At 67.3% G+C, this 110978-nt stretch carries 110 protein-coding genes (2 of these 110 running past the window's edge); 61 read left to right on the top strand and 49 right to left on the bottom strand.

Features of this window, described 5'->3' with window-relative positions; all coding sequences use genetic code 11:
• Positions 1-152, top strand: partial view of a LysR substrate-binding domain-containing protein gene (locus tag RZE77_RS31705; RefSeq protein WP_319442648.1) — the final stretch only. 808 nt of this gene lie to the left of the window's left edge; only the last 152 of its 960 coding nucleotides appear in the window; its start codon lies beyond the left edge, outside the window; it ends in the stop codon at positions 150-152.
• A 42-nt stretch (positions 153-194) separates the two neighbouring features.
• The gene (argE, locus tag RZE77_RS31710; protein ID WP_405547757.1) at positions 195-1352 is read left to right on the top strand and encodes an acetylornithine deacetylase; all 1158 of its coding nucleotides are present in this window, start codon (positions 195-197) and stop codon (positions 1350-1352) included.
• A gap of 3 nt (positions 1353-1355) precedes the next feature.
• Here the strand turns inward: argE and RZE77_RS31715 are convergent, their stop codons facing one another.
• The gene (locus RZE77_RS31715) at positions 1356-2498 is read right to left on the bottom strand and encodes an alpha-hydroxy acid oxidase (RefSeq protein ID WP_319442650.1); all 1143 of its coding nucleotides are present in this window, start codon (positions 2496-2498) and stop codon (positions 1356-1358) included.
• 6 nt (positions 2499-2504) lie between these two features.
• Positions 2505-3755 carry a flavin-containing monooxygenase gene (locus tag RZE77_RS31720; protein WP_319442651.1) on the bottom strand — a complete coding sequence of 417 codons (1251 nt, stop codon included), beginning with the start codon at positions 3753-3755 and terminating at the stop codon, positions 2505-2507.
• 265 nt (positions 3756-4020) lie between these two features.
• Here RZE77_RS31720 and RZE77_RS31725 point away from each other — a divergent pair, with 265 nt between their 5' ends.
• From RZE77_RS31725 to RZE77_RS31745, 5 genes are read left to right on the top strand one after another with little or no spacing between them, the layout of a single operon-like run.
• Positions 4021-5169, top strand: a complete 1149-nt coding sequence (locus RZE77_RS31725) for an ABC transporter ATP-binding protein (RefSeq protein ID WP_319442652.1) — start codon at positions 4021-4023, stop codon at positions 5167-5169.
• Positions 5170-5219: 50 nt separating this feature from the next.
• Positions 5220-6197 (top strand): NAD(P)H-quinone oxidoreductase, encoded by a 978-nt coding sequence (locus tag RZE77_RS31730; RefSeq protein WP_319442653.1) that lies wholly within the window; start codon positions 5220-5222, stop codon positions 6195-6197.
• On the top strand, positions 6197-6817 hold the full coding sequence (locus tag RZE77_RS31735) for a glutathione S-transferase family protein (RefSeq protein WP_319442654.1): 621 nt from the start codon (positions 6197-6199) through the stop codon (positions 6815-6817). The genes RZE77_RS31730 and RZE77_RS31735 overlap by 1 nt, the downstream gene beginning before the upstream one ends.
• Before the next feature lie 7 nt (positions 6818-6824).
• Positions 6825-7298 (top strand): type II 3-dehydroquinate dehydratase, encoded by a 474-nt coding sequence (locus tag RZE77_RS31740; RefSeq protein ID WP_319442655.1) that lies wholly within the window; start codon positions 6825-6827, stop codon positions 7296-7298.
• 2 nt (positions 7299-7300) lie between these two features.
• Positions 7301-8257 carry a 2-hydroxyacid dehydrogenase gene (locus RZE77_RS31745; protein ID WP_319442656.1) on the top strand — a complete coding sequence of 319 codons (957 nt, stop codon included), beginning with the start codon at positions 7301-7303 and terminating at the stop codon, positions 8255-8257.
• Positions 8258-8267: 10 nt separating this feature from the next.
• Here the strand turns inward: RZE77_RS31745 and RZE77_RS31750 are convergent, their stop codons facing one another.
• On the bottom strand, positions 8268-9083 hold the full coding sequence (locus RZE77_RS31750) for an SDR family NAD(P)-dependent oxidoreductase (protein ID WP_319442657.1): 816 nt from the start codon (positions 9081-9083) through the stop codon (positions 8268-8270).
• 93 nt (positions 9084-9176) lie between these two features.
• Between RZE77_RS31750 and RZE77_RS31755 the strand changes: the two genes are divergently transcribed.
• From RZE77_RS31755 to RZE77_RS31825, 16 genes are all read left to right on the top strand, one after another.
• Positions 9177-10061 carry a LysR family transcriptional regulator gene (locus RZE77_RS31755; protein WP_319434039.1) on the top strand — a complete coding sequence of 295 codons (885 nt, stop codon included), beginning with the start codon at positions 9177-9179 and terminating at the stop codon, positions 10059-10061.
• Between the two features lie 163 nt (positions 10062-10224).
• Positions 10225-12315, top strand: a complete 2091-nt coding sequence (locus RZE77_RS31760) for a TonB-dependent receptor (protein WP_319442658.1) — start codon at positions 10225-10227, stop codon at positions 12313-12315.
• Positions 12316-12325: 10 nt separating this feature from the next.
• Positions 12326-13066: an ABC transporter ATP-binding protein gene (locus tag RZE77_RS31765; RefSeq protein ID WP_319442659.1), complete on the top strand. Its 741-nt coding sequence runs from the start codon at positions 12326-12328 to the stop codon at positions 13064-13066.
• On the top strand, positions 13063-14484 hold the full coding sequence (locus RZE77_RS31770) for a DUF3526 domain-containing protein (protein WP_319442660.1): 1422 nt from the start codon (positions 13063-13065) through the stop codon (positions 14482-14484). The genes RZE77_RS31765 and RZE77_RS31770 overlap by 4 nt, the downstream gene beginning before the upstream one ends.
• On the top strand, positions 14481-15878 hold the full coding sequence (locus RZE77_RS31775) for a DUF3526 domain-containing protein (protein WP_319442661.1): 1398 nt from the start codon (positions 14481-14483) through the stop codon (positions 15876-15878). Before RZE77_RS31770 ends, RZE77_RS31775 begins: the two co-directional genes overlap by 4 nt.
• Positions 15879-16151: 273 nt before the next feature.
• Positions 16152-19049: a type VI secretion system Vgr family protein gene (locus RZE77_RS31780; RefSeq protein ID WP_319442662.1), complete on the top strand. Its 2898-nt coding sequence runs from the start codon at positions 16152-16154 to the stop codon at positions 19047-19049.
• A 62-nt stretch (positions 19050-19111) separates the two neighbouring features.
• Positions 19112-24004, top strand: a complete 4893-nt coding sequence (locus tag RZE77_RS31785; RefSeq protein ID WP_319442663.1) for an RHS repeat-associated core domain-containing protein — start codon at positions 19112-19114, stop codon at positions 24002-24004.
• A gap of 3 nt (positions 24005-24007) precedes the next feature.
• Positions 24008-24394 carry a hypothetical protein gene (locus RZE77_RS31790; RefSeq protein WP_319442664.1) on the top strand — a complete coding sequence of 129 codons (387 nt, stop codon included), beginning with the start codon at positions 24008-24010 and terminating at the stop codon, positions 24392-24394.
• Positions 24395-24455: 61 nt separating this feature from the next.
• The gene (locus RZE77_RS31795; RefSeq protein ID WP_319442665.1) at positions 24456-25850 is read left to right on the top strand and encodes an RHS repeat domain-containing protein; all 1395 of its coding nucleotides are present in this window, start codon (positions 24456-24458) and stop codon (positions 25848-25850) included.
• Positions 25851-26450, top strand: coding sequence for a hypothetical protein (locus RZE77_RS31800; protein ID WP_319442666.1), 600 nt, complete (start codon positions 25851-25853; stop codon positions 26448-26450). It begins immediately after the preceding gene.
• Between the two features lie 196 nt (positions 26451-26646).
• Positions 26647-26919, top strand: coding sequence for an immunity protein Imm33 domain-containing protein (locus RZE77_RS31805; protein ID WP_319442667.1), 273 nt, complete (start codon positions 26647-26649; stop codon positions 26917-26919).
• Complete coding sequence (locus RZE77_RS33375) at positions 26862-26999, top strand: immunity protein Imm33 domain-containing protein (protein ID WP_455685330.1); 138 nt, start codon at positions 26862-26864, stop codon at positions 26997-26999. The genes RZE77_RS31805 and RZE77_RS33375 overlap by 58 nt, the downstream gene beginning before the upstream one ends.
• Positions 26971-27366 carry a hypothetical protein gene (locus RZE77_RS31810; protein ID WP_319442668.1) on the top strand — a complete coding sequence of 132 codons (396 nt, stop codon included), beginning with the start codon at positions 26971-26973 and terminating at the stop codon, positions 27364-27366. Before RZE77_RS33375 ends, RZE77_RS31810 begins: the two co-directional genes overlap by 29 nt.
• A 53-nt stretch (positions 27367-27419) precedes the next feature.
• Positions 27420-27704, top strand: a complete 285-nt coding sequence (locus RZE77_RS31815; protein WP_455685331.1) for a DUF7716 domain-containing protein — start codon at positions 27420-27422, stop codon at positions 27702-27704.
• Positions 27705-27991: 287 nt separating this feature from the next.
• Positions 27992-28330, top strand: a complete 339-nt coding sequence (locus RZE77_RS31820; protein WP_319442670.1) for a hypothetical protein — start codon at positions 27992-27994, stop codon at positions 28328-28330.
• A 212-nt stretch (positions 28331-28542) separates the two neighbouring features.
• On the top strand, positions 28543-28902 hold the full coding sequence (locus RZE77_RS31825; RefSeq protein WP_319442671.1) for a hypothetical protein: 360 nt from the start codon (positions 28543-28545) through the stop codon (positions 28900-28902).
• 102 nt (positions 28903-29004) lie between these two features.
• Here RZE77_RS31825 and RZE77_RS31830 read toward each other — a convergent pair whose 3' ends face one another.
• From RZE77_RS31830 to adh, 7 genes are all read right to left on the bottom strand, one after another.
• On the bottom strand, positions 29005-29292 hold the full coding sequence (locus RZE77_RS31830) for a copper-binding protein (RefSeq protein WP_319442672.1): 288 nt from the start codon (positions 29290-29292) through the stop codon (positions 29005-29007).
• A 32-nt stretch (positions 29293-29324) separates the two neighbouring features.
• Positions 29325-29831, bottom strand: a complete 507-nt coding sequence (locus tag RZE77_RS31835) for a cupredoxin domain-containing protein (RefSeq protein WP_319442673.1) — start codon at positions 29829-29831, stop codon at positions 29325-29327.
• Positions 29832-29888: 57 nt separating this feature from the next.
• Positions 29889-31307, bottom strand: a complete 1419-nt coding sequence (locus tag RZE77_RS31840; protein WP_319442674.1) for a multicopper oxidase family protein — start codon at positions 31305-31307, stop codon at positions 29889-29891.
• Positions 31308-31342: 35 nt separating this feature from the next.
• Positions 31343-32767: a TolC family protein gene (locus RZE77_RS31845; RefSeq protein ID WP_319442675.1), complete on the bottom strand. Its 1425-nt coding sequence runs from the start codon at positions 32765-32767 to the stop codon at positions 31343-31345.
• On the bottom strand, positions 32764-33105 hold the full coding sequence (locus RZE77_RS31850) for a hypothetical protein (protein ID WP_319442676.1): 342 nt from the start codon (positions 33103-33105) through the stop codon (positions 32764-32766). Before RZE77_RS31850 ends, RZE77_RS31845 begins: the two co-directional genes overlap by 4 nt.
• 116 nt (positions 33106-33221) lie before the next feature.
• Positions 33222-33662 carry a hypothetical protein gene (locus RZE77_RS31855; RefSeq protein ID WP_319442677.1) on the bottom strand — a complete coding sequence of 147 codons (441 nt, stop codon included), beginning with the start codon at positions 33660-33662 and terminating at the stop codon, positions 33222-33224.
• Between the two features lie 128 nt (positions 33663-33790).
• A complete protein-coding gene (adh, locus tag RZE77_RS31860) occupies positions 33791-35311 on the bottom strand; it encodes an aldehyde dehydrogenase (RefSeq protein ID WP_319434082.1) in 1521 nt (506 codons plus the stop codon).
• Between the two features lie 280 nt (positions 35312-35591).
• On the opposite strand from adh, the gene RZE77_RS31865 reads away from it, so the two are divergent.
• The 6 genes from RZE77_RS31865 (at position 35592) to RZE77_RS31890 (ending at position 43326) form a co-directional block, all read left to right on the top strand.
• Positions 35592-37559, top strand: coding sequence for a sigma-54-dependent Fis family transcriptional regulator (locus RZE77_RS31865; RefSeq protein WP_319442678.1), 1968 nt, complete (start codon positions 35592-35594; stop codon positions 37557-37559).
• Between the two features lie 164 nt (positions 37560-37723).
• Complete coding sequence (locus RZE77_RS31870; RefSeq protein ID WP_319442679.1) at positions 37724-39229, top strand: sensor domain-containing diguanylate cyclase; 1506 nt, start codon at positions 37724-37726, stop codon at positions 39227-39229.
• Between the two features lie 150 nt (positions 39230-39379).
• Complete coding sequence (locus RZE77_RS31875) at positions 39380-40717, top strand: MFS transporter (protein ID WP_319442680.1); 1338 nt, start codon at positions 39380-39382, stop codon at positions 40715-40717.
• 41 nt (positions 40718-40758) lie between these two features.
• A complete protein-coding gene (locus tag RZE77_RS31880) occupies positions 40759-41817 on the top strand; it encodes an aromatic ring-hydroxylating dioxygenase subunit alpha (RefSeq protein WP_319442681.1) in 1059 nt (352 codons plus the stop codon).
• Positions 41814-42779, top strand: coding sequence for a PDR/VanB family oxidoreductase (locus RZE77_RS31885; RefSeq protein WP_319442682.1), 966 nt, complete (start codon positions 41814-41816; stop codon positions 42777-42779). Before RZE77_RS31880 ends, RZE77_RS31885 begins: the two co-directional genes overlap by 4 nt.
• Before the next feature lie 79 nt (positions 42780-42858).
• Positions 42859-43326 carry a MarR family winged helix-turn-helix transcriptional regulator gene (locus RZE77_RS31890; protein ID WP_319442683.1) on the top strand — a complete coding sequence of 156 codons (468 nt, stop codon included), beginning with the start codon at positions 42859-42861 and terminating at the stop codon, positions 43324-43326.
• Positions 43327-43366: 40 nt separating this feature from the next.
• Here the strand turns inward: RZE77_RS31890 and RZE77_RS31895 are convergent, their stop codons facing one another.
• Positions 43367-44410, bottom strand: coding sequence for a LacI family DNA-binding transcriptional regulator (locus RZE77_RS31895; protein WP_124961970.1), 1044 nt, complete (start codon positions 44408-44410; stop codon positions 43367-43369).
• 194 nt (positions 44411-44604) lie between these two features.
• Here RZE77_RS31895 and RZE77_RS31900 point away from each other — a divergent pair, with 194 nt between their 5' ends.
• The 8 genes from RZE77_RS31900 to RZE77_RS31935 are packed head-to-tail and all read left to right on the top strand — an operon-like array spanning position 44605 to position 52415.
• Positions 44605-45933, top strand: coding sequence for an ABC transporter substrate-binding protein (locus RZE77_RS31900; protein WP_319442684.1), 1329 nt, complete (start codon positions 44605-44607; stop codon positions 45931-45933).
• A gap of 3 nt (positions 45934-45936) precedes the next feature.
• The gene (locus RZE77_RS31905) at positions 45937-46668 is read left to right on the top strand and encodes an SDR family NAD(P)-dependent oxidoreductase (RefSeq protein WP_319442685.1); all 732 of its coding nucleotides are present in this window, start codon (positions 45937-45939) and stop codon (positions 46666-46668) included.
• 4 nt (positions 46669-46672) lie between these two features.
• Entirely contained in the window at positions 46673-47542 is an 870-nt protein-coding gene (locus RZE77_RS31910) for a carbohydrate ABC transporter permease (protein WP_319434102.1), read from the top strand.
• Positions 47543-47555: 13 nt separating this feature from the next.
• Complete coding sequence (locus RZE77_RS31915) at positions 47556-48368, top strand: carbohydrate ABC transporter permease (RefSeq protein WP_047783884.1); 813 nt, start codon at positions 47556-47558, stop codon at positions 48366-48368.
• Positions 48369-48377: 9 nt separating this feature from the next.
• Positions 48378-49352, top strand: a complete 975-nt coding sequence (locus tag RZE77_RS31920) for an alcohol dehydrogenase catalytic domain-containing protein (protein WP_319442686.1) — start codon at positions 48378-48380, stop codon at positions 49350-49352.
• Between the two features lie 12 nt (positions 49353-49364).
• A complete protein-coding gene (locus tag RZE77_RS31925; RefSeq protein ID WP_319442687.1) occupies positions 49365-50429 on the top strand; it encodes an ABC transporter ATP-binding protein in 1065 nt (354 codons plus the stop codon).
• 10 nt (positions 50430-50439) lie between these two features.
• Positions 50440-51357, top strand: a complete 918-nt coding sequence (locus tag RZE77_RS31930) for a sugar kinase (RefSeq protein WP_319442688.1) — start codon at positions 50440-50442, stop codon at positions 51355-51357.
• An 8-nt stretch (positions 51358-51365) separates the two neighbouring features.
• On the top strand, positions 51366-52415 hold the full coding sequence (locus tag RZE77_RS31935) for a tagatose 1,6-diphosphate aldolase (protein ID WP_319442689.1): 1050 nt from the start codon (positions 51366-51368) through the stop codon (positions 52413-52415).
• Between the two features lie 9 nt (positions 52416-52424).
• On the opposite strand, the gene RZE77_RS31940 is transcribed toward RZE77_RS31935, so the two are convergent.
• The 8 genes from RZE77_RS31940 to RZE77_RS31975 form a co-directional block, all read right to left on the bottom strand.
• Positions 52425-53204, bottom strand: coding sequence for a sulfite exporter TauE/SafE family protein (locus RZE77_RS31940; protein WP_319442690.1), 780 nt, complete (start codon positions 53202-53204; stop codon positions 52425-52427).
• A 115-nt stretch (positions 53205-53319) separates the two neighbouring features.
• A complete protein-coding gene (araD, locus tag RZE77_RS31945) occupies positions 53320-55083 on the bottom strand; it encodes an L-arabinonate dehydratase (protein ID WP_319442691.1) in 1764 nt (587 codons plus the stop codon).
• Between the two features lie 26 nt (positions 55084-55109).
• On the bottom strand, positions 55110-55928 hold the full coding sequence (locus tag RZE77_RS31950; protein WP_319442692.1) for an HpcH/HpaI aldolase family protein: 819 nt from the start codon (positions 55926-55928) through the stop codon (positions 55110-55112).
• A gap of 20 nt (positions 55929-55948) precedes the next feature.
• A complete protein-coding gene (locus RZE77_RS31955; RefSeq protein WP_319442693.1) occupies positions 55949-56929 on the bottom strand; it encodes a Bug family tripartite tricarboxylate transporter substrate binding protein in 981 nt (326 codons plus the stop codon).
• A 27-nt stretch (positions 56930-56956) separates the two neighbouring features.
• Positions 56957-57760: a shikimate dehydrogenase family protein gene (locus RZE77_RS31960; RefSeq protein WP_319442694.1), complete on the bottom strand. Its 804-nt coding sequence runs from the start codon at positions 57758-57760 to the stop codon at positions 56957-56959.
• Between the two features lie 4 nt (positions 57761-57764).
• Positions 57765-58601: a carbohydrate ABC transporter permease gene (locus tag RZE77_RS31965; RefSeq protein WP_319442695.1), complete on the bottom strand. Its 837-nt coding sequence runs from the start codon at positions 58599-58601 to the stop codon at positions 57765-57767.
• Complete coding sequence (locus RZE77_RS31970; RefSeq protein ID WP_319442696.1) at positions 58598-59500, bottom strand: carbohydrate ABC transporter permease; 903 nt, start codon at positions 59498-59500, stop codon at positions 58598-58600. The genes RZE77_RS31965 and RZE77_RS31970 overlap by 4 nt, the downstream gene beginning before the upstream one ends.
• A gap of 25 nt (positions 59501-59525) precedes the next feature.
• On the bottom strand, positions 59526-60893 hold the full coding sequence (locus RZE77_RS31975; protein WP_319442697.1) for an ABC transporter substrate-binding protein: 1368 nt from the start codon (positions 60891-60893) through the stop codon (positions 59526-59528).
• Positions 60894-61057: 164 nt separating this feature from the next.
• Here RZE77_RS31975 and RZE77_RS31980 point away from each other — a divergent pair, with 164 nt between their 5' ends.
• From RZE77_RS31980 to RZE77_RS31995, 4 genes are all read left to right on the top strand, one after another.
• Positions 61058-61822: a FadR/GntR family transcriptional regulator gene (locus tag RZE77_RS31980; RefSeq protein WP_319442698.1), complete on the top strand. Its 765-nt coding sequence runs from the start codon at positions 61058-61060 to the stop codon at positions 61820-61822.
• 37 nt (positions 61823-61859) lie between these two features.
• Complete coding sequence (locus RZE77_RS31985) at positions 61860-62960, top strand: ABC transporter ATP-binding protein (RefSeq protein WP_319442699.1); 1101 nt, start codon at positions 61860-61862, stop codon at positions 62958-62960.
• A gap of 44 nt (positions 62961-63004) precedes the next feature.
• A complete protein-coding gene (locus RZE77_RS31990; protein ID WP_319442700.1) occupies positions 63005-64264 on the top strand; it encodes an alpha/beta hydrolase family protein in 1260 nt (419 codons plus the stop codon).
• A gap of 208 nt (positions 64265-64472) precedes the next feature.
• On the top strand, positions 64473-65978 hold the full coding sequence (locus RZE77_RS31995; protein WP_319442701.1) for a pre-peptidase C-terminal domain-containing protein: 1506 nt from the start codon (positions 64473-64475) through the stop codon (positions 65976-65978).
• Positions 65979-66106: 128 nt separating this feature from the next.
• Here the strand turns inward: RZE77_RS31995 and RZE77_RS32000 are convergent, their stop codons facing one another.
• Positions 66107-66760, bottom strand: a complete 654-nt coding sequence (locus tag RZE77_RS32000) for a hydrolase (protein WP_319442702.1) — start codon at positions 66758-66760, stop codon at positions 66107-66109.
• A 171-nt stretch (positions 66761-66931) separates the two neighbouring features.
• Between RZE77_RS32000 and RZE77_RS32005 the strand changes: the two genes are divergently transcribed.
• The gene (locus RZE77_RS32005) at positions 66932-67840 is read left to right on the top strand and encodes a LysR family transcriptional regulator (RefSeq protein WP_319442703.1); all 909 of its coding nucleotides are present in this window, start codon (positions 66932-66934) and stop codon (positions 67838-67840) included.
• 32 nt (positions 67841-67872) lie between these two features.
• Here RZE77_RS32005 and RZE77_RS32010 read toward each other — a convergent pair whose 3' ends face one another.
• Genes RZE77_RS32010 through araD (RZE77_RS32020) form a run of 3 tightly spaced genes read right to left on the bottom strand, consistent with a single transcriptional unit; the run spans position 67873 to position 71394 of the window.
• Entirely contained in the window at positions 67873-68856 is a 984-nt protein-coding gene (locus RZE77_RS32010) for a Bug family tripartite tricarboxylate transporter substrate binding protein (protein WP_319442704.1), read from the bottom strand.
• 46 nt (positions 68857-68902) lie between these two features.
• The gene (locus RZE77_RS32015; protein ID WP_319442705.1) at positions 68903-69613 is read right to left on the bottom strand and encodes a ribonuclease activity regulator RraA; all 711 of its coding nucleotides are present in this window, start codon (positions 69611-69613) and stop codon (positions 68903-68905) included.
• 53 nt (positions 69614-69666) lie between these two features.
• The gene (gene araD, locus RZE77_RS32020; protein ID WP_319442706.1) at positions 69667-71394 is read right to left on the bottom strand and encodes an L-arabinonate dehydratase; all 1728 of its coding nucleotides are present in this window, start codon (positions 71392-71394) and stop codon (positions 69667-69669) included.
• Positions 71395-71476: 82 nt separating this feature from the next.
• Between araD (RZE77_RS32020) and RZE77_RS32025 the strand changes: the two genes are divergently transcribed.
• On the top strand, positions 71477-72172 hold the full coding sequence (locus RZE77_RS32025; protein WP_319442707.1) for a GntR family transcriptional regulator: 696 nt from the start codon (positions 71477-71479) through the stop codon (positions 72170-72172).
• Here the strand turns inward: RZE77_RS32025 and RZE77_RS32030 are convergent.
• Positions 72153-73067, bottom strand: a complete 915-nt coding sequence (locus RZE77_RS32030; protein ID WP_319442708.1) for a LysR family transcriptional regulator — start codon at positions 73065-73067, stop codon at positions 72153-72155. The two genes, RZE77_RS32025 and RZE77_RS32030, sit on opposite strands and share 20 nt — an antisense overlap.
• 101 nt (positions 73068-73168) lie before the next feature.
• Here RZE77_RS32030 and RZE77_RS32035 point away from each other — a divergent pair, with 101 nt between their 5' ends.
• A complete protein-coding gene (locus tag RZE77_RS32035) occupies positions 73169-74278 on the top strand; it encodes an alpha/beta fold hydrolase (RefSeq protein WP_319442709.1) in 1110 nt (369 codons plus the stop codon).
• Between the two features lie 54 nt (positions 74279-74332).
• Here RZE77_RS32035 and RZE77_RS32040 read toward each other — a convergent pair whose 3' ends face one another.
• Together RZE77_RS32040 and RZE77_RS32045 are read right to left on the bottom strand one after the other, a co-directional pair.
• Positions 74333-75352: a TRAP transporter substrate-binding protein gene (locus tag RZE77_RS32040; RefSeq protein ID WP_319442710.1), complete on the bottom strand. Its 1020-nt coding sequence runs from the start codon at positions 75350-75352 to the stop codon at positions 74333-74335.
• 28 nt (positions 75353-75380) lie between these two features.
• Positions 75381-76163: an IclR family transcriptional regulator gene (locus RZE77_RS32045; RefSeq protein WP_319443448.1), complete on the bottom strand. Its 783-nt coding sequence runs from the start codon at positions 76161-76163 to the stop codon at positions 75381-75383.
• A gap of 151 nt (positions 76164-76314) precedes the next feature.
• Between RZE77_RS32045 and RZE77_RS32050 the strand changes: the two genes are divergently transcribed.
• Genes RZE77_RS32050 through RZE77_RS32070 form a run of 5 tightly spaced genes read left to right on the top strand, consistent with a single transcriptional unit; the run spans position 76315 to position 81081 of the window.
• The gene (locus RZE77_RS32050; protein WP_319442711.1) at positions 76315-77316 is read left to right on the top strand and encodes a TRAP transporter substrate-binding protein; all 1002 of its coding nucleotides are present in this window, start codon (positions 76315-76317) and stop codon (positions 77314-77316) included.
• Between the two features lie 20 nt (positions 77317-77336).
• Positions 77337-77783 carry a type II 3-dehydroquinate dehydratase gene (locus RZE77_RS32055; RefSeq protein WP_319442712.1) on the top strand — a complete coding sequence of 149 codons (447 nt, stop codon included), beginning with the start codon at positions 77337-77339 and terminating at the stop codon, positions 77781-77783.
• 13 nt (positions 77784-77796) lie between these two features.
• Entirely contained in the window at positions 77797-78363 is a 567-nt protein-coding gene (locus tag RZE77_RS32060) for a TRAP transporter small permease (protein WP_319442713.1), read from the top strand.
• Positions 78360-79640, top strand: coding sequence for a TRAP transporter large permease (locus tag RZE77_RS32065; RefSeq protein WP_319442714.1), 1281 nt, complete (start codon positions 78360-78362; stop codon positions 79638-79640). The genes RZE77_RS32060 and RZE77_RS32065 overlap by 4 nt, the downstream gene beginning before the upstream one ends.
• A 43-nt stretch (positions 79641-79683) precedes the next feature.
• Complete coding sequence (locus RZE77_RS32070; protein WP_319442715.1) at positions 79684-81081, top strand: ELWxxDGT repeat protein; 1398 nt, start codon at positions 79684-79686, stop codon at positions 81079-81081.
• A gap of 67 nt (positions 81082-81148) precedes the next feature.
• On the opposite strand, the gene RZE77_RS32075 is transcribed toward RZE77_RS32070, so the two are convergent.
• The 3 genes from RZE77_RS32075 to RZE77_RS32085 form a co-directional block, all read right to left on the bottom strand.
• Entirely contained in the window at positions 81149-83365 is a 2217-nt protein-coding gene (locus RZE77_RS32075; protein ID WP_319442716.1) for an outer membrane protein assembly factor BamB family protein, read from the bottom strand.
• Positions 83366-83455: 90 nt separating this feature from the next.
• Entirely contained in the window at positions 83456-84505 is a 1050-nt protein-coding gene (locus RZE77_RS32080; RefSeq protein WP_319442717.1) for a ThuA domain-containing protein, read from the bottom strand.
• A gap of 104 nt (positions 84506-84609) precedes the next feature.
• On the bottom strand, positions 84610-85626 hold the full coding sequence (locus tag RZE77_RS32085; RefSeq protein WP_319442718.1) for a TRAP transporter substrate-binding protein: 1017 nt from the start codon (positions 85624-85626) through the stop codon (positions 84610-84612).
• Positions 85627-85769: 143 nt separating this feature from the next.
• Here RZE77_RS32085 and RZE77_RS32090 point away from each other — a divergent pair, with 143 nt between their 5' ends.
• Positions 85770-86552, top strand: coding sequence for an IclR family transcriptional regulator (locus RZE77_RS32090; RefSeq protein WP_319442719.1), 783 nt, complete (start codon positions 85770-85772; stop codon positions 86550-86552).
• A 27-nt stretch (positions 86553-86579) separates the two neighbouring features.
• On the opposite strand, the gene RZE77_RS32095 is transcribed toward RZE77_RS32090, so the two are convergent.
• Together RZE77_RS32095 and RZE77_RS32100 are read right to left on the bottom strand one after the other, a co-directional pair.
• Positions 86580-87284: a B3/B4 domain-containing protein gene (locus RZE77_RS32095; RefSeq protein ID WP_319442720.1), complete on the bottom strand. Its 705-nt coding sequence runs from the start codon at positions 87282-87284 to the stop codon at positions 86580-86582.
• Between the two features lie 39 nt (positions 87285-87323).
• Positions 87324-88184: an AraC family transcriptional regulator gene (locus tag RZE77_RS32100; protein ID WP_319442721.1), complete on the bottom strand. Its 861-nt coding sequence runs from the start codon at positions 88182-88184 to the stop codon at positions 87324-87326.
• Positions 88185-88376: 192 nt separating this feature from the next.
• On the opposite strand from RZE77_RS32100, the gene RZE77_RS32105 reads away from it, so the two are divergent.
• Together RZE77_RS32105 and RZE77_RS32110 are read left to right on the top strand one after the other, a co-directional pair.
• Positions 88377-88577, top strand: a complete 201-nt coding sequence (locus RZE77_RS32105; protein ID WP_021003566.1) for a hypothetical protein — start codon at positions 88377-88379, stop codon at positions 88575-88577.
• 142 nt (positions 88578-88719) lie between these two features.
• Positions 88720-89166 (top strand): SRPBCC family protein, encoded by a 447-nt coding sequence (locus tag RZE77_RS32110; RefSeq protein WP_319442722.1) that lies wholly within the window; start codon positions 88720-88722, stop codon positions 89164-89166.
• A 14-nt stretch (positions 89167-89180) separates the two neighbouring features.
• Here RZE77_RS32110 and RZE77_RS32115 read toward each other — a convergent pair whose 3' ends face one another.
• Positions 89181-89930 (bottom strand): TerC family protein, encoded by a 750-nt coding sequence (locus RZE77_RS32115; protein WP_319442723.1) that lies wholly within the window; start codon positions 89928-89930, stop codon positions 89181-89183.
• Between the two features lie 191 nt (positions 89931-90121).
• Here RZE77_RS32115 and RZE77_RS32120 point away from each other — a divergent pair, with 191 nt between their 5' ends.
• From RZE77_RS32120 to RZE77_RS32140, 5 genes are all read left to right on the top strand, one after another.
• Entirely contained in the window at positions 90122-90490 is a 369-nt protein-coding gene (locus tag RZE77_RS32120; RefSeq protein WP_021003563.1) for a hypothetical protein, read from the top strand.
• 60 nt (positions 90491-90550) lie between these two features.
• Entirely contained in the window at positions 90551-90964 is a 414-nt protein-coding gene (locus tag RZE77_RS32125; protein WP_319442724.1) for a GNAT family N-acetyltransferase, read from the top strand.
• Between the two features lie 29 nt (positions 90965-90993).
• Positions 90994-91506, top strand: coding sequence for a P-loop nucleotide/nucleoside kinase family protein (locus tag RZE77_RS32130; RefSeq protein ID WP_319443449.1), 513 nt, complete (start codon positions 90994-90996; stop codon positions 91504-91506).
• 82 nt (positions 91507-91588) lie between these two features.
• Positions 91589-92227, top strand: coding sequence for an alpha/beta fold hydrolase (locus RZE77_RS32135; RefSeq protein ID WP_319442725.1), 639 nt, complete (start codon positions 91589-91591; stop codon positions 92225-92227).
• A 34-nt stretch (positions 92228-92261) separates the two neighbouring features.
• Positions 92262-92693: a VOC family protein gene (locus RZE77_RS32140; protein WP_319442726.1), complete on the top strand. Its 432-nt coding sequence runs from the start codon at positions 92262-92264 to the stop codon at positions 92691-92693.
• 23 nt (positions 92694-92716) lie between these two features.
• Here the strand turns inward: RZE77_RS32140 and RZE77_RS32145 are convergent, their stop codons facing one another.
• The 3 genes from RZE77_RS32145 to RZE77_RS32155 are packed head-to-tail and all read right to left on the bottom strand — an operon-like array spanning position 92717 to position 94351.
• Positions 92717-93394 carry a glutathione S-transferase family protein gene (locus tag RZE77_RS32145; protein ID WP_319442727.1) on the bottom strand — a complete coding sequence of 226 codons (678 nt, stop codon included), beginning with the start codon at positions 93392-93394 and terminating at the stop codon, positions 92717-92719.
• Positions 93395-93452: 58 nt separating this feature from the next.
• Positions 93453-93824, bottom strand: a complete 372-nt coding sequence (locus tag RZE77_RS32150; RefSeq protein WP_319442728.1) for a VOC family protein — start codon at positions 93822-93824, stop codon at positions 93453-93455.
• A gap of 47 nt (positions 93825-93871) precedes the next feature.
• Complete coding sequence (locus RZE77_RS32155; protein ID WP_319442729.1) at positions 93872-94351, bottom strand: VOC family protein; 480 nt, start codon at positions 94349-94351, stop codon at positions 93872-93874.
• Positions 94352-94448: 97 nt separating this feature from the next.
• On the opposite strand from RZE77_RS32155, the gene RZE77_RS32160 reads away from it, so the two are divergent.
• Both RZE77_RS32160 and RZE77_RS32165 read left to right on the top strand, forming a co-directional pair.
• A complete protein-coding gene (locus RZE77_RS32160; protein WP_319442730.1) occupies positions 94449-94940 on the top strand; it encodes a helix-turn-helix transcriptional regulator in 492 nt (163 codons plus the stop codon).
• Positions 94937-95344, top strand: a complete 408-nt coding sequence (locus RZE77_RS32165) for a VOC family protein (RefSeq protein WP_319442731.1) — start codon at positions 94937-94939, stop codon at positions 95342-95344. Before RZE77_RS32160 ends, RZE77_RS32165 begins: the two co-directional genes overlap by 4 nt.
• 18 nt (positions 95345-95362) lie before the next feature.
• Here the strand turns inward: RZE77_RS32165 and RZE77_RS32170 are convergent, their stop codons facing one another.
• Genes RZE77_RS32170 through RZE77_RS32190 form a run of 5 tightly spaced genes read right to left on the bottom strand, consistent with a single transcriptional unit; the run spans position 95363 to position 99752 of the window.
• Complete coding sequence (locus RZE77_RS32170; RefSeq protein WP_319442732.1) at positions 95363-96055, bottom strand: substrate-binding domain-containing protein; 693 nt, start codon at positions 96053-96055, stop codon at positions 95363-95365.
• The gene (locus RZE77_RS32175) at positions 96052-96957 is read right to left on the bottom strand and encodes a DUF1932 domain-containing protein (RefSeq protein ID WP_319442733.1); all 906 of its coding nucleotides are present in this window, start codon (positions 96955-96957) and stop codon (positions 96052-96054) included. Before RZE77_RS32175 ends, RZE77_RS32170 begins: the two co-directional genes overlap by 4 nt.
• Before the next feature lie 19 nt (positions 96958-96976).
• Entirely contained in the window at positions 96977-97996 is a 1020-nt protein-coding gene (locus tag RZE77_RS32180) for a Bug family tripartite tricarboxylate transporter substrate binding protein (RefSeq protein WP_319442734.1), read from the bottom strand.
• 15 nt (positions 97997-98011) lie between these two features.
• On the bottom strand, positions 98012-98719 hold the full coding sequence (gene ligK, locus RZE77_RS32185) for a 4-carboxy-4-hydroxy-2-oxoadipate aldolase/oxaloacetate decarboxylase (RefSeq protein ID WP_319442735.1): 708 nt from the start codon (positions 98717-98719) through the stop codon (positions 98012-98014).
• Positions 98720-98723: 4 nt separating this feature from the next.
• Positions 98724-99752, bottom strand: a complete 1029-nt coding sequence (locus RZE77_RS32190; RefSeq protein ID WP_319442736.1) for an amidohydrolase family protein — start codon at positions 99750-99752, stop codon at positions 98724-98726.
• Positions 99753-99916: 164 nt separating this feature from the next.
• Between RZE77_RS32190 and RZE77_RS32195 the strand changes: the two genes are divergently transcribed.
• Complete coding sequence (locus tag RZE77_RS32195; protein ID WP_319442737.1) at positions 99917-101218, top strand: LysR family transcriptional regulator; 1302 nt, start codon at positions 99917-99919, stop codon at positions 101216-101218.
• Between the two features lie 24 nt (positions 101219-101242).
• Here the strand turns inward: RZE77_RS32195 and RZE77_RS32200 are convergent, their stop codons facing one another.
• The 9 genes from RZE77_RS32200 to RZE77_RS32240 all read right to left on the bottom strand — a co-directional run bounded on the left by RZE77_RS32200 (position 101243) and on the right by RZE77_RS32240 (position 110602).
• Entirely contained in the window at positions 101243-102115 is an 873-nt protein-coding gene (locus RZE77_RS32200) for an NAD(P)-dependent oxidoreductase (RefSeq protein WP_319442738.1), read from the bottom strand.
• A 42-nt stretch (positions 102116-102157) separates the two neighbouring features.
• Positions 102158-103240, bottom strand: coding sequence for an isocitrate/isopropylmalate dehydrogenase family protein (locus RZE77_RS32205; protein WP_319442739.1), 1083 nt, complete (start codon positions 103238-103240; stop codon positions 102158-102160).
• A gap of 106 nt (positions 103241-103346) precedes the next feature.
• Positions 103347-104075, bottom strand: coding sequence for a transcriptional regulator NanR (locus tag RZE77_RS32210; protein ID WP_319442740.1), 729 nt, complete (start codon positions 104073-104075; stop codon positions 103347-103349).
• 60 nt (positions 104076-104135) lie between these two features.
• Entirely contained in the window at positions 104136-105500 is a 1365-nt protein-coding gene (gene oiaK / locus RZE77_RS32215) for a 3-oxo-isoapionate kinase OiaK (RefSeq protein WP_319442741.1), read from the bottom strand.
• The gene (locus RZE77_RS32220; protein WP_319442742.1) at positions 105500-106768 is read right to left on the bottom strand and encodes a ribulose-bisphosphate carboxylase large subunit family protein; all 1269 of its coding nucleotides are present in this window, start codon (positions 106766-106768) and stop codon (positions 105500-105502) included. Before RZE77_RS32220 ends, oiaK begins: the two co-directional genes overlap by 1 nt.
• A 70-nt stretch (positions 106769-106838) precedes the next feature.
• Positions 106839-108131: a TRAP transporter large permease gene (locus tag RZE77_RS32225; protein WP_319442743.1), complete on the bottom strand. Its 1293-nt coding sequence runs from the start codon at positions 108129-108131 to the stop codon at positions 106839-106841.
• Complete coding sequence (locus RZE77_RS32230) at positions 108128-108640, bottom strand: TRAP transporter small permease (protein WP_319434233.1); 513 nt, start codon at positions 108638-108640, stop codon at positions 108128-108130. The genes RZE77_RS32225 and RZE77_RS32230 overlap by 4 nt, the downstream gene beginning before the upstream one ends.
• A gap of 37 nt (positions 108641-108677) precedes the next feature.
• Positions 108678-109673, bottom strand: coding sequence for a TRAP transporter substrate-binding protein (locus tag RZE77_RS32235; protein WP_405547785.1), 996 nt, complete (start codon positions 109671-109673; stop codon positions 108678-108680).
• 98 nt (positions 109674-109771) lie between these two features.
• Positions 109772-110602, bottom strand: a complete 831-nt coding sequence (locus tag RZE77_RS32240) for a phosphogluconate dehydrogenase C-terminal domain-containing protein (protein ID WP_319442744.1) — start codon at positions 110600-110602, stop codon at positions 109772-109774.
• 215 nt (positions 110603-110817) lie between these two features.
• On the opposite strand from RZE77_RS32240, the gene RZE77_RS32245 reads away from it, so the two are divergent.
• On the top strand, positions 110818-110978 hold the 5' portion of the coding sequence (locus RZE77_RS32245; RefSeq protein WP_319442745.1) for a sigma-70 family RNA polymerase sigma factor. Its footprint extends 340 nt past the window's final position; the window shows 161 of its 501 coding nt (coding positions 1-161); the start codon lies at positions 110818-110820; the stop codon falls past the right edge of the window.

The following is a 110978-nucleotide window of genomic DNA, read 5'->3' on the forward strand; positions in this document are numbered from 1 at the left end:
CGATGCAGCTTGGCCTGGCCACGTACAAGCCGATGAAGCAGTCGCGGCTGACCCGCGTCTTCATGGAGCGCTGCCGCGCCTACATCTCCGACCAGTACATCCCCGGCATGAGCGCGGCGAGATTCTTCGACCCCCACATCGCGGCGCCCTGAAGCGCCCAACGCATCGCCATGGATCAAGAAAGTGCCGCAAGCATGTCCAGCACCTCGCTGCTGGAAACACTGATTGCCTTCCCTTCGGTTTCCCTGAAGCCGAACATCGGGCTCATCCACAAGGTGCAGGAGATCCTGGCGGAAGCCGGCATCGAATCGACCCTTGCACCGGACCCGCAGGACGCCAGCAGGACCAACCTGTTCGCCACGGTGGGGCCGCAAGGCGTTCCGGGTGTGCTGCTCTCGGGGCACACCGACGTGGTGCCTGTGGACGGTCAGCCCTGGACTTCGCCGCCCTTCGAGGCCACGCACAAGGACGGCCGCATCTACGGACGCGGCGCGGCCGACATGAAGGGCTTCGTCGCCTGCGCCGTCATCGCCATGGTGGCTGCGGCCCGCAGGCCGCTGAAGCGCCCCCTGCAACTGGCCCTGTCCTTCGACGAGGAGATCGGCTGCGTCGGCGTGCGCCACCTGCTGCGCCGGCTCGAGAACGATCTTCCCGCGCCCTACCTTTGCATCGTCGGCGAGCCCACGCTGATGCGCATCGGCACGGGTCACAAGGGCAAGTCCGCCTATCGGGCCGTCTGCTGCGGCCAGGCCGGCCATTCGGGCCTGGCACCAAGATTCATCAACGCCGTCCACATGGCGAGCGACCTCGTCGCGTCGATGCGCGAGGTGCAGCGCGAACTGTCGGAGACCGGCCCTCGCGAAGAGGGCTACGGCGTGCCCTACTCCACGGTCCATGTCGGCGTGATCCACGGCGGACGGGCCCTGAACATCGTGCCCAGCGAATGCGAGCTCAGTTTCGAGATCCGCCATGTCTCGCAAGACCAGCCCGAGGAGATCCTGGCCCGCGTGCTGCAGCGCCTGGCCGACCGCGTGGCGGCCGATGCGGTGCATCCCGAGGCGCCGTTGCCGGACATCCAGCTGACCAACAGCTATCCCAGCCTGAGCACGCCTGAGGATTCGCCGGCCGTCGGCTTGCTTGGTTCCTTGCTGCCCCCCGGCACCCGCTGCACCAAGGTCGATTTCGGATCCGAAGGCGGCTTGTTCAAGCAGAGCTGGCGCGAAACCCCGGTGCTGATCTGCGGCCCCGGCAGCATCGAGGTGGCGCACAAGGCCGATGAATACGTGGAACTGTCGCAGATCGAAGCCTGCGACCGGATGATGGCCGCCCTCGTCGACTTCCTCTGCCAGTAGGCCTCAGCGCATGCGCAGGATTTCGCGGTCGACGCCGCGGACATCCGTCTTGCCGCAGAAGGCCATGGAGAGATCGAGTTCGTTCCGGATGAGGTGCAAGGCCGTGGCAACGCCTTTCTCTCCCAGGGCGCCCAGGCCGTACATCATGGCGCGGCCGATGTAGGTGCCGCGCGCGCCGAGCGCGATTGCCTTCAGCACGTCCTGCCCCGAGCGGATGCCGCCATCCATGTGCACCTCCACCCGGTGTCCGACGGCCTCCACGATGCGTGGCAGGGTGGAGATCGACGACGAGGCGCCGTCGAGCTGCCGCCCGCCGTGGTTGGACACCACGATGGCATCGGCCCCGCTTTCAACCGCCAGCCGCGCATCCTCGGGATCCTGGATGCCCTTGACGATCAGCTTGCCGTTCCAGCGCTTCCTGATCCATTCGATGTCTTGCCACGACAGGCGGGGATCGAACTGCTCCCGGGTCCACTCCACCAGCGAGCCGATGCTGTCCACGCCCTTCGCGTGCCCGACGATGTTGCCGAAATGGCGATGCCGCGTGCCCAGCATGTTCCAGCACCAGCGCGGCTTGCTCGCCAGGTTCACGAGGTTGCGCAGGGTCGGCCGAGGGGGCGTCGACAGTCCGTTCTTCTTGTCCTTGTGCCGCTGACCGAATACCTGCAGGTCCATGGTGACCACGAGCGCGGAACAGTTGGCGTTCCGTGCCCTCTCGATCAGGCCTTCCACGAAGCTCCGGTCGCGCAGCACATAGAGCTGGAACCAGAACGGATGGCGGCCGGTCGCTTCGGCCACCGCCTCGATCGGGCAGATGCTCATGGTCGACAAGGTGAACGGTATGCCGAACCTCTGCGCCGCGCGCGCCGCCAGGATCTCGCCATCGGCATGCTGCATGCCGGCGAGGCCCGTGGGCGCGATCGCCACCGGCATGCTGACCGCCTGGCCCACCATGGTGCTGGCGGTGCTGCGCTCGGCGATGTCCACCGCCACGCGCTGGCGAAACTCGATCTTGCCGAAATCCTCTTCGTTGGCACGGTAGGTGTATTCGGTCCACGAGCCGCCATCCACGTAGTCGTAGAACATGCGGGGCACGCGTTTCCTCGCCAGGCGGCGCAGGTCTTCGATGCAGGTGATCTCGGCCATGCAGGCTCAGGTCTTGCCGTACGACATGTACGCATCCTGGAGCGCGATATGGTCGGCGATGTATTTCGCGTCGTGCCACACGCCATAGATGAAGGACGAGGCGCGGTTGACCAGGTTCGGCAGTCCCAGGAAGTAGATGCCGCTCTCCGCGGAAATGCCCCGCTTGTGAAACGGCGCACCCTTTTCATCGAAGGCATTGACCTTCAGCCAGCTGTAGTCGAAGGTGAATCCGGTGGCCCAGAGAATCGTCGTGATGCCGGCCTTGGCGAGATCCAGGCTCATGATCGGCTCCTTGAGGCAGTCCGGGTCCGGCAGCAGCTCCCAGGCTTCGGGCTCCGGCGCAAAGGGCAAGCCGTTCTGCTCGATGTAGGCATCCGCTTCGCGCAGCACGTCGAAGTACGCCTGGTCGCCTTCCGCGACATTCCTGGCCAGGCCTTCTTCGAACTCGATGACACCGTCCTTGTAGGTCCTGGTCAGGCCGACCAGCGTCACGCCCATGTGCGCAAGGCGGCGGAAATCGACCGTCTTGCCACCCTCGTAGCCGCTGACGGCGAACGCGACGTGCTGCTTCTTGGGCTTGGTCTTGACCTCGTCCCACAGGCCCAGGGCACCCAGCCACCAGCAGTAGTCGCGGCCGCGGTAGGAACGCGGCGGGCGGTAGTGCTCGCCCACCGAGAGATAGACCGTCTTGCCCGCCTTGCGCAGCTCCTCGGCAATCTGCGAGCCTGAAGCGCCCGCACCCACGACCAGCACGGCGCCTTCCCGCAACTGGCCCGGGTTCTTGTACGCGGAGGAATGCAGCTGCTGGATGCTGTCGGTTTCGGGAACGATCTTCGGATAGGCCGGAATCTGGAAGGGACCGGTGGCCGCAACGACGTTAATCGCTTCGATGACCCCCTCGGAGGTCGTGACCTTGAAGCCCGGGCGACCCACGTTGCGCTCCACCTGCCTGACCTCGACACCGGTGCGCACGGGCGCCTTCAGCATGGCGGCGTAGTCCTCGAAATACTGCGCCATGCGCTCTTTCGGTGGAAATGCCTCCGGCGAAACGCCTTCGAACTTCAACCCTGGAAAGCGGTCATGCCAGGCGGGGCCATTCGCGACCAGCGAATCCCAGCGCTCCGAGCGCCAACGTTCCGCGATCCGGTTGCGCTCCAGCACCACATGCGGCACACCCACAAGCGAAAGATGCTCGCTCATGGCGATGCCGGCCTGGCCAGCGCCGACCACCAAGGTATTGATTTTTTCCACTGACATTTGTGTTCCTAAAGAAGATCGCCACTGATGCACGTCGCCAGGCAGCCTGGAGACACCAGCCATCGATGCAGGCGAGTCTGAAGAAGCACACCGCATTTGAAAATCACGTTTTTCGGATTCAGGGCTTAGGAAAAAGCAAAGCGCTGCCCGCAAGGCCCTCGCTGGGGCTCGTGCCTGAGCGGCCATCGAGACCTTTCGTTTTTCCGAGGGGCCGCCTCAATTTCGGCAAAGGCCCGGACACGGACTCCTGGCTTATCGTTCGCGCATGAAAGTAGTCCACTCCGACCCTGCAGCGCAGCCCGGCCTTTCGCATCCGCAGGCCGACACAGCCGTCAGCCTGGAGGGCGTGGTCAAGAAGTACCACGACCAGACCGTGTTGCACGAGGTCTCGCTGAAGATCAAGCGTGGCGAATTCCTTACCCTGCTGGGTCCGTCGGGCTGCGGCAAGACGACGCTGCTCAACCTGATCGCGGGCTTTGCCGAGGCCGACAGCGGCGAGATCTTCATCGAGGGCCAGCCGGTGACCAGCGATCCGCCGCACAAGCGGCAGATCGGCATCGTCTTCCAGAACTACGCGCTCTTTCCGCACATGACCGTGGAGCGCAACATCGGCTATGGCCTGCGGATGCGGGGCGTGCCCAAGGACGAGGTGGCCCGGCGCGTCAAGGAAGCGATGGCCATGGTCAAGCTCACCGGCCTGGGGCACCGCAAGCCGCGCGAACTCTCCGGTGGCCAGCAGCAGCGTGTGGCGCTGGCGCGCGCACTCATCATCCAGCCCAAGGTGCTGCTGCTCGACGAGCCCTTCTCGGCCCTGGACAAGAGCTTGCGCGGCTCGATGCAGGTCGAGATTCGCGAAATCCAGCGCCGCCTGGGCCTGACGACGGTCTTCGTCACCCACGACCAGGGCGAGGCACTGGCGATGTCGGACCGCATCGCCGTGATGTCGGCCGGCGTCATCCGCCAGATCGCCTCGCCGGCCGACCTGTACCGCAGCCCGCAGGATCCGTTCGTGGCGTCCTTTCTTGGCGACGTGAACATCCTGCCGGCCCACTACCACGGCAAGACCGCCCACGAGATCCAGCTGCGCCTGGGCTCCGGCTATCTCAGCCTTCCGCAGGCTCGACTGGTCGATGCATCGCACGAAGGCGAAAGGCTGGATGTCTACGTCCGGCCGGAACACATCCTGCTGGAAAGCCTGCATGCCGGTTCGGTCCTGAGCGGCACCGTGATCCACCACGTCTTCCAGGGCGACCACATCAACACCTACTTGGATGTGGATGTTCCGAGGACGGCCCGGCAGGTGGTCACGGTGCGCAGTGCAGGCCTGGGCGCCATGCAGCATTGGCCCGTCGGCTCGGTCGCCGGGCTGGCGCTTCTCGACGAAGGCATCAGCGTCTTCGGCTCCCGCAAGTAACAGCCCCGGCAAACCCCATGACCGACGTCAGAACCTCCCTTCCAAGTTCAATGCAAGCCATCGTCGCCCGGGAGCCCGGCGATGCCGGCGTGCTGGTGCTGGCCGAGCGCCCCATGCCCGTCCCGGGCGCCGGCGAAGTCCTGCTGCGCGTGCTCGCCGCCGGCATCAACCGGCCCGACGTCATGCAGCGCCAGGGCATCGCCAGGCCCGCACCCGGCATCACCGACGTCCTCGGACTGGAGGTGTGCGGCGAGGTGGTTGCCTGCGGCCCGGGTACCGACAGCGCGCTGGTGGGCCAGCGGCTCATGAGCCTGGTGCCCGGCGGGGGCTATGCGCCGTGGTGCACGGCGTCGGTCGATCATTCCTTCGTGGTGCCGGCCACCCTGTCCGACATCGAAGCCGCGGCCTTGCCCGAAGGACTCTTCACTGTCTGGCACAACCTGTTCGAACTCGGCCGCCTGGCGATGGGCGAGACGGTGCTGATCCACGGCGCCGCGGGCGGCATCGGCACCCTGGCGATCCAGATGGCCCATGCGGCCGGCTGCACGGTCATCGTGACCGACAACGATGAAGCCCGGTTCCCCGAACTGAAGGCCCTCGGCGCCGACCTGGCGATCTGCTGGCCCACCACCGACTTCACCCAGGCCTGCCTGGACTACACCGCGGGGCGTGGAGTGGACGTGGTGCTCGACATCGTCGGCGGCGACTATGTGCGCCGCAATCTTCAAGCCATGGCTTTCGGCGGACGGCATGTCAGCCTGTCCTTCATGCAGGGCTCGGCGGTCAACATCGAACTGCTGACGCTGATGCAGCGCCAGCTGAGCCTGCACTCCTCCACCATGCGCCCGCAGAGCCACGCCGAGAAGGCTCGCATGGCCAGGCGCCTGGCCCACCACGTCATGCCGCTGCTGAAGAGCCGGCGGATCGCGCCGCGCATCCACGCCACCTTTCCGGTCGGCGAGGCCGCGGCATCGCATGCCATGCTGGAAAGCGGCAAGGTGTTCGGCAAACTGGTGCTGGTGCCCTGATGATGAAACTCCTCTTTGCTCCGACATCGCCCTTCGTGCGAAAGGTCATGGTGTGTGCGCATCTGACCGGACAGGCCGAGAAAATCCAGCTCCTGGACAGCGCCGCCCATCCGGTTCGACGCGACCCGCGCATCGCGGCTCACAACCCGCTCGCCAAGGTGCCGACCCTGATCCTGCAAGACGGCCAGGTCCTCTACGACAGCCGCGTGATCTGCGAGTACCTGGCCAGCCAGGCGGACGCAGGGACGATATTTCCCGCGTCCGGCGCCGATCGATGGACGGCGCTCAGCCGCCAGGCGCTGGGCGATGGCCTGCTCGACGCCGCGCTGCTGGCGCGCTACGAGCTGACGGCGCGTCCCCCCGAATTCCAGTGGCCCACCTGGCGCGAGGCCTTGTTGACCAAGGTCGCGGCCTGCCTCGCCTCGATCGAAGCCATCGCATCCGAGCTGGCCCACGACAAGCCCACCATCGGCGAGATCACCATCGGCTGCGCATTGGGGTATCTGGACTTCCGATTTCCCGAACTGAACTGGCGCGCGGAATGCGGCATCGCCGCCCGTTGGAACGAAGCTTTCCAGAGCCTGCCCGCCATGCAGGCCACCCAACCCTACGAAGCTTGAGAAAACGATGACCGAAACCTCGAATCCTCCCATCTCCGTCTGGTTCCTGAACGGCCCCAACGCCAACCTCTACGGCCTGGATTCCAACAAGAACTACGGCACGGACAGTTTCCCCGTCCTGCAGTCGCGCTGCGAGCAAAAGGCCGCCGCGCTGGAGGTCCGCCTGCGTTTTCTGCAGTCGAACCATGAAGGACAGCTGATCGACTGGATCCAGGAAGCCCGCGGTGTCGCGGACGGCATCGTCATCAATGCGGCCGGTCTGACCTACACGTCCATCCCCATCCTGGATGCCCTGCTGTCTTTTCCCGGAAAGATCATCGAAGCCCACATGAGCAATATCTGGAAGCGCGAGCCCTTCCGCCATCACTCCTACATATCCAAGGTGGCGGATGGTGTCATTGCCGGACTCGGCGGAGACGGCTACGAGCTTGCCATCGAGGCCGTCGCGCGCCTGGTGCGAAAGAACCAACAGGCCTCTTGAAGATGACGTTTCCTGAAGCAATGGCTGTCGGCACCCTGGCCTTCTACAGCGACTTCGACGATTTCCAGACCTGGAAGAAGGCGCTTCAGACCCAGCTTCCAGCACTCCAGGTGATTCACGCAAGCCAGACCGAGCGGCCGGAAGAGATCGACTACGCCATGGTCTGGAAACCCCCGCAGGGCATTTTCGAACGCATGACGAATCTGCGGCTGATCATCAACCTGGGCGCCGGAGTCGACTCGCTGGTGGGGCGCGACGACCTCCCAGGGAACATTCCCATCACCCGGATTACCGATCCGCAGATGTCGCGGATGATGGCCGGGTATGTCCTGTTCGCGGTCCTCCGGCACGCCCGGGATATTCCGGTCTTCGAGCAGGCCCAGCGCTCAAGCCAGTGGGCCTATCGCCACCCGCGTTCGCCGGAGGAAATGACCGTTGCGGTGCTGGGGCTGGGGCATCTGGGGGCCAAGGCAGCTCATGAAATTCAACGCCAGGGATTCCGGACGCTGGGTTGGTCGCGCAGCCTTGCGCAGATCGATGGCGTGGAGTGTTCGGCCGGCATGGAGACGCTCGACTCCGTGATTGGCCAAGCGGACATCGTCGTCCTGATGCTGCCGCTCACGCCGCAGACCAAGCATCTCTTCGATCGCGCCCGCCTCGAAAAATTACGGCCCGGCGCTGCATTCGTCAACGTCGCCAGGGGCGCCCTGGTGGATCAGGCCGCGTTGACCGAGCTCCTCCAGCGTGGCCACATCGGCTCAGCAACGCTGGATGTCTTCGAGCGCGAACCCCTGCCGGCCGGAGATGCGCTGTGGAGCATGCCCAATGTGCTCATCACCCCGCACCTTGCATCGGTGGCCATTCCATCATCCTCGGCCAGGCAGATCGCAGCCAACATCCTCCGCGTCTCGGCCGGCGAATTGCCAGACAACATCGTCGAGCCATCCCGCGGATATTGACGGGCGTCTTTCAGGCGCGGCCGGTGGGAGGCGCGGGCATGCCCCGGCGCAGGGTCGGCAGGCCGACGCCGGCGGCATCGAAGCCGCCATCGACGGCCAGCACCTGGCCGTTGATGAAGCTCGCGTCGTCGCTGCACAGGAAGCCCACGGCGTTGGCCATTTCCTCCGGCGTGCCGTAGCGGCCCAGCGGAATGGTGTCGTAATAGTCGGAGCGGATCGCCACGCTGTGCACGAGCTTGGCCATCTCGGTTTCCACCGGCCCCGGCGCGATCACGTTCACGCGCACGCCGGCATTGCCCAACTCCACCGCATGCTGCTTGGTCAGGTGGATGAGCGCCGCCTTGCTGGTGCCGTAGGCCACCCGCAGCGTGCTCGCGCGCAGGCCCGAGATGGAGGCGATGTTCACCACCGCGCCGTTCCCGCGTTCGACCATCAGCGCGCCGAAGGCCTGCGTGCAGAGGAACGCGCCGTCCAGGTTGGTACCGAGCACGGTGCGCCATTCCTCGAACGAAGTCTGTAGCACCGGCTTGAACACCGCCACGCCGGCGTTGTTGACCAGCGCATCGACGCGGCCGAAGCGCTCGACCACGGCCTTTGCGGCGCTCTCGACCTGCGACGGCTTCGACACGTCGCAGTGAAGGCCGAGCAGCTTTGCAGGCTGCGCGAGTTCGGCCACCGCCTGGTCGAGCGTGGCGCCGTCGATGTCGAGCAGCGCGACGCTGTAGCCGTGCGCCAGGAACCAGCGGCCGATGGCCAGGCCGATGCCGCGCGCGCCTCCGGTGACGACGGCGACGCGGGAAGAAGATGGAGTGGTGAGATCGGTCATTGATTGGAGTTGCTGCAGCAAAGCAAAGTCTAGAACTCGACATCGATAGCAACAAATTTAGAATTCGTATCGATCAATACAAAATTCAGATCAATGGAAATCCGCCACCTCCGTTGCCTGGTCGCCGTGGCCGAAGAGCTGCACTTCGGGCGCGCGGCGCAGCGCCTGAACCTGTCGCAACCGCCCGTGAGCCTCGCGATCAAGGAGATGGAGGAAGAACTGGGCGTCACGCTGTTCGAGCGCACCTCGCGCCGCATCGCGATCACGCGCGCTGGGGACGAAGCGCTTCGCGATGCGCGCGCCGTGCTGCTCGGCATGGACACCTTGCGCCGGCGCGCGCAAGAGGCCGCGGCCGGGCTCATGGGATCGATCTCGATCGGCTTCATCAGCCTGCCGGCCTACTCGTTTTTGCCGCGGGTGCTGCGGCAGTTCTCGGACGAGAACGAGCGGGCCGAGATCGCGCTGTGGGAAGGCACGACCGACCAGATCATCGGCGACGTCGAGTCCGGCCGGCTCGACGTGGGCCTGGTGCTGCAGCCGTCCAGCATGCCCGCCTCGCTGGGCTCGCGGCTGGTGCAGAAGGATGCGCTGATCCTCGCGATGCCCGAGGCGCATCCGCTGGTGCGGCCCGGCAGCATTGCGCTCGAGAAGTTCTCGGGCGAGCGCTTCCTGGGCTTCGAGCGGCACTTCGGGCCGCAGGTGTTCGATGCGATCGTGGCCACCTGCATGCGGCGCGGCTTCAGCCCGCGCCTGTTTCCGGCGCGGCAGATGCACACCATCGTGAGCCTGGTCTCCGGCGGGCTGGGCGTGGCGCTGGTGCCGGCCTGCGTCAAGGCGCTGCACCGCGAGGGCGTGGCGTACCGCTCGCTCAAGGGCGAGAAGACCTACATCGACACCTTGGCGGTGTGGCGCAAGGCGGACGATTCGCCGCTGGTGCGCGCGCTGCTGGCGCTGCTGCCGACGCTCAGCAGCGTCTGAGGGCGACCACCCCTGGCCGGGGTGCATGTCGAAGGCACGCATCACGCATGCGGCAACGGAAGCGGTGGTTTTGTTTGTTATTGCGAATGCAATATCATTAACAATTCACAAGACTTCAGCCACCACTCCGTGACGCCGCCCGGCCCCGGGGCTCCTCCCATCCATGAACGCGCTCGCAAATTTCACACGTCGGCTCCCCTCCTCTCTCACGCTGTTTGCCGGCGTCGCCTGCGCAGGAGCCGCGGCCGCGCAGCCTTCGGTCCAGACGCTCGGCGAAGTCAGCGTGACCGCGAACGACGAGGTTGCCGAGCGCCAGCGCAAGCGCACGACGGTCACCAGCGACAGCACCGGCCTGCCCTCGGGCCTGAGCGTGATCACGGCCGAGGAGATCGGCACGCTCAACGTGGGGCGCGACATCTCCAACGTCTTTCGGCGCGTGCCCGGTGTGGTGGCCAACAACATCGACCAGGGCGACACCGGCAACGGCTTTCGCATGCGGGGCTTCGCCACCCAGGGCACGCACGGCGCGGACACGGCGGTCTACGTGGACGGCGTGCCGCAGAACATGCCCTCGAGCCAGGCGGGCGCCGGACACGGGCCGGCATACCTGGAATGGATCACCCCGGACATGATCGGACGCATCGACGTCATCAAGGGACCGATCTCCGCGCTCTACGGCGACCAGAACCGCGCCGGCGCGGTCAACCTGACGACGCAAAGCGGGCCGATCCCTTCCAGCGTGGGGCTTTCGCTCGAAAGCCATGGCGGCCGCCGCGCCTCGCTGGTGCTGTCGAACGCCTTCAACGAAGTGCAGTCGCTGCTCATCGCTGACAGCTATCGCACCGACAGCTACCGGCGCGACGGCAAGACCGCGCGCGACAACCTCTTCTGGAAACTCTCGACGCGCGCGGGAGACGGCCTCTACAGCCTGCGCATCAATCACTACACCTCCGACGCCGTCGCGGCGGGCTACCTGCTGCTGCCGGACCTGCAGCGCGGCGCCGTCGATCCGCGTTCGACCCAGTTCAACCTGCCGGGCTTCGGCAGCGGCGAGCGCACCGCGCTGGTTTTCAACCGAAGCCCGGCGGTGGGCGAGGAAGGCTGGTCCGCCACCGCGTACGCCGAGCGCTTCGAGCGCGTGCGCGGCACCGCGAGCAGCAGCGTGCAGCACACGGTGGGTTCGGACGACCGCCACTTCTACGGCGGCCGGCTGGCGCACAACCTGGTCTTCGGCGACAGGGCATCGCTCATCTTCGGCGGCGAGTTGCGCCGCGACGCCGGCGATGCCGACCGGCGCATCTGGCGCTCGTGGCTGCCGACCGCCAACTACGTGAACAACCAGCAGCTCGATCTGCTGACCTACGGCCTCTTTGCCCAGGGCCAGTACAGGCTGGCATCCAATTTCAAGCTGCTGGGCGGCGTGCGGCGCGACTGGTTCGACTACGACATCCAGAACCGCAAGCTGCCGGGCGCCTCCACCGTCTACAAGGACGCGGTGACGACGCCGAAGATCGGCGCGGTCTGGGGCCTCACGCCGGCACTCGAGGTGTTCGCGAACGTGGCCGAGGGCTTCCGCTCGCCGGCTGCCGAGCAGATCAGCAGCAGCGGCGCGACCGGTCCGCTGGGCGCTGCGGGAGGCACGGTGTACGGCGTTGCGCCGTCCAAGGTGAAGTCGCGCGACATCGGCTTCGCATTCACCGCCGCACCGGGCTGGACGGCCTCGGGGGTGGCCTATCACACGCTCAACCAGGACGAGATCGTCGCGCAGCCCGACGGCTCGTACAAGTCGGTGGGCGACACGACGCGCAAGGGCTACGAACTCGAGACGCGGCTGCGGCTCGGCTCGAACTGGTCGGTGTACGGCAGCTATGGCCGCATTGCCGAAGCGCGCGTGAACAACCCGCTGCCCAACACGGGCGCGCGCCTTTCGGTGCCCGAGCACCAGTTCAAGCTCGGCGCCGAATACCGGCAGCGCCTCGGGGCCGGGCGCCTCACGCTCAACGCCGACGCCTACCTGACGGCCAACAACCCCTACTACGTGGGCACGCCGCAGACGCAGCTGCGCATGATGCCCACCTACACGCGCTACGACCTCAAGGCCACCTACGACCGCGAGAACCTCCAGTTCTCCGTCTTCGCGATCTTCCAGCCGCATCGCTTCGCCTCCGACATTGCCTACGGCTCCTCGGCCGGCTTGCTGATCTCGCCCCAGCCGCGCACCCAGGTGGGCGCGTCGGTGCGCTACTTCTTCTGACGCGCGCTCCATGGCACAGGAAGAAGAGATCCTTTCGCTGCGCGCGCTCACGGTCGAGCGCGGGGGCCGGCGCACCATCGACTGCCTCGACCTCGGGGTTGGCGCCGGCTGCGTCTACGCGCTGCTGGGCGGCAACGGCGCGGGCAAGACCACCACGCTGAATGTCTTCCTGGGCTTCGTGCAGCCGGCCTCCGGCGAGGTGCGGGTGGCCGGCTTCTCGCCGGTGCGCGAGGCCCCGCAGGTGCGCCGAAGACTGGCCTACCTGCCCGAGAACGTGGCGCTCTATCCGTACCTGAGCGGCGTGGAAAACCTCCGGTATTTCTGCACGCTCGCGGACATCGCGCTCTCGCGCGCCGCGGCGCGAGGGCTGCTGGAGCGGGCGGGGCTGCAGGCACCGGCGCACGACGCCAGGGTGTCCACGTATTCGAAGGGCATGCGCCAGAAAGTGGGGCTGGCCATCGCCGACGCCAAGCAGGCGCAGGCCATGCTGCTGGACGAGCCGACCTCGGGGCTGGACCCCGGCGCCGCCAACGATTTCGCGCAGCGCATCCGCGCCGCCGCCGGCAACGGCATGGCGGTGCTGATGGCCACGCACGACCTGTTCAACGCCCGCCAGGTGGCCGACCGCATCGGCATCCTGAAGGAGGGCCGGCTGGTCGCCGAATTCGATGCGCACACGGTCAACCACGACGAGCTGGAACACGCCTACCTCGCCCACACGCGCGGCGGCGATCCGGAGGCGCGTTCATGAGGCTGCTCGCGGTCGTGCGCAAGGAATTGCGGGCGCTGCTGCGCGATGGGCGCTTTGCGGTGCTGGCGCTGTCCATGGGCCTCCTGCTCGCTGGCCTGCTGGTCACGTCGGCGCAGCAGCATCGGCGGCTTGCCGCGGAGAAGGCGCAGGTGGCCGCGGCCGTGCGCGCGCAGTGGGACGCGCAGGGCGACAAGCATCCGCACCGCGGCGCGCACTTCGGGCTCTATGCGCTGCGCCCGGACTCGCCCCTTGCCGCCATCGACCCCGGGCTCGATCCGTACCTCGGGCAGGCGCTCTGGCTCGAGCCGCATCGCCGCAACATGACGCGCTTCCGTCCCGCGGCCGATGAAGCGCCCTCGGTCCGCTTCGGCCAGCTGACACCGGCCTTTGCGCTGGTGGCGCTGCTGCCGCTGCTCATCATTGCGCTGGCCTTCAACGCTGTCAGCGCCGAGCGCGAGAGCGGCACGCTGCGCATGCTGCACAGCGCCGGCCTGCCGGGCAGCCGCTTGCTGGCGGGCAAGTTCACCGCATTGATGTCGGTCGTCGCGCTGATGCTGCTGGCCTGCGTCGGCGGCGGCCTGGCGCTGGCGGCGGCGGGGGGCCTGCCGCAGGCCGATGCCATCGGGCGCGGCGTGCTCGCGGCGGGTTCGTTTCTTCTCTACTACGGCATCTTTGCCGCGCTGGCGCTCGCGGTGTCGGCATGGCTTCCCACCAGCCGGCTCAGCCTCTTCGTGCTGCTGGGCCTGTGGATCGCCTTCGTCTTCGTGGTGCCGCGCCTGGGGGCCGCGGCGGCCGAGCGCGCCGTGCCGCTGCCAACCGCCGAGCGCTTCTGGAGCGACATCCAGCGCGACTACACGCAGGGCCTTCCAGGCGACCCCGACCTCGCCACGCGCGGCAAGGCGTTCGAGGCCGAGCTGCTGCAGCGCCACGGCGCCCAGCGGCTGGAGGACCTGCCCTTCGGTGTCGCCGCGGTACGGCGCATGGCGCGCGATGCCTATGCGGACCGCGTGCATGCGCTTCACTTCGACGGCCTGTGGCAGCGCCACATGCTGCAGGCGCAGTGGCTGCGCGCGGCGGCCGCGTTCAGCCCGGCCATGGCGATGCGCGCCATCTCGATGAAGATGGCAGGCACCGATCTCATGCACCAGCGCCATTTCGAAGATGCCGCCGAAGCGTATCGGCGCCACGTCAACGCGAAGATCGACCAGTGGGACGCGGACCACACCCGCGGCCTGACCTCCTTCGACGACCGCTATGCGGACAACGACCTGTGGCGTTCCGTCGATGGGTTCCGCTATGTCCCGCCGGGCATCGGCTTCGCGCTGAAAGCCGCCCTGCCCGATTTCGCCCTGCTGCTGGCCTGGGCGCTGGGCGCCGGATGGCTGCTGGCCGCCAGCGTGCGAAAGCTCCAGCCATGACCGTCCTGCCGATGCGCCTGGCGCGTGCCGAATGGCATCGCTTCCTGAAGCAGCGCCTGAACCTCTGGGTGCTTGCGGTGTTTGCGCTGCTGCTCGGTGCGAGCGCGGCATGGTCCGGCCTTGCCGCGCGCGACTACCGTGCGGCGGCCACGGCACAGCAAGAGGACTGGGAGCAGGTCCGCCTCAAGGCCCGGGCCATGGCGGCCCAGCCTGCAGACGGCACCAAGGCCATGATGGCGGCCTTCCAGTTCGCGCGCGGCGATGCACCACCGGCCCGGTTGCCGGCGCTCGGCGGCCTGGCGCTCGGCACCGGAACCTTCGAGCTGCTGGGTCCGGATGCGCGGGTGACCGTCGAAAGCCGCCATACCGATGCCCGCAAGGCGGAACGGTTCGGCAACCCGCTGCTGGAAGACCTCGGCCTGCCCGACTTCTCCACCGTGCTCGCGTTGCTGCTGCCCCTGGCGATCCTGGGCCTGACCTGCGGGCTGGTGCAGGAGGAGCGCGAACTGGGGCGATGGCCATGGGTGGTGGCGCAATGTGCCCGGCCCGCGAGGGTCGTTGCCGTGGCGCTGGGCCTGCGCGGCATCGCGGCCTGGGGCATTGCCGCGGCGGCTTCGTCGCTCGCCTTCGCGCTCGATCCGGGTGCCACCGCCGGGGCCCTGTTCTGCTGGCTGGCCGCCGTGGCCGCGTTCTGTGCTTTCTGGCTGGCCCTGGCCGGCCTGTTCTGCCTGCTGCCGCTGTCCTCGGGTTCAGCAGCCCTTGGCCTTCTCGCATGCTGGCTGCTGTCGACCTTTGCCATCCCGGCCGCCCTGGCCGCATGGGCCGACCGGCAAGCGCCGATGCCGTCGCGGCTGGCCGCCATCGCGGCGATTCGCGATGCGCAGCAGGAGGCCGAGGTCCACATGGACGCGCACCTGGCGGATTGGTATGCCGCCCATCCCGCAGCCGCGCCCTTTGCGTCGCGCAGCCACACGTGGCCGGTTTCGTTCCTGCCGCGCTACCTCGCGCAGGACCGCCGGATCCGGCCTCTGATGGAAGGCTTCGACGACGCCCGCGCCCGCCGCTTCGCCTGGCTGGAGCGCAGGAACTGGCTGTCCCCGAGCCTGGCACTGGCCATGGCCGCGGACCGGCTGGCCGGCATCGACGCGCCGCGCTACCTGCGCCACGTGCAGCGCGTGAACGCCTACGAAGACGCGTGGCGCGGCTTCTTCGTCCCGCGCCTCATGAGCTACCAGGGACTCGCGGCCGAGGATTTCGACAGGCTGCCTCGCTTCGAAGCGCCATCTGACGCAAGCACGTCGCAGGTGCTGCGCCAGGCCCTGCTGCTGGGCTTGATGGCGCTCGCGCTGTCGGGCTGCATCGCGCTCGCACGCAGATCGTTGGAGAAACCGTAGTGGCGCTAGGCTGGCGGGGTTAACCCGAAGGGCTTCATCGGATGCGAGCGATGTAGCCCGTATGGATTACATCTTTCGCCAACTGCGATCAAATAGCCTCGATCCGTGCCGAATTACCATGGAATGACCAAAGGTCTCTTGCATAATCCGGCAGTCTGATGCGTCCTGTCACACACATTGCATCCAGACAGTTGATTGGCTAGTTTCTTCTCCAGAAGAAGAAAAAGATCAGGGAGGTCACATGGACACCACGTTCCTGCAAGGTGGCGGCTCGTGAAGCGCCGCGTCACCATCCGGACGCCGCTGGGCGAGGCACTGCAATTCCATCGGCTGGCGGGGCGCGAGGCGCTCAGCCAGGCCTACGCCTTCGACCTGGACCTGCTGGGCAGCAGCAATGCGCTGGACCCCAAGTCCATCCTGGGCAAACCCGCCACGGTCGTGATGGAGACCGAGAGCGGCGCCCCGCGCTACCTCGCCGGCCTTGTCACCCGCTTCGGCCTGTCGCACGAAGACGACCGCCAGGCCTTCTACAGGATGCGGCTGCGCCCGTGGCTGTGGCTGGCCACGCGCCGCTCCGACTTCCGCATCTTCCAGGACCAGACCGTGCCCGAGATCGTTGCGGCCGTGCTGGGGCGCTACGGCCATCCGATGGAGCAGAAGCTCCACCGCAGCTACCGCCCGTGGACCTACTGCGTGCAGTACCGCGAGAGCGACTTCGACTTCATCTCGCGGCTGTGCGAGCACGAAGGCCTCTACTTCTGGTTCAGGCACGAGGCCGAGCAGCACGTGCTCGTCTTCGCCGACGACATCGCCAGTTCCCACAGTCCGCTGCCCGGCGGCGAGACGGTGCGCTACCACCCGCACGAGAAGGCCGGCATGACCGGCGGGCTGGAGGCCAGCGAACGCATCTACGAGTGGGCGCAGGCCGAGGAGATCCGCCCGGGCCACCACTTTCGCAACCACTACGACTTCGAGAAGCCCCAGGCCGACCTCGCCAGCCGGCGCCAGATGCCCCCGGGCCACGAGCACGATGGCCATGAGCAGTACGAATGGCCGGGCGACTACCTGCAGCACGACGACGGCGAGACCTACGCGCGCATCCGCACCGAGGAGCAGCTGAGCCAGCGCAGCCGGGTCAGTGGCCGTTCCAACCTGCGCGAACTCGCCCCGGGCCACACCTTCCGCCTGCGGGACCATCCGCGCGAGGACCAGAACCGCCAGCACCTGCTGCTGGCCGTGGACTACGAGCTGCAGGAGAACCTGCAGGCCAGCGAAGGCGCGAACGCTTCCGAGGGCTCCGTGCAGCGCTTCGCCTTCGAGGCCCAGCCCACCAGCTACGCCTGGCGCCCGCGGCGCAGCACGCCCAAGCCGCGCACCCGCGGGCCGCAGACCGCCGTGGTGGTCGGCCCCGCCGGCGAGGAGATCTGGACCGACCCCTACGGCCGCATCAAGGTCCAGTTCCACTGGGACCGCATCGGCCAGCGCAACGAGAACGCCAGCTGCTGGCTGCGCGTGTCCACCGCCTGGGCCGGCGCCACCTTTGGTGCAGCCGCGTTGCCGCGCATCGGGCAGGAAGTCATCGTCGATTTTCTGAACGGCGACCCCGACCACCCGATCGTCACCGGCCGGGTGCACAACGCCGACGAAATGCCGGCCTGGCAGCTGCCCCAGCAGAAGCAGCTCACCGGCATCCGCAGCCGCGAGTTGGGCGGCGGGCGCAGCAACCACCTGGCGCTCGACGATTCGAGCGGCAAGGTGCAGGCCCAGCTCAAGAGCGACCACCAGAGCACCAGCCTGAGCCTGGGCCACATCGGGCGCATCGAGGACACGGCCGGGCGCAAGGACGACCGCGGCCAGGGCTTCGAGCTGCGCACCGACGGCCACGGGGCCGTGCGCGCCGCCCGCGGCCTGCTGGTGAGCACCGAGGCGCGCGCCAACGCCCAGGGCCACATCACCGACATGCGCGAGACCGTCGCCAGGCTCACCCAGGGGCGCGACCTGCACGAGAGCCTGAGCCAGGTGGCGCAGCAGGCCAAGGCGCACGAGGCGGGCGACCAGGACGAGGTGGCTCGGGCGCTGAAGGCGCAGAACGATGCGATCAGGGGCAGCGGCGGCTCCTCGGGCCAGGGCGAGTTCCCGGAGTTCCAGGAGCCGCACCTGACCTTGGCGAGCCCGGCGGGCATCCAGGCCACCACGGCCGCCAGCACCCACCTCGTGAGCGTCGAGCACACGGCCATCAGCAGCGGTGCCCACACCAGCGTGGCCACGGGCAACAGCTTCCTGGTGAGCGCCAAGGACGCGGTGCGCATGGTCGCCTTCAATAACGGCATCCGCATGGCGGCGGCCGCGGCCGACATCGACCTCACGGCGCTCAAGGACAGCATCAATGCGCTGGCCAAGCTGGACATCAAGATGGAGGCCAACCGGATCACCATCACGGCGAAGGAAGAGGTGCTGATCAACGGCGGCTCCAGCTACACGCGCTGGACAGCGGGCGGCATCGAGAGCGGCACCAACGGGCTGTGGCGTGCGCATGCGGCTTCGCATTCGATGGTGGGGCCGAAGAGCGACGGACAGCCCCGGCTGCCGCAGCCGCCCCAGCTTCCGAGGGGCCAGCTCGACCTGTACCACCAGTACATCAAGGCGGACGGCGCCACGCGCCAAGGCGTGAAGCAAGGCGACTACACGGTGGTCGACTCCGATGGCGGCACGCACACGGGCAAGCTGGACAGCAATGGGTTTGCGTCGGTGTCAGGCCTTCCCATCGGGCAGGCGAAAGTGACCTTCGGCAAGGACCCGAGCGATCCGTGGGACAAGGGCAGCTACTTCGGCCAGCCCGATCGCTGGCCCGACAAGCCCGCCACCACCGCGGGTATCGACGCGGCGGGCGGCGGCGGTGCAGCCGGCCTGCTCGGCAGCGTCGGTGGTGGTGCTGCCAGTGTTGCCGGCATTGCCAGCGGCGCCCTGGGCCAGGCTGGCGGCTTTGCGGCACGGCTCGGCCAGGCCGCGGGCATCGCCCAGCAGGCCGTCGGCGCGGCGCAAGCCATCGAGCAAGGCGGCGCCAAGGCGCTGCTCGGGCAGGCCACCCAGGCCGCCGTCGGCATGGCGCCCCGGCTGCTGCCCGGCGCACCGGCCGGGATGCCGGGGCAGACACCCGGCTTCGCGGGCTGACGGCCGCAGCCGGTGCCGCATCCATCAACAAAAAGCAAGCATCCAGTTCAGGGGCAACAAACATGGCAGGCGACACGCCACAACAGAATCGGCCGGCGCAAGAGGAGCAGGAACGCGAGCCCCAGGTAGCGGTGGCGCCGCTGAACGCCATCGCGCAGGAAGACATCGGCAAGGGCGCGGCCAAGCTGGACGCCTGGCTGCAAAGCATCAGCGACGGCTGGATCACACTGGCGCGCCTGTCAACCGTGGCCGGCAGCATCCCGGTGGTCGGCAACATCATGGCGCTTGCCGACGCGATCATGGACGTGGTGCGCATGATTCAGAAGAAGAGCTGGGACCAATTCCTGGAATGGGTGTCGCTGGTCATCAACGTGATCGGCGTCATCCCCTTTCCGCCGACCATGGCGGCCGCACGCATGAGCCTGCGGCCGATGCTGGCCCTCATCAAGCAGAACGCCGGGCGCGTGATCAAGGACCAGGCCGGCCGCGCCTTCGCCAATGCCGGCGAGGCCGTGGTCACCGTCGCCGTCGGCCACCTGAACGACACCATTGCCGGAGAAATCGACAAGTTCGTCGACGAGGCCATGTCGCTCCTCGACAGCATGCTGAAGGACTGCGCCAACATGGTCGACGCGGTCGTAGACGCCCTGCTCGACATCATGCAGCGCGGGCTCGGAGAAAAGCCCCTGCTCACGCTCACGCCGCCGATCGAGCGAAAGACCTACGACCCCAACACCCAGACCACCATGGGCAGCCTGCTGAGCACGCTGAGTTCCTGGGGCACCTCGGCCAGCAATACCGCCAAGAGCGGAATCAACCGCGTCAGCAAGGCGGCCTCCGGCCTCATTCCGGCGTGGGCAGTGGACAGGGTCAAGGAGACCATGGGCTATCTGCTCAACATCAAGCAAGTCGCACGCGGCAAGCTGCAGGCAATGGCCAGCGAAGCCGAGCGCAACAGCATCAAGTCGCTCCTCAAGATGCTGAAGACCGCCTTGCTCAAGCGCAAGAACCGCCGAAACGGCATCGTGAACGCCTCCGAGGGCGCGCGGGTGGACAGCAAGAAACCGGGCGGCGAAGTCGGCTTGGCCGCCGCACAAGCCGGCCCCGGCGGCGATCCCGGCTGCAAGAACTGCCCCGCGCGTTCAAGCGAGGGCGGCGCAATCAGCCTGGCCATGGGCTGCGAAAGCGTCACACACACCGATTTCGTGCTGGCCGCTCCCCTGCCCATCGCATGGGCACGCACCTATCGCAGCAACCTGGGCGCCTTCGACCAGGGCAGCCTGGGCGCACGCTGGCTCACGCCCTACAGCACCCGCGTGGACATCGCCACCCCCGCCCAGGGCCCTCGGCAGGGCCAGCCGAGCCTGCTCTACCACGGCGCCGATGGCCGCAGCCACGCCTACCCCCTGCTCGCCGTGGGACAGCACCACCGCGATTCCATCGAGGAAGTCACCCTCACCCGCCTGAGCCCGAGCCTGCTGACGCTGGACTTCGGCAAAGCCATGCCCGCCGGCACGCCCAGCGACTGGCGCGAAACCTACGAGCTCGTCGACACCGCCGCCCCCAAGGCCCGCACCCAAGGCAAGCAGCACTTCCGCCTGGTGGCGCAGCACACCAGTAACGGCCTTGCGATCGGCCTGCGCTACGACCATGTGATTGCCGCCACCGGCGAACACGTGCTCAGCGACATCATCAGCAAACAGGGCGACGCCACGCTCGCCCATGTCGGCACCCGCCCCCATGCCCACAGCGGACTCATCGAAAGCCTGTGGGAAATCAGGGACGGCCAGCCCGTGCGCCAGCTCGCCGCCTACACCCACGACGCCGAAGGCGACCTCGTCGCGGCGCAGGACGAGAACGGCGCCGGCTGGCAGTACAGCTACAGCCACCACCTCCTGACCCGCTACACTGACCGCACCGGGCGCGGCATGAACCTCGAATACGACGGCACCGGCGCCGACGCCAAGGCCGTGCGCGAGTGGAGCGACGACGGCAGCTTCGCCCTCAAGCTGGAGTGGGACAAGAACATCCGGCTGACCTACGTCACCGACGCCCTTGGCCAGGAAACCTGGTACTACTACGACATCCTGGGCTACACCTACCGGGTCATCCATCCCGACCAGCTGGAGGAATGGTTCTTCCGCGACAGCGACAAGAACATCACGCGCCACATCCACACCGACGGCACCACCGACGACTACGTCTACGACGCCAACGGCAACCTCAAGACCCACACCCGCGCCGACGGCAGCAGCGTGCACTACGCCTACGACGCGCGCCACCGCATCACGGGCATCCTCGACGCCGAAGGCGGCGCCTGGAAGCGCGACTACGACGCGAGCGGCAACCTCACCGAAGAGATCGACCCGCTCGGCCACAAGACCGAATACGCCTACGACAACGCCGGGCGCCCCGTGCGCATCACCGATGCCAAGGGCGGCATCAAGACCCTGGCCTACACCCCCGACGGCCAGCTGGCCAGCCACACCGACTGCTCCGGCAAGACCACCCAGTGGGCCTACGACGGCCGCGGCCGCCTGGCCAGGATCACCAACGCCCTGGGCCAGGCCACCCGCTTTCGCTACACCGAAGCCGGCGAAGCCGCGCAGGCCGCGATGCCCGGCCATGCCAACCACCCGGGCCAGCTCGAGGAGATCGTCCACCCCGACAACACCAGCGAGTACTTCGCCCACGACGCCGAAGGCCGCCTGCTCGCGCACACGGACGCGCTGGGCCGCCGCACCAGCTACGGCTACACCCGCGCCGGCCTCGTGGCCCAGCGCACCGATGCGGCCGGCCGCACCCTCAAGTACCACTGGGACCTGCTGGGCCGCCTGACCGAATTGCACAACGAGAACGGCAGCCGCTACGACTTCCGCTACGACCCCATCGGCAAGCTGCTCGAAGAAACTGGCTTCGACCGCAAGAGCACCCAGTACCGCTACGACGAAGCCAGCGGCGTGCTGGCCGAGGTCATCGAAGCCGGCCACAGCACCCGGCTCGCGTTCGACCCGCTGGGCCGCCTGAGCGAGCGCCAGGCCGGCGACGATGCCGAGCGCTTCGCCTACGACCGCAACGGCCGCCTGGTCGAAGCCACCAACGCCGAGGCCCGGCTCCAGTGGTTCTACGACCGCGCGGGCAACCTCGTGCGCGAGCACCAGCACTACCTGGACCATGGCCACACGGCCGTCTGGCAGCACGGCTACGACGAGCTCAACCAGCGCATCGCCAGCATCCGCCCCGACGGCCACGTCACCCAATGGCTCACCTACGGCTCCGGCCACGTGCACGGCCTGCTCGTGGACGGCCAGGACGTCCTGGGCTTCGAGCGCGACGACCTGCACCGCGAGATCGGCCGCGAACAGGGCAACGGGCTGACGCAGAAGCTGCACTACGACCCGGCCGGCCGGCTGCTGGAACAGCAGATCTCCCAGACCAGGCCGGGCGCGATCGAGGCCGTCGGCATCCGCCGCAGCTATGCCTACGACAAGGCCGGACAGCTGGTGGCCATCGGCGACAGCCGCCGCGGCAACCTGAGCTACCGCTACGACCCCGTGGGGCGCCTGCTGGAAGCCCACAGCCGCCTGGGCCGCGAGACCTTCGCCTTCGATCCGGCGGGCAACATTGGCAATCCATCCGACTTCGTAGCCGACGGCCAAGCCGCAGGTCGCATGACCACCCGCGTCGCGGTGCGCCTTAACGGCGATGGCCGCAGCATGGCCGGCCGGCTGATGGACAACCTGCTCAGGGACTATGCAGGCATCCACTACACCTGGGACGAGCGCGGCAACCTCATCGAGCGGACCTGGAACGGCGAGAAGACCGTGTTCACCTGGGACGGCTTCAACCGCATGCGCAGCGCGAGCACCTACGGCAAGACCACCACCTTCAGCTACGACGCCCTGGGCCGGCGCATCGCCAAGCGATCCGAGCACGATGTCACCCTGTTCGGCTGGGACGGTGACACGCTGGCCTTCGAGAGCACGCAAAGCACCGAGGGCCAGCAGGAGCAGCAGGCCTGGCGCGGCGACAGCGTGCACTACATCCACGAGCCCGGCTCCTTCGTGCCGCTGGTGCAGATCAGGCAGCCGCAGGCCGTGGCGCTGAGCCAGACCACCGATGTGAAGGCGCTGATCGCGGCCAACGGCGGACGCTACGACATCGAGCAGGATCCGCTATGGAACGGGGAGCAGCTCAAGACGCCAACCGCCTTCGCGAAGGAAGAGATCGCGTTCTACCAGTGCGACCACCTGGGCACGCCGCAGGAGCTGACGGACCATGAGGGGCGGATCGCCTGGTCTGCGCAGTACAGGGCCTGGGGTGAAGCCAAGCAGGCGATCAGCGAGGCGGGACGGAAGGCGGGGTTCAGGAATCCGATCCGGTTCCAGGGGCAGTACTTTGACGACGAGACGGGGCTGCACTACAACCGGTATCGGTACTACGACCCGGGGAGTGGGCGGTTCGTCTCCAAGGATCCGATTGGGTTAGAGGGCGGCATCAACGTCCATCAGTACGCGCCGAATCCGATCGAATGGATTGATCCGTTTGGCTTGGCCGGCAACCGGGCCAACCGACGTGCAGGGAGAATCTTGCAGGACATGGATGCTCGAGGAGGCGGCCATGCGTATTCACGGCATGGGGCCCAAACCACCATGCAGCAGCAGGAGCACCGGGCGAGGACTGGCATCCCACCCGACAACCCATGTCCGAGGCGACCTCGCCCAGTTGACTCAACCCGCTTTTTAAGCCACGTTGACCAGCTTGACGCCATTCAGCGCGCGACCCAGAAAATGAACCAAGCTGGAGCAAATGAAGCGACAGTCGATATGGGGCGTGTGATCGGTGAGGGATATAGGGCCGGAGGTGGTTGCCCCGAAACCACCACAGAGGCGACCGTTTTCCGAGGGTCGAACGGAGAAATTCGAACGGCATTTCCACAACTTCCAACGCCTTAAGCCATGCAAGTTTTTCCCGACTACATCTCCAAGTTGAACTACTACTTGCATGTCATGAGCGATGACGAGCTGGATGATTTCTATATCAACGACCTCAGCTGCCGCGCCAAGCTGTTTGATGCGATGAAGGCTGACTTCGACCGTTTCGGGCCGGAGAGTCAACAAAGGACGTTGGATGCCATTGAGTTCATCTTGTCATCGAGCGGCGACATCGAAAAGTACTGGCGCGCGGTAGTGCCTCATGAGGTACCTCTAGATGAAGTGGAAGACAAGCCGGGCTATTTGCGATCGCTCTACGAAAAGCTAGCAGGGCGTGCGCCGTCGCCAAGAAACTTCGGTTCCGATGTGGAAATCGTTTATGGTCGTCACAGCATTGATGTCCGCCGTTAACACCGGATCGTATCAGCGGTTCGGATGTGTCTGAGCTCACGGGGCGCAGGCCATTTGTGTAGTGAAGACCCCGGGCCTGTCAAATGGACACCAGCCGCCTCTGCCTCTGCAAGGTCCGGCGGGCAGCCCGAACACCGCTCCACAGCCTGCCGGCCGCGTCACCACCCGCGTCGCGGTGCACCTGGGCGGCGATGGCCGCAGCATGGCCGGCCGGCTGATGGACAACCTGCTCAAGAACTACGCCGGCACCCACTACACCTGGGACGAGCGCGGCAACCTGGTCGAGCGCAACCGCAACGGAGAAAAAACCATCTTCACCTGGGATGGCTTCAACCGCATGCGCAGCGCGAGCACCTACGGCAAGACCACAAGCTTCAGCTACGACGCGCTGGGCCGGCGCATCGCCAAGCGAAGCTCACACGCGACGACCTTGTTCGGCTGGGACGGCGACACACTGGCCTTCGAGAGCACGCAAAGCACCGAGGGCCAGCAGGAGCAGCAGGCCTGGCGCGGCGACAGCGTGCACTACATCCACGAGCCCGGCTCCTTCGTGCCGCTGGTGCAGATCAGGCAGGCGCAGGCCGTGGCGCTGAGCCAGACCACCGACGTGAAGGCGCTGATCGCGGCCAACGGCGGGCGCTACGACATCGAGCAGGACCCGCTATGGAACGGGGAGCAGCTCAAGACACCAACTGCCTTCGCGCGGGAAGAGATCGCGTTCTACCAATGCGACCACCAGGGCACGCCGCAGGAGTTGACGGACCATGAGGGGCGGATCGCATGGTCGGCCAGCTACAAGGCCTGGGGTGAAGCCAAGCAGGCGATCAGCGAGGCGGGGCGAAAGGCGGGGTTCAGGAATCCGATTCGGTTCCAGGGGCAGTACTTTGACGACGAGACGGGGCTGCACTACAACCGGTATCGGTATTACGACCCGGTGAGTGGGCGGTTCGTCTCTAGCGACCCGATTGGGCTTCTTGGCGGCATTAATACCCATGCTTATGCTCCGAATCCCTCTGAGTGGATCGATCCACTGGGATTAGCGGCACTTGGTCAACTCGGTACCTACGGATCGTTGAATGGGGGAGGAAACGTCGGCGATGGACTTCAGGCGCATGAGCTATTGCGCCATGAATATCTGGTTCAAAAAGGACTTGCAAAGAAGAATTGCCGCGATGGCAACAACCCATCAATTGCGCTTGATCTTGATCACCATACACGAGGCCCAGGAAAGGACTCTCGCGGCATCGGTGGCGCTCATTATCATGAAGGAAAAATACGCCAAGATCGCGGTCTTGGACGCAACGAGTTCCATCCAGACATTAAGAGAGAGTTGGATATTACCCAGGGTGGCCTAAGAAAGGCAGGCATTCCTGCAAGCAGAGCAAGAGCGTTGCGCAAACAATCAGAGGCGTATTTGAGAAATAACAACTGCCCCTGCAGTTGCCCGGAGGATTAAATGAGCAAGGCATTAGTTTTCAGCACATCCACCACTGACCTCGAGTCCAGGATTGGCGGTCGCGCACTAATCGGCGGAGTTGCAACTTGGCCGATCGCCCCAAATGGGGAGCCATTGACGTTGGTTGCAACCCTGTTCGGTCAATTTTTGACCGAACATACTTCCGTAAAAATGCCTGACAATAAGATTGTCTCCGTTTTTTCTTACTATTCAGCCTCGGATTATTTTTTGGATCAGATTTGCTTCCACGGGGACTCCGACGAACTAAAGACGATTCAATCTGGATACACTGCAGTAATCGTGCATGGAGTTGGTCAACCGATCTCTCAAGGGGTTTTTCTACCAGCCAGAAAAATCGACACAACGCCAATTCCAGAGCATGAAGAAGCTACGTTCACAGGATCAAAGATTGGCGGGACGCCCTGCTATTTACAACAAGAAAATATCTCCGTGAAGCAGCCATTCTTGCTACAACTTTACTCTGGGGACTATCCGACGCCATTCACCGATATTTTTGGCTTGTCTGATGCGGTCGGTTATGTATTCTCTGAATCCTCAGAAAAATTTGGCTCGGGTTTATTTTTTGTCCAAACCACTTAGCGAAGGCTATGTCGCGCCGCACTGTCGCCCGTTCATCTCGGCAACATACTTCGCGCGCAAAGCCGTCTACCCGCGCAAACCGATGCCCCTTGGGCATGCAAGTGCAACAGTACGGCCGCATTGCTCCACAACGTCTCGAGCGGTCATGCCCCAGTACCTTCTATGGTTCTAAAGTCATGAAGGCAAGTTCTAAAAAATGACAAATAGTGATCTAAAAGAAGAACAACAAAAGGTTTGCGAAAAATACCAATCTCCGGCCTTTTTTTGCGGCGAAGAAGAAAAGCTTGGAATTGCCCTGAAGTCATTGACGAAAACCCCCATATATGGTGTGCGTCGCGCTCGAAAAAATGACACATGTGGATGGTATTTATGGGCAGGCGAATTTTCAGATGCTGAGGAATTTTTCCCCCTATGCATGTGGAGCATATTTCTGAAATTCTTCCTATCGCACAAAAATATCTCGCGTTAGCCCCAGGCTTTAAATTCATCATAGACGAAAATGGGTACGAGGATGTTTGGTATGAACCGGAATCAAATGGAAGCGAATGATAAATTTCGGATTCACGCCCACAAGCTTCTCGATGAATTTGTTCGGGCGATAGATAAATGCGATCAACAAGAGCTAAAAGATCAATTCAATGTTTCCCAAGCTTTGGTCGAGGAAATTCTAGAAATTATTCGCGAGTACCACCCTGGCGAGAAGTTCTCACTCGGAGTTGCTCCATTTGAATTCGCCTTTTCGGCGGAAAAATCCAAAAGACCAAATATTGAATTATTCAAGATGAATGATGAAAATAGATGGGGTGCGGAGTGCGTTCTATGGGTTAATGACAAACCAAGCGAGCCAATATTACATGTTGAGCTCTTTGAGCAAGCTCCAGACCTAAGACTGCAATACAAGTACATTGGATCTTAATTCGTGGCGAATGAAATTCCAAAGATTCAAAAAATTTCCATCAAAAAGAAGCCATCGAAGAAATTGAGAAATTCAAGGGATGGCTATACGTGGGCCCTCAGCCTTGGAGTTTAGAGTCAGAAGGTTTCTTTTATTCCGCAGATATGGCCCTCTTGCCGGCAGATGAAAAGAAAATTCGAGGCGAATTTGAAGCTCAAGGCTGGAAAATCACCTTATCAAAAGAAGACATTGAAGATGTCATCGAAAACGCGAAAGATCAGATCGAAGATCCATCAATCGATCAACTATTCGAGGCATTCAATTTCTTCTATGAAAACGATGCTTACATAGAGTGGTAAAAAACGCCCATCGACCTGGGGCGGCGACACGTCCAGGTTCGCAGGCCGGCAGCATGCGGCTGACACCGACCACCGATGTGAAGGCACTGATGGCTGATAACCGCTGATATGAGGTGTGTTATCGGTGAGGGATATAGAAGAGGTGGGAGTTGTCCGGAGACAACCACAAAGGCAACCGTATTTCGAGCGCCAAATGGAACAATCCTGCATACCCGGAACTTGGGCCTTGATCTATGAAGCAAATCTTCCCTGACTACATCCGTGAACTGGACTACTACTTGGGGTCCATGAGCGACGACGACCTAGCCGATTTCTACATTAATGATGCTGATTGCCGCACCAAGTTGTTTGGCGCGATGAAGGTCGATTTCGATCGCTTCGGTCCTTTGAGCAAGCAACGGGTTCTGGAGGCCATCGAGTTCATCCTATCTTCGGGTCAGATTGACAAGTTTTGGGGGTACGTTGTGCCGCAAGCAGTGCCACTTGATGAAGTCGAAGACAAGCCGGGCTACTTGCGCGCGCTCTACGCGAAGTTGGTGGGGCATGAGCCGCTACAAAGAGACTTCGGCTCGGATGTGGAATTGGTCGATGCCATCGGGCCGCACGGCATCGATGTCAGGCAATAGCTCAAGGACTACGCTGGCGCTGGCACCCCTACACCTGGGACGAGCGCGGCAACCTCATCGAGCGGACCTGGAACGGCGAGAAGACCGACGTGAAGGCACTGATCGCGGCCAATCACTCATGCAACTGTGGTCGGAGGTCCCAAAGGGATCATCACTGCTTATCCCGATCTCGATCCATGACGACAAAAATATTTCCTCGTTACATCCACAAGATGTACTACTACCTGCTCGCCACGAGCGATGACGAACTCGATGAGTTCCACATCAACGAAGAGCCTTGTCGCACCAAGCTGTTCGATGCAATGAAAGTGGACTTCGATAGCTTCGGCCCAGTGAGCAAGCAAAGAGTTCTGGAAGCCTTGGAGTACATCTGGTCGTCAGGTCAGATCGAGAAGCTCTGGAGTTGGGTAGTGCCGCAAGCTGTGGGCCTCGATGAAATCGAGGACAAGTCTGCCTACTTGTGCGCCCTGTACAAAAAGCTGTCTGGCCACGAGCCCCCGCACAGAGACTTCGGCCCGGATGTGGAGTTGGTCCAGAGCGCAGGCCCGCACGGCGTTGACGTGCGCGAGTAGTTCTTCCGGGCTGCCCAGAAACAAAAAACGCCGCCTGTCACGCAGCCGCTGAAGCTGGGTTGTTGGTACGGGGGTGCTCGCTCGCCGAAGCTCCCGCCCTTCTCAGCGCGCAGGCTCGATATGCGTCACAACAATCTTCCCATCCGCCTTCTGCGCATCAAAGCGAACCTTGTCCCCCGGCTGGAACTTGTCCAGCACGGTCTCGTCGCTCACCCCGAAGACCATGGTCATGCCGGGCATGTCCAGGCTCTTGAGCGGGCCGTGCTTGATCGTGAGTTTCTTGTTGTCCTTGTCCACCTTGCGGATCTCGCCATCGGCAAGCTCCGCGGCAGAGACCGTGAAAGCGAATGCGGCCAGCGCCGCCATGAGTGCAATGCGAATCTTCGACATGGTCGTGTCTCTCCTGGAGGTTGGGTTTCTTCTTACTTGGCGGCAGCGGTCTTGCTGGCCACCGTCACGGCGCCCTTCATGCCGGCGTCGTAGTGGCCCGGCTGCAGGCATGCGAAGTCGACCTTGCCGGCCTTGGTGAACTGCCACACGATCTCGCCGCTCTTGCCCGCGGCCAGGGTCACCATGTTCGGATCGGCGTGCTCCATCTCGGGGTTCTTCTTCATGGCTTCGTAGTGCTCCTTGAGTTCCTTCTCGGTGCCGAGCACGAGTTCGTGCTTCAGCTGGCCGGAGTTCTTGACGACGAAGCGCACGGTCTCGCCCTGCTTCACCTTGATGTCGGCGGGCGTGAAGCGCATGCCGTCGGTCATGTCGACGTTGATGGTTCGCGTGGCCTTGGCAGCCACGCCGGGTTGGCCGATGGCCGCATCGGCGTTGCCGTGGCCGTGGCCCCCGGTGTGGTTGCCGGCGGCAGAGGCGCCTGCGGCCGCCAGCGCGGTGAGTGCCGCGAAAGCGGCGTTGCGGAGGATGCTGTGCTTCATGGTTTTCCTTTGGAGGGTTGGTTAGAAGAAAGAGAAAGAAGGAACGAACAGAAAAACTCAGTGGCCGGAGTGGCCGCTGCCGGGCTTGCGGATCTGCACTTCGATGTTCTTCGCGGGCATGTTCCGCGCAGGCATCGCGGCCGCGCCGGCGTCGCGCTGGCGCGAGCTTTCGGGCGCCGGTCCGTCGAGCTCGTAGGCCACGGTGCCCTTGGGATGCTTGAACCAGCCGGGGTTGCTGTAGTCGCCGGGCTTCTGGTTTCTGCGCACCTTCACCACGCTGAACATGCCGCCCATCTCGACCGAGCCGAAGGGCCCTTCGCCGGTCATCATTCGCGCGGTGTTGTCGGGAATGGGCATTTCCATCTCGCCCATGTCGGCCATGCCGCGCTCGCCCATCACCATGTAGTCGGGCACGAGGTTCGTGATCTGCTTGGCCACGTCCTTGTGGTCCAGGCCGATGAGGGTGGGCACGTCGTGGCCCATCGCGTTCATGGTGTGGTGGCTCTTGTGGCAGTGGAAGGCCCAGTCGCCCTCCTCGTCGGCCAGGAACTCGATCTGGCGCATCTGGCCGACGGCCACGTCGGCGGTCACCTCGTACTGGCGCGTGCTTTTGGGCGTCGGTCCGCCATCGGTGCCGGTGACGAGGAACTCGTGCCCGTGCAGATGCATCGGGTGGTTGGTCATCGTGAGGTTGCCGATGCGGATGCGCACCTTGTCGTTGAGCCGCACGTTGAGCGAATCGATGCCGGGAAAGATGCGGCTGTTCCAGGACCACAGGTTGAAGTCCAGCATGGTCATGATCTTGGGCGTGGCACTGCCGGGCTCCACGTCGTAGGCGTTGAGCAGGAACACGAAGTCGCGGTCGACCTTCTCGATCAGCGGATGCTCGGCCTTGGGGTGCGTCACCCAGAAGCCCATCATGCCCATGGCCATCTGCGTCATCTCGTCCGCGTGCGGGTGGTACATGAAGGTGCCGGGGCGGCGCGCGACGAACTCGTAGACGAAGGTCTTGCCCGGGCGGATCGGCGGCTGGGTCAGGCCCGAGACGCCGTCCATGCCGTTGGGCAGGCGCTGGCCGTGCCAGTGCACGCTGGTGTGCTCGGGCAGCTTGTTGGTCACGAAGATTCGCACGCGGTCGCCTTCGACCACCTCGATGGTCGGGCCGGGCGACTGGCCGTTGTAGCCCCACAGGTTGGCCTTGAAGCGGGGCGCCATCTCGCGCACCACGGGCTCGGCCACCAGGTGGAATTCCTTCACGCCGTTGTTCATGCGCCAGGGCAGCGTCCAGCCATTGAGCGTGACCACGGGGTTGTAGGGCCGACCACCCGATGGCATGAGCGGCGGCATGGTGTTGGGCGTGGTCTGGGTCACGGGCTCGGGCAGCGCGGCCATCGCCACCTTGCTCACGCTCGCGGCCGCAAGGGCGCCGGTGATGGCACCGGCGGCGCCGCCAAGGAAGTTGCGTCTGTTTGTCATGTCGTTCGAATCGTTGGTGGGCGCGGTTGGCGCATTCAATGAGCAGCGCCGGTGGGGGCGGCTTCGGCGCCCCCACCGGCGGTTGAAGCACCCATGGCCGTGGGCTTGCCGATCACGGAGGCCGCCAGCGCGGCATCGGCCAGCCAGAACTGCTGCTGGGCGTTGATGGCGTTGCTCACGCTCGCGATCTGGTCGCGCGCTTCGGCCAGCAGTTCGAAGACGCCGATCAGCATGCCGTTGTAGCGAAGCACGTTCTCGTCGGCCATGGCCTGGCGCAGCGGCACGATCTCGTCGCGGTAGTGCCGCGCGATGTCGTAGGCGGTGCGGTAGGCCGAGTAGCCTTCGCGCAGTTGGGAAGAAGCGCCGCGCACTGTGGCGTCGTAGCGGTTGGCCGCGGCCAGCGATTGCGCGTTCAATGCATCGCGCTGCGCCGAGCCCCAGTCGAACAGCGGCAGCCGGATGTCGAGCTCGAAGCCGCGCCGCGTGCCCTTGGTGCCTTCGGCGTTGTCGAACACGGTGTCGCGCCGGCCGCCCACCTCGACATCGACGAAGGTCGACAGCAGGTTGATGCCCTGCGACTTGCCCGCCACGTCGAGCTGCGCGCGCGCGAGCTGCACGTCCAGGCGCTGCTCGGTCGCGGTGGCGGCCACTTCCCTGGCGTCGCGCGCTGCCTTCGGCAGGTCGGGGAGCCGGTCGGGCAAGGCCAGCCTGGCGGCCTGCGCATCGTCGAGCCCCAGTGCACGCACCAGCTCCTCGCGCGCGGCGGTGGAGGCGTGCTGCGCCGAGGCCAGCTGCGTGGTCGCGTCGGCATAGAAGACCTGCTGGCGCGCGCGCTGCAGCTTGCTGAAGTTGCCGATCTGCTGCATGCGCCGCGCGAGTTCCGCGCTGGCCTGGGCCGATCGGTTGACCTGCTCGGCGTACTGCAGCATCTGCTGCGCGGCCACCGCGCGGACCCAGGCCTGCCGCACCTGCGTGACCTGGTCGACCACGGCGCCGGTGAGCTGCACCTTGGCCTGGCTCGATTGGCTGCGCGAGATCGACAGGCGCTGCGGCAGCAGGATGAGGTCCACGAGGCCGAAGGACAGGAGCCGCCCGAGTTCGAGCTCGCTGCCCAGGCGCATGCGCTCGAAGCTGAAGACCGGGTTGGGCAGCCGGCTCGACTGGTTGGCCGCGGCGATGTCGCCCCAGCTCTGCGCGACCAGCGCCTGCACCGCGGGGCTGTTGGTGAGCGCGAGCTGCACCGCGTCGCTTTGCGAAATCGGCCTGGACAGCAGCTCCTGCGCGAGCGCCGAACGGCGGTCACGCTGTTCCTGCGTGCGGCTGAGCTCGAGCTTGCCGCCGGTGAACTGCCCGGCCTGGGTGTTGGTGTCCTGCAGCGCGTCATCGATGCCGACCGAGGCGCAGCCGGCGAGCACAAGGGCCGCAGCAGCGGCGGCCGTGAGGCGCAAGGCGCGCTTCATGGCTTCTTCTCCTTGCCGGCGGGAGGCATGGGCATCGTGTGCCCCTGGTGCGCGGCGGGCGCCTCGGAGGCGCCGCCACCCGCCGTCTCTTCGGCATAGGCCTTCCAGCCGCCGCGCTGGCGGACGGTCTCGTTGGCCTCCTTCCAGGGAATGGGCTTGTCGTCGGTAAAGGGCCGATAGCCCTCGAGCGCGGACTTGTAGCTCAGCGTGGTGGGCGCGCGGGTGGCTGCTGTCTCAGGGCTCGGCGCGGGGGCCGGTGCCGGCTGGGCCGCGGCAGCGAGCGCCGCCGCCATGGCCGGAAGAACAGCCAGCCAACGGGCCGGCAATGAATGGAACATGGAATCCTCGCGTGTTCATGAACGGAATGCGTCAAGCCGGCCGAAGGGGCATGACGCAGGCGATGCATGCGAACTGCTGCGGCCCGTGACCGGGCGCGCGCAGGCGCACGAACGCTTCAGGCGCGAGGAGGTTTGTCGAGAAGGCGCGGCGCGACCGTGGCCACCGTGCTGGCGGGCTCGGTCAGGTCGGCGCGGGGAAGGCCCTGGAACACGATCAGTTCCAGCGTGCTGGTGAGCGCGGTGGCGTGGCAGGCGCCGCAGGTGCCGCACTTGTGCATGCCATCCGTATCCGCATGGCCGGTGGTGTCGGCGCTGTGCTCGCTGGCGGATGGCCCGGCGTCCTGCACAGCGGCTTCGTGGTGGTGATGGTCTGCATGCCCATCGCCGTGCGCCTGCTGCGCATGCCGATGCGCTCCGGCCGGCGCGGCGGTTGCCGCAACCGCCAGGGCAGCACCCTCATGGCCCGGTCCGCAAAAGACCATGGCGGCAGCCGCGTACGCCTGGAAGGGCACGGCAAACATCACGATCCAGAGGACGAAGAGGCGAACCCGGTGCATGCGGAGATTGTAGTTAGAGCGGCAATGCCTGTCCGTATTCGACGGGCATGCGTGCCACTCTAACCGTCCAGTCCGACGGTTTCCCGCCGGCTGGATTACAGGATCGTAATCTTCGGGTCCCTGCGCGGTCAGAAGAACCCGAGCTTCTTCGGCGAATAGCTCACGAGCAGGTTCTTGGTCTGCTGGTAGTGGTCGAGCATCATCTTGTGCGTCTCGCGGCCGATGCCCGATTCCTTGTAGCCGCCGAAGGTGGCGTGCGCCGGGTAGGCGTGGTAGCAGTTGGTCCACACGCGGCCGGCCTGGATGGCGCGGCCCATGCGGTAGGCGGTGCTGCCGTTGCGCGTCCACACGCCGGCGCCCAGGCCATAGGGCGTGTCGTTGGCAATCTCTAGCGCCTCGGCCTCGGTCTTGAAGGTGGCAATGGCGAGCACGGGACCGAAGATCTCTTCCTGGAAGATGCGCATCTTGTTGTGGCCCTTGAACAGCGTGGGCTCGATGTAGTAGCCGCCGGCCAGTTCGCCGCCGAGCTGCGCGCGGCCGCCGCCGGTCAGGCACTGCGCGCCCTCTTCCTTGCCGAGCGCGAGGTAGCTCATGATCTTGTCCATCTGGATGGCCGAGGCCTGCGCGCCCATCATGGTGTCGGTGTCCAGCGGATGGCCCTGCTTGATGGCCTTGATGCGCTCGAGCGCGCGCGCCATGAACTTGTCGTAGATCGATTCCTGGATCAGCGCGCGCGACGGGCAGGTGCAGACCTCGCCCTGGTTGAAGGCGAACAGCACCAGGCCTTCGATGGCCTTGTCGAAGAAGTCGTCGTCCGCATCGGCGATGTCCTCGAAGAAGATGTTGGGGCTCTTGCCACCGAGCTCCAGCGTGGCCGGGATCAGGTTGCCGGCCGCGGCCTGCGCGATGACGCGGCCCGTGGCGGTGGAGCCCGTGAAGGCGATCTTCGCGATGCGCTTGCTGCCCGCCAGCGCCATGCCGGCCTCGCGGCCGTAGCCGTTCACGATATTGAGCACGCCGGGCGGCAGCAGGTCGGCCAGCAGCTCGGCCATCACCATGATGCTCACGGGCGTGGATTCGGCGGGCTTGAGCACCACGCAGTTGCCTGCGGCGATGGCCGGCGCGAGCTTCCACGCGGCCATCAGGATCGGGAAGTTCCACGGAATGATCAGCCCCACCACGCCCAGCGGCTCATGGAAGTGATAGGCGATGGTGTTCTCGTCGATCTCGCTCAGCGCGCCTTCCTGTGCGCGCAGGCAGCCGGCAAAGTAGCGGAAATGGTCGATGGTCAGCGGAATGTCGGCGTTGAGCGTCTCGCGGATCGGCTTGCCGTTGTCCACGGTTTCTGCATAGGCGAGCAGCTCGAGGTTCTGCTCCAGCCGGTCGGCAATCTTCAGCAGCAGGTTGGCGCGCTCGGCCGGCGAGGTGCGTCCCCATTGGCCCGCGGCCGCATGGGCGGCGTCGAGCGCCAGCTCGATGTCTTCCGCACCCGAGCGGGCGGCACGGGTGTAGGGCTTGCCGCTGATCGGCGTGATCACGTCGAAGTACTGGCCCTTCACGGGCGGCACGAACTTGCCGTTGATGAAGTTGTCGTAGGCCGGCTTGAAGTCGATCTTTGCACCGGGGGTGTTGGGGCTGGCGTATTGCATGGTCTCTTGTCTCCGTCGGGTAAGGGGTGGAAGGCGACTGCGCAAGCCGGATGCCGCGCGGTCCCGGGGCTGCATTGCACGCGCCATGCCACCCCGTCTTGGGCGCGAATGCTCTGATCTGGCGCAAGAACCGGGTCAGTTTCCTGCGCCAGACTGCGCAGCAGAGCGTGCCGCGCTGAGCACCTGTCACTAAACGGAACAGTGCACCGCCGCATTCATGCTCGAACCGTTCGATGCCGTGACACCAAGGCCCAGAGAGGTCCGACTGGAGACAACAGAGATGCAGACGAATTCCCACCACGTCGCCGCCCGCACGCCGGGCTCGCGCCTGCGCGAGGCGCGCCGCCAATTGACGACCACCGGCGAAGTGGCCGACGGCCTTATCGATGCCGCGTTGCGCCGAAGCTGGGAGCGCAGCCGCGGCTTCGGCCTGGCACCGGCCGGCCGGGCGCCGGGCGCGCCCCACGCCTCCGCGGCGCAGCTCGCACGCGCGCTCGAACAGCAGCGCGAACTGGCCTCCCATGCGCGGCCGGTGATGGAGTTCCTGTTCGAGCAGATGCGCGACACCGACAGCCTGGTGATCCTCGCCGACGCGCAGGGCATGCTGCTGGAGGCCATGGGCGATGCGAATTTTGCGGACCGTGCGCAGCGCGTGGCGCTGCGTCCCGGTGCCAACTGGCACGAACGCTGGCGCGGCACCAATGCGATCGGCACCGCGCTGGCCGATGCGGCGCCGGTGGTGGTGCATGCCGGCGAGCACTACCTGGACCGCAACGGTTTTCTCACCTGCACGGCCGCGCCGATCACCGGCCCCGACGGCTGCATGCTGGGCGTGCTCGACATCTCGGGCGACCACCGCGGCCACCACCGCCATGCGCTGGCGCTGGTGCGGCTGGCGGTGCGCACGGTCGAGCAGAAGCTGTTCGACACGCGCCACGCCGCCGACCTGCGGCTGCGCCTGCATCTGCAGCCCGAGGGCATCGGCAGCGTGGCCGAGGGCCTGCTGGCGCTGTCGGACGACGGCCGGCTGATAGGCGCGAATGCGGCCGCGCTCGCGATGCTGGGCCTGTCCCGCGCCGACGTGGGCGCCGCATCCATCGAACAGCTGCTGCAGCTGGATGTGCCGACGCTGATGGCCTGGTGCCGCCAGCCGGCCGGCGCGCCGCGCACGGTGCGCCGGCACGACGGCAGCGCGCTCTGGCTGCGCGTGGAGGCCGGCCGCCATGTGCTCGCGGCTTCGCACGGCAGTGCCCCGGCGCCGCGTGCGGCCGAAACGCACGTCGACGCGCTGGCCGCGCTGGACACCGGCGACCCGGCCATGCACGCCGCCGTCGAGCGCGCCCGGCGCTTGCTGGACAAGCCGATCTCCTGGCTGCTGCTGGGCGCCTCCGGCGTCGGCAAGGAAGTGTTCGCGCGGGCGCTGCATGCGAGCGGCACGCGCCGGAACGGGCCCTTCGTCGCAGTCAACTGCGCCGCGCTGCCGGAACAGCTGATCGAGGCCGAGCTCTTCGGCTACCGGCCCGGCGCCTTCACTGGCGCGAGCCGCGAAGGCGCGGCCGGCCGCATCCGCGAGGCGCACGGCGGCACGCTGCTGCTCGACGAGATCGGCGACATGCCGCTCGCACTGCAGGCACGGCTGCTGCGCGTGCTGCAGGACCGGCAGGTGACGCCGCTGGGCGGCGGCAAGCCGGTGGCGGTGGACTTCCGCCTGGTGTGCGCGACGCACCGCAACCTGCGCCGCGAGATCGAGGCCGGGCGCTTCCGCGAGGACCTGTACTACCGGCTCAACGGACTGGCGCTCCAGCTGCCGGCGCTGCATGAACGGCAGGACATGCCGCACCTGGTCGCGCAGATGCTGCGCAGCATCGAGCCCGGGCGCGAGCTGCGGCTGGCGCCGGAACTCGCGCTGGCCATGTCGCGCTACCGCTGGCCCGGCAACCTGCGCCAGCTGAACAGCGCGCTGCACACCGCCTGCGCGCTGCTGGGCGAGCACGAGGCGCAGATCGACTGGTGGCACCTGCCCGACGACCTGGCCGACGAACTGCGCGGCATTTCCGCGCCGGAGCCCGCGGTGTCCACCGCGGCCGCCATGGCCGCCGGCGGCGCGGCGGACCTGAAGGCCGTCTCGGCACGCGCGGTGGCCCAGGCGATGCAGTCATGCGCGGGGAATCTCTCCGAAGCCGCGCGGCGCCTGGGGATCAGCCGGAACACGCTCTACCGCAAGCTGCGCCAGCTGCCGACCGGCTGACGCGCAAAAAATCAAGCGGCTGCCGGGTGCGCGCAGGGCGTCGCATTCGGATACATTGGGGCCGCGTCCGCCTCCGGCGAGACGCCCCCACCTCCCATGCCTGCCATGCTTCATTGCCCTGAAAGCGCGTAGTGCTCCGCGGACCCTCCATCACCGCCCGGACCATGGCTTTCGTGGCCGTGGTCTGCCTCAGCCTCCTGGCGATCGACTTCTGGAACAGCTGGGAGTCGCGCGCCGACCAGCTCCAGCAGATGAACGTGGCCACGTCGAACCTCGCGCGCGCCATGGCGCAGCAGGCCGACGACGCCATCAAGAAGGCCGACACGGTGCTGGTCGGCATGGTCGAACGCGTCGAGCAGGACGGCACCGCTCCGGCCGACGTGGCGCGGCTTCGCCGTGTGCTGTCCCTGCGAGTCGCCGAACTGCCGCAGCTCGACGGCCTGCACATCTACGACAAGGACGGCAACTGGGTTGCGAACTCCCGTTCCACGCCGCCGGAAAACCTGAACAACGCGGGCCGGGAGTATTTCGTCTATCACCGCACGCATGCGGACCGCGGACCGCACATCGGCATTCCGGTGAAAAGCCGCACCAACGGCAGGCTGCTGGTTCCGGTTTCGCGGCGCATCAATCATGCGGACGGCAGCTTTGCCGGCGTGGCGCTCGCAACGATCCACGTCGAGTTCTTCTCCAGGTTCTACGACAGCCTCGACATCGGCCAGGCCGGCGCCGTCGCGCTGGTGCTCGAAAACGGAACCATGATGACGCGCCGGCCCTACAGCCCCGAGATGGTGGGCCGGAACATGCTGGAGACCCAGCTCTTCCGCGCCTACACCGCGCAAGGGCCGGTCGGCACGGCCTACATCAAGTCGGCGCAGGACGGCGTGACACGGTTGAACAGCTTCCGGCGCCTGGCCAACTATCCGCTGTTCGTCTCCGCGGCCCTGTCCAAGGATGAGATCCTGGCCAACTGGTGGCGCGAGACGCTCTGGCATTCGGGTGGCGTTCTTCTGCTGACCCTGATCGTCGGCTTCACCGGATGGCGGCTGGTGCGGCAGTTCCAGCTCCAGACCCGCACCGAGGCCGAGCTGCGGCAGGCGCGCGATGCGCTGGAAACGCTCAACAAGACCCTCAACACCCTGGCCATGGAAGACGGCCTGACCGGGCTCGCGAACCGCAGGCAGTTCGACGTGGCGCTGGACAGCGAATACAGCCGCGCGGCGCGCACGGCGAGCACGCTGGCGCTGATCATGATGGATGTGGATTGCTTCAAGCAATACAACGACATCTACGGCCATGCCGCAGGCGACGAGTGCCTGCAGACCATCGGCCGCACCATCGCCCGCGTCGCCTCCCGGCGCCCCGGGGATCTGGCGGCGCGCTATGGCGGAGAAGAGCTGGCGGTGCTGCTGCCGAACACCGACGTGGCGGGCGCCGTGATGCTGGCCGAACGCATCCGCAGCGCCGTGCGGGACCTGAAGATCGAGCACACCGGCTCCGCCGACGGGTTCGTGACGCTGAGCGCGGGCGTGGACGCGCTCAGCCCCGCGGCCGGGAAGGCAGGCCAGCCCAAGGAGCTGATCCGGGCCGCCGACAAGGCGCTGTACGCGGCCAAGACCGGCGGGCGCAACCGCGTGTGCGCACCGACGGTGCAGCCGGTGCCTGCATGACCCCGCTGGCCCGCCGCTCCGGCCAAGGGTAAACCCCAGTCGATAAGCCCTTGATTCCAGGCGGGATGATTCAGTACACTGATTGTCGTTCAGTGTACTGAATCAAGGAGCGCCAGCAATGTACTTGGCTGCCCTGCACAAGGAGACAAATTGACCCACGATCTACGCAAGACCTTCGACGAAGGCCCCATGAGCCGCTTCCAGTGGAGCGCAATCGCGATCTGCATCACGCTGATCATGCTCGACGGCTTCGACGTGCTGGTGATGGCCTTCACCGCCGCCAGCGTGTCGGCCGAGTGGAAGCTCAGCGGCGCACAGCTCGGCGTGCTGTTCAGTGCCGGCCTGTTCGGCATGGCCGCCGGCTCGCTGTTCCTCGCACCGCTGGCCGATCGGTTCGGGCGGCAAGCCATCATCCTGCTGTGCCTGGTGGTGATTGCGCTCGGCATGGGACTGTCGGCGCTGGCCCGGAGCAGCACGCAGCTGGCGGCGCTGCGCGCGCTCACCGGCGTGGGCATCGGCGGCATGCTGGCCAGCGTGGGCGTCATCACCTCCGAATACGCCTCGAACAAGTGGCGCAGCACCGCGGTGGCCCTGCAGGCGACCGGCTATCCGATCGGCGCGACCATCGGCGGCAGCATTGCCGCGGTGCTGCTGGAGCACTACGGCTGGCGTTCGGTGTTCGTCTTCGGCGGCCTTGCCACGGCGCTGATGATTCCGCTGGTGCTGTGGCGCCTGCCCGAATCGGTCGACTTCCTCGTCTCCAGGCGCCCCGCCGGCGCGCTGCGCAAGCTCAACGCGCTGCTGCGCCAGATGAAGCGCCCCGAACTGGCCGAACTCCCGCCGCTGCCGCCGGCCGGCGAGCGCTCCGGCTCCACGGTGGCGAGCCTGTTCAACGGGGGCCTGGCGCGCTCGACGCTGCTGCTGTGGGCCGCGTTCTTCCTCTTGATGTTCGGCTTCTACTTCGCGCTCAGCTGGACGCCGAAGCTGCTGGTCTCGGCGGGACTGTCGGCGCGCGAGGGCATCACCGGCGGCGTGCTGCTGAACATCGGCGGCATCGTCGGCGGCAGCCTGTTCGGGCTGCTCGTCGCGCGGCTGGACCTCGGGCGCCTGACGGCCGCCAGCCTGGTCATCACGGCGCTGGCCATGGCCGCGTTCGGCGCGGCCACCGGCCACCTCGGCGCATCGTTCGCGATCGCCTTCCTGATCGGCGGATTCATCTTCGGCTCGATGGCCGGGCTCTATGCATTCGCACCGGTGATCTACCCGGCCGCCGTGCGCACGACCGGCATGGGATGGGCGATCGGCATCGGCCGCATCGGAGCCATCCTTGCGCCGCTCATCGCCGGGATGCTGCTCGACCGCGGCTGGCAGCCGCCGCATCTCTACTACGCCTATGCGCTGCCGCTGGTCGCGGCGATGGCCGCCGTGCTCGCACTGCGCCGCAGCGCCAAGGCACAGCCGGCCGGCCGCGTGGCCAGCGCGCACTGAACGCCCCCTCCTCTCAACCCAGCCATCCAAAGGAAAGCCATATGTTCCCGAAAAACACCTGGTACGTGGCCTGCACAGGCAACGAGATCGACGACAAGCCTCTGGGCCGCAAGATCTGTGGCGAGAACCTGGTGCTCTACCGCGCCGCGGAAGGCAAGGCCACGGCGCTGGAAGACTTCTGCCCGCATCGCGGCGCGCCCCTGTCGCTGGGCCGCGTGGTCGAGGGCAAGCTGGTGTGCGGCTACCACGGACTGGAGATGGGCTGCGACGGCAAGACCGTCGCCATGCCCGGGCAGCGCGTGCGGGGCTTTCCGCCGATCCGCTCCTTCCCGGTGATCGAGCGCTACGGCTTCGTCTGGATCTGGCCCGGCGACCCCGCCCTGGCCGACCCGGCCAAGCTGCATCACCTCGAATGGGCCGAAAGCCCCGACTGGGCCTACGGCGGCGGCCTGTTCCACATCCAGTGCGACTACCGCCTGATGATCGACAACCTGATGGACCTGACGCACGAGACCTACGTGCACGCGACCAGCATCGGCCAGAAGGAAATCGACGAGACGCCCACCACCACCAAGACCGAGGGCGACCAGGTCACCACCAGCCGCTTCATGGAGAACATCTCGGCGCCGCCCTTCTGGCGCATGGCGCTGCGCGGCAACCACCTGGCCGACGACGTGCCGGTCGACCGCTGGCAGATCTGCCGCTTCACGCCGCCGAGCCACGTGCTGATCGAAGTGGGCGTCGCCCACGCCGGCAAGGGCGGCTACCACGCCGACGCGGCGCACAAGGTGTCGAGCATCGTGGTGGACTTCATCACGCCCGAGACCGAGACCTCGCACTGGTACTTCTGGGGCATGGCGCGCAACTTCCAGCCGCACGACAAGGCGCTGACCGCATCGATCCGCGAAGGCCAGGGCAAGATCTTCAGCGAAGACCTGGAGATGCTCGAATCCCAGCAGCGCAACCTGCTCGCGCATCCGAACCGCTCGCTGCTGAAGCTCAACATCGACTCGGGCGGCGTGCAGTCGCGCCGCGTGCTGGAGCGCCTGATCGCGCAGGAAGGCGAGGCCGCCCCAGCGACTCCGGCAGGTGCAGCATGAACGCCTCCGAACTGAACGTGCGCGTCGCCCGCAAGCATGCGGAGGCGCTGGACATCTGCACCTTCGAGCTGGTGCACGCCGAGGGGCAGGCCCTGCCGGCGTTCTCGGCCGGCTCGCACATCGACGTGCATCTGCCGAACGGCCTCACGCGCCAGTACTCGCTGTGCAACGATCCGCAGGAAAGCCACCGCTACCTGATCGGCGTGCTGCGCGATCCTGCATCGCGCGGCGGCTCGCAGGCGATGCATGAACTGGTGCAGGAGGGCAGCCTGCTGCGCATCAGCGCACCGAAGAACCACTTTCCGCTGGCGCATGCGGCCACGCGCAGCGTGCTGATCGCGGGCGGCATCGGCGTGACGCCGATCCTGTGCATGGCCGAGCGGCTGGCACTGAGCGCGGCGCCGTTCGAGATGCACTACTGCACGCGCTCGCGCGAGCGCACCGCCTTTGCCGGGCGCATCGCGCAGTCCGCGTTCGCATCGCAGGTGCAGTTCCACTTCGACGACGGGGACGCGGCACAAAAGCTGTCGCTGCCGGCGGCGATCGGCACGCCGCAGCCCGGCGTGCACCTGTATGTCTGCGGCCCCAAGGGTTTCATGGACTGGGTGCTGGAGGCCGCGCGCACCGCCGGCTGGCCGGCCGACCAGTTGCACTACGAGTTCTTCTCGGCCGAGATCGCCGCGTCGGACGCCGATGCGGAATTCCAGGTCAAGCTCGCGAGCTCGGGGCGCATCGTCACGGTGCCCAAGGATTGCACGGTGGTGCAGGCGCTTGCCGCGGCGGGCGTCGAGGTGGCGACCTCCTGCGAACAGGGCGTGTGCGGCACCTGCCTCACGCGCGTGCTGGAAGGCGAGCCGGACCACAAGGACATGTACCTGTCGCCGGAAGAACAGGCGGCCAACGACCAGTTCACCCCCTGCTGTTCGCGCTCGCGTTCGCCGATGCTGGTGCTCGACCTGTAGGCGCCGGCGCGGCGCAGCGGAGCCATAGAATCGCAGGCTCCGCCTTTACCGCCGGGACCCGATTCAGGTTTCGACATCCATGCCCAGCCCCACTTCCGACGCCGCCGAGATCGACATCAACGACCAGCCCGGGCACCTGATCCGCCGGGCCCATCAGATCGCGGTGTCGGTGTTCCACGAGAAGCTGGGGCGCGACATCACACCGGTCCAGTACGCGATCCTTCGCACCTTGCAGAAGAACCCGGGCATCGACCAGGTCACGCTGGCCCAGCAGGTGGCGCTCGACACCTCCACCGCCGCCGACATTGCCGCGCGGCTGGAGACCAAGGGATGGATCACGCGCCAGGTGCTGGCACGCGGTCAGCGCGAACTGCGCCTGACCGCTGAGGGCACCGAACTGCTCTCGCAGACGGTGCCCGCAATGGCCGAGATGCAGGACGCGCTCTTCAGCACCATGAGCGAGCAGGAGCGCCGCGATTTCATGAAGCTGCTCGCCAAGTTCGTCACGGCCAACAACGACAGAAGCCGCGCGCCCATGCGCGCGTGAGGCAAGGACCGGCGCCCGCCGGATTCTTGACGCAGGCGCCTCAGCGCGCTTTCCGGCCCCCGGCCGGCCTGGGCCTCGACGTCGATTCGCGCACCACCAGCGACACATCGACTTCATGGTGCAGCGCGGCCGCCCGGCCCGACAGCGACTTGACCAGATACTCCCCCGCGCGGGTCCAGACCTCGTCGGTGGGCACGTGCATGGTCGTGAGGCTCGGACGCAGGTGCCGGCTCCACTCCAGATCGTCGAAGCCCATCACCGACAGGTCGTTGGGCACGTCGAGCCCGTGGCGCTCGGCCTCCAGCAGCACGCCGTAGGCGATCACGTCGTTGCCGCAGACCACCGCCGTGGGCCAGCCCTCGCGCGGTGACGACAGCAGCGACCGCGCGCCCTGGCGCGCATCGTCCAGGTGGTAGGGCACCTCGATGTACCACTCGGGCTTCAGCGAAAGCCCGTGCTCCGCCAGCGCGCGCCGCACGCCCGACACGCGCGCCGTGGCGCGGTCGTTGTTGGACGAGATCGCCGCCACCATGCCGATGCGCGTGTGGCCGAGCTCGATCAGGTAGCGGCAGGCGCGGTAGGCGGCCGCCTCGTTGTTGCCTCCGACCGAGGCATACGGCTTGTCCGGGTGGTACACGCCCACGTTCACGAAGGGAATGCGCTGCGATGCGAGCAGCCGGCGCAGCGCGTCGGTGTGCATGTCGCCGCGCAGGATGAGCCCGTCGATGCCGCGGCTCACCATGTTCTGCGCCTGCCGCGCCTCGGTTTCGGGGTCGTAGCCGCTGGTCGACAGCAGCAGCAGGTAGCCCTGCAGCGACAGGTAGCTCTGCAGTGCCTCGATGCCGCGCGCGAACATCGCGTTGTCCACCGTTGGAATGATCGCGCCGATGGTGCGCGTGCGGCGCGACGACAGCGCGCGCGCCGCCGCATCGGGGATGTAGCCCAGCTCGGCGATGGCCGCATCGATGCGCATGCGCAGCTCGGGGCTCACCGACTCGGGGTTGTTGAGGGTGCGCGAAATCGAGGCCGTCGAGACGCCCACGTGTTTTGCGACGTCGCGGATTCCCACTGATTTCGGCTTCATGATGAAACAGTTTACAGGAAACGATACGTAGCCGTTTACAACCGATTTTCAGGGAAATCCCCTATCAATCTCCCTGGATGACAGCTCTTTGCACATTGACATCGACGGAGCCTATTCCGATAATTTTGTAAACGGTTACATGACGAATTGCTCGCCTCGATGACCGCCTTCGACACGTCAAAGGAGACAAGGAAATGAGCCAGGCCTACCGCCATCCGGGCAACCGCCCCTTTGTTCGCACCACTGTGCGTGCCGTCGCCCTCCTCGTTGCGGCTTCGTGCGCCAGTGGCGCCTTCGCGCAGGAATTCAACTGGAAGAAGCACCAGGGCAAGACCCTGACCTTCCTCGCCAACAACAACCCGGTGGCCAACGCGCTGCTCAAGCACAAGGCCGATTTCGAGCAGCAGACCGGCATGACGCTGAAGGTCGACTCCTACCAGGAGCAGCAGATGCGCCAGCGCCTGGTCACCGTGATGAACTCGCGCAGCGACGAAGTCGACGTGTTCATGTCGCTGCCCTCGCGCGAGGGCATGCAGTTTGCCAAGGCCGGCTGGTATGCCGACCTCTCGGAGCTGGTGAAGACCGCGAGCGCCAAGGACTACGACTTTGCGGACCTGAGCGCCGGCATGCTCAAGGACGCCACCCACGACAAGCAGCTCACCGGCATCCCGATGAACGTCGAGGGACCGGTGCTGTACTACCGCAAGGACCTGTTCCAGAAGTGCGGCGTGACGCTGCCCAGGAGCCTGTCCGAACTCGAGGCCGTGGCGGGCAAGCTCAAAAGCTGCGAGCCGGGCGTCACGCCCTTCGTGTCGCGCGGCCTCAAGCCCGCACTGCCCTTCACCTACAGCGTGTTCCTGCACAACATGGGCGGGCAGTACATGAAGGACGGCAAGTCGCAGCTGTGCAGCAAGGAAGGCCAGGCCTCGCTGGCGCTGTATGCCAAGCTGCTGAAGGACTACGGCCCGCCGGGTGTCGTGAACTACAGCTTCTATCAAATCTCCTCGCTGTACCGCGAAGGCAAGGCGGCGATGGCCTTCGAGTCGTCGAACGAGCTGCGCAACGTGATGGACGGCGGCGCGCGCCTGAAAGACACCGCGGTCGCGGTGCTGCCCGCGGGCCCGGGCGGTTCGCACCCGACCGTCATCGGGTGGACGATGTCGGTGTCGGCGCACAGCAAGAACAAGGAAGCCGCCTGGTACTTCGTGCAGTGGGCCACCAGCCCCGCGGTCCAGGCCAGGCTCGCGCTCGACGGGGTGGCGCCGCCGCGCTCGGCCGTGGCCAAGTCGCCCGGCTACAAGGCCTGGACGGACGAGCAGCCGGTGCGCGCCGAATGGGTGGCGGCCGTCAACGAGCTGGCCCGCACCGGCACCTCCGAGGTGGGGTACCCGATCGTCGCCAATCCGGCCTCGCGCGACTTCATCGGCCAGGCCGCGACCGAACTCCTGCTGGGCCAGAAGACGCCCGCGCAGGCCTGCGCGGACGCCGACAAGCAGCTCGACGCGCTCATCGCCAAAGACTGACCGATGGCCGTGTTCGATTTCCCCGAAGGCCACCGCGTGCTGGTGGTCGGCGGCGCCGGCGACATCGGCGCCGCCATCTCGCGCACCTTCCTCGAGATGGGCTGCAGCGTCATCGCCACGGGCGTGGACGAGGCGGCGCTCGCAGCCAGTTCGCTGGCGCCGCAACCGCACCTGGCGCTGCGTACGCTCGACGTGACCGACGACGCGCAGGTCGCGGCCTTCACGGGCGGCCTCGACGGCCTCGGCACGCTGGTCAACTGCGCGGGCATCCTTGCGCGCTTCAAGGAGTTCGAGATCGAGACCTTCCAGCGCGTGCTGGACGTCAACCTCACCGGCACCTTCCGCCTGTGCAATGCCTGCCTGCCGCTGCTCGAAAAAAGCAAGGGCAGCATCGTCAACGTGGCATCGATGAACGCCTTCGTCGCGCTGCCCTTCATTCCGGCCTATAGCGCGAGCAAGGGCGGCGTGGTGATGCTGACCAAGTCGCTCGCGCTCGCCTGGGCCGAGAAGCGCGTGCGCGTGAACGCCATTGCGCCGGGCTATGTCGAGACCGCCATCAACGCGGCCGGCCGCCAGGACAGCGCGCACTACGAGCGCATCCGCGCGCGCATTCCGCTGGGCCAGTGGGCGCAGCCGAGCGATATCGCGGGCAGCGCCGTGTACCTGGCCTCGCCCGCGGCGCACTACGTGACCGGCACCGTGCTCGCCGTCGACGGCGGCTTTCTCGCGGGGTGAATGCATGAGCCAGTCGATCGGCACGCGCGGCCAGCTCGCGTTTCTCTCGCTGCCGGCCGTGATCTTCACGACCGCGATGATCGCCTTCCCCTTCGCCTACACCGTGTGGTTCAGCCTCCACGAGTTCAGTTTCGGCGGCAAGCCCAAGCTCAACTTCGGCATGAACTACGTCGAGATGGCGGGCGACGGCGAGTTCTGGAACGGGCTGAAGATCACGCTGGTGCTGTACCTGCTTTCGCTGGTGCTCCAGCTCGTGCTCGGCACCTGGATCGCGCTGCTGCTGCACGGCTCGAAGAAGCTCTCGGGCATCGTGCGCACGCTGATGATCTCGCCCTTCGTGCTGCCGCCGGTGGTGGTCGGCATGATGTGGCTGGTGGTGCTCGACCCTTCCATCGGCGCCGCCAACTACCTGCTGACGGCTGCGGGCCTGCCGCGCTCCGACTGGCTGGCCTCGCCCGTGTGGGTGATTCCCACCGTGGCAATGATCGACACCTGGCAGTGGACGCCGTATGTGGCGCTGATCGTGCTGGGCGGCCTGCAGTCGCTGCCGCCGAACGTGTACGAGGCCGCGCAGATCGACGGCGCCTCGCGCTGGCAGACCTTCTGGCGCATCACGCTGCCGCTGCTCGCGCCCACGCTGGTCACGGCCGCGATCCTGCGCAGCGTGGACCTGCTGCGCTTCTTCGACATCATCTACATCACCACGCAGGGCGGGCCCGGCAACGCCTCGAACACGCTCAACATCTACGGTTTCCGCAAGGGCTTCGAGCTGTTCGAGATCGGCTATTCGAGCGCACTGATGATCACGCTGTCGGCCATCGTGCTCGGCGCGGTGATGGTGCTGACGCAGGCGCGCAAGCGCGTGGCCTGGTGAAAGGGGCCACGCCATGAACGACAAGCTGGTGCAACGCCTCAACCTGCTGCAGATCGCCTTCGTGGCGCTCCTGATCCTGCTGCCCATCGCGTGGATGGTGCTGTCTTCCTTCAAGCCCTCGGCCGAAGTGACGGCCTATCCGCCCAAGCTGCTGTTCTCGCCCACGCTGGAGAACTACCGCACGCTCTTCGGCACCACGCCGTTCCTGCACTACACCTGGAACAGCACGGTGATCACCGTGGGCTCGACAGCCATCGGTCTGCTGCTGGGCATTCCCGCCGCCTTCGCGGTCTCGTGGACGCGCATCACCTGGCCTGCCACCGTGACGCTGCTGGCGCGCATGGCACCCGGCACGCTGTTCCTGCTGCCCTGGTACGTGATGTTCCGCGAGGCCGGAATGATCGGCAGCTACTGGGCGCTGATCCTCACCCATGCGGCCATCACCATGCCGATCGTGATCTGGGTGCTGCTGCCCTTCTTCGACAACATTCCGCGCAGCGTGCTCGAGAGCGCGCAGGTCGATGGCTGCAGCGTGCCGCGCATCCTGTGGCGCATCGCGCTGCCGCTGGTGATGCCGGGCGTGGTGGTGGCGTCGATCCTGTCCTTCGTGTTCTCGTGGAACTACTTCCTGTTCGCACTCGTGCTGTCGAACGGCGACACCAAGACGCTGATCGCGGCGTCGTTCAACTTCATCGGCGAGGGCGCGTCCAACTGGGGCGCGCTGATGGCGGCCGCCAGCCTCATTGCGCTGCCGCCGCTCGTCCTCGCATTCATCGTCCAGCGCAGGCTCGTTTCTGGCCTTGCGATGGGCGCCGTCAAAGGTTAGGAGACTCCCATGCAAGCTGCGATTTTTCATGGCGACAAGCGCATCACCATCGGCGAGGCGCCGATGCCCGAGCCGGCGGCCGGAGAGGTGCTGCTGCGCGTTCGGCGCACCGCGCTGTGCGGCTCGGACACCAAGTTGTGGTTCAGCGGCGCCAGCTTCACGCCGGGCCACGAAATCTTCGGCGTGGTGCAGCAGCCGGGCCACGCGCTCGACGGCAGGCGCTGCCTGGTCTACATCCCGGTGCACTGCGGCCATTGCGAGTCGTGCCTGGCCGGCGACACGCAAATGTGCCTCGTCGAATCGGTGCTGGTCGGCTGGAACCGGCCGGGCGGCTATGCCGAGTACCTCGCGGTGCCCGAGCAGTGCCTTCTGCCCGTGCCCGACGACATCGAGGACGCGCTGGCGCCGCTGCTGCTGGACACCATCGGCACCGCCGCGCACGGCATCCGCTTCGTGAAACCGCTGGTGCCGCCCGAGACCACCGGCGCGGTGCTGGTGACCGGTGCGGGGCCGGTGGGCATCGGCGCGCTGATCGCGCTGCAGAACATGGGCTACACCGACGTGCATGTGTCCGACCTGAAGGAAGAGCGGCTGCAGCTGGCCGAATCCTTCGGCGCCAGGCGGCATCCGGTGGGCGACGCGAGCAAGCGCTTCAAGCTCATCGTGGAGTGCAGCGGCGCCCACGCAGCGCGCAGCCTGGGGATGGAGATCGTGCTGCCGCGCGGCGTGCTCATCCTCATCGGCGAGAGCGACAAGCCCTGGCCGGTGCAGGAGAACAAGGCCATCCGCCGCAAGGATTTCTACATGGTGCGCACCTTCTACTTTCCGAAGAGCGACTTCGCGCTCAACGTCGAACTGCTGCGCAGCGAAAAGGCGCGCTACCGCAAGCTGGTGGATGCGCAGTTCGGCCTCGACCAGCTGCCCGAGATGTTCGGCCGCTTCGTGGCGGGCGAGCTCGTCAAGCCGCTGCTGGCATTCGCCTGAGGACGCAGCAGCATGGCAACCATCCGCATGAACGGCCTGGTCAAGCGCTTCGGCGACGTGGCCGTGATTCCCTCGCTCGACCTGGAGATCCGCGACGAGGAGTTCGTGGTCTTCGTCGGCCCCTCGGGCTGCGGCAAGTCGACCTTGCTGCGCATCATTGCCGGGCTCGAGCCGATCGACAGCGGCGACCTCTACATCGGCGACAGGCGCGTGAACGACGTGGCGCCGGCCCAGCGCGACATCGCGATGGTCTTTCAGGACTACGCGCTCTATCCGCACATGACGGTGCGCGACAACATGGGCTTCGGCCTGGAGATGCGCAACACGCCCAGGGACGAGATCGCGCGCCGCGTCGACCGCGCGGCCGGCATGCTGCGCATCGAACCGTACCTGGACCGCAAGCCCAAGGCGCTGTCTGGCGGCCAGCGCCAGCGCGTGGCCATGGGGCGCGCGATGGTGCGCAACCCGAAGGTGTTCCTGTTCGACGAGCCGCTGTCGAACCTCGACGCCAAGCTGCGTGGCGAGGTGCGCACCGAGATCAAGGCGCTGTCGCAGCAGCTCAAGACCACCATGATCTTCGTGACCCACGACCAGGTCGAGGCCATGACCATGGCCGACCGCATCGTGGTGCTGAAGGCCGGGGTGGTGCAGCAGTTCGGCACGCCCGAAGAGGTCTACAAGTCACCCGCGAACCAGTTCGTGGCCGGCTTCATCGGCTCGCCGACGATGAATTTCTTCGACGTGAACGCCGAAGGCGCGAACGTGCGCATGGACGAAGGCGTGCTGTTCCCGATGCCGCCGCGCTGCGGCGGCGTGACCGGCCCGGCCGTGCTGGGCGTGCGGCCCGAGCACATGCGCGTGCTGCCGGCCGATGCGCCGGGGTTGCGCGTGCAGGTCAGCGTGGTCGAGCCGCTGGGCTCCGACACGCTCGTGTACTTCGACCGCGCCGGCAAGCGCCACGTGGCGCGCGTGGCGCCCGAGCTGCAGGTCGGCCCGCGCGACACCATCACGCTGGACTTCGACATGGACAAGTGCCACCTGTTCGACAAGAACGACGGTGCGGTGCTGAGGTGCTGAGGTGAGCCCCGTGCAACACCCCGCCCCGCGCGTGATCTGCCTGGGCCTGTCCGCGCTCGACATCACCTGGCAGGTCGACATCCTGCCGCAGGGCGGTGGCAAGACGCGCGCGAACGACGTGCGCGAAGGCGGCGGCGGCATGGCGGCCAATGCCGCCGTGGCAGCCGCGAAGCTCGGCGCATCGGTCCGGTTCTGGGGCCGCGCCGGCGAAGACAGCGCAGGCCACGAGATGAAGGCGCAGCTCGCCGCACTGGGCGTTGACGTATCGTGCTTCAGGCTGTTCGAGGGCGCGCGCTCGTCGCTCTCCGGCATCGTCGTCGACGCGCGCGGCGAACGCATGATCGTCAACTTCCGCGGTGCCGGTCTGCCGGCCGATCCGGCCTGGCTGCCGCTCGACGCACTGGCCGAGACCAACGCCGTGCTGGCCGATCCACGCTGGCCCGAAGGTGCGCTCGCGCTCTTCGGCGCGGCGCGCGAGCGCGGCCTGCCCACCGTGCTCGACGGTGACGTGGCCGATGCCGCCATCTTCGACATGCTGCTGCCGCACACCGACCACGCCGTGTTCTCCGAGCCCGGCCTCGCGGGCTATGCCATCGGCGCGCGCACGGTCGACGAGCAGTTGGGTTTCGCGCGCTCGCGCGGCTGCCGGCTCGCCGCCGTCACGCTCGGCGAGCATGGCCTGCGCTGGGCCGACGCCGAGGGGCTGCACGCCCTGCCCGCCTTCGCGGTCGAGGCCGTCGACACCACCGGGGCCGGCGACGTGTTCCATGGCGCGTTCGCCTTCGCGCTCGGCGCGGGCTGGCCCGTGCGCCGCGCCTTCCAGTTTTCCGCTGCGGTGGCGGCCCTCAAGTGCACGCGACCCGGCGGACGCGCCGGAGTGCCCGACTTCGCCACCGCGATGTCCCTCGTCGATTCCATCAAGGAGTGATCCCCCTCATGACAACGCCCCCCCTCCACCTCGGCAAGAAATGGGGCATGCGCCGCATGGCCACGCCCCGAGGCCACTTCACCATGGTCGCGCTCGACCAGCGCCCGCCGATTGCGCAGCTGATCGGCGCCCGGCGCGGCATCGCGCCCGCCGACGTGAGCTTTGCCGACATGGTGGCCGTCAAGCGCACGCTGGTCGACACGCTCGGTGCACACGCCAGCGCCATGCTGTTCGACCCGAACTACGCCTTTCCCGCAGCGCTGCAGAAGCTGCCTGCGCACACCGGCCTCGTGGTCACGCTCGAGGACCACCGCTTCCGCGACACCCCGGGCGGCCGCCTTTCGCACTCGATCGACGACTGGAGCGTGGAGAAGATCAAGCGCGCCGGCGGCGACGGCGTGAAGGTGCTGGCCTGGTACCGCCCCGATGCCGAACCCGACGTGCTCGCGCACCAGCAAGACTATGTGCAGAAGATCGGCGAGGAATGCCGCCAATGGGACATCCCGCTGGTGCTCGAACTGCTGGTCTATCCCTTTCCCAGGAGCGAACGCCACACCGTCGACTACATCGAGTCGCCCGAGAAGATGCCCGAACTGGTGATCGAGAGCGTGCGCGAGTTCGCCAAGCCCAAGTACGGCGTCGACCTGTTCAAGCTCGAGAGCCCGCTGCCCGGCGCCAGCTTGCCCGCGCGCGACGGCAGTGCCGCGCAACAGGCCGCGCAGGGCTGGTTCGACCAGATGGGCGCGATCTGCAAGAGTGCGGGCATTCCCTGGGTGATGCTGTCGGCCGGCGTGACACCGCCGCAGTTCCTGCGCGTGATGGCGTACGCCTACGCGGCCGGCGCGCACGGCTTCCTGGCCGGCCGCGCCGTGTGGTGGCAGGCGCTGCAGCACTTTCCCGATCTCGAGCGTTGCGCCGAGCAGCTGCGCCGCGAAGGCAGTGCCACGCTCGCGGAACTCGAAGCGCTCACGCTGCGCGCGGGCAGCGCCTGGCAGGCCGACTACAGCGCCTTCGATGCCATGAAGGCCGAAGGCGAGCTCTGCGCGGCCTATGCCTGAGCGCAGGCTTCAGGCCTGCGCGATCGCCAGCCACGCGCTCGCGATCAAGGTCGAACCCGCCGCCGCCAGCAGGCCGCCCACCAGCCATTGGAGGGTGCGCGGCTGCAGCTTGTTGGGCAGCCGGTGGTGCAGCCGCGTCACGCCGTAGACCACCGGCATCGCACAGGCCGCCAGCAGTGCCGCGCGCCACGAGAAGTGCCCCGTGGGCAGCACGATCACGAGCCGCACCAGCGAATTGAACGCGAACATCAGCAGCAGCGCGCGGCGCACCAGCTCGCGCTCCAGCGGCTGGCGGTACATGTGAAAGACGATGGGCGGCCCCGAGCTCGAGAACAGCCCGCCCAGCACGCCCGACAGCCCGCCGATGACGGCAAAGCTCGTGCGGCCCGACACCGCGGGCTGCGGCCGGCCCTGCAGCACCAGCAGCAACGCGCAGCCCAGGATCGATACGCCCAGCAGGCCGCGCAGCCAGTTCACCGCGCCGCCGCTGAGCCAGGTGAGCAGCATGAGTCCCGCGATCACGCCCACGGTGCTGCCGTTGAGCGCCGGCTTCATCAGCCGCCACGGCACCACGCCGGGCCGCGCGCGAAAATAGGTCCATGCATTGATCAGGCTCAGCACCGTGGCGGCGTTGGCCGTGTCGCCCACGCTGGCGACGTGGAACACCGACACCAGGCCGAGCAGGATGAGGCTGAATGCGAACCCCGTGAGGTTCTGCGCGTAAGTGGCCAGCGCCACGCAGGCCATGAAGACCAGCACGGGGCCGGCTTCGGAAAGAATCGCTTGCACCGGAAATGAAAATCGTCGAGGGGCCGCGTCGGGCCCGAATGTCGCGGGCCGTATTGTCCCCGAACGGCCGGTGTGCCGATTCCGGTGCGCCGCGCGCAAGGCGCGGGGCCCCTTTTCAGTAGATCGGCGGCTCGGGTGTGGGCGCGTTGCCGGCCAGGCTCGCGAAATCGCAGCCCAGGTGCGCCTGCGTCACTTCGTGCTGGAAGATCTTCGTGTAGCCGCGCGCGTAGGCCTGCGCGGGCGGCGTCCACTGCTTGCGGCGCTCGGCCAGTTCCTCGTCGGACACCAGCATGTCGAGGCGGCGCTCGCCGATGTCCAGGCGGACCGTGTCGCCGGTCTTCAGCAGCGCCAGCGGGCCGCCGATGGCCGATTCGGGCGACACATGCAGCACGCAGGTGCCGTAGTGGGTGCCGCTCATGCGCGAATCGGAAATGCGCAGCATGTCGCGCACGCCGCGCCGCAGCAGCTTCTTGGGAATCGGCAGGTTGCCCCACTCGGGCATGCCGGGCCCGCCGACCGGGCCGCCGTTGCGCAGCACCAGCACGGTCGACGCGTCGCAATCGAGTTCTTCGTCGGCCATGGCCGCGAGCATCTCGGCGTTCGAGTCGAACACCAGTGCGCGGCCGGTGTGGCGCAGCAGCTCGGGCGTGGCGGCCGAAGGCTTGATGACCGCGCCGTCGGGGCACAGGTTGCCGCGCAGCACGGCCAGCGCAATGCCGGCCTCGGGACATTCGGGTGTGCCCTGCTTGAGCGGTGCGGCCGGGTCGAGGATGGTGCCGTCGTCCTCCGACGGCCAGCCCGCGATGTCCTCGCCGAGCGTGCGGCCGGTGACGGTGCGCGCCGACAGGTCCAGGTGCGCCGCGATCCTGTTGAGCACCGCCGGCAGGCCGCCGGCGTAGTGGAAGTCTTCCATCAGCTTCTCGCCCGACGGATAGAGGTTGGCGATGACGGGCACGCGCCGCGCAATCGCGTCGAGCTCGTCGATGTTCAGCTCAATGCCCGCGCGCCCCGCCATCGCGGGCAGGTGCACCGCCGCGTTGGTCGAGCCGCCGAGCGCCATGTAGGCGGCCACGGCGTTGAGGAAAGACGCCTTGGTGACGATGCGCGAGGGCTTCAGGTCTTCCCACACCATCGAGACGATGCGCTCGCCGCAGCGCCACGCCATGCGGCTGTGCTCGGAGTCGACGGCCGGAATGCTCATCGCACCGGGCAGCGACAGGCCCATGGCCTCGGCGATGGCGGTCATGGTGCTGGCCGTGCCCATCGTGTTGCAGGTGCCGGGCGTGCGCGTCATGCGCGCTTCGAGGCGGATCCATTCGGCCTCGCCAATGTTGCCGATGGTGCGCTCGGCCCAGAACTTCTTGGTGTGCGTGCCGGCGCCCACGGCCTGGCCCTTGTAGCGGTCGTTCATCATCGGACCGGCGGGCAGGAAGATGGCCGGGATGTCCATCGACAGTGCGCCCATGACCAGGCCGGGCGTGGTCTTGTCGCAGCCGCCCATCAGCACCACGCCGTCGATCGGCAGGCTGCGCAGCAGCTCCTCGCATTCGATGGCCAGCAGGTTGCGGTAGATCATGGTGGTGGGCTTGACCATCACTTCGCCCAGGCTCAGCGCGGGCAGCTCGAGCGGATAGCCGCCGGCCTGCAGCACGCCGCGCTTGACGGACTCGGCGCGCTCGCGCAGGTGCGCATGGCAGGGCGAGAGCTCGCTCCAGGTGTTTACGATGCCGATGACCGGCCGGCCCATGAACTCCTCGCGCGCGAGCCCCTGCTGCTGCATGCGCTGGCGGTGCGCGAAGCCGCGGATGTCGTCGCTCGCGAACCAGCGCTGGCTGCGCAGTTCCTGCAGGGTCTTGGGGCGGGCGGCTTCGGTGGACATGCGGTGTGTTCTCTGGATCTCTGGGTTCAATAGGTGGCGGGGGCCGGCGCCGAAACGGGGGCAGCGGGTGCGCCGCGCTGCTTGAAGCGCGCCGCGATGTCGTCGGCGCTCTTGCGCAGCAGCAGCTGGTCGTTGGCCACGGCGACGAAGAGCGCGCCAAGGTCGAGCAGCTCCTGCGCGCGCGGCTCGTCGTTCATCAGGATGCCGGGCGCCTTGCCGCAGGCGAGGATGCGCGCGATGGCGCGGTCGATGGCGGCGCGCACCGTGGGGTGGTTGACCTGGCCGGCCACGCCCATGCTGGCCGACAGGTCGCCGGGGCCGATGAAGACGCCGTCCACACCGTCGACGTTCGCGATGTCCTCCAGGTGCTCGAGCGCTTCGACGGTCTCGACCTGCACCAGCACGCAGATCTCGCTGGAGGCCTCGGCCACGTATTTCGTGTCGCGCCCGAACCGCGTGGCGCGCACCGTGCCGCCCATGCCGCGGATGCCGTTCGGCGGATAGCGCGTGGCGGCCACGGCGGCCTCGGCCTCGGCGCGGTTCTGCACGAAGGGCAGCAGCAGCGTCTGCGCGCCGATGTCCAGGTACTGCTTGATCAGCACCGGGTCGTTCCAGGGCGGGCGCACCACGGCCGAGGTGGGCCGATCGCGCTCGGCCTGCACCGCCTGCAGCTGCCGCAGCATGGTGGTCGGATCGCCGGGCGTGTGCTCGGCGTCCAGCAGGATCCAGTCGAAGCCGGCGCCCGCGAGCAGCTCCGAGACGTAGGGGTCGGGCAGCGTCGACCAGAGGCCGATCTGCGGGATTTTCGCCGCGAGGGCGTGCTTGAAGGTGTTGCGCGAGGGCATGGGTTCGGTCCTTTGCGGGGTCAATCGATCTTCACGTTGCCGGCCTTGATGACCTCGCCCATCGCGGCGTGGTCGGCCTTCAGGCGCTCGGCGAACGCCTGTGGCGTCGATGAGAGTACATCGAAGCCCTGCTCTTCCAGCGGCTTGCGGAATGCGGGCTCCTTGAGGATCGCAACCATCTCCTTGTGCAGCCGCTCGACCACCGGCGCGGGCGTGCCGCTGCGCACCAGCATGCCGCTCCATGCAAGCTGCACCACGCCGGGCGCGCCGGCCTCGGCCATGGTCGGCACGTTGGGCAGCAGCTTCGAGCGCTGCGTGTCGGCCACGGCCAGCACGCGCACGCGGCCGCCCTTCTCCTGCCCGAGCACGGCCGAGAGGTTGTGGAACATCATCGGGATCTGCCCGCCCATCACGTCGTTGAGCGCGGCGGGCCCGCCCTTGTAGGGCACGTGGATCAGGCGGGTGCCCGTCTTCGCCTCGAACTGCAGCCCCGTGAGGTGCATGGTGTTGCCGTTGCCGGCCGAGCCGAAGCTCATCGTGCCGGGCTCCTTCTTCGCGGCCGCCACCACGTCGGCCACGGTCTTGTAGGGCGTGCCCGCGCCCACCACCAGCACGTTGGGCGTCTGGTTGGTGAGCGTGATCGGCTGGAAGTCCTTCAGCGCGTCGAAGCCCGTGGCCTTGTAGAGGTGCGGGTTCACGGCCAGCGTGCTGATCGAGCCGAAGAAGATGGTGTAGCCGTCGGCCGGCTGGTTGCGCGCCACGTAGGCAGCCGCGATGTTGCCGTTGGCGCCGGGCCGGTTGTCGATGACCACCGGCTGGCCCAGCCGCTGCGACAGCGCCTGGCCGAAGGGCCGCGCGAACTGGTCGGCCGCGCCGCCCGCGGGCTGCGGCACGACCAGCACGATGGGCTTGTGCGGATAGTCGGCCTTGGGCTGCGCCGGCGCGGGTGCGGCGGCGAGCGCCATGGCGGACAGGGCCATCGCGGCCCTTGCGAATTTCATCATGGGGTCTCCTGGATCAAGTGTTGTTCATTCGGCAGTGCCGCGCCAGAACGCGATCTGCGCGGCGACCTGGTGGTCGATCATGGGTTTGCCGCCGACCACCCGCAGCCCGCGCGCGGTGCAGGCGGCCATGAGCTCGGTGTCGCGCGCGGCGATGATGTCGAACAGCGCCGCATCGGCCGGCAGCTGCGCCGGGTCGAAGGGCATCGGGTCGCCCGCGTGCAGGCCGAGCGAGGTGGCGTTGATGGCGAGGCCGGCACGGCCCAGGCCGCCGGCGCGCGTGTCGGCATCGATGCCGGGGTAGGCCTTGCGCAGTTCGGCGCACAGCTGCTCCGCGCGCTCGGCTTCGCGGTTGACGATGTGCAGCTCGCGCACGCCGGCCGCGGCCAGCGCGAAGGCGATGGCGGTGCCCGCACCGCCCGCGCCCACCAGCACCACCGGCCGATCGGTGCTCAGCACGCCGTGTGCGCGTGCCGCGTCGACAAAGCCCACGCCGTCGAAGCTCTCGCCCGACCATTGGCCGTCGGCATCGATGCGCATGGTGTTGACCACGCCGGTGCGCCGCGCCTCGGGTCCGAGGCGCGTGCACAGCGCATGCGCTGCGGCCTTGTGCGGGATCGTGAGGTTCAGGCCCTGCAGGTTGCCCACGCGCGCGAGCTGCGCGACCGTCGCCGCGAAGTCGCCGGGGTGCACGCCCATCGGCACCAGGCACCAGTCGAGGCCGGCGGCGGCGAAGGCCGGGTTGTAGATACGCGGCGCGCGCACATGGTCGACCGGGTGCGCGAGGATCGGCACGAGGCGCGTGGCGCCGCTGAGGTTCGCGGGAATCATCGCCTCAGCCCTTCACCGCACCGGCCGTGAGGCCGCTGACCAGGTAGCGCCGCACCAGCATCGAGAACACCAGCACGGGCGCCATCACCAGCGAGCCGCCGGCGGCGATCTTGCCCCACTCCCAGCCTTCGTAGTTCATGAAGTTGACCACCGCGACCGGCGCGGTGCGCGCATCGGTGCGCGTGAGGATCAGCGCGAAGAAGAAGTCGTTCCAGGCATAGAGGAAGCACAGGATCGCGGTGGCCGCGATGCCCGCGGCCGCCACCGGCATCACGATCTCCATGAACACGGTGGCGTAGCCCGCGCCGTCCATCAGCGCCGCCTCTTCGAGCGAAGCCGGCACGGCGTCGAAGAAGGGCTGCATCATCCAGATCACCAGCGGCAGGTTGAAGGTCATGTAGATGAGGATCAGGCCGGTGCGGGTGTCGAGCAGGCCGAGATACCGATACGCCAGGAAGAACGGGATCGTGAAGGCGATCGGCGGCGCCATGCGCGTCAGCAGGATGCCCAGGCCGAGGCCGAAGCGCCCGCGCCCGGTCCAGCGCGACAGCGCGTAGGCCGCCGGAATGCCGAAGACCAGCGCGAGCAGCGTCGACACGATGCTCGTGACCAGGCTGTTGACGAAGGACTCCGGAAAGCCGGCCTGCCAGAGCCCCACGTAGTGCTCCAGCGTGGGCACGAAGAAGACCCGCGGCGGAAACTCGAGGATCAGCGGCGTCGGCTTGAACGACATCTGCAGCAGCCACAGGAACGGCAGCAGCATCGCGAACAGGACGAGCGGCACGGCCCAGCGCGCGAGCGGCCAGCGCCGGCGCAGCGAACTCCATCGATTGGTGCTCATTCAGTGCCTCCTGCATTGCGGCTCACGCGCATCGCGCCCCAGCTGATCAGCACGGTGGCCGCGAGCAGCACGACGGTGATCGCGCTCGAATAGCCGAGCTCGCCGAAGTTGAAGGCCACGAGATAGGCGTAGTAATTGGTCACCTCCGTCACCGATCCCGGCCCGCCGCCGGTCAACAGGAAGATCAGCGGAAAGGCCTTGATGCTGTCGATCAGCCGGAACAAGGTGCACACCAGCAGCACCGGCGCGATGTACGGCAGCACGATGTGGCCGAACACGCGCCAGGCGTCGGCGCCGTCCATGCGGGCGGCCTCGACGTATTCGGCCGGCAGCGTCTGCAAGGCGGCCAGCACCATCAGGAAGGTGAACGGTGCCCACTCCCAGGTATCGGCGATGACGATGGACCACAGCGCGAAATCGACGTGCGTGGTGAGCGCCGGCAGCGTCACGCCGAGCATGCGCGCGGCCTGGTAGATCGGGCTGATGTCGGGCGTGTAGATCAGCTTCCAGATCACCGCGACGACGATCGGCGGCAGCACCATCGGAATCACGAACAGGTGGCGCAGCGATTTCCAGCGCTCCTGCCCCGAATGCACGAGCAGCGCCAGCCCCGTACCCAGCAGCACCTGCAGCACGACCGTGTAGACCGAGAGGCGCGCCTGCACGCCCAGCGAACCGACGAAGCGCTCGTCGCTGCCCAGCAGCTTGTAGTTGCGCAGCGGCTCCGAGAAGTCGCCCAGCGAGCCCGGGTTCACCAGCGCCCCGGGCGTGAGGCTCGTGACCAGCAGGAAGACGGTGGGCAGCCCCGCCACCACCAGCAGGAACAGCAGGCTCGGCGCCATCGCCATGCGCACGAAGCGGCGCTGCTGCGCCTCGTAGGAGGCACCTTTCACGCTCATTTCTGCACCCTTGGCGCTGCTGCGCTCATACCTTGGCTCCGGCGCGCCGCAGGCTGCCGAGCGCGGCCTCCTGCGCCGTCTTCATGGCATCCGCGGCCGGCGCCTGGCCCGAGACCACGCGCTCCACGGCCTTGTTCACCGCGTCGCCCACCAGCGGAAACTCCTTGACCGTGCGATACGCCATGTAGTTGCGCGTCTTGCCGGGCTGCTCGAGCACTTCGAGGTAGAGCTTGCCGATGTCCTGGCCGTTGATGGTGTTGATGCGCTTGTACTCGGCGCTTTCGATCACCGAGCGCCGGCAGATCGACGGATGCCCGGTGTCCTTCACGATGCGCGCGGTGAGCTCGGGGCTCAGCGCCCACTTGATGAACTCCCAGGCCGCTTCCTTGTTCTTCGCGTTCTTCGGGATGCCGAGCCCCTGGCTGTTGGCAGCGGGAAAGTCGCCCTTCGGCCCGGCCGGCATGCGCACCACGCGCGCGGTGTCCTTCACCTTGCTCTCCGGCGAGCTCAGCATCGCCGTGACCCAGGAACTCGAATGGATGAAGATGTTCGAGCGGCCGCCAATCAGCGCGGCGCGCGCCTGGTCCTCGGTGTAGCCGAGCACGCCCTGCGGGCTGTACTTGGACAGCAGCGTCGAATAGAAGCCCGCCGCCTGCACCGCCGCGGCCGAGTCGAGCGTGGGCTTGATGTCCGCGGGCGGATTCGCGAACAGGTCGCCGCCGAAGCCATGGATGTACGGCGGCAGGAACCAGTGGTGCAGGTTGGAGCTCACGAAGCCCGTGACGCCGTCCTGGCCGTGCACCGCCTCGCAGACCTTCATCAGCTCGTCGAAGGTCTGCGGCGCCTCGACCCCGCGCTTCTTCATCAGGTCGGTGCGGCTCATGCCCATGAGCATCGCGCCGCCTTCCCATGCGAAGCCGTAGGCCTTGCCGGCCTTGTCGAGGTACGGCAGTTGCGCGCCCTTGACAAAGTCGTCCGGGTTCCAGCTGGCGGGCGTGAGCTTGCGGTCGGCGGCGAAATCGCTCAGGTTCGCGAGCAGGCCGGCCGCGACCCAGCGCGCGGCAAGGATGAAGGTGACGTTGCAGAAATCCCAGGCACTGCCGCCCGAAGACAGCTCCAGGTCGGCCTGCTGGTTGTAGACCGGAAAGGCCGACAGCTGAAGGTCGACCGTCATGCCGGTCTGCTGCTCGAACTCCGGGATGTACTTGCGCAGGATGTTGAAGAAGCCGTGCTGGTACGCCGCGCCGCGCAGCTTGAGGCCGGCAAAGGGCTTGGCTTGCGCGATGGCGGGAAAGGCCAGCGCACTGCCGGCGCCGGCCACCGCCGTGGCGGCCGCGGCCTTGATCAACCGGCGGCGCTGCGTGTCGACAGCGGGGGTTTGCAGGAGGCTCATGCTTGTCTCTCTTTCGATCAGAATCACGCGGCGCAACGAGGGCGTCCGGCATGTTCAACTTGCTCGTGGAAGCGAATATGACAGACAAATAAGATTCTACTGATCATGGAAAACCCGGAACTTCGTACACCACCAGCCCATATAAGCTCATTACACCGATAAATATGTCAGACCATAAAACCAAAACGCTGAAGAAACCCGCCACTGCGGACGCGCCTGCCCGGCGCGGCCCGCTGGCCGTGACGGAGGCGCTCGCACGGCGCGTGATCGGCGGCGAATGGGATGACGAATCGACGCTGCCGACCGAGGTCGAGCTGGCCGAGCAGCTGGGCGTGGCCCGCACCTCCGTGCGCGAGGCGCTGACCCGGCTGAAGGCCAAGGGCCTGCTCGCGTCGCGTCAGAAAGCCGGCACGCGGGTGCTGCCGCGCATGCAATGGAACATGCTCGACGAGGACGTGCTGCGCTGGACCTGGTCGGGCCACGACCGGGCGCAGATGGCGCAGCACCTGATGCAGCTGCGGCGCATCGTCGAACCCGCCGCCTGCGAGATCGCGGCCGCCTCGGCGCCCGACGCAGCCATCGCCGCGGTCGAGCGCGCGTACCGCCTGATGGACGCCGCCGGCATGGACCCGGTGGCCTACGCCGGGCCGGACCTGAGCTTTCACCAGGCCATCCTCAGCGCCACCGGCAATCCGTTCCTGGTGGCCTTCGGCGCCACCATCGAAGCGGCGCTGCGCATGTCCTTCGAGCTGTCGACGCGCCAGCCCGGCGCGCCGCGCAAGAGCCTGCCGATGCACCGCGCGGTGCTCGACCAGATCTGGGCCCGCAAGCCGGCCGCGGCGCGCAAGGCCATGGAAGAGCTGCTCGGCCTCACCGAATCGAACATCCAGCGCGGGGTCGCCAGGTCCGGCGCCACGCCGCCGGCCTGAAGACCCCTCCCTTCCTTATCAGCAGCAACCCACCACCATGGCAGAGATCCAACTCCAATCCATCAGCAAGCGCTTCGGCGATGTCGAGGTGATCCCCGGCATCGATCTCACCATGCCCGACGGCCAGGTCACGGTGCTGCTCGGGCCGTCGGGCTGCGGCAAGTCGACCTTGCTGCGCATGATCGCGGGGCTGGAGACGCCGAGCGGCGGCGAGGTGCTCGTCGGCGGCCGCGTGGTGAACGATGTGCCTCCCGCCGAGCGCGGCTGCGCGCTGGTGTTCCAGAACTACGCGCTCTATCCGCACAAGACGGTGCGGCAGAACCTCGCCTTTCCATTGCGCATGGCCAAGGCCACGGCCGCCGAGCAGGAGCGCAGCGTGGACGAGATCGCGCACAAGCTCGAGCTCACGCCGCTGCTGGAGCGCTATCCGCGCCAGCTCTCGGGCGGCCAGCGCCAGCGCGTGGCGATGGGCCGCGCGATGATCCGCAAGCCCGAGGTGTTCCTCTACGACGAGCCGCTGTCGAACCTCGACCTCGAGCTGCGCGTGAAGCTGCGCCTGGAGATCGCGCGCATGCAGCGCACGCTGAAGGCCACCGCCGTCTACGTGACGCACGACCAGACCGAGGCCATGACGCTGGCCGACCAGATCGTGGTGCTGCGCAAGGGCCGCATCGAGCAGGTGGGCTCGCCGCTCGCGCTGTACCGCTCGCCCGCCAACCTGTTCGTGGCGGGCTTCATCGGCACGCCGCGCATGAATTTCTTCAAGATCGATGCCGCGCAGGCCGATGCGAACGGCACGCTGCTGCGGCTAGGCGATGCCCGCGTGCAGATCCCGCGCCACGTGCCGGGCCAGCCCACCACGCTGGGCTTTCGCGCCGAGCAGGCCCGCATCGGCGAACCTGCGCCCGGCGAAGTGCTGCTCGAACTGCAGGGCTGCGAAACGCTGGCGGTCGAGCAGCTGGGCGATCGCGCCTACTGCTATCTGCGCTCGTCGCTGGGCGAGCTGGTGCTCATGGCGCCCGATGCCGCGGCGGATCTCTCGGGCACCCTGCGCCTGGCCATCGCGCCGGCCTCGCTTCATTTCTTCGATGCCGAGGGTATGGCCCTGGGCAGCGAGGAGCGGCGGCTTGCGGCTTGAAGGTCGCGGGCGCTTGATCGCTCGACCCTGGCTGACAATGACGCATGACCGACGAACGAGAGAACTCAGCAGCCTGGCCCGAATTCATGAGTGCCTTGGAGCCGGAGGCATCGGAGAGCACGGTGGCTGCGGTCGCGCCGACAGACCTTGTCGTACTGACACCATCGAACGATCTTCCGGCTTCGGTCTCGGCGTGGTCCGGGGAATGGTCAGGATGGGCTGGCCAAGGACGCAGCCACGACGTCAAGCTCATCGTCGAGAGCCTCTCATTGCACACGGCCACGATCGTGTGCGCGCGAGCGTCCGATGCCCAGGGTGCTTCCAGCGAACGCGTGCTTGCTCGAATTCGCGGGAGCGAAGTTCTGGGCCGCCTGGCAAATGGTGCGGACGTCCGATTTCGAATGAGAAATCCAGATGTCGTCGAGCTTCTGTCGCGCGAGCCGGACGGCCGCTGGATTGCCGGGGTCCTGTCTCGGCAGAGTGCCGACGAGCAACGGCGCATCAGCGAGCGCGTACCCATCGCATTGTTCGAACGTGGCGAGCAAGTCACGCTCGAGATGGTGACGTTCAAGCCGGCCGGACCGGGTCCTTTTCCGACGCTCGTGTTCAATCACGGTTCGACCGGTAGTGGAAACGATCCGTCGCTCTTTGCCAGCACGGTGACCAGCCCGGCACTGGCGAAGTATTTCAACGATCGGGGCTGGATGGTCGTATTCCCACAGCGACGCGGGCGCGGGAAGTCCAGTGGCCTTTACGACGAGGGCTTCGAACCGGATCGGTCGCGGTACTCCGACGACCCTCGATATGCTCTTGCGGGTTTCGAGCACGCGCTGGCAGACGTGGCGTGCATCGTCGAGCACTTGCTTTCGAGGGCTGACGTGGACAGTGAACGCCTGCTCATCGGTGGCCACTCCCGAGGAGCCTTCCTTGCGTTGGCATGTGCCGGCGCACGGCCGGCGCTTTTTGGCGGAGTCATCAATTTCGTGGGCGGCTGGGTCGATGAGCACGGACCGGCATCCGAGATGATCAATCAAGCAATTGCCAGGAGGGGAGCAACATTTTCCGGACCGACCATATGGATGTATGCGGAGAACGATCCGTTCTACAGCGTTGCCCACAGCCGCGAGAACTTTCATGCGTTCGAAGCTGCCGGTGGTCAGGGTCGGTTTCATGTGCTCGAAACATTGCCGGGGCAGGCTGGCCACCACGTCGTTTCCCTGACGAGCCTTTGGGGGACCGTCGTAGATGGCTTTCTTCAACGGCTCCATCCGGCGAATGCCCTTTCAGGAAGTCCAGCCAGATGAGCGAAGCCGTGCTACCCGCAACGCGTACACGACCTGCTTTGCTGCACTGAGATCGCGGTTCGAACTACCCGTGCACTGCCGCTGCCGAAAAGGCCTACGCAGAGGCCGATGGCAACTTAACTCTACGTTGACAACTTCATCGACGCCGACATCATGTCCTGCGGATCGAGGGGCGCACTCTGATGCCAACTGGGGAAAGAAGGAAGCCATGCCTCATACCTTGCTGCGACGACTTTTGATGTCATTGGGCTGCCTGTCGGGACTTGCCGCTGCTCCTCTGGGGCAGGCCGCGCCGCTCGGCGATCCCGTCATGGTGAATACCGCCACGGCCGGCAATCAGCGTCCGATCTACTTCTCCGCAGGATCGAACGGAGAAAAACTTCTGATCTGGTTCGACGCCGCAGCAAACACCACCTACGCTCAAAGAATAAGGTCGTCAGGAACACCTTATCTGACAAGACACCAGATCCAGGCGCCTCCCGCCTATGCGAACTTTTCGGTTGATCGCGCCGGCAACTTCGTCTTCGGAAGCCACCCCGGAAGAGTCATGGCTTATGACAGAAACGGCAATCTGCTCTCCAGTTTTCAAACGACTCCGGATTCATCGAGCACGGTCGCCAGCATGGATACGGATGGCAATATCACTGCAGCCTACTCGCGCTCGGCCTCGGAAGGCGCGCCTCGGACGATCGCAATCAGGCGATTCAATACCAGCGGAGTTCCCATCAGTCCTGAAGTCATCGTTGCATCGGATGCCCCGGACAAGCTCTCCGGCCCCAGTTCGATTGCAACTGACGATGCAGGAAACATCGCATTGTCATTTGCGACCAGACCCGGTCCTACGGCAAACCAATCCAACATCATGATCCAGCGCTTCAGCCGCGCAGGTGTTGCGTTGACTCCGCCACTTGTCGTGAGCGCCATCCGATCGATATACAGTTCAGGCGGCCGCATTGCCATGGACCCCGGCGGAAAATCCGTCATCACCTGGAGCGCTTCCCAGGATGACAACTACACCTGGAACATCTACGCCCGGCCCTATGACGCGAATGGCAACCCCACCGGATTGGTGCGAGTCAACCAACGCATCCACGAAGGCGAACCCGAGCCGAATCCGGGGGTTGCAGAGAATGGAGATTTTGTCGTTTCATGGATTGCATCGAGCGGCGTTGTCGGTGGCCCCCAAAGCTCTACGTTGGCGGCCAGGCAATTTCGCAGCGATGGAACTCCGATTACCGATGAATTTCGAGTCGACCCGCCGCAACCCCAATTTGGAGCCGGCCCGCTGCTGGCAATGGACCCGGTGGGAAATTTTGCAGTGACATGGCTCAGCACCTCTGCCGAGACCGGATGGGACGTCATGGTGCGCTCCTTCAAGATGGACACCCGGCCGCCCCTTGTGCAGCTCCTGAACAACCAGGCCGTCCAAGGCCTGGCTGGAGGCACCGACAGCTGGAGCTATTACAGGATCACGGTCCCCCCCGGTGTCGCGCAGCTGAACATCAACATGGCCGGCCCCGTCGGCGGTGGGGATGGCGACATGTACGTCCGCCTCGGCGCGCTCCCGTCGCTGACGGCCTGGGACTATCGCCCCTACGTCAACGGCAGCAACGAAGCCATCGCGATCAGCAATCCCCTGCCTGGTGACTTCTACATCGCGATCCACGGGCGCAGCGCGTACTCGTCGGTCGGCCTGACCGCCAGCTACCACTGAGGCTCGCCTGGCCACGCCCAGGCGTTCGCCTCCGTGAACTCGTCTTCCCGCCAGCCCGACCGCTTCACCGCGGCAAGTAAACGGCACGGCGCTTCATGGCCGCCTTCCTTCTTTTTTTAATCTCTTGCTCAGCCTTCGTGCGCGCCGAACATGGTCTTGGCGTAGGTCACGCCCAAGCCGTAGGCGCCGCCCACCTTCCTGGCGATGCCGGTGGTCAGCTCGTAGGTGTCCGTGCGGGCCCAGTCGCGCTGCAGCTCGAGCAGGTACTGCAGCGAGGTCATCGGCTGCGCGCCGGCCTGCACCATGCGGTCCATCGCGCGGTTGTGCGCCTCGGCCGAGACGTCGCCGCAGGCATCGGCGATCACATAGACCTCGAAGCCCTGGTCGATGGCCGACAGCGCCGGGCCGACGATGCACACGCCGGTCCAGAGGCCGGACAGCACAATGCGCTTCTTTCCGATCTCGTTCACGCGGTCGATCACCGCGGCGTCTTCCCAGGTGTTCATCGAGGTGCGGTCGAGCATCTTCTGGCCCGGGAAGGCGTCGGTGATCTCGCTGAACATCGGGCCCGAGAAGCTCTTCTCGGCCACCGTGGTCAGGATGGTCGGCACCTTGAAGCCGGCCGCGGCCTGCGCCACGAGCGCGGCGTTGTTGCGCAGGTTCACTGCATCGATCGAGTGCGTGGCAAAGGCCATCTGCGACTGGAAGTCGATCATCACCAGCGTGTGGTCGTTGGGGGTGAGCAGCTTGGCGCCGGCGGTGGGGGTGGCTTGGATGGACATGGAAAGCTCCTTCGGGGTTGAGTGGATGTTCGATTCGATTCACAATTGCTTTCGGAGAAAATCTCCCTGGCATGGGCTGAATCATCGAGCCCCGTTCATGCGTCATCGACGAAACTTTTCACAAGCAATGATCGAAGTTTTCGATCATTCTTTTCCACCGGAAACTGCCACGTGCTCAAGCTCAGCCTGGAAGCCATCGAGGTCGTTGACGCCATTGCGCGCCACGGCTCCTTCGCCGCCGCCGCCGCGCGCCTGAACAAGGTGCCCTCCACCATCTCGTACGCGGTGGGCAAGCTGGAGGAGCAGCTGGGCATGCTGCTGTTCGAGCGCAACGGCCCGCGCGTGACCCTCACCAGCGCCGGCGAGGAAATGCTCAAGGAAGGCCGCTGGCTGCTCAGCGCCGCGAGCGACCTCGAATCGCGCATGCGGCAGATCGCCACCGGCTACGAGTCGGAGCTGCGGCTGGTGCACGACTCGCTCATTCCCACCGAGGCGCTCATCGGCGACATCCGCGCCTTCGAGGAGCTGCGCTGCGGCACGCGGCTGCGCGTGGGCTGCGAGGCGCTCACGGGCAGCTGGGAGGCGCTGCGCGAAGGCCGCGCCGACATCGTCATTGCCGCGGGCGAAGGCCCGGCCGGCGGCGGCTACCAGGCCGTGACCGTGGGCAGCCTGGAGTTCGCGTTCTGCGTGGCGCCCACGCATCCGCTCACGCGCCTGGTCCGGCCGCTGCAGCGCGGCGACCTGCTGGAGTGCAACGCCATCGTGGTGGGCGACAGCGCGCGCACGCTGTCGGACCGCACGGTGGGCCTGCTCGCGGGCCAGCCGCGCATCACCGTGCCGTCGATGGCCGCGAAGATCGCCTGCCAGGTGGCCGGGCTGGGCCATGGCTTCCTGCCGCGCGCCTGCGTCACGAACGAGCTCAAGCGCGGCACGCTGGTGGAACTGCCGACCGAAGAGCCGCGCGCGCCCGAGGCCTTCTGGCTCGCGTGGAAGACCAACGCGCAGGGCCAGGCGCTGCGCTGGTGGCGGGAGCGCATGAACCGCACGCTGGTGCCGGCGCTGCTGCCGCGCTCGCGCTGAACGGCCCGCCCCGGCAGGAGGCCGGGATTTCTTCAGTCGGCGGTCGCGCCCGACTTCTTCACCAGCTCGGCCCAGCGCGGGATCTCGCGCGCCATGTGGTCGCGCAGTTCCTGGGGCGTGCTGCCGACGATCTCCATGGCCAGCTGCCCCGAGAGCTTGGCCTGCACGTCGGGCTGCTTCAGCGCCTTGACGATCTCGGCATTCAAACGCTGCACGATGGGCTTGGGCGTGCCTTTGGGCGCATACACCGCCTGCCACGACGACATCTCGAAGCCCGGCACGCCCGACTCGATCATGGTCGGCAGTTCGGGCACCAGCGCGATGCGCTGACCGGTGGTCACGGCCAGCAGCTTGAGCCGGCCGCTCTTGACGAGCGGCAGCGCGGCCGTCACCTGGTCGAACATGAAGGGCACCAGGCCCGACGCGACGTCGGTCATGGCGGGCGGCGTGCCCTTGTAGGGCACGTGCGTGAGCTTCACGCCGATCATGTCGGCGAACATCTCGCCCGCCAGGTGCGTCGAGGTGCCGGCGCCGGACGACGCGAAGGTGCGCTTGGACTCGTCCTTCTTGAGTAGCGCGATGAGCTCGGCCACCGAGTTCACGCCGAGCTGGCTGTTGACGATCAGCACGTTGGGCAGCCGGCCGACCAGCGACACGGGCTCGAAGTCCTTCATGGGGTCGTAGGGCAGCTTCTTGTAGAGGCTGGCGTTGATGGCGTGCGTGCTGATGGTGCCGCCGAACAGCGTGTAGCCGTCCGGCGCGGCCTTGGCCACGTAGGCCGCGCCGATGCCGCCGGCCTGCCCCGGCTTGTTGTCCACCACCACCGACTGGTGAAGGCTCTCCTGCAGCTTGTTCGACAGGATGCGGCCCACGATGTCGGTGGAGCCGCCGGCGGTGAAGGGCACGACGTAGGTGATGGTCTTGGCGGCGGGCCATTCGGCCTGCGCGAGGGCAGCGGCCGGGGCCAAGCTGAGTGCGGCGAACAAAAGGCCCGCGGCGCGTGGAATGAAGGGCATGGTGTTGTCTCTGTTGTCGTTGGTCGTCGTCGGAAAAAAACCGGCCTCAGCGCCCGCGGGCCTCGCGCCAGGCCGCGAACTCGGTGCGGCTTTGCTCGTCGGTCGGCGGATAGAGGCCGAGGATGGAGCGGCCTTCGAGCACCTTCTCCTGCACGAAGTCCTCGAAGACGGTCATCTCGGTGGCCTCGGCCGCAACCTCGTCGGCCATGGCCGCCGGAATCACGATGACGCCTTCGGCATCGCCCACCACCACGTCGCCGGGCCACACGGCCACGTCGCCGCAGCCGATCGGCACGTTGATGTCGATCGCCTGGTGCAACGTGAGGTTGGTGGGCGCGCTCGGGCGCTGGTGGTAGGCGGGAAAGCCGAGCTTCGCGATGTCGGGGCTGTCGCGAAAGCCGCCGTCGGTGACCACACCGGCCACGCCGCGCTTCATGAGCCGGCTCACCAGGATGCCGCCGGCCGAGGCGGCGCGCGCGTCCTTGCGGCTGTCCATCAGCAGCACCGCGCCCACCGGGCACTGCTCCACGGCCTGGCGCTGCGGATGGTTGCGGTCGTTGAACACGGTGATCGGATTCAGGTCCTCGCGCGCCGGCATGTAGCGCAGCGTGAAGGCCTCGCCGACCATGTTGGGCAGGCTCGGATCGAGCGGATGCACGTCCTGGATGAACTGGTTGCGCAGTCCGCGCTTGAACAGCGCCGTGCACAGGGTGGCGGTGCTGACCTTCATCAGCTTCTCGCGAGTATTGGGATTCACGTCGTCGGTCTCCGTTGGCTTGTGGGCTGGGTCGTTGATCGGGGAAGCGGTCTTCAGAAAATGTCGGGCTCCGGCACCGGCTTGCCGAAGGTGGTTTCGAGGAAGTCGAAGTCGCAGCCCTCGTTGGCCTGCAGGATGTGGCGGCCGAACATCCAGCCGTAGCCGCGTTCGTAGCGCGCAGGCGGCGGTGTCCAGGCGGCCTTGCGGCGAGCCAGCTCCTCGTCGCTCACTTCGAGATGGATCGTGCGTGCGGGCACGTCCACCGTGATGCGGTCGCCCGTGCGCACCAATGCCAGCGGCCCGCCCACGGCCGCCTCGGGCGAGCAGTGCAGCAGGCAGCCGCCGTAGCTGGTGCCGCTCATGCGCGCATCCGACAGGCGCAGCATGTCCTTCACGCCCTGCTTCAGCAGCTTGGTCGGAATCGGCAGCATGCCCCACTCGGGCATGCCGGCGCCCTTGGGGCCGGCGTTGCGCAGCACCAGGATGTCGTCGCCGGTCACGTCGAGCGCGGGATCGTCCACCGCCTGCTTGAGCGCCGGATAGTCGTCGAACACCAGCGCGCGCCCGGTGTGCTGCAGCAGGTGCGGCGCGCAGGCGCTGGGCTTGATCACCACGCCGTCGGGCGCGAGGTTGCCGCGCAGCACGGCCAGCGCGCCTTCGGCATAGATGGGGTTGGCGAGCGGGCGGATGACGTCGTCGTTGAACACCTCGGCGCCCTCGATGTTCTGGCCGAGCGTGCGGCCGTTGACCGTGCGCGCCTCGGTCTTCAGGTGGCCGCGGATGCGCTCGAGCATCGCGGGCAGGCCGCCCGCATAGAAGAAGTCTTCCATCAGGTAGGTGTCGCCGCTCGGCCGGATGTTGGCCACCACCGGCACCCGGCGGCTCGCGGCGTCGAAGTCGTCCAGCGTGACGGGATGGCCGGCGCGGCGCGACATCGCGATCAGGTGGACGATGGCGTTGGTGCTGCAGCCCATGGCCATCGCGCAGGCGATGCCGTTCTCGAAGTTGGCGCGCGTGAGCATGCGGGCGGGCGTCAGGTCGTCCCACACCATGTCGACGATGCGGCGGCCGCATTCGGCGCTCATGCGCACATGGTTGACATCGGCCGCCGGAATGCTCGAAGCGCCCGGCAGCGTGAAGCCCACGGCCTCGGCGATACCCATCATGGTGGCGGCGGTGCCCATGGTCATGCAGGTGCCGTGGCTGCGCGCGATGCCCGCCTCCATCTCCTGCCAGGCCTGGTCGCTCAGCTGGCCGGCGCGGCGCTGGTCCCAGTACTTGAAGGCGTCCGAACCCGAGCCCAGCACCTGCCCGCGCCAGTTGCCGCGCAGCATCGGGCCGGCCGGCAGGTAGATGAACGGCAGGCCCATGGAGAGCGCCCCCATCGTGAGGCCCGGCGTGGTCTTGTCGCAGCCGCCCATCAGCACCGCGCCGTCCACCGGATGGCTGCGCAGCAACTCTTCCGTCTCCATCGCCAGGAAGTTGCGGTAGAGCATGGTGGTGGGCTTGACCATGCTCTCGGACAGCGAGATGGCCGGCAGCTCGAGCGGAAAGCCGCCCGCCTGGAAGATGCCGCGCTTGACGTCGTCCACGCGCTGCTTGAAGTGCGAATGGCACTGGTTGGCGTCGCTCCAGGTGTTCACGATGGCGATGATCGGCTTGCCCACCCAGTCGGTGGGCGCATAGCCCATCTGCATCACGCGCGAGCGATGGCCGAAGGAGCGGAAGTCGTCGGGCGCGAACCAGCGGGCGCTGCGCAGGGTGTCGTAGGAACGTGGCATCGGAGGCGGAACGGTATTCTTCGTGGAATCAACTACATTAAAACACTAATATATTACTCGGTCAAAGCGAAAATTCAAGCGAATGACAGCCCTCCCCCGGATCCGACTCGACCGCACACGCCTTGCAGCGCCCCAGGTGCTCGAAAGGCTGCGCGATGCCATCCTCTCCCTCGAACTCGTGCCCGGCACCGTGCTGGTCCGCCAGGAACTGGCCGACCGCTTCGGCGTGAGCCAGACGCCGGTGCGCGAGGCCCTGCTGCGCCTTGCCGAGGAAGGCCTGGTGGACGTGTTCCCGCAGCACGCCACGCTGGTGAGCCGCATCGACGTCGACGCCGCGCGGCAGGCGCACTTTTTGCGCCGCTCGATCGAGCTCGAGATCGTGCACCAGCTGGCCGAAGAGGCGCCGCCCGAACTGGTGGCCCAGCTGCAGGCCCAGGTCGCGCTGCAGGCCACGCTGGCGGCCGCGCGGCAGTACGGCGACTTCGTCGGCGCCGACCGCAAGTTCCATCACCTGATGTATGAGGCCGCGGGCGTGCCGAGCCTCTGGGACATGGTGTCCCGCGTCTCGGGCCACGTGGACCGCCTGCGCCGCCTGCACCTGCCCACGGCCGGCAAGACCGAGGCGATCCTGCGCGACCACCGCGCCATCGTGCGCGCCATTGCGAGGCACGACGGCGCCGCGGCGCAGAAGGCGCTGCGCGAGCATCTTTCCGGCACGCTGAGCTCGCTGCCGGAGATCTGCGCGCGACATCCGGATTTCATTGCGGGCGGGAGCTGAAGCGCACCGGGAGCTTCGCACCGCTGGCCACCGCCACGAACGCATCGACCAGCGGCGTGCGCCTCGCGAAGGCCAACGCAAGCTGGTAGCTCACCGGCGCTCCCTTGCCGGCAAGCGGACGAAACGCCACGCCGGTGCGCCCCGCTGCCGCCAGGGCTGGCGCGACCAGCGCAACGCCGACGCCGCCGGCCACCAGCGCCGCAATGGTCTCCATCTGGATGGCTTCCTGCGCCACGCGCGGCACGAATCCGGCGCTTCGGCAGGCTGACACGATGCGGTCATGCAGGCCCGGTCCCGCGCTCCTCGGAAAAAGGATCCACGGCTCCTGCGCCAGATCCAGCAACTCGACCGCGACTTGCGCAGCCAGCGGATGCCCCTCGGGGATTGCCGCGACCAGCGCCTCTTCGCGCAGCGCGACCAGTTCCAGATCACCGGCCCCGGCACAGGGCAGCACGACGAGGCCGATGTCGGCCTGCCCCTCCTGCAGCGCCGCCAGCTGCTCGGCGGTGGTCGCCTCGCGCAGCACGAGATCGACCTCGCCATGCGCATGCGAGAACGCGCGCAGGATCGCAGGCAGCACGCCGTGCGCCGCGCTCGCGACGAAGCTGATGCGCAGCGAGCCGACCAGCCCGCCCGCCGCGCGCCGCGTCAGCTGCAGTGCGCGTTCCGCCTGCCGCAAGGTGCGCCGGGCTTCCTCGAGCAGCACCTGTCCCGAAGGCGTGAGCCGCTCGACGCGGTTGCTGCGCTCAAGAAGCACCGTTCCCAGTTCTTCCTCCATGTGGCGGATCGCCGCGGTCAGCGGCGGCTGTGCCATGTGCAGGCGTTCGGCCGCCTTGCGGAAGCTCAGCTCCTCCGCGACAGCGACGAATTGCCGCAATTGACGCAGGTCGATCATGCGATACGTCCGGTGGATCACTCGTTCACGAAGATGGTATTGGAAATATCGCGCGGGCCGCGGGAACATGGCCACTGTTCATCGCAAGCAAGGAGAGTCGAATGCTGCTGTTTCGCAAGCCCGTTCTCGCGGCCGCCCAGGCGGCGGCCCTTCTGCTCGGCGCGGCCGAAGCCGTGGGCGCCACGGCGGTCCGCACCGACTTCCACGTGCAGACCGCCGACGGGCAGACGATCCGCGTGCGCGAAGTCGCTGCCGCGAAGAAAGAAGAAGAACGCCCGGCGGCGCAGCCACTGGTCCTCGTCCATGGTGCCCGCGTGCCGGGCATCGCATCCTTCGATCTCGACCTGCCCCACGGCTCGCTCGCCGTGGATCTGGCCTTCGCGCTGGGCACGGCCGTGTATGTCATGGATGCGCGAGGCTATGGCGGCTCCGGCCGGCCCACCGCCATGGAGCGGCCGCCCGGCGAAAGCCGCCCGCTGTCGCGCGCGAACGAGGTGGTGCGCGACATCGATGCCGTGGTGCGCGAGGTGTCGCGCCGCCATGCGAACGCGCAGGTGAACCTGCTCGGCTGGGCCACGGGCGGCATGTGGGCCGCCTGGTACGCATCGCTCTGGCCGGAGCGGGTCGCACGCCTCGTCACGCTCAACGCGCTCTATGGCGGCGCGTCCACGCATCCCACGCTCGGACCGGGCTCGCCCAACTCGGACCCGGCGCACCCCGAGCGCCTGCGGCCGACCACGGGCGGCTACGCGCGGTACGACGCCGCGTCGCTGCTGCCTTCTTGGGACCGCTCGATCCCTTCGGACGACAAGGCCGCCTGGCGCGCCCCCGAGATCGCCAGGGCCTACGCCGACGCCGCACTGCGCAGCGATCCGGAGTCGGACCGCCACAGCCCGCCGGCCTTCCGCGCACCGCTCGGCGCCACCGAAGACAGCTTCTACCAGGCCGGGGGACGGCGTCTTTTCGACGCCTCCTTCATCACGGCGCCGGTGCTGGTCGTCCGCTCGGAACGCGACTTCTGGAGCCGGCCTGAAGACGCCGAGGCCTTCGCGCGCGACGCCGTCCGCGCCGCGAGTGTCCGCACCGTCACGATCCCCGGGGCCACGCACTATGTGCATCTGGACCGGCCGGAGCGCGGACGCGAGCGGTTGATGGACGAGCTCGCGGCATTTTTCCGCGGCACGAGCGCCACGGCTTCGAGCGGAAGCTGATGCCTCGCGGTACCGTACGCATTTGCGGATGCGACGGCACGCTACGCGACGAGCCTACTTGCGCACCTTGTCGATCTCCGACATCAGTTCCTTGACCGTGGCCTCGCCCACCGACGCGGAGTACTTGTCGATCACCGGCTTCACCTTGGTGCGCAGCTTCGCCATTTCTTCCGGCGGCAGTTCCGAGACGGTCATGCCGGCCTTCCTGAGCGCCTCGAGCGCGCTGTCGGCGGCGCTGCGCGAGGCCGCGCGCTGGAACACGGTCGAATCCCTGGCGGCTTCGGTGAGGATCTGCCGCTCCTCGGCGCTCATGCCGTCCCAGGTCTTCCTGCTGACCAGGAGCGCCTGCGGGTTGTAGACGTGCCGCGTCTGGGTGATGTACTTCTGCACCTCGGCGAACTTGGAGGCAAGGATGGTGGTGTTCGGGTTCTCCTGCCCGTCGACCGCCTTCTGGTCGAGCGCCGGATAGAGCTCGGGGAATGGCAGCGGCGTGGCATTGGCGCCCAGCGCGCTGAACAGGTCGATGTAGATCGGCGATTGAATGACGCGGATCTTCAGCCCCGCAATGTCGTCCGCCTTCGCGATCGGCCGCTTGCTGTTGGTCAGATTCCGAAAACCCAGGTCCCAGTAGCCCAGACCGTGCAGGCCCTTGTCATCGAGCCTGGCCATCAGCTTCTGGCCGAAGGGGCCGTCGGTGACCGCATCGGCCTCCTTGCCGCTGTTGAAGAGGAACGGAAAGTCGAAGACCGCGAACTCCTTGACCTGCGCCGAGAGGATGCCGGCGTTGAGCACCGTGAGCTCGACCGTTCCGCCTTGCAGCGCGGACACGGTCTGCAGGTCGCCGCCGAGCGTGCCGCCCGGAAACAGCTTCACCGTCATCTTGCCGCCGGACTTGGCCGCAACGATGTCGGCGAACTTCTGCGCGCCCTGCGCCTGCGGATGGCCGGTCTGGTTCTGGAACGCGAACTTGAGCGTGCGTTCCTTGACCTGCGCTGCCGCACCGGCCGTGGCCAGCGCGGCGACGGCCCCCACGGCGGCCAGCAGCAGCTTTGCTTTCATCGAGTGCTTCTTCATGGTGAATGTCTCCTTCATGCCAGACAACCTATGCTCTTTTCTTGAACAGCGCCGAGGCTCCGCTGGCACGGGCCACTTCTTCCGCAGTCCGCAGAAGCAGCGGTCCCAGCGCCTCCATCCGCTGCGGCGTCAACCGGACCAGGGGCCCCGCAATGGTGACGACTCCTATCACCACGCCGTGCGTGCCGAATACCGGCGCGGCCATGGCCGTCATTCCCGGTGCGAACACCTCGTTGATCATGCTGAAGCCACGCTGGCGCGCCGATTTCACATAGGCCATCACGGCCTTGATGGAGGTCGGGGCCCTTGGGCCGTAGTCTTCCGGTTTTCCCAATCCTTTTTTCGCCACCAGCGCAATGGCGTCTTCCTCGCTCATCGTCGACAGCCACGCGTGCCCGGCCGCACTGCATGAAAGCGCGACCGACAGCCCCATGTCCGGGTCGTAGCGCAGTCCATGGGTGGCGCCCTGTGCCTTGGCGACGAAGGTCAGGTCATCGCCATCGACCACCGCCAGCCGCACCAGTTCGCCCGAGGCTGCGGCAAGCTGGTCGAGCAAGGGCTGGGCGATGTCCACGATGCCGGAACGACTCAGGAACGACAAGCCGAGCGAGACCAGCTTGATGGTCAGCACATAGTGGCCATCGCGCAGGTCCTGCCGCACGTAGCCGCAGCGGATCAACTCCGCCAGCAGGCGGTGCGATGCACTCAAGGGGATCTGCAATTCGCCCGCCAAGGTCGACAGTGCACAGCCCTCGGGACGATCCGCCAGGTATTCCAGCACCTTGAAGCTGCGCTCCAGTATCCCGCTCATTTCGCTCTCCGAATTCGTTTCACAGACGCAGGCGATCATGCCCGGGCCAGGTGCAACTCAGGGGAAGGGATTTCCATAGTGGAAATTCTTTCCAACAAACTTATGATCGCCGCCGACCCGGCTTTCCCTACCTTTTTCCTGAGGACGACTCGTGAAATTTCTTCGTACGCTTGCCTTGGCCAGCTTTTGCGCCTGCCTTGCCTCTCCCTCCTGGGCCCAGCAGGAACGCGTGATCCGCTTCGGCCACCTGAACAACGCCGACCACCCGGTGAGCCTGGGCGTGAAGCGCTTCGCCGAACTGCTGGCGGCCAAGAGCGGCGGCAAGATGAAGGTGCAGGAATACCCCGCCTCGCAGCTGGGCAACGAGATGCAGCAGCAGTCGGCGCTGCAGGGCGGCGTGCAGCAGATGTCCGCACCCGCCACCACCTCGCTCGCGGGCATCGTCAAGGAGTTCGGCCTCGTCGACTTCCCCTTCTCGGTGAGCGACTTCGCCCAGGCCGACGCGCTGCTCGACGGCCCGCTCGGCCAGGCCCTCATCGCCAAGCTGCCGGAGAAGGGCCTGGTCGCCCTGGGCTACTGGGACCTGGGCTTTCGCAACGTCACCAACAGCAAGCGCCCGATCACCCGGCCCGAGGACCTGGAGGGCCTGAAGATCCGCGTGATTCCCAACCCGGTGTTCCTGGAGACCTTCAAGGCCTTCAAGGCCAATCCGGTGCCCATGCCCTTCGCGGAGCTCTATGGCGCGCTCGAGTCGAAGGCGGTCGATGGCCAGGAGAACCCGTATGCGGTGATCCTGTCGAACAAGTTCTTCGAGGTGCAGAAGTTCGTGAGCGCCACCAACCATGTGTATGCGGCCAACATCGTGCTGGTCAGCAAGAAGTTCTGGGACTCGCTCACGCCGGGCGAGCAGAAGATGATGAACGAGGCGGCCAACGAGGCGCGCGGCTACCAGCGCCAGGTCAGCCGCGCCGCCGCGCAGAAGGCCGTGGGCGAGCTGCAGGCCAAGGGGGCGCAGTTCAACGAACTGAGCGCCTCCGAGCAGGTGCGCATGCGCGAGATCGCCAAGCCGGTCATCGACAAGTTCGCCGCCCAGTACGACCCCGCCATCGTCACGCTCTACAGCAGCGAACTCGCCCGCATCCGCAAGCAGTGAACGTCCGAGCTCGCCCCACCATGAAAATCCTCGTCCTCCACGGCCCCAACCTCAACCTGTTCGGCCGCCGCGAACCCCACATCTACGGCAAGACGACCCTGGCCGAGATCAATGCACAGCTGCAGGCGCTCGCACAAGAGCTCGGCGCGACGCTGGAAACAATCCAGTCGAACCACGAAGGCGAGCTGATCGACTTCCTGCACGCCCACATCGACGATGCACAGGGTGCACTGGTCAACCCCGCCGGCCTCACGCAGCACGGCGTGCCGCTGCACGACGCAATCAAGGCCATGCCGTTCCCCACCATCGAGGTCCACATGTCCAACATCGCGGCGCGCGAGGCATGGCGCGCGCATTCGATCATTTCCCCGGCCGTCAAGGGCACCATCCAGGGACTCGGCCCGCAGTCCTACCTGGCCGCGCTGCGCGCGCTGGTGGAGATCCAGAAGCAGGCAGCCACCACCTGAAGCGAGCAGCCCCATGAATCGTTGGATCGATCGATGCTGCACCGGCATCGAGGCATCGATCGCGGCCGCGCTTGCAGTCATGGTCGTTCTCGTCTTCGGCAACGTGGTACTGAGATATGGCTTCAACTCCGGCATCACGGTGTCGGAGGAAGTCTCGCGCTGGCTGTTCATCTGGATGACCTTCCTGGGCGCGGTGGTCGCGCTGAAGCAGCACGCGCACCTCGGCGTCGACATGGTGGTGCAGAAGCTGCCGCCCGCCGGCAAGAAGATCTGCCTCGCCGTGGGTCATGTGGTGATGCTCTACATCGTCTGGCTGCTGCTCCAGGGCAGCGTCGCGCAGGCGCGCATCAACTGGGACGTGACGGCGCCGGTCACTGGCGCATCGATGGCCATCGTCTACGCTTCGGGCGTGGTGTTCTCGGTGCTGGCCGGGTTCATCCTCGCGCTCGACCTGCTGCGCCTGCTCACGGGGCGCATCGCCGAAAGCGAGCTGGTGATGGTCCAGGAATCGGAAGAAGCGGTTCAGCTGCAGCAGATCCTGGGCTCGCAAGGCGGCGACAGCCTGGGTGAGCGCAAATGACCATCCTCGTCTTCGTCGGTTCCCTGCTGCTCGCCATGGCGATGGGCATTCCCATCGCGTTCTCGCTGCTCGCCAGCGGCGTGGCGCTGATGTGGCACCTCGACCTGTTCGATGCGCAGATCCTTGCGCAGAACGTGATCGGCGGCGCCGACAGCTTTCCGCTGCTGGCCGTTCCGTTCTTCATGCTGGCCGGCGAGATCATGAACGTCGGCGGCCTGTCCAAGCGCATTGTCGACTTCGCTCTCGCGCTGGTGGGCCATGTGAAGGGCGGACTCGGCTACGTGACCATCATGGCCGGCTGCCTGCTCTCCGCGCTCTCGGGTTCGGCCGTGGCCGACGCCGCCGCGCTGACCGCGCTCCTGCTGCCGATGATGGTCAAGGCCGGCCATGACAAGCCACGCGCCGCCGGCCTGATCGCGGCCACCGGCGTGATCGGGCCGGTGATCCCGCCGAGCATCGGGCTCGTGATCTTCGGCGTGGCCGCCAACGTGTCGATCTCCAAGCTGTTCCTCGCGGCGATCGTGCCGGGCCTTCTCATTGGCGGCGCGCTCTGGCTCACCTGGGCCTGGCTGGTGCGCCGCGAGAAGATCGTGCCGCCGCCGCGCAAGTCGTCGGCCGAGATCTTCACCACGTTTCGCAAGGCGCTGTGGGCACTGATGCTGCCGCTGATCATCCTGGTGGGCCTGCGCATGGGCGTCTTCACGCCGACCGAGGCCGCGGTGGTGGCCGCTGTGTACGCGCTCTTCGTGTCGACGGTCATCTACCGCGAGATCACCTGGCGCGACCTCTACGGCATCTTCGTGAGCGCGGCCAGGACGAGTGCCATCGTGATGTTCCTGATCGCCGCGGCCATGGTGAGCGCATGGCTCATCACGGTGGCCGACCTGCCCTCGAAGATCGTGGGCCTGCTGCAGCCGTTCATGGGCAACCAGATCCTGCTCATGCTCGCGATCATGGTCGTGGTGATGGTCGTCGGCACCGCGATGGACATGACGCCGACCATCCTGATTCTCACGCCGGTGCTCATGCCCGTGGTGAAGGCAGCGGGCATCGACCCGGTGTACTTCGGCGTGCTCTTCATCATCAACAACTCGATCGGGCTGGTCACGCCGCCAGTGGGCACGGTGCTGAACGTGGTGGCCGGCGTCGGGAAGATATCGATGGACGATGTCACGCGCGGTGTGGTGCCTTTCATGATTGCCGAGTTCGCCATCCTTCTGGTGATGGTGGTGTTTCCGCAGCTGGTGATTGCGCCGGCCAGATGGCTGGGCGGCTGAGATGCCGCCCTGTCGCTGCGCCTTCGCCTTGCGGCGCCCTGCCTTGCTGGCAGCGCTTGCGCTCGCGTTCCTCGTGCAGCTTCCCGCAGCTGCGCAGGATCCCGAGCGCGAGGTGCTTGCCGAACAGCTGAAGCCACTGGCCTTCGTCTCCCCCACCGGACTGACCCCGCTGGGCGGGCGAATGCTCTTCACGGCCTTTCACGTGGCGTCCGGCCAGGAGCTGTGGGTCACCGATGGCAGCGCCGCCGGCACGGCCATGCTGAAGGACATCCGTCCCGGCTTTCGTGGTTCCTTTCCCGCCTGGCCGACGCCATTCCGGGGCCATGTCTACACCACCGCCACCGACGGTGCGAGCGGACTCGAACTCTGGCGCACCGACGGCACGGCCGCGGGAACCTCGCGTGTGATCGACCTGCGCCCGGGCGAGGCAGGCGCCATGCCCAGCGAGCTCACGGTGTTCCGCGATGCGCTGTACTTCGTGGCCGACGACGGCCGCAGCGGGTTCCAGCTCTGGAAGACCGCGGGCACCGCGAAGAGCACGATGCGCGTGTCGTCGATCAACACCGGGCCTCGCGCAGTCGCGCGCCAGCTCACCGTCGCCGCCAAGCGCCTCTTCTTCACCGCGACCACCCGCGAGCATGGCCACGAACTCTGGGTCAGCGAGGGCACGCCGGAGAGCACGCGGCTGGTGAAGGACATTCGTCCGGGCACCGAGGACGCAGATCTCCATGCGCTGACGGCCGTGGGTGACGACATCTACTTCACCGCCAACGACGGCGAGCATGGCATCGAGCTGTGGAAGAGCGATGGCACCGAAGGCGGCACACGCATGGTGAAGGACCTGCGGCCGGGAACCTCCCCCTCGCGGCCGAGCCACTTGGTTGCGCTCGGCCGCCGCTTGTACTTTGCCGCGGACGATGGCGTGCACGGCACCGAGCTCTGGGGAACCGACGGCACTGCGGCCGGTACGGCGCTGGTGAAGGACATTCGCCCGGGACCGGGCGGGTCCATCTCGAGCCCTTTCGCGGCGGTGGGCAACCGGCTGTATTTCGCGGCGACCGACGGAGCCTCCGGTGCGGAACTGTGGCGCAGCGATGGCACCGCCAAGGGCACCACGCTGGTCAAGGACATCGCGCCAGGATCCGAGAGCGGATCCCCCGCCCGCTTCGCGGCGATCGGTTCGCGCTTGTGGTTCTCCGCGAACGGCGGCGGCGCCAGCGGCGTGGAGCCGTGGACCACGGACGGCTCGCCGGCCGGCACGCGCCCTGTCGCCGATGTTGCGGCCGGTGCGCGCAATGCGATGCCCCTGGGCTTTCGCGCGCTCGCGGACACGGTGCTCTTTGTCGCCGACGACGGCCGCGGCAACGAGCGGCTGTGGGCGCGCCGCCGCGATGGGCGGGTGATGCTGATCGGGGATCCGCTCGTCGCCCGCCTGCGTTGAGCCGGGCGCGCGGCACCGGCCAAAGCCGGTGCCGTCGTTGCCGGCGCCTGGCCGGTGAGGAAAACGATCAATACACGACGATCTTTCCGGTGGGCCGGGGGCTGTGGCAATCGTTGTAGAAGTATTCGCCCGGCTTGTCGAAGGTGTGGTTCGCGGACTGCCCCGGCGCCAGCCTGAAAGCGAAGCGGCCCTCGAAGAACTGGGTGGCGCAGTGCGTGTTCGCATTGGTGCCCGGGTTCGTGAAGGTCACCGTGGTGTTCGCAGGCACGCGCATCCAGGTCGGTGTCATGGCATTGACTGCGGTCGATTCGGTTGCGCCCGGCTCGTTCGCTGCGGTCTGCACGCGTGCCAGGAACACGGTGTTGGGCGTCGGCAGCGCCGCACCCTCCACCGCGGCGCCGGACACCGGGCGACGCACGATGGGCGGTTGAGGCGTCGGCGGTGGCTGCACCGTGCCTCCAACCTTGAAGGCCCACAGGCGGTCGCCGCGCGGCGCCGAATCTCCGTACGGGATGCCCGTGCCGCCCGAGTACACCGCCACATACTGCTCGCCGTCGATCTCGTACGTCACGGGGCTGGCGCTGATCGCCGCGCCCGTCTGGAAGCGCCACAGCTCGCTGCCGTCGTTGGCATCCAGGGCCAGCAGGTTGCCATCGGGCTGGCCGATGAAGAGCAGGTCGGACGCCGTGGTCAGGATGCCGTTGCCGTGCGCCAGCGAATACGGCATCTGCTTCTTCCACTTCACCAGGTTGGTGCCGGGATCGACGGCCACGACCGCACCGGTCATGTAGGTGCCCGGCGGGCGCAGGCCGTTGCTGGACTCGGCCAGCGAGTGGGCTGCCGCCACATAGCCCATGCCGGTATAGACCAGGCCGGTGCGCTGGCTGAAGGCCTGGTGGTTCCAGTTTGCGCCGCCGCCGTGGCCCGGGATGGAGAGGATCGGCACGTCCCAGTGCGCGTCGTAGAGGCAGCCCTTCGTGTAGTTGGGCACTGCGCGGTTGGGATCTCCGGGAATCGCCGTGCCCAGCGGCTGATCGACGATGCAGGTCTCCGTCCATGCGCCCTGGCGCGGCAGGGGCTGCGTGGGCCAGCTTGCCTGGCGGGCGTCCTGCTTCACGGGCACCTCGTCGATGCCGAGCGGCGCACTGCCATCCTTGCGGTCCAGGATGTAGTACATGCCCGTCTTGCTGCCGTAGATCACGACCTTGCGCTCGCGCCCGTCGATCTTCACGTCCGCGAGCACGGGCGACATCACGTTGTCCATGTCCCAGATGTCGTGGTGGACCGACTGGAAGTGCCATTTGTATTCGCCGGTCTTGAGGTCCAGCGCAACGATCGAATTGGCGAACAGGTTCAAGCCCGGCCGGGTGGACCCGTTCTGGGACGAGCCGCCGCGCACGTTGCCGAAGGTCCAATACACCATGCCTAGTTCCGGGTCCACCGCGGGATGGATCCAGGGCGTTGCGCCGGCGCGGTCGGACTCGGCAGCACCGCCCCAGGTGTCGTAGCCGATCTCGCCGGGACGCGGCACGCCCCAGAACGAGGTCAGCACCTTCCCGGTGGTCGCGTCCGCCGAGAACGCGGCGCCGCGGTTGCCGTCGTTGGTGCCCAGGTACACGCGCTTGTCGTGATAGACCAGCGCCACCTTCTGCAAAGCGCCCTGGTAGTCGGGGTCGGTATTGCTGGTCGGATACTGCTTGATCCAGGCGATGGAGCCCGTATCCGTCCTGAGCGCCACCAGCCGGTTGCCGGTGGCGACGGTGAACACCAGGCCCAGGTCCTTGGCAACGGCCACGCCGCGGCGCGTGATCGAGCCGTAGGGGGTGGTCCACTTCCACTTCGTCAGGCCGGTCTTGCCGTCCACCGCAATCACGTTGCCGAGCGCGGACTCGATATAGATGACACCGTCGACGACGACTGTCGTGCTCTGGTTGGTGCCGGTGGTCATGCCGCCTTCGATCTGATTGACCCAGGCACCGCCCAACTGGCCTACAAGGCCCTTGTTGATCTTGTGAAGGCTGGAGTAGTTCTGGTTGCCCAGGTTGCCTCCCACCTTGGGGAAGTCCTTGTCGCCCGCGGTGCAGCAGCTCGACAGATCGGATGCGGGCGGCTCGGGCGCCGCGGCCGGCGGCGCGGACGGAGGCGGGGGTGCATTGGGTGCCGGGGCCGGCACCGACGGAAATACGGGCGCGCTGCCGCTCGAGCCGCCGCAGGCACTGATCAACAGCGGCGATGTGAGCACGCCGCAGGAAAGCAGCAGCGTGACCAACGATTTTTGTTTCATGGGTATCTCCACTCGGTGAACGTGTGAACGGATGAACTCGGGGTGACCAGCGCCGCGTTTCTCCACCGCGCCGATCGCTGCTGGAGGTCGCTATTCGGTGCAGAACGGCGTCAGCCCCATCGCCGACTTGACGCCCTGGACGACGAGCTTCTGGAACTCGATGGCACCGACCCCCGACAGGTCGGCAGCGAACGAGTGCGCGTTGTGCCCGAGCGTCGTGAGCCAGGCGCGGCCGCCGTCGTAGTACTGGCACCAGGCGACCGGATGGAAGTCCGCGTGGCCAGGGTGCGGGGCCGAGGTCAGTGGCTTCAGCGTGGAGGTGTCGACCTTGGCCAGGAACTTCACCTTCGTGGGAAAGGGCGCGAGGTTGTACCACTCGTCCTGGAAGCTGAAGCGCTTGGGCACGTCCTTCGTCGAGGGGTCGTCCGAGACGATTTCAACGTCGCCGGCCCGATTCGGCCCATGGTTGTAGAAGTTGGCGTTGCCCAGCAGGCCCTCGTAGTAGGGCCAGTTGTATTCGGCCCCGAATGCGTTGTGCAGCCCGACGAAGCCGCCGCCCCGGCGCATGTAGTTGCGCAACGCCGTCCGTGCAGCATCCTGGCTCGTGCTGACAGCGCCGTTCCACAAGGTGTCGCGGTTCGAGCTGGCAAAGATGACGGCCTTGTAGTTGTTGATGCGGCTTCCGAGGACCGCGACGTCTTCGGTCCAGTCGACGGTGATGCCTTCGGCCGTCAGCATGCGCACCAGTCCGGCCTGCATGATGTTGTCCGGATTCATCACCGGGTTCAGGCCGCTTCCCATGGGCGTGCCCAGGTTGGCGTGGCGCGGGCCGGCCGTGCGGGAGTAGACCAGCACGCGATCGGGCGTCGAGGCAAAGGCGCCCCAGTCGTGATAGCACTTCGGATTCGTTCCCCTGCAGACGTTGTAGTAGGCGTCGAAGCTGTCGTCCTCGGCTTCGGCCACCGGATCCGTCGGCGCGTCCGGAGTGGGCTCCACAGGCGCGCTCGGCGCCGCGGGCTGGACCGGGATGATCGGAAACGACACGCCGCCGCCGCCGCTGCCTCCGCCGCACGCGGTCACCAGCAGCGCCAGGGCCGCGGTCGATGCAAGTCCGAAAAGAAATGATCTGGGATGGTTCAAGGGAGTCTCCTTTTTTTGGGGGTCGATGGCGGAACCGGCCCGCAGGGGCTGCGGATTGATCAGGCACGGCAAGGCCGTTCACGAGGAACGGCGAAGCCTCACGTTCACTGCTTGCGGATGCGGGCGAGTTCGCTGCTGTAGAGCGTGACGATGGCGGGGTCGTACTGGGCGGCGAACTTGTCGACGACCGGCTTGGCGATCTCGCGCATGCGCACCTGCTCGGAGGCGCTCAGTTCGTTGAACTGCGCCCCCTTGGCCTGCAGCTCGCCCACGGCCTTCTGCGCGGCGGCGCGGCTGACCTGGCGCTGGTAGCCGCGCGCCTCGTTGGCCGCCTCGTTCATCATCTTCTGCTCGCCCGGCGTGAGCGAGTCCCAGAACTTCTTGCTGACCAGCACGATGTTGGCCGCATACACATGGTTGGTGGCGCTCACGAACTTCTGCACCTCGAAGAACTTGTTCGACAGGATCACCGCATACGGGTTCTCCTGGCCATCGACCGCCTTCGACTCGAGCGCGCCATAGAGCTCCGCGAAGGGCATGGGCACCGGATTGGCCTTGAAGGCCTTGAAGGTCTCCAGGAACACCGGGTTGGGAATCACGCGGATCTTCAGGCCCTCCAGGTCCTCGGGCCGGGTGATCGGGCGCTTGCTGTTGGTGACGTTGCGAAAGCCCAGGTCCCAGTAGCCCAGGGCGACCAGGCCCTTCTCCGGCAGCTTGGCGATGAGGGCCTGGCCGAGCGGGCCGTCGAGCAGCGCGTCGGCCTGGGCGAAGTCGCTCACCGAGAAGGGGAAGTCGACGAGGCCGAACTCCTTGACGATGCCCGCGAGCGAGGTGGTGGCGGGTGCGGACATCTGCTGCACGCCGCCCTGCAGCGCCGACTGCTGCTGCATCTCGTTGCCCAGCTGCGAGGCGGGGTATTCCTGCACCTTCATCTTGCCGCCGCTCTTGGCCGCCAGCAGCTCGGCGAAGCGCTTCACGCCCAGGCTCACCGGGTGGTCGGCGTTGTTCAGGTGGCCGAAGCGGATCACGCGTTCCTGCTGGGCCTGCGCGAAAGCAGGAGCAGGAACAGCCAATGCGAGGGTCAGGCCGGCAGCTGCCAGCGAGCGGTAAAGCGTTCTCAAGATGAACTCCTGCTGCGATGTGAGGGGTGCGTGCCAGGGCGGTCCCCCGACGTTCTCCAACCCCCAGGCGGCGCGATCTTAGTGGTTAAGTGGAAAACGTTTCTACTAGTGAAAACACTTGGCAAAATGCTAGAGTTGTTCCCATGACCGCCATACTCGAACGCAGCTTCAAGGTCCTTGAACACCTGGCCGGCCACCCCGAAGGCCGTGCGCTTTCCGCGCTCTCCGCCGAGCTGGAAATGCCGCTGAGCGCCACCCACCGCCTGCTGAGCGAGCTGATCCGCTGCGGCTACGTGCGGCAGGACCAGAGCCACGGCGACTACATGCTCACGATCAAGCTCGTGTCGCTCGGCCTGAGCTTCCTGAGCAACAGCGGCATCGTCGACGTGGCGCAGCCGCTGCTCGACCGGCTCGCGGCCGAATCGGGCGAGCTGGTGCGGCTGGCGGTGGTCGATGGGGACGAGCTGACCTTCGTTGCCAAGGCGCAGGGCGCCGTGCGCGGCCTGCGCTACGACCCCGACATGGGCCTCTCGGTCAACCTCTCGTGCAGTTCCGCGGGCCACGCTTGGTTGTCGACGATGACGGACGAGCAGGCGCTCCAGCTGGTCGCGAGGCAAGGCTTCGGACAACCCGAGGACTTCGGCCCGAAGGCGCCGACCACCGTCAAGGCACTGCTGGTGTATCTGCGCGCGGCCCGCAAGCGCGGCTTCGCGATGATCAACGAGGTGTTCGCGCCCGCCATGACGGCCATGGCTGCACCCGTGCGCAGCGGCAACGGCGCGGTGATCGGCGTCATCACCATCGCCGGGCCGCTGGTGCGGCTGACCGAAGAGCGCATGCTCGCGCTGGGCCCGGCCCTCTTGGCCACGGCCGAGGACGTGGCGCACGCAAGCGGCGCGTCCGCGCTCTTCAAGCGGCGCGCCTGATCGCGCGCCTCGGGGGACGGCCGCTCTTCAGAATGCCAGGCGGGGCGCGTCCTTCCGCAAGAGCGCGCACGCGGCCGGCGGCGCCCAGGTGTCGGCCAACGCCCGGGACAGCGCATCCAGCAGCTGCTGCACGTCGTTGGCGGCATCCGCATGCAAGGCCTCGGCCACGATGAGGACGCGGGAGGTTTCATCGCGCACGGCCGAAAGCGCGCTCTGGCGATGGGTCCAGCGCCGGGCGTGCGCGCAGCCTGCGGCATCCGCAAAGACGACTTCGCCACGATCGGGCGTCTCCGTTTCGCCCGAGAACGCGAGGTAGCTTTCGGTGCCTTCGGCGCATCGCACCTGCAGCCCCTCGGCCACCTTCGAGAGGTCGAACACCGCGATCGGAATCGCGAAGGCCAGCGACAGCGCGTTGCAAAGATCGACGAGCGGATGGATCGGCGGCAGCGCGCCTTCCTTCCTGAACCGGCGCAGCAGCGACTCGGAGGCGCACCGGTACTGCGTGGGCTTGAGACCCATGCGTGCGAAGCTGCGGCGCCAGGCCTGGATCTCCGGAAGATCGGCTTCCGAGCCGACGGCATCGAGCCGTGCGCGTGCCACGCCGTGGTAGTGCGCCACCTGCGCCTGCACGCAGGTGTTCCGGTGGATGCCCTGGGCCAGCAGGACGCCGGGCACCAGTTCGGGATGGCGCTCCCAGATTTCCGGCGAATGAGAGAAGAAGAAAGAGTGCATGGCGCAGTGTGTCGCTGGCGCTGCCACCTGTCTTGAACGCTATTGCAGCCGTGCCGGCCGCGTCCAGGCGCGCTGCCATGCGCCGGGCGTGAAGCCGAAGTGCAGTGCGAACGCGCGCGTCATGTGGCTCTGGTCGGCAAAGCCGGCCGTCATGGCCGCATCCGCCAGTGCAGTGCCGCGCCGGATGAGGCCGCGCGCCACTTCCGCGCGCTGCTGCAGCAGCCACGCGAACGGCGTGACGCCATGGACCGCCTTGAAGCGCCGCAGCAGCTGGTATTTGCTCAGCCTCGAAGAGGCCGCGAGCTGGTCCAGGCTGGGCGGCTGCGCAAGGCAATCCGCGAGCATGTCGCGCGCCTGCGAGACGTCGGCCGATGCGGCGCGCGTGGGCAGCCTTTGCGCGCCGTGGTGCGATGCAAGCTGGGTGCAGGTCTGCACGAGCAGCTCTTCGCAGCGCAGTGCATCCGCCAGCACCCGCTGCGGCGCTGCAGCGTGCGCCTCCAGCAGCCGCAAGAGTTCGCCGAGCGTGCGCCACAGCCGGTCGTCCTTGATGACGGGGCGGATCAGGGCCATGTCCTCATTCGCCGCGCCCGTTGCAGCCGCATCCACGGCCCATCGAAGCGCAGCGGGTTCGAGATACAGCATGCGCCAGCGCCGAAAAGGCCCGCCGAGCGGCCGCCCGTCGTGTACCTCGCCCGGATTCGTCGCGATGAGATGGCCGGCATGGGCCTCGACCTCGCCGCATCCGCTGGCCGAGCGCTGGGCGCCTTCGTCGATCACGCCGATGCCGAAGGTGGCATGCCAATGCCTGCCGTAGCGCCGTTGGCTCGAGATGCGGGTGCCATGCACGCCTTCCCAAGGCGAGCCGAAGACGCGGCAGTCGTGGTGCGGGTTCTTCATCATCGCGCGCAGTATGCATGGGCACGCGAACCCCCAGGATTCGCCGCAAAGTGCGCAAATTTGCACAGCTTCCTCCGCGGGCACCCTGTCCGACGTACTCCGTTTGGCAATGCGCGCTTGTAGGATCGCCGCCATCCAGCAAAGCACGCCATGCGGCCCGCACTCCACCACCCTTCCCCGTCCGCCTCGATTCGAATGAAGCAGATCTGCGTCAACTGGCGTTCGAGCGTCGTCCACGACGAGGACGACGAGCACTGCGACGACGGCCTGTGGGTGCCCGAAACCCCTGCAGCGCGCAGGGAGGCCCAGGTGATCTGCGAAGTCCAGAATGCGATCTACGGCCACGGCTCGCACTGGATCGAAGAGCGCGAGGCTCTTCTCCTGCGCTCCGCCTGACCCGGGCGCGCAGGACCGACTGCGAACTTTCGGCCTCAAAAAAATTTTTTTCGCACGGCGCTACAGTTCGCTGTCGATTTTCCGCAGCCTCGTTCGTCGTGCCAGTGGAGGGTCATCCTCTGCACTTCAGGAGAACACAGCCATGGCTACCAACACCGTCCGCCTGCATCGCGTACTGCGCACCCCGCCCGAGCGGCTCTACCGCGCCTTCGTCGAACCCAGCGCCTTCGAGCGCTGGCTGCCGCCATTCGGATTCACCGGCAAAGTCCACAGCATGGATCCCGTGGTCGGGGGTGCGTGGCGCATGTCCTTCACCGCCTTTGGCAGCGGCCAGAGCCACTCGTTTGGCGGTAAGTACCTGGAGCTCGTTCCGGGCCAGCGCATTGCCTACGACGCGACCTTCGACGATCCCAACCTGCCGGGCACGATGAAGACCACCGTGACGCTCACGGCCGTGTCCTGCGGCACCGAGATGTCCGTCGTGCAGGAAGGCATCCCCGACGTGATTCCCGCCGAGATGTGCTACCTGGGCTGGCAGGAGTCGCTTGTCGCGCTCGCCCAGCTGGTCGAGCCGAACATTCCGGGCTGAGGCACCGAGCGGCTTCAGTCGCCCGGAATATGGGGCGGATGCAGCTCCACGGGCTTGGCTGATTTCTTGCGCAGCCGGATGTTGAGCATCTCCACGGCCAGCGAGAAGGCCATCGCAAAGTACACGTAGCCCTTGGGCACGTGATGGCCGAAGCCCTCCGCCACGAGAACCACGCCCACCACCACCAGGAAGGCCAGCGCCAGCATCTTGATGGTGGGGTGGTTCGAGACGAAGCGGCCGATCGGGCCGGCGAACAGCATCATGAGGAACACCGACACGATCACCGCGGCGATCATGACCCGCACGTCGTCCACCATGCCGACCGCGGTGATGATCGAGTCGAGCGAGAACACCAGGTCGATGAGCATGATCTGGAGGATGACGCCCGCGAAGGTGGCCTTGACCGCGCTCGACTTCTGCTCGTGGCCGCCCTCCAGCGACTGATGGACCTCGCTCGTGCTCTTCCAGATCAGGAACAGCCCGCCCAGGATCAGGATCAGGTCGCGTCCCGAGATGTCCTTGCCGAGCACCGAGAAAAGCGGCGCGACCAGGCCCACGATCCACGCGAGCACCAGCAGCAGCCCGATGCGCATGAACATGGCCATGAACAGGCCGACGCGGCGTGCGAACTCGCGTTTGGCGGCCGGCAGCTTGTCGACCAGGATCGAGATGAAGATGATGTTGTCGATGCCCAGCACGAGCTCGAGCGCGGTCAGGGTCGCAAAGGCGATCCAGACCTGGGGATCCGTCAGCAGTTCAAGCATGGAAGATCTTTCGGCACGGCAGCGCCGGCAAAAAAGAAGGATAGGAAGCAGGAACGAAGTCTGCCATGCGGCTTCCCGGGGGTTTTTCGCGTGACATCTTGAAATGTTCTTCACCGAAGCGATGTGTGCGAGTTCGCGCGGCCGAACGTTGGAAGAGGCATCGGGACTATTCCCATATCTCTGGAGACGAGATGACCTTTCCTCGAACCGTTCTCAAGCTGGCTCTCTCGGGCACGATTGCCGCAGGCGCACTTTTCGGCGTGGCCGCTGCAACCGCGGGCACCAGCTGGTCCATCGGCGTGTCGCTGCCCGGCGTGGTGGTGAGCGAGCCGGCACCGGTCTACTACGAGCCCGCGCCTGTGTACTCGCGGCCGGCCCCCGTCTACTATCAGCCGGCACCGCCGGTGCGCTACCAGCCGCCCGCCTACGTTGCACCGGCGCCCGTCTACTACGAGCCGGGACCGAGCTGGGAAGAACGCCGCGCCGAGCGCCGTGAATGGCGCCGCCGCGAATGGGAGCGCCGCGAGCACTACCGCCACTATCGCGAAGACCGGGACTGATCGCAGCCGCGCGAACGGCTACAGTCGCCCTCGATGCCATTCAATTCTCGAGGAGCGGATATGCAGATTCGCAGCGCTGCGGCTTCCGATGCCGATGCGATCCATCGCCTTCTTTGCGCCAACGGATGGGCGCACCGGGTCGCCGATGCCGCACACCTCGGCCGGCTGATCTCGGCATCGCAGCAGGCGGTGGTCGCGTTGTCGGCGGATGGCGAAATCGTCGGCTTTGCACGCGCCATCGGCGATGGCATCTCCAACGGCTACCTGTCGATGGTCGTGGTCGCCGAGCCGCTCCGCCGGCAGGGCATCGGGCAGGCGCTGGTCCGGCACATCCTGGGGTCCGGGGCGGACATCACATGGGTGCTGCGGGCCGGCCGGCCGGGCGCCGCCGAGTTCTTTGCCAAGCTGGGCTTCAGCCCCTCGTCGGCCGCGATGGAGCGGCCGCGGGAGCAACACCTGCGGATGGCGCCTTGACGCGGGGAATCACGCGCATGGCGAAGCCGGTGCTGATGGTTCTCGGCGGATTGCCGGGCACCGGCAAGACCACCATCGCGCGCGAACTCGCTGCCCGCTTCCCCTGCGCCTATCTGCGCATCGACACCATCGAGCAAGCGCTCATCCGATCGGGGGCTCTCGAGGAAGTGGGCCCCGCCGGCTACGCCGTGGCCTGCGAGCTTGCCCGGTCCAATCTCGCGCTCGGCATGCCGGTGCTCGCCGATTGCGTCAATCCGCTCCCGGTCACCCGTGAGGCATGGCGTGCGGTGGCAGCCGGCACATCCTCGGACTTGCTCGAGCTTGAGATCGTGTGCTCCGACCGCGCCGAGCACCGCAGGCGCGTGGAGAGCCGGAAGGCCGACATTCCGGGCCACGTTCCACCGACCTGGGAGGCAGTCGTTCGCCATGAATACGCGGCCTGGACCACGAGCCGCCTCGTCATCGATTCGGCATTCGTCAGCGCGAGCGAGGCGGCCACGCTGATCCTGGAGCGGCCGCGCAGCCACGCCGCAGGCGAGTAAACGGCCTACATCGGGCTGCGCGCGAGGCTGATCAGCATGGGCTTCGCGAGGCATACGGTGCTCCTCGAAGGAGCACGCACCCATGGCCCGCGAATCCACGCTTTCGATCGACGGCTCGACCCTTGCCTACCGCTGCGCCGGCAATCCGCGATCGCCGTGGCTCGTCCTGCTGCACGGCTGGCCGCAATCGAAGTCGATCTACGACCCCGTGCTGGACGAATTGGGAAAGGACGCCCACGCCATCGCCTTCGACCTGCCCGGCATCGGCGGATCGCATGGCCTTCCGCCGGCCGCGTCGCCGTGCGAGCTGCATGCACTCGCCGGCCTGCTGCTGCGCGCGGCCGAATCGCTGGGCGCGCATTCGATCGACCTGCTCGCGGGCGACAAGCCTGCGCTGACGAACGAGATCCGGAACGACTGGACGCGCGCCTACCAGCGGCCCGAAGCCTTGAAGGCCGGCTTCGACTGGTACCGGGCGCTCGAGAGCGCCGCGCAACGCAATGCGAGGCCCGCCCGCATCGACACGCCCATCCTGTACCTGCGCGGCGACGCCGGCGGCCGCGACATCGACGGCTATGTCGAAGGCCTGCGCAGGGCCGGCGCGGCGAATCTTCGATCGCGGCTCATCGGCGGCAGCGGCGAGTTCCTTCCCGTCGAGGCGCCCGCTGCAACCTGCGAAGCGCTGCGCGCATTCCGCGCTGAACTCGGGCTTGCGGCCTGATCCGGGCAACATCGCCTTTTCTTCGGAGACCTCCATGCAACCAAGAATCACCGTCATCACCCTCGGCGTCGACGACCTGGAGAGGGCTGTCGCCTTCTATCGCGACGGTCTCGGCCTGCCCACCAACGGCATCGTGGGCAGGGAGTTCGAGAACGGCGCCGTCGCCTTCTTCGACCTGCAGGGCGGGCTCAAGCTGGCCGTGTGGCCGCGCTCGAGCATCGCGGCCGATGCCGGCCTTCCGCTGCGCACGGGCGGGTCCCTCGAATTCACCCTCGGGCACAACGTCATGTCGAAGGCCGAAGTGGACGCCGTGATGCAGCAAGCCGCGAGGGCCGGCGCCGCGGTCGTGAAAACCGCGGCCGACACTTTCTACGGCGGGTACGCCGGCTACTTCACGGACCCGGACGGGCACCTGTGGGAGGCGATCTACAACCCGCAACTGCTGCCAAAGGCTGAAGCTGCGTAGGCGCTTGGGGCCGCGGCCGCCCGTCAAGGCCTGTCGGGCCTGATGTCGGGTGCAGGCGTCGAGGAGACACCCTGCGCCTCGGCCGCTCGCGATTGCGCAGCCATGGCTGCCTTGAAGCCCGGTCGCGCCTGCAGGCGCTCCCAGTAGGCCGCCACCGCCGGAGTGAAGCGCTCGGCCAGGCCCAGGTGCTCGGCCAGCAGCAATGCGTAGCCGACCGACACGTCCGCTGCGGTGAAGCGCCCTGCGCAGAGGTGGTCGCGCTCGGCGAGCAGCGGCTCCAGCGTTCGCAGGCGCGCCAGGAACCACTTGGCATAGTCGTCGGCGACCTGCGTCTGTTTTCGTTCCGCCGGTTCGAAGTGCGCATACCGCAACACGAGCGTCTGCGGAAAGGTCAAGGTCGCCTCGCCGAAATGGAGGTAGTTGAGGTACGGCCCGAAGTCCGGCTCGTCGCGGCCCACATCGAGTTGGCCCGCCGAGAACCGCGCGGCCAGGTACTGGCAGATCGCGGCCGATTCGGTCATCCGCATGGCGCCGTCGGACAGCATCGGCACCGTGCCGAGCGGGTTGACATCGAGGTACGGCCGAGACAGCACGCGCGGCGGAAAGGGCAGCATCCTGAGCTCGTAGGAAAGCCCGATCTCTTCAAGCGTCCAGAGAGGGCGGAACGAGCGTGCGCTGACGCAATGGTGCAGGGTGATCATGGTTCGGCGGCCTCTGGCCGCCACTGTGTTGAATTGACTTGTCAGCAGAGCGATCGAGCTATCGCACTGGCTGCTGCACCAGCTGAAGCTCGTTGCCGGCAGGGTCGCGAAGCGTGGCGAGGATGCCGCCCCAGTCCTGCTGCTCGGGTTGGCCCGTAAATGCAACGCCGAGGTCGGAAAGCTCCCTGAACTTCGACCGGATGTCCGCGACATCGAAAGACAGTCCCGTAAAGCGTCCGATGAGTGCCTGGTCTTGCGCCGGAGCACTTTCGTCGACATGCTCGACCACCAGGCTCATCGCGCCGGCATCGAAGACGCAGTATCCCTGCCTGCTTCCGTCGGCCCTGAGCGGCAGGCCGAGCATGTCTCCATAGAAGCGGGAGGCTCCCGGCAAGTCCCGGACAAAAATGCGCGCGGTGCGAAGCTGCATGGTTTCTCCAATTGCTGCCGTGAAGCTGGGGCTGGCCTGCGAACGCGTCAGCCGCGCCGAGCCGCTTCGATCGCGGCGATGTCGATCTTTGTCATTTCCATCATGGCTTCGAATGCGCGCTTGGCTGCCGCCGGGTCGGGATCGGTGATGGCGGCCGTCAGGGCGCGCGGCGTGATCTGCCACGACAGTCCCCACTTGTCCTTGCACCAGCCGCATGCGCTGGCCTGGCCGCCGTTGCCGATGATCGCGTTCCACAAGCGGTCCGTCTCGGCCTGGTCGTCGGTCGCGACCTGGAACGAGAAGGCCTCGCTGTGCTTGAACGCCGGTCCTCCGTTCAGGCCCAGGCAAGGAATGCCGAGCACCGTGAACTCGACCGTCAGCACATCGCCCTCCTTGCCCGCGGGATAGTCGCCGGGCGCACGATGGACGGCGCCCACCGCGCTGTCGGGGAAGGTCTCTGCATAGAACTTGGCGGCATCCAGGGCGGTGCCGTCGTACCAGAGACAAATCGTGTTCTTGCTGATCATCTTGGGTCTCCTGAATGGGGCAGATACGAACTGCAGTTGCGACCCCCGGCAGGATAGCGCCTCCAGTCGCCACACGCGCGTCCCCGATAATTTTGCGATGGCCACCGACCCGATCAACCAGGACCCCGCACTGCTGCGGCGGCTGCTGCGCGCCAAGGACCGGATGGATGCCGCATCGCACGAGGAGTGGCCGGTCGAGCGGCTGGCGCAGGTGAGCGGCGTGTCGGAGGCCCACTTCGCGCGATCGTTCAAGCAGGCCTTCGGCACCCCGCCGCACCGGTACCTGCTCACGCGGCGCATCGAGCGCGCGATGGCGCTGCTGCGCGAGACCGACCGGCCGATCACCGACATCGCCTTCGAGACGGGCTGGGCCAGCCTCGGCACCTTCGGGCGCACCTTCCGCGACATCACCGGCAGCAGCCCGAGCGCGATCCGCACGCGCGCCAAGGCCAGGCCGCACGAGCTCGGCCGCGTGCCCGCCTGCATCGTCAATGCCGCGCACCGGCCCCATCTCACGACCGCAGTTTCGGAGAAGCGGCGCCTGGCCGCAGACGGTACAAACAAGCCCCAACAACAGGAGATCCCATGAATCAGGGCATTGAAGTCGCCGGTCTGTATGTGCACGATCAGGACGAAGCGCTGGCGTTCTATGTAGAGAAGCTCGGCTTCCGCGTCCACACGGACGTGGGGAACGGCGACTACCGCTGGCTCACGGTGCAGCACCCCGAGCAGCCGTCGTTCCAGCTCGGCCTGTTCAGGCCCGGGCCGCCGGTGCTCGATGCGGCCACGGCGCAGGCAGTGCGCGCCATCGTGGCCAAGGGCGCGATGCCGCCGCTGGTGCTGCGGGTGGACGACTGCCGCGCCGCCTATGAGCGGATGCGCGGCCTGGGCGTGGAGTTCACGCAGGAGCCGGTGGAGCGCTACGGCACCGTGGACGCGGGTTTTCGCGATCCGTCGGGCAACGGCTGGAAGATGATCCAGGCGCGCGGCTGAGCCCGCGCCGAGCTGGCCTCAGGCCGGCGCCATGCCATGGCGGCGCTTGGCCTCGGCGCTGTCTGCCGAACGCATGGATTCGAGCAGCGCGCGCACCGCGGCCGGCTGCGCGCAGCCGGCCACCGGCGCCGCGGAAAAGACCGTGGTGATCTGGACCTCCGGCGGCAAGGGGCCAACCAGGTCGATGCCTTCGACGCCGATCAGCTCGCTCCATTGCTGAAACCCCAGCGCGGCATCGCCGCGTGCAAGCAGCGAGCCGACCGGCACGCCGGGCGGCGCCTGCACCAGGCGGTCGCGGATCTCGCCGGCGATGCCCCAGCGCTCGAACAATGCCATCAAGGCAACGCCGCTCGGCCCTGTCGAATACGCGATGCCGGAGGCGGCCCGCACCGCGCTGCGCAGCGCGTCCTCAGTGGAAATATCGGGCCGCACCGCGCCTGCAGGCACTGCCACGGCCACGCCCGAACGGGCCAGGTCGACCTTGCCGTCGGCGTCGAGCCTGCCCTGCGCGGCGAGCTTGTCGATCGCCTCCGAGGCCAGCACCACCACGTCGAAGGGCTCGCCCGCCGACACGCGCCGCGCCGCCTCGACGCCGCCGATCGCCAGGAACGAGACCGGCACGCCGCTGCGCTGCGAATGGGCGGCCGCAAGCTCCTCGAGCAAGCCCCGGGTCGCCATCGAGCAGAGGCCGCGGATCGCGGGCGCCGTCATTTCCCGCCGCCCTGCCCCGTGCCGATCAGGCGGTCGGCGTAGTCCTGCCATGGGCTCTTGGCGTCCAGTCCCTCGAAGAGGCCGGTGCGCGCCTGCTGCGCGACCCAGTCCTGCTTGGCTGCAATGGCCGCCGCCATGAAGGGCTCGAAGCCGGTCTCGCGAACGGTCTGCGCCGCTTCGCGCATTTCTTCCGCGCGCCGCTTGCCATGCTGCACGACGCGGCTGAAGAAGTAGGCGCCCTGGCGCTCCCAGTCGATCTGCGGAAAGGTCTCCGCGAGCGTGGGCAGCACATGCGCCTCGACGCCGTAGCGCCGCGCCGTGGTGTAGCTTTCGATCACCAGCGCCTCCAGTCCCTTGATCATGATGCTGCGGCTCATCTTGATGGCCGAGGCCACGCCGAGCCGCTCGCTCACGGCGCGCGCGTCCATGCCCCATGCGCACAGCGTGGCCGCGAGCGCCTCGGCCTGGGTGCCGCCCAGCAGCATCGGCACGCGGATGCCGTAGGGCGGCACCGAGGTCATCACGCCGGCTTCCACATAGCCGGCGCCGGCGGCTTCGAGCACGGCGCCGGCCCGCTGCTTGGTGCCGGGCGAGGCCGAGTTGAGATCGAGAAAGCGGCTGCCCGCACGCGCATGGCGCGCGGCCTCCTCGGCCACCGCGAAGGTATTGGATGCAGTCACGGCCGAGATCAGCAGATCGGCCGCGGCGCACAGCGCCTGCATGCCCGAGGCGACGCGCAGGCCGTCCGCTTCGGCGGCGGCCCGTGCCGCCGCGCCGCTGTCGGGATCGGCGAATTTCAGGTCCCAGACCCAGACCGCCTCGATGCCTTCCTTGTGCAGCAGCCCGCGGCCGAAGATGCCGCCCACTTCGCCGCAGCCGACGATGCCCAGTGTGATGCCCATGTGCGTGTCTCCTTGCTGTTCAATCGACGGTGATGCGGGCCGACTTGATCACGCGCCCCCAGCGCACGATCTCGCTCGCGATCAGCTGGCCGAAGGCCTGCGGCGTGGCGGGCGTGGCCTCGGCACCCTCGGCCGCGAGGCGCGCCCTGACTTCCGCCGAGCCGAGCGAGCGGTTGATCTGCTGGTTGATCGCAGCGACGATCGGCGCGGGCGTTGCAGCCGGCGCAACCACGCCGTACCACTGGTCGGCCTCGAAATCCTGGGTGCCGGGCACGCCGCTCTCGGCCACCGTGGGCACCTCGGGCAGCGACGCGATGCGGCGCGGGCTCGACACCGCGAGCGCGCGCAGCTTGCCGGCCTTGATGTGCGGCAGCAGCGCGGGCGTGCCGGTGAAGAGTGCCTGCAGCTGGCCCGCCAGCAGGTCGTTCACGGCCGGCGCGGTGCCGCGGTAGGGAATGTGCAGCAGCGAAGCGCCGGTCTGCAGCTTGAGGTATTCCATCGCGATGTGCGCCGCGCTGCCGTTGCCGCCCGAGCCGTAGGCCAGCTGGCCGGGCCTGGCCTTGGCCAGCGCAATCAGTTCGGCCAGCGTGCGCGCCGGCACCGAGGCATGGACCACGAGCACGTTCGGCACGCGCGCGACCCATGCCACGGGCGCGAAGCTGCGCAGCGGGTGGTAGCCGAGCTTCGGGTAGAGAGACGGGTTGATGGCCAGCGTGCCGATGTGCCCCATCAGCAGCGTGTAGCCGTCAGCAGGCGCCTTCGCGACCTTTTCCGCGCCGACGGAGCCGCCCGCGCCGGGCACGTTGTCGATCACCACGGCCTGATTCCACGCGCGGCCGAGCTCCTGCCCGATGCCGCGCGCCAGCACGTCGGTGGAGCCGCCGGGCGTGAACGGCACGACGAGGTGCGGCGGATGGTCCGGATAGGCCTCGGCGGCCGCCGCGCCGCGGCTCGCGAGCCAGAGCGCGCCGCCTGCGGAAACGATGCAGGCCTGGCGACGGGTGATGCCGGTGGTCGCGGCGCCGATGATGCGAGCCATGTCGTCCTGCCGCCGTCAGTCGATGTAGCGCAGGCCGGCCTTGGCGAGCGGCTCGCGCATGGCGTACATGTCCAGGCCGAGCTCGCCGGCCGCGAAGCGCGCGCGCTTGGCCGTCTCGTTGGCCTCGCGCGCTTCGGCGGCATCGGCCACCTGCTGCGCGCGCGCGGCCGGCACCACCACCACGCCGTCGATGTCGGCCACCACCACGTCGCCCGGATGCACCAGGGCGCCGGCGCACACCACCGGCACGTTGACTGAGCCGAGCGTGGCCTTGATCGTGCCCTTCGAATGGATGGCGCGGCTGAACACGGGAAAGCCCATCGCGTTGAGGTCGCGCACGTCGCGCACGCCGCCGTCGATCACCAGGCCCTTGCAGCCGCGCGCCTTGAACGAGGTGGCGAGCAGGTCGCCGAAGAAGCCGTCGGTGCTGTCGCTGGTGCAGGCCGCGACCACCACGTCGCCGGGCTGGATCTGCTCGGCCGCCACATGCAGCATCCAGTTGTCGCCGGGCTGCAGCAGCACCGTGACGGCCGGGCCGCAGAAGCGCGCATCGGGGTGAATCGGACGGATGCGCGGCTGCATCAACCCGAGCCGGCCGAGCGCCTCGTGCACGGTCGAGACGCCGAAGCGCGAAAGCTTGTCGACCGCGGCGGCATCCGCGCGCGCCACCTTGCGATGGACCACGCCGAGCTGCTGGAGGGTGTTGGAAGAAGAAGAAGTCATGCGATCAGAGCCCCTTGGCGATGAGTGCGCGGTCCAGGCGCGGGTACACGCGGCGTGCGTTGGCTTCGAACACCTTGTGGCGCGCTTCGGCGTCGAGCAGGGGCGTGGCGTCGATGTAGCGGCGCGTGTCGTCGTAGAAGAAGCCGGTCTCGGGATCGATGCCGCGCACCGCGCCTATCATTTCGCTCGCGAACAGGATGTTGTCGACCGGGATCACGCGCGTCAGCAGGTCGATGCCCGGCTGGTGGTACACGCAGGTGTCGAAGAAGATGTTGTTGAGCAGGTGGTCCTTGAGCAGCGGCTTCTTCATCTCCTGCGCCAGCCCGCGAAAGCGCCCCCAGTGATAGGGCACCGCGCCGCCGCCGTGCGGTATCACGAAGCGCAAGGTCGGAAAGTCGCTGAACAGGTCCGAGGTGAGGCACTGCATGAAGGCCGTGGTGTCGGCATTCAGGTAGTGCGCGCCGGTGGTGTGGAAGCAGGCGTTGCAGCTCGTGCTCACATGCACCATCGCCGGAATGTCGTGCTCGACCATCTTCTCGTAGAGCGGGTACCAGTGGCGGTCCGACAGCGGCGGCGAGGTCCAGTGCCCGCCCGAGGGATCGGGGTTGAGGTTGATGGCCACGAAGCCGTACTCGCGCACGCAGCGCTCGAGCTCCGGAATGCAGCTGCGCGGGTCCACGCCCGGCGACTGCGGCAGCATGGCCGCGCCGATGAAGTGGTCGGGGAACAGCTCGCTCACGCGAAAACACAGCTCGTTGCAGATGGCGGCCCAGGTCGACGAGGTCTCGAAATCGCCGATGTGGTGCGCCATGAAGCTCGCGCGCGGGCTGAAGATCGTCAGGTCGCTGCCGCGCTCCTTCATGAGGCGCAGCTGGTTGCCCTCGATCGACTCGCGCAGCTCGTCGTCGCTGATCTTCAGGTCGGCGGCGCGGGGCTTCAGCGCGGGGTCCTTCAGGCCCGCGATCTGCTGGCTGCGCCAGTTCTCGAGCGCCTTGGGCGCCGTGGTGTAGTGGCCGTGGCAGTCGATGATCATGGGCGGTTCCGTGGGTGGCTGGGTGGTGTTTTTCCGGCATGCGCAGCGCGTGCGCCGGCCCTTGCGCCAAGTGTGGTTCCGGACGCCGCCGCGTGGCGTGAGTTCGGCTTGCCCTACCATCAGACTTTCTTATCGGCCAGGGTTCGTGCCCAGGCACCTCCGGAATGACGGGCCGAAACCAGCTGCAAGACAAAGTGATCGACCGCACGCACACCCATGCGCTGGGCCTCAACCTGCGGCACCTGCGCGCGTTCACGGCCGTGGCGGCGGCCGGCAGCATCGCCCGGGCCGCGGACGAGCAGCTGTTCCGCGTCGCCTCGGGCGTGACGCGCTCCATCTCCGAGCTCGAAGGCGCGCTCGGCCGGCCGCTGTTCGACCGCGGCCCGCGCGGCATGGCGCTGAACTCCTACGGCGACCTGGTGCTGCTGCGCGCGCGCCGCATCGAGCGCGAGTTCGAGGACGCGCGCGCCCAGCTCGTCGCGCGCGGCGGCATCGGCGCGTCCGCCGACGTGCATTCGCTCTTCGCATCGATCCTCAACGGCCGGCGCCTCGCGGTGATCGCGAGCCTGGTGGAAAAGCGCAACATGCCGGCCGTCGCGCGCGAGTTCGGCATCACGCAGCCGGCGATCAGCAGCGCGCTGAAGGACCTCGAGGGCGGACTCGGCGTGGCGCTGCTCGAACGCAGGACGCGCGGCCTCGTGCCCACGCCGGCCGGCGAGATCGTGGCCTTCCATTTCAAGCGCGTGCTCGCGGAACTGCGCCACATCGGGCCGGACATCGCGGCCAGCGAAGGCATGCTGCAGGGCAGCGTGAACGTGGGGGCGCTGCCGCTCGGCCGCACGCAGATACTGCCGCAAGCGATCGCCTCGCTGCTGTCGCGCCATCCGGGGCTGCATGTGGCCACGGTCGAGAGCCCTTACGACGCATTGGCAGCGTCGCTGCGCAGCGGCGACATCGACTTCATCCTCGGCGCGCTGCGCAGCAGCGCCGAGGCGCGCGACCTGCAGCAGGAAGCGCTGTTCGAAGACCGCATCTCGGTGATCGCGCGCGCCGGCCATCCGCTGGCGCGTGCCGCACGTGTCGACTTCGATGCGCTGCGGCAGGCGAGCTGGGCGCTCTCGCGGCAGGGCACGCCTTCGCGCGAGCTGCTCGAGCGCTTTTTCTCGGCCGCGCGCGAAGCGCCGCCGGTTCCCGCGGTGGAGACCGGCGACCTCGCCGTGCTGCGCGGGCTGCTGCTCGAAAGCGACATGCTGACCGCGATCTCGGCCCACCAGTTGCGCCACGAGATCCGCAACGCCAGCCTGGTGGTGCTCGACTTTCCGCTCGCGGAAACGCGGCGCGAGATCGGCCTGAGCCAGCGCCTGGGCGCGTTCCCCTCGCCCGGCGCGCGCGCGCTGATGCAGGAGATCCGCGCGGTGGTCGCCCGCTCGCCCGACTTCCGCAGTGCGGCGGCGAACCGCGCCTAGAAATGCGGGCGGCCGACGAGGCGCTCAGCGCCGGGCCAGCAGGTCCGGCAGCTCGGGGATCAAGCCCTCGGGCGCCAGGCCCTGCGCATGCTGCAGCGTCTGCAGCACCGCCGCCGCGATGTCGCGGTGCGCACCGGCATCGCCCGCCATGGTGTTGTAGTAGCCGAGGTCCTTGCTCGCATTGGCGATCGAGAAGCGCAGGCTCGACGTGTCCTTGGCCGTGAGGTAGGGCCGCAGCCGCTCCAGCGCCACGCCGCCGCCGCCGCCCTTGGCCAGGATCTCCACGAACATCTCGGGCGCCACGCCGTGCTGGCCGGCGCAGGCCGCCGCCTCGGCGATCAGCGCCACCGTGCCCAGCGAGACGAAGTTGTGCAGCAGCTTCATGCCATGGCCCGCGCCCACCGGGCCCGCGTGCAGGATGTTCTCGGCAAAGCACGACAGCAGCGGGCGGCATTCCTCGAGCAGGGCCGCATCGCCGCCCACCAGCAGGTTGAGCCGGCCTTCGGCCGCTTCCTTCGGCGTGCGCGTCATCGGCGTGTCCAGGAAGCGGCTGCCCGCGGCCTCCACAGCCTGGGCCATGCGCAGCGTGGAAGCGGGAATCGCGGTGGAGCAGTCGATGACGATGCTGCCCGGGCGCAAGCCCTGCAGCACGCCGCCTTCGCCCGTGAGCACGGCCTCGACCTGGGGCGAGCCCGTGAGCACGAGGATGACGATGTCCGACTGCGCGGCCAGCTCGGCCGCGCGCGTGAAGCTGCGCGCGCCGGCGGCCTTGAGCGTGTCCAGCGGCTGGTTGCCCGGGTGCTCGAGCACGGCCAGCGGGTAGCCGTGCCTGGCGATGTTGCTGGCAATGCCGTGGCCCATCATGCCGATGCCGATCATGCCGATGTTCTTTTTCAAGGAAGTCTCCTGGGTTGTGAGGTGTAGCGGATGCCGCCGCCTTCAGCCGAGCTGCCGGCACACGGCCTGCGTGATCTCGCTGCAGCGCGCCTGGCCGCCAAGGTCGCGCGGCACGGTCTGCCCCGCGGCCAGCACGTCTTCCACGGCGCGCTCCACGCGCACGGCGCCTTGCACCAGTGCGTCGTCGCCATGGCGCTCGCCGAGCCAGCGCAGCATCAACGCGCCGGACAGGATGGTAGCAATAGGGCTGGCCAGGTCCTGGCCCGCGATGTCGGGCGCCGAGCCGTGCGCGCCCTGGAACAGGCCATGCGAGTCGCCGAGCTCGGCCGAGGCCGCAATGCCCAGCCCACCCACCGTGCCTGCGCCCAGGTCGGAGATGATGTCGCCGAACATGTTCTCGGCCACGATCACGTCGTAGAAGTCGGGCTTCTTGAGCATGTGCACGGTGATGGCGTCGGCGTAGGCATAGTCGATCTCCACGTCCGCGTAGCCGCGCGCCACCTCGTCGCAGATGGCGCGAAAGAACGCATAGCTGCGCAGGATGTTGGCCTTGTCGCACACCGTCACGCGGCGCCGGCCGTCGCGCGGTGCGCCCTGGCGCCGGCGGGCGAGTTCGAAGGCGAAGCGCGCCACCCGCTCCACGCCCTTGCGCGTGACCACGAGGGTGTCGGTGGCGACCTCGCCGCGCAGGTTCACGCCGGCGCCGCGGCTGGCGTACAGGCCTTCGGTGTTCTCGCGCACGATGACGTAGTCGATGCCGCCGGCCTCCCAGCCGGCCAGCGGCGAGCGCACGCCGCGGTACAGGCGGATCGGGCGCACGTTGGCATACAGGTCGAGCCTGAAGCGCAGCTGCAGGTGCAGGTCGTTGCCGACCTCGGTGCCATCGGCGTAGGTGATGCCGGGCAGGCCGGCCGCGCCGTGCAGGATGGCATGCGCGCTGCGGCAGGCCGCGAAGCTTTCCTCGGGCAGCACGGCGCCGGTGCGCACATGGTGCGCGGCGCCGCCGGGCCAGGCGGTGAAGCGCAGCCGCTCGCCGCAGGCCTCGCGCAGGACGGCGATGGCCGACTGGCAGACCTCGGGGCCGATGCCGTCACCGTCGATGGTGGCAATGTCGTAGGTGTTCATGGTGCTTTGCATGAAGGGTGGGAATGCACTGGCGCGCATGGCCAGAGGCCGCGTGCACGAACGGAAGGCGCCGCGGCTGCGAAGCGGGCGCCGTCGCCGCGCGCGCTCAGCGCTGGCCTTGCACTTCTTCGGCGATGCGCTGGTACAGCGCATTGGAGCGCGTGACGTGCGCGCGCAGGGCCGCCACGGCGGCCTGCGGATCGTGCGCCTCGATCGCATCGACCAGGCGCGTGTGCTCCTGCAGCGTGAGCCGCTCGGCACCGGGCGCGCGCACCAGCGGCTGGTAGTAGTCGCCGGCCCACTGGAACACGGCCTCGATCACCGCGGGGAAGATCGGGTTGCCGCTGATGCGCGCGATCTCGCGGTGAAACGCCATGTCGTGCGCAAGAAAGCCGTCCATGTTGACGAGCGAGGCACGCTGCTCCTCGATGCGCGCACGCAGCGCCGCCACGTCCTCGGGCGTGGCCAGCTGCGCGGCCATGCGCGCGGTGCCCTCCTCCAGGAGCAGGCGCGCCTGCTTGAGGTGTTCGAGCATGTCGGGCTGGGCCTGCAGCATGTGCCGCGTGCCGCTGGCGATCTGCGCGATCAGGTCGCGCGCGGTGGGAATCACCACCCGCGCGCGCTCGCCGTGCGAGATCTCCACGATGCCCGAGTGCTCCAGCGCCTGCAGCGCCTCGCGTACCGCGGGCCGGCCCACGCCGTACACGTCCATCAGCTCGCGCTCGGGCGGCAGCTGGTCGCCGGGCCGGATCTCGCCCGTACTGATGCGCTGCATCAGCCGCTCCACCACGTCCTGGTAGAGCTTGCGTTTCTGGATCGGGTTGACTGCCGTCATGGAGTGGATGTTCGCAATGGAAGAAGGGCATGAAGGCGCGCGGCTGCCTGCGGGCCATTATCACTTGGCCACACCGTCGCGCGCGGTGCAGAAGAAGTCCTCGGCGCCCATCTGGCCGCCCTTGAGCACGAGCTCCAGCCCGTCGCGCCGCGCATCGCGCGAAGCGGCCCGGCACAGCGGTGCGCCGGGCGCGAGCCGCGCGGCCATGGTCAGCGCCTGCACGCCCAGGGCCGAGGCCACCTCGCCCGAACTGTCGCCGCCGGCCACCACCACGCGGCGCAGCGCGGGGCAGCGGTCGAGCAGCGCACGCGTCACGCGCGCGAGCGCCTGGCCTGTGCGCGCAGCCGCCTCGGCGCGCGTGAGGCCGGCAGCGCGCGCGCTGTCGTCGAAGGCCTGCACGGCCGGGTCGTCGGGGCCGCGCGCGGTGTACAGCAGCGGGCTGTGGCCGCGCGCCAGCGCCTGGGCCGCGGCTTCGGCGACCTGGCCGATCGCGTGCTCGTCGCCGGCCAGCAGCGGTGCGATGTCCAGCCGCTGCGCGGCAAACCCGTGCTCGGCGGCCCAGGCGATCTGCGCGGCCGTCACGGGCGAGCAGCTGCCGCTGACCACGGCCAGCCCGCTGTCGGCCGCGCCGGCCTGCGGCAGCGGCGGCCGGCTCGCGAGCAGGCCGCTGGCCTGCCAGTGCGCGGCCAGTGCGTCGTCGAGCCCCGAAGACGAGGCGCTGAACAGGCCCGCGCCGCGCTGCTCCCACACCAGCCGTCCGGCTTCGCGCAGGCTTTCTTCGTCGAGCACGTCGATCAGCACCACGGGCACCTCGTCCGCATGCGCCGCGGTAATGGCGCGCAGCGCGGCCTCGGCGCCACCGCCCTTGAGCTGCGTGAAGTCCACCAGCGCGCGCGCACGCCGCGTCTGCGCGCCCAGATGCATGCGCAGATCCGATTCATGCATGGGCGTGACGGGGTGGCGCGACATGGTCGGGTGCCGGTCCAGGCGATGGCCCTCGCCGTCGGCCGCGGCGAACAGGTGGCCGAAGGCCTGGTAGCGGCGCAGGCGCGGCGCACCCACCACCATGGGCGACCAGCGCCCGCGCATGAGCGGCACACCCAGGTCGATGGCGCAGCCGATCGAGCCGATCGCAGGTGAGGAGTCGAAGGTCGAGCAGATCTTGTACTGCAGCACCGGCGCGCCGAGCCGTGCGAGCGCGGCGAGCGCAGGTGCGAGCTGCTCGCGCATCCACGCAGGATCGCGGCTGCGCGCCTGGCCGGCCAGTCCCACGGCGCGCACGCCGGGAAAGCGCGCGAGCATCTGCGCATCGGGCGTCTCGAAGAACAGCACCGTGGATACGCCCGAATGGGTCAGCGCCTCCAGCGCGTCGGTGGACCCGGTGAAGTCGTCGCCGTAGTAGGCCAGCAGCAGTCCGTCCTGCATCACCAGACCTCGAGCGCCTGGGCGAGTTCGGCGTGCGCGGTCGCGTGCGTGGTCAGCGGCACGCCGGCCACCGCGGCCTGCCAGGCCTGGCGCATCGCGGCCACGCCCGCGGCGATGCCACCGGGGTGGCCGAGGATGCCGCCGCCGGCGGCATGGATGAGGTCGGTGGTGCCGAGCGCCGCATAGGTCGGCGCGGCCTGCAGCCCGGTCTGGCCCGAGCTGAACACCGGCATCGCGGCCATGGGGTTGCGCGCGGACAGCGGTGCCAGCACGGCGCGCGCCGCGGCGATCACGCTCTCGTCGCTCTCGCTGAACTTGTTGGCCAGGCCGTTCACATGCAGGTGATCGGCACCCGCCAAGCGCCACAGCGTCTGCCACGGCGCAAAGTCCCAGCCGAGCGCGGGGCAGCGGTTCAGGTAGCCCCAGCCATTGCGGTGCGCATGGATCGGCAATTGCGAATGGCGGCGCAGCGCGAGCAGCCCGGTGAGGCCCACCGAGTTCAGGCTGACCATCACGCAGGTGCCGCCCTGCATCAGCACCAGGTCGTGGCGGCGGCGCATCTCGTCGATCTCGCCCGTGAGGTTGAAGGCCACCATGGGCTTGCGCCCGGTGCGCTCGGCGGCTTCGCGGACCACGGCCATGACGGCGCGCACGCGCTCGTCGAACGGGCAGTGCGGGCCGTCGGCCTGCAGTTCGTCGTCCTTGATGAAGTCGATGCCACCGGCCACGAGTGCGCGCACGGTCTCGGCCGTTTCGGCGGGCGACAGGCCCACGCTGGGCTTGACGATGGTGCCGACCAGCGGGCCGCGCGCCACGCCCGCGAGCGCGCGCGTGCCCGCGATGCCGAAGGCCGGGCCGGGGCAGCCGTCGACGAAGGCCTGCGGCACCGCCAGGTCGAGCAGGCGCAGGCCCGAGACCTGGCGCAGCTCGAACAGGTTGCCGGCCACGGTGGCCATCAGGTTGGGCAGCGAGACGCCGAAGTTCGCCAGCGGCCACGACAGGTCGAGCACGCACTGCGTGTAGCTCGCGGCGCGCTGGCGCGTGGGCAGGCTCGGCGTGCTCACACGGCCGAGCACGTGCACTCGCTCCACGCGCGCGCCCGAGCGCTCCTTGAGCGCGGGCGTCTCGCCGGGCACGGCCGTGAAGGTGCCGCTGGACTGCTCGCCCGCGATGACTGCGGCGGTGCGCTCGGGGTTGTCGCCGGTTTCCAGCCAGTAGCGTGCGTGCACGCGGCCGTCGGCAGCGGAAAGTGCGGGCAGCCCGGTCATGGCGAACCGCAATGTCCGACGAGGTGGAGGAAGGGGCGGGGCAGGAACATGGATCGGTGTCTTTCTCTCTCTACTTGAATCCGAGCGTGCGCGGCAGCCAGGTGGACAGCATCGGCATGAAGGTCAGCAGCACCAGCACGGCGCCGTGCGCCCAGAGAAACGGCACGAGCTCGCGCACCAGCTGCGCCATCGGCACGCGCGAGACATTGCAGGTGACGAACAGCAGCCCGCCCACCGGCGGCGTGATCATGCCCAGCGTGAGGTTCACGATCACGACCATCGCGAAGTGCACCGGGTCGATGCCGAGCTTGAGCGCCACCGGCGCGAGGATCGGCACCAGCACCATCACGCCCGGCAGCGGCTCGATGAAGATGCCGAACAGCAGCAGGAAGATGTTCACGATGAGCAGGAACATCCACGGCGACAGGTTCATGCCGACCAGCCACTGGGCAAGCATCTGCGGGATGCCCTCGATGGTCAGTATCCAGGCGAACGAGGCCGACATGCCGATGATGATGAGCACCGAGGCCGACAGCAGCGCCGAGCGCGCGAGGATGTCGGGCAGCGCCTTCCACTCCAGCGTGCGGTAGACGAACTTGCCGCAGACCAGCGCATAGAACACCGCCACCACGGAGGCTTCCGTCGGCGTGAACCAGCCCGCGCGCATGCCGCCCAGGATCACCACCGGCAGCAGGATCGCGGGGATGGCGCGCCAGGTCGTGGCCAGGATCTCGGCCAGCGGCGGCATCGTGCCTTCGCCGCGGTAGTTGCGCTGGCGCGAGACGCGGAAGTTGACGATGCACATCGCCACCGCGATCAGGATGCCCGGCATGATGCCGGCCGCGAACAGCGCGCCGACGGACACCGCATCGTCCTGCAGCGCGTAGATGATCATGATGATCGAGGGCGGGATGATCGGCCCGACGATGGCGGTCGACGCCGTGAGCGCCGCCGCATAGGCGCGGCCGTAGCCGGCCTTGTCCATCATCCTGATGAGCATCGAGCCCGGGCCCGCGGCGTCGGCCAGCGCCGAGCCCGAGATGCCCGAGAAGAAGGTCAGCGACACCACGTTGGTGTAGCCCAGCCCGCCGCGCTTGTGGCCGACGAACTGGCCGGCAAAGCGCAGCAGCACCTCGGTGAGCGAGCCGCCGCTCATGAGCTCGGCCGCGAGGATGAAGAAGGGCACGGCCATCAGAGGAAAACTGTCCATGCCGGTGAACGTTTCCTTCAGCAGCACCATCAGCGGAAAGTTCTCGGCCAGCACCAGCGCGGCGGCCGTGGCCAGGCCCAGCGCAAAGGCCACGGGCACGCCGATGGCCAGGAAGAAGCAGGCCGACAGCACCAGGACGAGGGAGGCGCTCATAGCGAGGCACTCGCGTTGGCGTCGAAGTGGCCGTCCGCCGCGAACTCGCGCCGCAGCGCATAGCCGCGCACGATGAACAGCAGATGCACGATGAGCAGCACGCCGCCGATCACCATGGCGCTGTAGACGTAGGCGAACGGGATCTGCGTGACCGGCGTGAGCTGGAACATGGTGCGCTCCATGTACAGCCAGCCGTACCAGACCATGAAGCCGAAGAAGGCGAACAGCAGCAGGGCCACGAGCGCGCGCAGCGCCACGGCGGCCGGGGGCGGCAGCGCGTCCTGCAGGTTCTCCACGGCAATGTGGCCGCCGTAGCGCAGCACGGGTCCCGCGCCGAGGAAGGTCAGCCAGATCATGAGATAGCGCGCGACCTCCTCGGCCCATTCGAGCGAGGCGTTGGTGAGGTAGCGCAGCGCCACGTTGACGAAGATGATCACCGCCATCGCGGCCAGCAGGAGGATCAGCGCCCAGCGGTTGGCGCCAAGCAGGTAGCGTTCGAATGTTTGCATGGTTTTGGCGAACGTAGGCGCGGCGGGGCCGGTGGCGTCAGTGCACGTCCTGGATCTTCTTGATGTTGTCGGCGCCGAATTCCTTCGCATAGGCGGCGTAGGCGGGCTTGAGCGCATCCTGGAATGCTTTCTTGTCGACGTTGCGCACGACCTGCATGCCCTCCTTCTCGAGCTGGGCCACGCCGGTGGCGTCGTCCTCGTCGACCTTCTTGCGCTGCGCGGCCACGCTCAGGCGCGCGGCCTCGGCAAACACCTTCTTGTCGGCGTCGCTGAGCTTGTTCCAGACCTTCGGGGTGAGCAGCAGCAGCGCGGGCGAGTACACGTGGCCGGTGAGCGAAAGGTGCTTCTGCACCTGCGAGAACTTGGCCGTGGTGATGATGGGAATGGGATTCTCCTGCCCGTCCACCGTGCCCTGCTGCAGCGCGCCGAACACTTCGGGGAAGGACATGGGCGTGGGCTGCATGCCGAAGGTGCGGTAGCCGTCCATGTGCACCTTGTTCTCCATGGTGCGCACCTTCAGGCCCTTGGTGTCCTCCGGCTTGAGGACCGGGCGCTTGCTGTTGGTGAGGTGGCGAAAGCCGTTCTCCGTCCAGGCCAGCGCGACCAGGCCCTTGCTTGGGAACTTGGTCAGCATGTCCTGGCCGATCGGGCCGTCGAACACCTTGCGCGCATGTTCGTAGTCGCGAAAAAGAAAGGGGATGTCCACCACCTTGATCTCGGGCACGAAGTTGCCCACGGGGCCGGTGGAGGTGATCACCGCGTCCTGCGTGCCGAGCTGCACCGCCTCGATCTGCTCGCGCTCGCCGCCGAGCGCCGAGCTCGGGAACTGCTGGCACTTGTAGCGCGCCTGCGTGCCCTTCTCGATCTCGGCACAGAAGGTGGTGGCGCCCACCCAGTAGTGCGAGCCCTGCGCCGGCGTGTAGCCGATCTTGAGCACGGTCTGCGCCTGCGCGCCGGTGGCGGCGGCCAGGGTCAGGAGCGCGGCGGCCAGGGGCGCGGCCAAGGTATGGCGAAAGCGGAAGCGATGGGTCACGGTGGTCTCCTCGTGGGGTTGTCGATCGGGTGGATGCGGCCGCGCGCCCGTGTCGGCGCTTTGCGGCGGGTGCCGGAAAACCTGCGGCGCGGGGGCGCTCAGGTGATGCGCTCGATGCTCTTTGCGATCTCTTCGCGATCGAACACCTTGAGCCAGTCGTCCTGCAGCAGGCGCGGCTTGCCGAAGGTGATGGCCTTGTTGCAGGCATCGGAGAACACGCCGGGGATCTCCTTGAAGATCACGGCCGCGAGGATGGTCATGTGGCCCAGCAGGAAATCGCGCGCGCAGTCGTGCGGCACGCCGCGTGCGACCACCGCGTCCATGGCCTCGCGCATGGTGTCCAGCAGCGTGGCGCAGACGGTCTCGGACAGGCCGGGCTCCAGCAGCGCCATCTGCTCGACCGTGACGCGGTACGAGCGCAGGATGGGCGCGTAGATGGTTCTGGCGATCTCCTCGCCCAGGTCGAAGTCGGCCGGCGTGCCCTGCATGAGCGCGCTCACCACCGATTGCGGTGCGTGCGCGCCGCCGAAGAAGTCGGGCTGGCCGTTCTTGTGCAGCGCGTCGCTGAAGATCGGCGGGTGGCAAGGGTGGGCAACGAAGTACGCCAGGTCGGGCCGCTGCGGCAGGTGGCCGGCAAAGGGCGCGGCCGCATCCAGCGTCATCACCATGGTGCCGGGGGCGAGCTGCGGCGCGATCTGCGCGGCAACCTTGCCGATGGCGGTGTCGGGTATGGCGAGGATCACCACCTGCACGTTGTCCAGCGCGCGCGCCGGGTCCGCGCATTCCACGCCCAGTTCGTCGCGCAGGCGCTGGCGCCCGACGTCGCTGACCTCCACGTGGCGCACCTCGAAGCGGGAGTCGCGCAGGTTCTTCGCGAGCCGAACGCCCATTTTTCCGCCGGCGCCCAAGAGGGCGATGGAAGTCTTCATACCGAATTTCTCCTGAGGGGTCATATAGTGGCGTGATGGTATGATGACCTCATGAGTTGACGGGGCGGGGCTAACCCCTAGGCTTGGCGGGCCGGGGACGATGCGGCCGGCCGCGAGGATTTGCTTTGCCTGAAAGCTAATAATTCTCATTAAAATCCAGCGCGCCCAGCCGCCACGCGCGGCCCCCCTTCTCCGTCGCGCTCAGATCAACTCCGATGTCTTCTGCTTCCGTCCTGCCCGATCTGGAATCCGTCTTCCGCGATCACCATGCATGGCTGCTCGGCCGATTGCTGCGGCGGCTGCCCAATCGCAGCGATGCGGAGGACGTCACGTCGGAGACCTTCGTCCAGCTCAGCGAGAACGGTGGGCGCACCGA

Origin of the sequence: Variovorax sp. SPNA7, assembly GCF_033807855.1 — a bacterium.
In the GTDB taxonomy this organism is placed as follows: domain Bacteria; phylum Pseudomonadota; class Gammaproteobacteria; order Burkholderiales; family Burkholderiaceae_C; genus Variovorax; species Variovorax beijingensis.

Excerpts from the sequence above, each read along its gene's own strand:
- argE (WP_405547757.1), top strand. The coding sequence starts at position 195 with ATGTCCAGCACCTCGCTGCTGGAAACACTGATTGCCTTCCCTTCGGTT.
- RZE77_RS31715 (WP_319442650.1), bottom strand. The coding sequence starts at position 2,498 with ATGGCCGAGATCACCTGCATCGAAGACCTGCGCCGCCTGGCGAGGAAA.
- RZE77_RS31720 (WP_319442651.1), bottom strand. The coding sequence starts at position 3,755 with ATGTCAGTGGAAAAAATCAATACCTTGGTGGTCGGCGCTGGCCAGGCC.
- RZE77_RS31725 (WP_319442652.1), top strand. The coding sequence starts at position 4,021 with ATGAAAGTAGTCCACTCCGACCCTGCAGCGCAGCCCGGCCTTTCGCAT.
- RZE77_RS31730 (WP_319442653.1), top strand. The coding sequence starts at position 5,220 with ATGCAAGCCATCGTCGCCCGGGAGCCCGGCGATGCCGGCGTGCTGGTG.
- RZE77_RS31735 (WP_319442654.1), top strand. The coding sequence starts at position 6,197 with ATGATGAAACTCCTCTTTGCTCCGACATCGCCCTTCGTGCGAAAGGTC.
- RZE77_RS31740 (WP_319442655.1), top strand. The coding sequence starts at position 6,825 with ATGACCGAAACCTCGAATCCTCCCATCTCCGTCTGGTTCCTGAACGGC.
- RZE77_RS31745 (WP_319442656.1), top strand. The coding sequence starts at position 7,301 with ATGACGTTTCCTGAAGCAATGGCTGTCGGCACCCTGGCCTTCTACAGC.
- RZE77_RS31750 (WP_319442657.1), bottom strand. The coding sequence starts at position 9,083 with ATGACCGATCTCACCACTCCATCTTCTTCCCGCGTCGCCGTCGTCACC.
- RZE77_RS31755 (WP_319434039.1), top strand. The coding sequence starts at position 9,177 with ATGGAAATCCGCCACCTCCGTTGCCTGGTCGCCGTGGCCGAAGAGCTG.
- RZE77_RS31760 (WP_319442658.1), top strand. The coding sequence starts at position 10,225 with ATGAACGCGCTCGCAAATTTCACACGTCGGCTCCCCTCCTCTCTCACG.
- RZE77_RS31765 (WP_319442659.1), top strand. The coding sequence starts at position 12,326 with ATGGCACAGGAAGAAGAGATCCTTTCGCTGCGCGCGCTCACGGTCGAG.
- RZE77_RS31770 (WP_319442660.1), top strand. The coding sequence starts at position 13,063 with ATGAGGCTGCTCGCGGTCGTGCGCAAGGAATTGCGGGCGCTGCTGCGC.
- RZE77_RS31775 (WP_319442661.1), top strand. The coding sequence starts at position 14,481 with ATGACCGTCCTGCCGATGCGCCTGGCGCGTGCCGAATGGCATCGCTTC.
- RZE77_RS31785 (WP_319442663.1), top strand. The coding sequence starts at position 19,112 with ATGGCAGGCGACACGCCACAACAGAATCGGCCGGCGCAAGAGGAGCAG.
- RZE77_RS31790 (WP_319442664.1), top strand. The coding sequence starts at position 24,008 with ATGCAAGTTTTTCCCGACTACATCTCCAAGTTGAACTACTACTTGCAT.
- RZE77_RS31800 (WP_319442666.1), top strand. The coding sequence starts at position 25,851 with ATGAGCAAGGCATTAGTTTTCAGCACATCCACCACTGACCTCGAGTCC.
- RZE77_RS31805 (WP_319442667.1), top strand. The coding sequence starts at position 26,647 with ATGACAAATAGTGATCTAAAAGAAGAACAACAAAAGGTTTGCGAAAAA.
- RZE77_RS33375 (WP_455685330.1), top strand. The coding sequence starts at position 26,862 with ATGCATGTGGAGCATATTTCTGAAATTCTTCCTATCGCACAAAAATAT.
- RZE77_RS31810 (WP_319442668.1), top strand. The coding sequence starts at position 26,971 with ATGAACCGGAATCAAATGGAAGCGAATGATAAATTTCGGATTCACGCC.
- RZE77_RS31820 (WP_319442670.1), top strand. The coding sequence starts at position 27,992 with ATGAGCGACGACGACCTAGCCGATTTCTACATTAATGATGCTGATTGC.
- RZE77_RS31825 (WP_319442671.1), top strand. The coding sequence starts at position 28,543 with ATGTACTACTACCTGCTCGCCACGAGCGATGACGAACTCGATGAGTTC.
- RZE77_RS31830 (WP_319442672.1), bottom strand. The coding sequence starts at position 29,292 with ATGTCGAAGATTCGCATTGCACTCATGGCGGCGCTGGCCGCATTCGCT.
- RZE77_RS31835 (WP_319442673.1), bottom strand. The coding sequence starts at position 29,831 with ATGAAGCACAGCATCCTCCGCAACGCCGCTTTCGCGGCACTCACCGCG.
- RZE77_RS31840 (WP_319442674.1), bottom strand. The coding sequence starts at position 31,307 with ATGACAAACAGACGCAACTTCCTTGGCGGCGCCGCCGGTGCCATCACC.
- RZE77_RS31845 (WP_319442675.1), bottom strand. The coding sequence starts at position 32,767 with ATGAAGCGCGCCTTGCGCCTCACGGCCGCCGCTGCTGCGGCCCTTGTG.
- RZE77_RS31850 (WP_319442676.1), bottom strand. The coding sequence starts at position 33,105 with ATGTTCCATTCATTGCCGGCCCGTTGGCTGGCTGTTCTTCCGGCCATG.
- RZE77_RS31855 (WP_319442677.1), bottom strand. The coding sequence starts at position 33,662 with ATGCACCGGGTTCGCCTCTTCGTCCTCTGGATCGTGATGTTTGCCGTG.
- adh (WP_319434082.1), bottom strand. The coding sequence starts at position 35,311 with ATGCAATACGCCAGCCCCAACACCCCCGGTGCAAAGATCGACTTCAAG.
- RZE77_RS31865 (WP_319442678.1), top strand. The coding sequence starts at position 35,592 with ATGCAGACGAATTCCCACCACGTCGCCGCCCGCACGCCGGGCTCGCGC.
- RZE77_RS31870 (WP_319442679.1), top strand. The coding sequence starts at position 37,724 with ATGGCTTTCGTGGCCGTGGTCTGCCTCAGCCTCCTGGCGATCGACTTC.
- RZE77_RS31880 (WP_319442681.1), top strand. The coding sequence starts at position 40,759 with ATGTTCCCGAAAAACACCTGGTACGTGGCCTGCACAGGCAACGAGATC.
- RZE77_RS31885 (WP_319442682.1), top strand. The coding sequence starts at position 41,814 with ATGAACGCCTCCGAACTGAACGTGCGCGTCGCCCGCAAGCATGCGGAG.
- RZE77_RS31890 (WP_319442683.1), top strand. The coding sequence starts at position 42,859 with ATGCCCAGCCCCACTTCCGACGCCGCCGAGATCGACATCAACGACCAG.
- RZE77_RS31895 (WP_124961970.1), bottom strand. The coding sequence starts at position 44,410 with ATGAAGCCGAAATCAGTGGGAATCCGCGACGTCGCAAAACACGTGGGC.
- RZE77_RS31900 (WP_319442684.1), top strand. The coding sequence starts at position 44,605 with ATGAGCCAGGCCTACCGCCATCCGGGCAACCGCCCCTTTGTTCGCACC.
- RZE77_RS31905 (WP_319442685.1), top strand. The coding sequence starts at position 45,937 with ATGGCCGTGTTCGATTTCCCCGAAGGCCACCGCGTGCTGGTGGTCGGC.
- RZE77_RS31910 (WP_319434102.1), top strand. The coding sequence starts at position 46,673 with ATGAGCCAGTCGATCGGCACGCGCGGCCAGCTCGCGTTTCTCTCGCTG.
- RZE77_RS31915 (WP_047783884.1), top strand. The coding sequence starts at position 47,556 with ATGAACGACAAGCTGGTGCAACGCCTCAACCTGCTGCAGATCGCCTTC.
- RZE77_RS31920 (WP_319442686.1), top strand. The coding sequence starts at position 48,378 with ATGCAAGCTGCGATTTTTCATGGCGACAAGCGCATCACCATCGGCGAG.
- RZE77_RS31925 (WP_319442687.1), top strand. The coding sequence starts at position 49,365 with ATGGCAACCATCCGCATGAACGGCCTGGTCAAGCGCTTCGGCGACGTG.
- RZE77_RS31935 (WP_319442689.1), top strand. The coding sequence starts at position 51,366 with ATGACAACGCCCCCCCTCCACCTCGGCAAGAAATGGGGCATGCGCCGC.
- araD (WP_319442691.1), bottom strand. The coding sequence starts at position 55,083 with ATGTCCACCGAAGCCGCCCGCCCCAAGACCCTGCAGGAACTGCGCAGC.
- RZE77_RS31950 (WP_319442692.1), bottom strand. The coding sequence starts at position 55,928 with ATGCCCTCGCGCAACACCTTCAAGCACGCCCTCGCGGCGAAAATCCCG.
- RZE77_RS31955 (WP_319442693.1), bottom strand. The coding sequence starts at position 56,929 with ATGAAATTCGCAAGGGCCGCGATGGCCCTGTCCGCCATGGCGCTCGCC.
- RZE77_RS31960 (WP_319442694.1), bottom strand. The coding sequence starts at position 57,760 with ATGATTCCCGCGAACCTCAGCGGCGCCACGCGCCTCGTGCCGATCCTC.
- RZE77_RS31965 (WP_319442695.1), bottom strand. The coding sequence starts at position 58,601 with ATGAGCACCAATCGATGGAGTTCGCTGCGCCGGCGCTGGCCGCTCGCG.
- RZE77_RS31970 (WP_319442696.1), bottom strand. The coding sequence starts at position 59,500 with ATGAGCGTGAAAGGTGCCTCCTACGAGGCGCAGCAGCGCCGCTTCGTG.
- RZE77_RS31975 (WP_319442697.1), bottom strand. The coding sequence starts at position 60,893 with ATGAGCCTCCTGCAAACCCCCGCTGTCGACACGCAGCGCCGCCGGTTG.
- RZE77_RS31980 (WP_319442698.1), top strand. The coding sequence starts at position 61,058 with ATGTCAGACCATAAAACCAAAACGCTGAAGAAACCCGCCACTGCGGAC.
- RZE77_RS31985 (WP_319442699.1), top strand. The coding sequence starts at position 61,860 with ATGGCAGAGATCCAACTCCAATCCATCAGCAAGCGCTTCGGCGATGTC.
- RZE77_RS31990 (WP_319442700.1), top strand. The coding sequence starts at position 63,005 with ATGACCGACGAACGAGAGAACTCAGCAGCCTGGCCCGAATTCATGAGT.
- RZE77_RS31995 (WP_319442701.1), top strand. The coding sequence starts at position 64,473 with ATGCCTCATACCTTGCTGCGACGACTTTTGATGTCATTGGGCTGCCTG.
- RZE77_RS32000 (WP_319442702.1), bottom strand. The coding sequence starts at position 66,760 with ATGTCCATCCAAGCCACCCCCACCGCCGGCGCCAAGCTGCTCACCCCC.
- RZE77_RS32010 (WP_319442704.1), bottom strand. The coding sequence starts at position 68,856 with ATGCCCTTCATTCCACGCGCCGCGGGCCTTTTGTTCGCCGCACTCAGC.
- araD (WP_319442706.1), bottom strand. The coding sequence starts at position 71,394 with ATGCCACGTTCCTACGACACCCTGCGCAGCGCCCGCTGGTTCGCGCCC.
- RZE77_RS32025 (WP_319442707.1), top strand. The coding sequence starts at position 71,477 with ATGACAGCCCTCCCCCGGATCCGACTCGACCGCACACGCCTTGCAGCG.
- RZE77_RS32030 (WP_319442708.1), bottom strand. The coding sequence starts at position 73,067 with ATGATCGACCTGCGTCAATTGCGGCAATTCGTCGCTGTCGCGGAGGAG.
- RZE77_RS32035 (WP_319442709.1), top strand. The coding sequence starts at position 73,169 with ATGCTGCTGTTTCGCAAGCCCGTTCTCGCGGCCGCCCAGGCGGCGGCC.
- RZE77_RS32040 (WP_319442710.1), bottom strand. The coding sequence starts at position 75,352 with ATGAAGAAGCACTCGATGAAAGCAAAGCTGCTGCTGGCCGCCGTGGGG.
- RZE77_RS32045 (WP_319443448.1), bottom strand. The coding sequence starts at position 76,163 with ATGAGCGGGATACTGGAGCGCAGCTTCAAGGTGCTGGAATACCTGGCG.
- RZE77_RS32055 (WP_319442712.1), top strand. The coding sequence starts at position 77,337 with ATGAAAATCCTCGTCCTCCACGGCCCCAACCTCAACCTGTTCGGCCGC.
- RZE77_RS32060 (WP_319442713.1), top strand. The coding sequence starts at position 77,797 with ATGAATCGTTGGATCGATCGATGCTGCACCGGCATCGAGGCATCGATC.
- RZE77_RS32065 (WP_319442714.1), top strand. The coding sequence starts at position 78,360 with ATGACCATCCTCGTCTTCGTCGGTTCCCTGCTGCTCGCCATGGCGATG.
- RZE77_RS32075 (WP_319442716.1), bottom strand. The coding sequence starts at position 83,365 with ATGAAACAAAAATCGTTGGTCACGCTGCTGCTTTCCTGCGGCGTGCTC.
- RZE77_RS32090 (WP_319442719.1), top strand. The coding sequence starts at position 85,770 with ATGACCGCCATACTCGAACGCAGCTTCAAGGTCCTTGAACACCTGGCC.
- RZE77_RS32095 (WP_319442720.1), bottom strand. The coding sequence starts at position 87,284 with ATGCACTCTTTCTTCTTCTCTCATTCGCCGGAAATCTGGGAGCGCCAT.
- RZE77_RS32100 (WP_319442721.1), bottom strand. The coding sequence starts at position 88,184 with ATGATGAAGAACCCGCACCACGACTGCCGCGTCTTCGGCTCGCCTTGG.
- RZE77_RS32105 (WP_021003566.1), top strand. The coding sequence starts at position 88,377 with ATGAAGCAGATCTGCGTCAACTGGCGTTCGAGCGTCGTCCACGACGAG.
- RZE77_RS32110 (WP_319442722.1), top strand. The coding sequence starts at position 88,720 with ATGGCTACCAACACCGTCCGCCTGCATCGCGTACTGCGCACCCCGCCC.
- RZE77_RS32115 (WP_319442723.1), bottom strand. The coding sequence starts at position 89,930 with ATGCTTGAACTGCTGACGGATCCCCAGGTCTGGATCGCCTTTGCGACC.
- RZE77_RS32120 (WP_021003563.1), top strand. The coding sequence starts at position 90,122 with ATGACCTTTCCTCGAACCGTTCTCAAGCTGGCTCTCTCGGGCACGATT.
- RZE77_RS32125 (WP_319442724.1), top strand. The coding sequence starts at position 90,551 with ATGCAGATTCGCAGCGCTGCGGCTTCCGATGCCGATGCGATCCATCGC.
- RZE77_RS32135 (WP_319442725.1), top strand. The coding sequence starts at position 91,589 with ATGGCCCGCGAATCCACGCTTTCGATCGACGGCTCGACCCTTGCCTAC.
- RZE77_RS32140 (WP_319442726.1), top strand. The coding sequence starts at position 92,262 with ATGCAACCAAGAATCACCGTCATCACCCTCGGCGTCGACGACCTGGAG.
- RZE77_RS32145 (WP_319442727.1), bottom strand. The coding sequence starts at position 93,394 with ATGATCACCCTGCACCATTGCGTCAGCGCACGCTCGTTCCGCCCTCTC.
- RZE77_RS32150 (WP_319442728.1), bottom strand. The coding sequence starts at position 93,824 with ATGCAGCTTCGCACCGCGCGCATTTTTGTCCGGGACTTGCCGGGAGCC.
- RZE77_RS32155 (WP_319442729.1), bottom strand. The coding sequence starts at position 94,351 with ATGATCAGCAAGAACACGATTTGTCTCTGGTACGACGGCACCGCCCTG.
- RZE77_RS32160 (WP_319442730.1), top strand. The coding sequence starts at position 94,449 with ATGGCCACCGACCCGATCAACCAGGACCCCGCACTGCTGCGGCGGCTG.
- RZE77_RS32165 (WP_319442731.1), top strand. The coding sequence starts at position 94,937 with ATGAATCAGGGCATTGAAGTCGCCGGTCTGTATGTGCACGATCAGGAC.
- RZE77_RS32170 (WP_319442732.1), bottom strand. The coding sequence starts at position 96,055 with ATGACGGCGCCCGCGATCCGCGGCCTCTGCTCGATGGCGACCCGGGGC.
- RZE77_RS32175 (WP_319442733.1), bottom strand. The coding sequence starts at position 96,957 with ATGGGCATCACACTGGGCATCGTCGGCTGCGGCGAAGTGGGCGGCATC.
- RZE77_RS32180 (WP_319442734.1), bottom strand. The coding sequence starts at position 97,996 with ATGGCTCGCATCATCGGCGCCGCGACCACCGGCATCACCCGTCGCCAG.
- ligK (WP_319442735.1), bottom strand. The coding sequence starts at position 98,719 with ATGACTTCTTCTTCTTCCAACACCCTCCAGCAGCTCGGCGTGGTCCAT.
- RZE77_RS32190 (WP_319442736.1), bottom strand. The coding sequence starts at position 99,752 with ATGATCATCGACTGCCACGGCCACTACACCACGGCGCCCAAGGCGCTC.
- RZE77_RS32195 (WP_319442737.1), top strand. The coding sequence starts at position 99,917 with ATGACGGGCCGAAACCAGCTGCAAGACAAAGTGATCGACCGCACGCAC.
- RZE77_RS32205 (WP_319442739.1), bottom strand. The coding sequence starts at position 103,240 with ATGAACACCTACGACATTGCCACCATCGACGGTGACGGCATCGGCCCC.
- RZE77_RS32210 (WP_319442740.1), bottom strand. The coding sequence starts at position 104,075 with ATGACGGCAGTCAACCCGATCCAGAAACGCAAGCTCTACCAGGACGTG.
- oiaK (WP_319442741.1), bottom strand. The coding sequence starts at position 105,500 with ATGCAGGACGGACTGCTGCTGGCCTACTACGGCGACGACTTCACCGGG.
- RZE77_RS32220 (WP_319442742.1), bottom strand. The coding sequence starts at position 106,768 with ATGACCGGGCTGCCCGCACTTTCCGCTGCCGACGGCCGCGTGCACGCA.
- RZE77_RS32225 (WP_319442743.1), bottom strand. The coding sequence starts at position 108,131 with ATGAGCGCCTCCCTCGTCCTGGTGCTGTCGGCCTGCTTCTTCCTGGCC.
- RZE77_RS32230 (WP_319434233.1), bottom strand. The coding sequence starts at position 108,640 with ATGCAAACATTCGAACGCTACCTGCTTGGCGCCAACCGCTGGGCGCTG.
- RZE77_RS32240 (WP_319442744.1), bottom strand. The coding sequence starts at position 110,602 with ATGAAGACTTCCATCGCCCTCTTGGGCGCCGGCGGAAAAATGGGCGTT.